This window comes from Silanimonas sp. (assembly GCF_027530345.1).
Taxonomy (GTDB): Bacteria; Pseudomonadota; Gammaproteobacteria; order Xanthomonadales; family Xanthomonadaceae; genus Silanimonas.
Window position 1 is genome coordinate 1 of sequence record NZ_JAPZQK010000006.1, and the last position, 113,314, is coordinate 113,314.

The following is a 113,314-nucleotide window of genomic DNA, read 5'->3' on the forward strand; positions in this document are numbered from 1 at the left end:
TTCAGGCCGCCAAGCGCAAGGCGCGTGGGTACGGCCGATTCGAAACCATGCGCACCGTGCTGTTCCTGATCGCCGGGAAGCTCGACTTCCGAGGCATCAATCCCCATGCCGCATAACCCACTCGGATTTCAAAAGAGCCCATTTGTTTCAGTGTACGGGGGCGCCGAGAAAGCCTCGGCGTTTCGCTAGCGCGCCATGATCCGCCACACAGGGATCGGCCATGAGCCGCGCCCAGGACGTACCGAGCTTCGGAGGGCGTGGCTTCTCTGTCGAGATCATGTATTCATTCCAGCGAAGTCGATGGGCGCCGCCCAAACTCCACCCATTTGGCCGGACATGAACTCTCCAGCCAATTGCTCGCAGCGCCCGTAGGTGGCGATCGCTAGTGCAGGGCCTGCCGTCAGCCTTCGGACGCCAAGTCTTTCGAGTTCGTCGACGGTGGGCAGGCCGGGAAGCGCCATGACATTCAGAGGAGCCGCAACGGATTTTGCGATGGCGTCGATCTCGCCGATGTCGATCACTCCGGGTACGAAAACGCCATCGCAACCTGCGTCGACATAGATTGACGCGCGTGAGATTGCTTCGGACGCTCGGCTCTCGTGGGCAGCGAGCCCGAGCAAGTAGACATCCGTACGCGCGTTGACGAACAAAGTGCGGCGATCATGCCTAGATCGAATCGCCGCAATCTTGGAGGCAAGTACCGCGGCGGTCTCATCACCGTCCTCGATGTTGATCGAGGACACGCCTGCAGCAACGAGCGCGTCGACCAGCTCGACAACATCACGAGGCGAGTTCGAGTATCCGCGCTCTATATCGACGGAAAGCGGCGTGGCCGGACAGACGCGACGGATCTCAAGAGCGCGCTGAACGACCTGCGGGGGCGTCAGCGCCTCGCCGTCGGAAAGGCCCAGAGACCACGACACGCCTGCACTGGTGGTCGCGATGAGGGGCGCACCCGCCGAAACAACGCGCCGTGCACTCGCCGCGTCCCAGGCGTTGGGAATGCAGAGTAGGCCGGGCTTGTTCAGGATGACGCTTGCGAAGGAAGGGGTGGTCATGTGGAAGCCTCTTTTGTTTTGGACTCGTTGTTCTCAGATGCCGCTTTCTGTCGTTCGATCTTGAGTAGGAAAGCCTTCCGCGCCATGCCCCCGCCATAGCCACCGAGTCCGCCATCGGACGCAACCACTCGGTGGCAGGGCAGAAGGATCGCGAGACGGTTGCGCCCGTTCGCACCAGCGACGGCGCGCACTGCCGTGGGGCGACCAATGGCTTGCGCGAGTTGGGCGTAGGTGCGGATCGCGCCATAGGGAATGGCGCTCAGCGCCAGCCACACGCTCTTATCGAACGCCGAACCCGGCGCACAGATCGGAACGCCGAACGCCGTAAGGCTTCCGCTGAAATAGCGCGAAAGTTGGTCTTCGAGTGTCCGAAGATGAGCGTGGTCGCCAGGAACCGCAGCGTAGCGGTAGTTATGGCGCAGATCGTCAAGTTCCTTTGGCAGTGCGGGACGATCGCGGAACTCAAGGAGGACGACCCCCGAGGCTTCTGCCATCGCGAGCATAGAGCCCAACGGCGTGGTCAGGTGCCGGTAATAGAGAACTTTGCACTCGCTTGCCTTTCCGGGAGCAACTCCGAGCGTTTTCTGGAATGCGTCGCGGAAGCCACTAACCGACTCGAAGCCCGAATCCATGGCGACGTCATCGATCCCCGTTCCCGACTTCAAACGATCCAAGGCCAGCCCCAGGCGCCTAGCCCGCGTGTATTCGGAGAACGTCGTTCCAAACCGCTGCTTGAACCATGCGCGTACTCGTGCGGGAGCGATACCGTAGTGCTCGATGTCCGCAAGCGTCCATCGACGATTAGGGTCGGCCTCTAGTGCGTCGATCAGCGGGCGAAGCCAGTTCGGGCACTCACCCTCCAGTTCGAGAGGGCGGCAGCGAAGACAGGCCCTGAACCCTGCCTCTTGTGCTTCCCCCGCAGTAGCGAAGAAGACGACATTGCTCGGCAAGGGCTTACGCGCAGTGCAAGTCGGTCGGCAGAAGATCCGAGTTGTCACGACCGCGGTAAAGAAAACGCCCTCGTAGGATGCGTCGCTAGAAAGCATCGCGGCAATCATCTCGTCGCGCGGCGGCAGCAATGGAAGCGTGGCGTTCATCAGGTTAGCGTAGACCGCTACCCGAAGCGCCTCCACCGAAAACCTACGTTTGAACTCGAGAAGCGCAGAAGCAGGTGCACAGCCCCCCCTGTGCACGCATCAGAAAGGAACTGCAGAGAAAGCTGAGTCAGTCACGGCAACCCTCTTTTGCCTAACCACGGGCGGCTTTGGGTCTTAGGCGGACTTGTTCAACGCCAGCAGCCTCGTCAACTCAACCTGGAGCGGCAATCAACTGCCGTCAGCGCCTGCATGCTCCTTGTCTAACGCGCGGGAAGCGGCCTGCCGCAACGCGAGGCAGGCGCAACGGTTCCTCGACTGCAGCGATCTAGAAGATTTTCCCCGCGTTGAACACGCCTTTCGGATCGAGCGCCTGCTTGATGCCGCGCAGGGCCGCGATGGCGAACGGATCGGCGTGCTTGAGGAAGGCCTCGCGCTTCGCGAGGCCGATGCCGTGTTCGCCCGAGAGCGTGCCTCCGAGTTCGATGCACAGGGCGAACAGCGGATCGAGCGCGGCATCAAGTGCTGCGCCGTCGAGCTCGCCGTCGAGAATCGGCGCCTGCAGCAGGTTCACATGCAGGTTGCCGTCGCCGAGATGGCCGTAGCTCACGGTCTTCGCGTCCAGCGCCGCCAGCCGCGCGAAGAACTCCGGGAGGCGATCGCGCGGCACCACGACGTCCTCGCTCACCTTGCGCGGGAAGCGCTGCTTCAGGTGCACGCTGGTCATCCGCCGCACGGCCCACAGCGCCTCGCGCTGCGCGCCGGTGGTCGCCACCTGCGCATCCGACGCGAGCGGGCCCAGTGCGTCGAGCAGGGGCTCGAGGAAGCCGGTGTGCGAGCAGCCGGGGTCGTCGAATTCCAGCAGCACCAGCGCTTCGCCCGGCAGCCGGCGGGCGTCGTCGCTGCCGTGTTGGCGGAGATCGGCGAGGACGGCCGAATCCCAGAACTCCAGCGCCGAGGGCAGGAAGCCCGCGGTGAACAGCCGTGCCGGCAGCGCGGGCAGCAGCGCCATGTCGGGCAGCGGCAGCAGCAGCGTCAGGTAATCCCGCGGCCGCGGCACCAGCGCGACGGTGGCGCCGAGGATCATCCCGAACACGCCCTCGCTGCCGACCATCAGCTGCGCGAGGTTCGGGCCGGTGTTCTGCTTCACGGAATCGATGCCGAACCGGTGCACCTCGCCGTCGGCCATCAGCGCCTCGACGCTCAGCACCCAGCGCCGGGTCATGCCGTACTTGCAGGCGTTCGGGCCGCCCGCATTGGTCGCCAGCGAGCCGCCGAAGCTGCACAGCGGCCATGAGTTCGGGTCGGGCGGGTACCAGAGCCCCTGCGCGTCGGCGTGCTCCTTCACCGCCGCGAGTCCGGCGCTGGCCGGCGCCGACAGGGTGAGGTTCGCGGTGTTCACCGTGATGCCGCCCGGCCAATCGGAGAGATCGATGACGACGCTGCGGGCATCGGGCACGCAGCCGCCGGCCTTGCCGCTGCCCGCGCCGCGCGGCACCAGGGTGAAGCTCTCGTCGCCGGCGCGCTGCACCAGTGTTCGCAAGGCCTCGCGGCTCCGCGGCTTCACCACGGCCAGCGGCTCGGGCCCGCGCACATGCGATTCGTCGTGGCGGAAGCCGGCGGTCTGCGCGGGGTCGCGCAGCACGCGGGTGTCGGGCAGGGCGTCGAGCCAGTCCATCAGCCGCGGGCGAGCACGCCCCGCACCGCGGCTTCGTCGATGCCGGTGGCCACGAAGGCTTGGCCGATGCCGCGCCAGAGGATCAAGCGCAGCGTGCCGCTGAGGTTTTTCTTGTCGAGCCGCATCCGCGCGAGCAGTGCATCGGGGTCGAGGCCTTCCGGGACGGCGGTGGGGAGGCCGAGGGCGTGGAGTGCGGCAACCAGCCGCTCCGTGTCCGCGGCGGGGGCAAGGGCGAGTTCAGCGCTCAGTCGCGCCGCCAGCACCATGCCCACGGCCACGGCTTCGCCGTGCACGAGGCCGCCGAAGCCCTGCTCGGCCTCGATGGCGTGGCCGAAGGTGTGGCCGAGGTTCAGCAGCATGCGCTCGCCGGTTTCGGCTTCATCGCGGGCGACGATGCCGGCTTTGTGCGCGCAGCTGGTGGCGATGGCGTGGGCCAGCGCATCGGTGTCGCGATCCAGCAGGGCTGGCGCGTTCGCCTGCACCCAGTCGAAGAAGGCGGCGTCGCCGAGCGCGCCGTACTTGATCACCTCGGCGAGGCCCGCGCGCAGTTCACGGTCCGGCAGCGTCGCCAACGTGGCGGTGTCGGCGATCACCGCCGAAGGCTGGTGGAAGGCGCCGACGAGGTTCTTGCCCTCGGGCAGGTCGACGGCGGTCTTGCCACCCACGGAGGAATCGACCATCGCGAGCAGGGTGGTCGGCAGCTGCACGAAGCGCACGCCGCGCATCCAGCAGGCCGCGGCGAAACCGGTCATGTCGCCGATCACGCCGCCGCCGAGGGCGATGAGGGTCGCGTCGCGACTGGCGCCGAGGGCGGCCAGCGCGGTCATCAACTCGCCGAAGCGCGCCAGCGTTTTCTCCTGTTCGCCCGGCGGAAGGATGTGGCTGGCGACGCGCTTTCCGGCGAAGGCAGCCTCGACCCGCGCCAAGTAATGCGGCGCGACGTTGGCGTCGCTGACGATCAGCACATGGCGGCCGGGCGCGAGCGCGGCGAGGCGCAGTGCGTCATCGAGCAGTCCGGGGCCGATGTGGATCGGGTAGCGGCGCGCGCCGAGTTCGACGTCGACGGCACGCGGGGTCGAAGGGGGCGTCGCCATCACGCGGCCCTCGCCCGCAGCCAACGGTCTCGCAATTGAGGCACCAGCTTTTCGCAGGCCTGTGCGGGCGTGAGACCGCTCGAGTCGAAGCGCAGGTCGGCCACTTCGTCGTACAGCGGCGCGCGCGTGGCGGCCATCGTGCGAAGCACGTCTTCGCGGTCGGGCCGTTGCAGTAGTGGGCGCACGCGGTCGTTGGCGAGGCGCTTGAGCTGCTCCTCGACCGACACCGCGAGGTGCAGCACGTAGCCGCGCTCGCGCATCAGGCGGCGGCTCTCCTCGCGCAGCACGGCGCCGCCGCCGGTGGCGACCAGCTTGTCTTCGCCGTCGAGTTCGATCGCCAGCTGACGCGCCTCGCGATCGCGAAAGCCCGCCTCGCCTTCGCGCTCGAAGATATCGGCCACGCGCACGCCGGTGGCCGCCTCGATGGCGTGGTCGAGGTCGACGAAGGCCAAGCCGAAGCGCTCGGCGAGGCGCTTGCCGATGGAGGTCTTGCCGGCGCCCATGGGGCCGACGAGCACGAGGTTCACCGCGGGATTCATTCGCGAACGGTAGCATCGGCCTCCCGCCAATTCATCGCCGAGCGATCACGCCCGCATGCCCGCCCTGCACGACACCCGCCGCAGCCTGCTGATCGCCGGCGCCGGCGACACCGGCTCGCGCCTCGCCGCCCTGGCGGCCGCGAACGGGTTCGACGCGCTCGCGCTGCGCCGCCGGGACGTGGCGATGGGGCCCGGCATCCGCGCGCTGCGCGCCGACCTGCGCAGCGGCGAGGGCTTCGCGGCGATCCCCAAGCGGCTCGACGCGCTGGTGTTCTGCGCCGCGCCCGACGAGCGCACCGAGGCCGCCTATCGCGCGCTGTACCGCGACGGCCTGCGGCGCCTGCTCGACCGCGGCGAGATCGGTCGCGTGCTGTTCGTCTCCAGCACGGCCGTGTACGCCGAAGACGCTGGTGCCATCGTGGACGAAGACACGCCGGCCGACGCCACCGCCTTCAACGGCCGCGTGCTTCTCGAGGCCGAGCGTGAACTCGATGCCCATCCCCAAGCCGTGGCCTTCCGCGCCTCGGGCATCTATGGCCCGGGCCGCGAGCGGATGTGGCACCGCGCGCGCCGCGACGAACCCGGCGAGCCGCGCTGGACCAACCGCATCCATGTCGAGGACGTCGCCGGCGCGCTGCTGCACCTGCTTCAACCGCCGCGCACCGCCCGTGTCTACTGCGGCAACGACGATGCGCCGGTGCTCGAGCACGAGGTGGTCGATGGCCTGCGCGCGCGCCTCGGATTGCCGGCGCTGGGCGCCGCCAGCGGAGCCACCACCGGCAAGCGCGTGTCGAACGCGCGGCTGCGCGGCACGGGCTGGCAGCCGCGTTACCCCACGTGGCGCGAGGGCTACGCCACGCCCCCTGCCTGATCGGCGATGCTCGCGGTGCCTTCTCGCCGTGCTCCCCAGACTCTGCGGTGCCCTTGGCCCGCCTTTCCCGGAACCTCCCCATGCTCCCACCCCGCGACGATCTGCACTTCTGGCTCTACGACTGGCTGCAGGCCGACACCTTGGCCGCGATGCCGGCGTTCGCCCACGTCGACCGCGAGACCGGCGTCGCGATGATTGATGCCGCGCTCGACCTCGCCGCATCGCATTTCCTGCCGCACGCCGCCGCGTCCGACCAGAACCCGCCGAAGCTCGTTGACGGCAGGGTCGAACTGATGACCGCCATCGCCGAAGCGCTCGCGGCCTATCGCGAAGCCGGCTTCTTCGGCATGGAAGCGCCGGCCGAGGAGGGCGGGCTCGGCCTGCCTTACACCTTCGTCGCCGCGCTGGGTGGGCTCTTCAGTTGCGCCAACGTGGCGACCAATGGCTACGCCTTCCTGACGCAGGCCGCGGCCAACCTGATCCGCGAAGTGGGCAGCGACGAGCAGAAGCGCCGCTTCCTGCCGGCCATGAACGAGGGCCGCTGGTTCGGCACGATGTGCCTCTCCGAGCCGCAGGCCGGTTCCTCGCTGGCTGATCTGCGCTGCGTGGCCGAGCCGCTGCCCGACGGCCGCTACGCCATCCGTGGCAACAAGATGTGGATCAGCAGCGGCGACCACGAGATCGCCGAGAACATCGTGCACCTCGTGCTGGCCAAGATCCCGGGCGGCCCCGCGGGCACCAAGGGAATTTCGCTGTTCATCGTGCCGCGTCGCCACGTCGATGCCGAGGGCAAGGCCGGCGCGCGCAACGGCGTGCGCCTGATCGGCCTGAACCACAAGCTCGGCACGCACGGGCAGGTGAACTGCCTGCTCGGCTTCGGCGAGGAAGAGCCCGCCATCGGCGAACTCGTCGGTGCCCCGCACGACGGCCTGCGCGGCATGTTCGTGATGATGAACGAGGCGCGGATCGGGGTGGGCATCGGCGCGGCCATGACCGGGTACGGCGGCTACCGCGCGGCACTCACCTACGCGAAGGAGCGCCGCCAAGGCCGCAGGCCCGGCGAGCGCGACGCCACCACGCCGATGGTGCCGATCATCGAGCACGCCGACGTGCGCCGCATGCTGCTGAAGGCCAAGAGCTTCGCCGAGGGTGGCCTCGCGCTGTGCCTCTATGCCGGGCGCCTCGTCGACGAGGCCAAGCACGGCGGAGATGCGGAGGCGCAGGCGCTGGTCGATCTGCTCACGCCGATCGTCAAGGCCTGGCCCTCGGACTACGGGCAGGAGGCGAACTCACTGGCCATCCAGGTGCACGGTGGCGCCGGTTACACCCGCGATTTCCCGGTCGAGCGCCTGTGGCGCGAGAACCGCATCAACGCTATCCACGAAGGCACCAACGGCATCCAGGCCATGGACCTGCTCGGCCGCAAGCTTCTGGGTGACGGCGGCAAGGCCTTCGGCCTGCTCTCGAAGCGCGTGGAGGCGACCCTCGCCGCCGCGCGTGCCGATGCGGCGCTCGCTCCCTTGGCCGAGGCTCTGGCGGCGCGCTGGGTGGCGCTCGGCCCGGCGGTGTTGAAGGCCGGCAAGGTCGCCGCGAGCGATCTCGAACTCGCGCTCGCCAACGCCTACCTGCTGCTCGACGCGATGGGCCATGCGGTCGTGGCGTGGCTGTGGCTCGATCAGGCCCTCGCTGCGAATCGCGCGCTCGCCGCTGGCGACGTGCGCCGCGCGATGCTGGAAGGCAAGGTCGCCGCCGCGCGCTACTTCATTGATTGGGAACTGCCCACCAAGGACGCGGTGCTGGCGCGCTTCGCCAGCATCGATCCGCTGTGCCGCGACCTCGATCCGGCGGTGCTCTGAGCCCAGCGCGCGCTGCCGGGCACGCGCGCAACGGCCTCAGGGATACAGCATGCGCTTCGTCCAGCGGCCGTCCACCCGAGCATAGCGCTGGCGCTCATGCAGCCGGTACTTCGCGCCGTACCAGAGCTCGATCATCTCCGGCACCACGCGGAAGCCCGACCAGTGCGGCGGGCGCGCAACCGGGCCGCCGTCGAACTTCGCGGTGAATTCGGCGATGCGGGCTTCGAAGTTCTCGCGTGAATCCAGGGTCTGCGACTGGAGCGAGGCCCAGGCGCCGATCTGGCTCTCGCGCGGGCGGCTGGCGAAGTAGGCGTCGGCCTCGGCGGCGGTGACCGGCTCGACCGTGCCTTCGATCTTGGCCTGCACCTGCTCGCGCAACGTCTTCCACAGGAACAGCAGGGCGGCCTGCGGGTTCGCCGCGAGCTGGCGGCCTTTGCGCGAATCGAAGTTGGTGTAGAAGACGAAGCCCTGTTCGTCGACGTGCTTCAGCAGCACGGTCCGCGCCGAGGGCCGGCCCTTCGCATCGGCGGTGGCCAGCGTCATCGCCGTCGGGTCGGGGTCGCCGGCCGCGCCGGCTTCGGCCAGCAGCGCCTTGAAGGTGCCGATGGCTTCGGCGAGCAGGGGGTCGGTCACGGCGTTTCCTCGGTGGCAATGATGGGCCGCGCTATTCTCGCCGCCCCCGCGCGATGCGCGCATGACCTCGCTCAATCCCTTGCATGGCCGTGCTGAAGCCCCTTGGAACCGGCTACCCCGACGCCTTCGTAGCGACGGTCCTCCATCGCGCGCTGGCCTTGCCGGGCCCCTGCCGGGTGTTCGGCATCACCGGCCTGCAGGGCACGGGGAAATCGACGTTGTCGGCCCAGGTGGCGGCGTTGGCCGAAGCTCGTGGCTTGCGCGCGGTAGTGCTGTCGATCGACGACCTCTACCTGGACCAGCCGGAACGCCAGCGCCTCGCCCGCGAGGTGCACCCGCTGCTGGCCACGCGTGGCGCGCCGGGTTCGCACGACCTCGCCCTCGGGCGCGCCACCTTCGACGCGCTGCGCGCGGGCCGCGCGCGGCTGCCGGCCTTCGACAAGATCAGCGACCGGCGCTTGCCCGAATCCGATTGGGCGCGCATCGACGGCGTGCCGGACCTCGTACTGTTCGAGGGCTGGTTCCACAAAGTGCCGCCGCAGGCCGAGGACGATCTGGCTGCGCCGATCAATGCGCTGGAGCGCGACGAAGACGCGGATGGCGTGTGGCGGCGCTGGTGCAACGCGGCTCTCGCCGACTACGCGCCGCTTTGGGCGGAGCTGGGCGCGCTGCTGTTCCTGCAGGGGCCGGGTTTCGAACAGGTGCCGGAGTGGCGTTGGCAACAGGAAGTCACGCTGGCTGCGGCGAACCCGGGCCGGCGGACGATGCGCCGCGACGAGATCGAGCGCTTCGTAATGTTCTTCGAGCGCGTGTCACGCCAGGCCTTGGTGACGTTGCCTCGCATCGCCGACTGGACGGTGCGTGTGGATGCCCGGCGGCACGTGATTGAAAGGGTGCCTGGCGCGGAATCCTGATCCGCAGGGCCCCCCGCCGGGGACGAGGCCGACGGGAGGCCGCTGCGGGCCAAGACGTTCCAAGGTTCAGTGCGGTGCGTGGGCCTGCCAGCGGCGACGCGATCCCGGTCGAGGCTCGTGCCGCTGCAGGCCGGAGGCGAACAGCCCCGCACCCACCATCGCGAAGCCGAGCCAGAAGGGCACGCTGAGCACCCAGGCGAACAGGCCGCCGAAGACCGCGCAGAGCGAGAGCGCGAACAGCAGGGTGGCGAGGTCGGGCGTGCGAACGAGGTGCATGGGGGACTCCGGGATCGGTGGACGCGTGGAACGGATGGGGCGAAGCGGCTCAGCCGCGGCGCACGAGGCCGCAGTACAGGCCTTCGATGGCGAAGTCGGCCTGCTCGGGCACTTCGATCGGGGCGTAGTTCGGGTTGCGAGGCATCAGCAGCACGCGGCCCTTGCCGCGCTTGAGGCGCTTCACCGTGACTTCGCCGTCGATGCGCGCGACGACGATCTGGTTGTTGTCGGCGTCCGGCGTGCGGCGGACGGCGATCAGGTCGCCGTCGAAGATCCCGTCATCGACCATCGAGTCGCCCTTCACCCGCAGCAGGTAGTCGGGCTGCGGGAAGAACAGCGCGCGATCGAGCAGCATCTGGCCTTCGTAATCGGCCTGTGGGTCGATCGGCCGGCCGGCGGCGACGCGACCGAGCAAGGGCAGGGTGAGCCACTGCGGGGCGTTGGCTGCGCCGGAGCCGCCAAAGCCGTTCGCCACGCCGGACGGCGGGGCCAGCGGCTCGCCGTCCTCGTCGAGCAGCCGGATGCCCCGCGCGCCGGGCACCAGCTCGATCACGCCCTTGGCCGCCAGCGCCTGCAGGTGGTCCTGCGCGCTGCGGGCCTGGCGGAAGCCGAAAGCCTGGGCGATCTCGGCGAGCGTCGGGGGGCGGCCTTCCGCTGCGATGTGCTCGCGGAGGAAGTCGAGGATGGCCTGCTGGCGGTCGGTGAGCGTCATGCCACAAATTTGTGTGGTTCTTGGTCGGAATGCAAGAGGCGCGGTGTGAAGGCCGATACTGGCGGGCGGCGCGGTGCCGGCCGGGAGGCATTCCCGCACGGACCGTTCTCACGGGCTGCGACAGCCGCCCGTTCACGACGCGGGCACGCGATCCGCACGTGCCCTGCATCGCGCGGCCGTCACTCTTTGGCTTTGCTCCTGTGGGTTCCGCCTGATGTCGCTCCGAACATTCGCCGTCGTTTCGCTTGCGCTCCTGCTCGCGGCCTGCGCCTCCGCGCCGAAGCCGGTCGGCACGGGCATCCGCACCGAGCAGCCGATGGCGGTGACGAAGGACGAGGCCTACGCGAAGACCGAGCGCTTCGTCGATGCGGAGGCCGTGCTCGCCGCCCGCAGCGTCGGGTTCCCGCGCGTGCGCATCGTCGAAGGTGCGGTGGGCGAGGGCATCACCCCCGAGCAGGCCGCGCTGGTGGCCAATCGCGCGGCCCGCGACACCTGCGTGCAGCTGGCGCGGCGCTATCGCATCGAGCCGGAGGCGCCCGACCTCGACATCGAGATCGTCGTGACCGCCATCGCTCCCACATCGTCGGGCGCAGCGGGTGCTTCCGCATTGATCGGCGTATTCGTGCCGGGCCCGTTCCGGCTGCCCGCCGGGTTGGGGGGCTTCGCCGCCGATGGCGCTGTGCGTGCGGATCTCACCGACGTCGCGGTGCTGCGATGGGCCGAGGGCGCTGGCGCCATCACCGAGGACGCGAAGGTTTCGCGCATCGGCGACGCCTACCAGCTGGCCGGAGATTTCGCCGACGACCTGGCCAAGGCCTTGAACGATCCCTCCGGCGCGCAGGGCGACACCCGCCTGCCGCTCGAAGCCAGCGAACGCGAGGCTGGCGAAGCACGCTGCTGGGCCCGGTTTGGCCGGGCCAGCGTGGTTGGGCGCGGCGCGTCGATCCTGCTGCCGCTGTCGCCCGAGTCGATCGACGCCGGCGCCCCGGACCAGGGCGCCGCCCCGCTCAAGGCAGGCTGAATCGCACCGGCACGCGGGCGTAGGCCGGCACGGCGATACCGTTCCGCTGCGAGGGTTCGAACACCCAGCGGCGCAGCACGTGTTCGCGGGCAGCCCGATCGAGAACGCCATGGCCGCTGCTCCGGGTGATCGTCACCGACTCCGGGCGTCCGTCGATGCCGACGAGGATCAGCAGTTCCACTTCGCCCTCGAGGCGGCGTGACAGCGCCGACGGCGGATAGCGGGGCGGCGTGCCGCTCCGCAGTTGCAGGCTTTCCTCAGCGGGACCGCTGTCGATGTCGGTCGTCTCGCCGCTTATGTCTGGCGCAACCGTGTCGAGCAGCGACGGCATGTCCGTGGTGGGCGCGATCACGGCCTCAGGCACGGGTGCGGGAGCTACCGGTGTTGGCAGCGGCACGGACCGGGGCGGCGTGATGCTGCGAACCACCGGCCTCGGCGGTGGCGGGGCGATGGGCGGCGGGGGCGGTGGCGGCAGGACCTCCGTCCGCACGACGGTCGGCTCGGGCATTTCGGCGTCGGGCGCGGCGATGGGCATGGCCAGCATCGCGGCGAGGCTGAGGTGCAGCGTCACGGCGGCAGCGATGGCGACGCTGCGCGGCAGGCTGAAGCCGCTGGGCAGGGCGGAAGACGTAACGAATGTTGCGGTTCGCATGGCGGGCTCCGGGGTGGGGCCACGCTTCCAACGCATGACGCCGCGCGACGGGGTTGGGGGCTACCATCCGGCCATGGCTTCGTCTGCCCACCGCTCCCTGATGCTCCTTTCCGCCGCCTTGCTGGCCACGGTGCTGGTCGGCTGCACGCGCGATGCCGAGCCGTCCGATGCCCCGGCTGAAGCGCCCGCCGACGGCGGGCTTGCGGCACTGCCGGAGGACTTCGAAGGTGCCTGGGCCGGCGTGCTGCCCTGCGCCGACTGCGAGGGCATCGATGTCGAGCTCGAACTGCAGCGCGAGTCCGGTGCCGCGGGGCGCTACCGCCTCGTTGAAACCTACCTCGGCGCCGCCGATGCGGTGGGCTTCGAGATCGCGGGCGAGTGGCGCGAGGACGCTTGCCGTGTCGGCGAGATCGCCGGCAGTTGCCTCGTGTTGCTCGAGTCCGGCCAGCGCTGGTTCCGCCACGCCGATGGCTCGCTGCAGGCCGTGGACGCCGAGGGTCGCGCGCTCGATCCCGAAGGCGCCAGGTTGCAGCGGCGATGACGACGCTCCGGACCCACCGCGGTGGCTGCCATTGCGGTGCCGTGCGCTTCGAGGTGGAGGCGCCGGCCGATCTGGTCGTGCAGGACTGCAACTGCTCGATCTGCAGCAAGGCCGGTTTCCTGCACCTGATCGTCCCGGCAGCGCGCTTCCGCTTGCTCTCGGGTGAGGATCGGCTGGTCGACTACCTGTGGAACAGCGGTGTCGCCCGCCACCGCTTCTGTGGCGTGTGCGGGATCAAGAGCTTCTACGTGCCGCGCAGCAACCCGGACGGCATCGACGTCAACGTGCGCTGCCTCGACGAGGGCACGATCGCGTCGATCACGGTGGAGACCTTCGACGGCCGCAACTGGGAAGCCAACGCCGACGCGCTGGCCCACCTTTCGCGCTGAAGCCCCGCCCATCCGGTCGGAACCCCTGTCGCCGCGCTCCCCCGACCGGTAGTCTCCGCCGACGTCCTGGGAGGGAACGATTCCATGCTGCAGATGCAACAACGGCTGTCGCTGCCGTTCCTCGTGCTGCTCGGCTTGCCGTCGACGGCGATGGGCTTTGCGCTCGCCGTGCAGATTTCCGCGCTCAGCTGGCTGCTGCGCACCAAGTACCAGCTCGACATCCACGAGATCGGCATCGTTTGGGCCGCGGGCCCGCTGGCCGGCATCCTCGGCCAGGTGCTGATCGGCATCGTCAGCGACAAGGTGTGGTTCTGGGGCGGCCGGCGCCGGCCCTTCATCCTCGTGGGCGGCCTGCTCACCGCGCTGTCGCTGATGGCGCTACCGTCGATCGGGCTGATCAACAATGCGCTCGGCCTCGACGCGATCCTCGGCGTGGCGATCACGGTGGCGCTGGCGCTGGACCTCTCGATCAACGTCAGTTTCAACCCGACCCGCTCGCTGATCGCCGACGTCACGCCGGAAGGCCCGCAGCGAACCGCGGCCTATACCTGGATGCAGACCGTTTCCGGCACCTTCGGCGTGCTGGCCTACGCGGTCGGTGCGGTGTTCGGCAACGTCGCGCTGATCTACTTCGGCGTGGTGCTGGTGCTGCTGTTCTCGCTGATTCCCCCGATGTTGATCGCCGAGCCGCGCGCCTTGGCCGGCGCCGAGGCCGAGGCCGCGGACGCCCGCGCCCCGAAGCTCAGCCTCGTCACCGTGTTGCTGCTGATGCGCCCGCTGTGGCCGTTCGCGATCTACGCGGTGGTCGCGATGGGGTTGAAGCTCAGCGGCCATGCCAGCCATTCGATGTGGATCGAAGTCGGGTTCGCCGCGCTGGCCGTTGCCTTCCTTGTGCACGCCCTGATGGAGCGCCAACCCGCCCCGAACACCGCGCGCGAGGACCTGCCGGCCTTCCGCAAAGTGCTGGCCGCGCATGCGCTGTCGTGGATCGGCGTGCAGACGATGTTCGTCTACATGATCGCCTTCGTGCAGCAGCGCTTCCCCGGGCTCGACGACGACGGCACCGGCCGCCTGATGTCCACCGCGTTCCTCGTGCTCAACGCCGTCGGCGCCCTGGTGCCGGCCCTGCTGCTGAACCCGATGGCGCGGCGCTTCGGCGAGGTGCACGTTCATGCCGCCAGCCTCGCGCTGATGGCGATGGGTTTCGCCTTCGTCTATTTCGCGGGGCACAGCGCCACGGCTGTCTACGTGGGCATGGCGGTGATGGGCCTCGGCTGGGGCGCCATCGTCAGCCTGCCGTTCGCGATCTTCTCGCAGTGCGTCGCCCCGGCCCGCATCGGCCTGTACATGGGCGTGTTCAACCTCAGCGTGGTGCTGCCGCAGCTGGCGGTCAGCCTCGGCGTCGGCATGCTGATCGAGCACCTGCCTGACAAGGGCAGCGTGTTCCTGGTCGGCGCGGCCACCGCGGCCCTGTCGGCGATCGCATGGATGGCCGTGAGGCGCGTGCCGCTGGCCGGTGCGCCGGCCGTCGCGGGCACGTCCGCGATGCCGTCCTCCAGCGGGCATTGAGGCGTCCACCTTCGTGCGAGGCCCCCGCCGCATCGTCTGCCTGGTCGAGGAACCGACCGAGGTGCTCTACGCCCTCGGTGAGGACGCGCGGATCGTCGGCATCAGCGGTTTCACCGTGCGCCCGCCGCGGGCCCGCAAGGAGAAGCCCAAGGTCAGCGCCTTCACCAGCGCGAAGGTCGACCAGATCCTCGCGCTGAAGCCCGACCTCGTCATCGGCTTCTCCGACATCCAGGCCGACATCGCCGCCGAACTCGTGCGCCGCGGCGTGGAGGTGTGGATCAGCAACCACCGTTCGGTGGCCGGCATCCTCGATTACGTGCGGCGCCTCGGCGCGATGGTCGGGGCGGCGGCCAAGGCCGAGGCCTACGCCGACGCGCTGGAGCGCGGTGTCGAGGCGGTTGCGGCCAAGGCCAAGGCGTTCCCGGTGCGGCCGCGCGTGTATTTCGAAGAATGGGACGAGCCGCGCATCAGCGGCATCCAGTGGGTGGCGGAGCTGGTGCGGATCGCCGGCGGCGACGACATTTTCCCGGAGCTTGCGGCCGAATCGCTCGCCAAGCAGCGAATTCTTGCGAACGACGGCGAGATCCTCCGGCGCGACCCGCAGGTCGTGTTCGGCTCGTGGTGCGGCAAGAAGTTCCAGCCCGGCACCGTCGCTGCGCGCCCGGGTTGGGCGGGCGTCTCGGCCGTGCGCGACGGCCGGCTGTTCGAGATCAAATCGCCGATCATCCTGCAGCCGGGCCCGGCGGCGTTGACGGATGGGCTGGCGGAAATGCACGCGCACATCACCCGCTGGGTGGCGGCGCGGGGCTGATCCGCCCCAGACTTCGCGCATGACGTCCTTCGACACCCACCCGCCGGTCACCGGTTCGCGCCTCTCGGTCGCGCCGATGATGGACTGGACCGACACCCATTGCCGCAGCTTCCACCGCGTGCTCTCGCCCGGCGTGCTGCTCTACACCGAGATGGTCCACGCGCAGGCGGTGATCCACGGTGACCGCGCGCGCCTGCTCGGTTTCGACGCCAGCGAGCATCCGGTCGCCTTGCAGCTCGGCGGCAGCGACCCGGCGGCCCTCGCCGAGGCCAGCCGCATCGGCGCCGAGTGGGGCTACGACGAGATCAACCTCAACGTGGGATGCCCCTCGGACCGCGTGCAGGCCGGGCGCTTCGGCGCCTGCCTGATGAAGGAGCCGCCGCTGGTCGCCGAGTGCATCGCCGCGATGCAGGCCGCGGTGCGCGTGCCCGTGACGGTGAAGTGCCGGCTGGGCGTCGACGAAGTGGAGGACTACGACGTCTTCCTGTCCTTCATCGACGCGGTGGCCGCCACCGGCTGCCGGCGCTTCATCGTCCATGCCCGCAAGGCCTGGCTGCAGGGCCTCTCGCCGAAGGAGAACCGCGAGATCCCGCCGCTGCGCTACGACTGGGTGCATCGCTTGAAGCGCGAGCGGCCGGATCTCGTCATCAGCATCAACGGCGGCCTGCGCGAGCTGGACGATATCCGTGGCCAGCTGGATCACGTCGACGGCGTGATGATCGGCCGCGCGGCGTACCACGAGCCCTACCGCCTGCACGAATACGCCGTGGCGCTCGAAGGCGAGCCGCCGCGCACGCGCGAGGCTCTGCTGCGCGCCTGGTTCCCGTACGTCGAATCGCAGCTCACCCGCGGCGTCGCGCTGAAACACCTCACGCGCCACATCCTTGGCCTGTTCCACGCCCAGCCCGGCGGCCGCGCCTTCCGGCAGGTGCTGAGCGAAGGCGCGCCCAGGGCCGGCGCGGGTCTCGACCTGCTCGAACGCGCACTCGCCGTCACCCGCAGCCACGAGGCCGCCGCATGATCACCCGCGACCCCGCGCGTTTCTTCGCCTTCGCCGCGCACGCCGCCCCGAATCCGGCGCGGGCCACGCCGAAGGCGGTCTTCCTCGTCGCGCCGGAGGGCATGTCGCTGGCCGCCGAGTCGGCTCAGGACAACGCCTACATGGCGATGGCCGACCGCATCGATCCCGACGGCGCGCTGGCCGAGCACCGGGCGTTGGCCAAGGCGTTGTCGCCCCACGTGCCCGTCGTCACCTTCCCCGGCGACTCCGCCACGCCGGACGCCGTCTTCCCGAACAACGTCTTCGCCAGCGCGCCCGGCCGCCTCGTGATCGGCCACATGAAGCACGCCGTCCGCCAGCGCGAGGCCACGCGCGCCGACATCCGCGGCTTCTTCGCCGAAGCCTTGGGTCGGCGCGAGATCGACCTGTCGCGCCAGCCGGGCATCGCGGAACTCACCGGTTCGCTGGTGATCGACCGCGCCCGCAACATCGGCTACTGCGGACTCTCCGAGCGCTGCGACGAGACCGGCGCCGCCGCCATGCACGCCGCCTTCGGCCTCGACGCCACCCTGGTGTTCGATCTCGCGCCGGGGGAGTACCACACGAACGTCCTGCTGCAGATCTATGCCGGGCGCCTCGCCGTGGCCTGCCCGGACGGCTTCGCCGACCCGGCCGTGGCGCGCGCCATCCTCGAATTCCATGCGCCGCATGCGCTGGCGCTCGACGAGCGCGCGCGGCAGGCCTACGCCGGCAACGGCATCGCCGTTTCGGGCGATGCCGCCTTCCTGAGTGCCCGCGCCGTCGAGGCCCTGTCGGACGTCGAGCGGGCGGCCTTCGCTCGCGCCGGCTTCAACCTGCATGCCGTGCCCCTGCCGGAAATCGAGAAAGCCGGTGGTTCGCTGCGCTGCTGCGTCGGCGAGATCTTCTGAACCGCCGTTGCGCGGCAATCCGGGGTTAAGAGGCAATTCACCCCCCCGCAACCAGACTTCGCCGCATCGCTGGCTCCTGCCGCGCCCGCCCCGCTATCCTCCGCCCATGATCCTTCGCCGCCCGCTGTCGCTCGTCGTCGTCCTGGCCCTCGCGGCCGGAGCGGCGTATGCGCAGCAGGACGCGCCGCCGCCGCCGGCCTTCGATCCCCCGTCGTCGCCGCCGGTCGAGATGCGTCGCTCGGAACTGCCGGAATCGGTGCTGCGCGCCGAGCGGGAAACGGGCGGCCAGGTGCTGCGCGTCGAGTCGATGCAGCGCGACGGCCGCGAGGTGTACCGCCTCAAGGTGCTCACGCCCGATGGCCGCGTGCGGATCATGCGCGACGACCCGCACGAGCGCCGCCGCGAAGCCTGGCGCGAGGCGCGGGCCGATGCCCTGCGTGATCCTTTCGCCGAACCGGACCTCGGGTCTGGAAGCCCGGCCATCGACGCGGATCGTTCCCGCGATCGCCGCGAGGAACGCTTTGAACGCTTCGAGGCGCCGCCGCCGGCCGACCTCGACGTGCCTGAAACCCTGCCGCCCGTCGAACGCGGCGACCGTGACTGATCACCGGCCCTGAGCGCCGGCTTGCCCAAGGAGAGTCCATGCGCATCCTGCTGGTCGAAGACGAAGCCCCGCTGCGTGAAACCCTCGCGGCCCGACTGAAGCGCGAAGGCTTCGCGGTGGACGCCGCCGGCGACGGTGAGGAGGGCCTCTACAACGGCCGCGAAGTGCCGTTCGACATGGCGATCATCGACCTCGGCCTGCCGAAGATGTCGGGCATGGACCTCGTCCGCGCGCTGCGCGCCGAAGGCAAGAAGTTCCCGATCCTGATCCTGACCGCCCGCTCATCGTGGCAGGACAAGGTGGAAGGCCTGAAGTCGGGTGCCGACGACTACCTCGTCAAGCCCTTCCACGTGGAAGAGCTGCTGGCGCGCATCAATGCCCTGCTGCGCCGCGCCGCCGGCTGGAGCAAGCCTTCGCTCGAGTGCGGCCCGGTCAAGCTCGACCTCTCGGCGCAGACGGTCACTGTCGGCGGCAGCTCGGTCGACCTGACGAGCTACGAGTACAAAGTGCTCGAGTACCTGATGCTGCATGCGGGCGAGCTGGTCTCGAAAGCCGACCTCACCGAGCACATCTACCAGCAGGATTTCGACCGCGACTCGAACGTGCTCGAAGTCTTCATCGGCCGCCTGCGCAAGAAGCTCGATCCGGATGGCGAGCTCAAGCCGATCGAGACCGTGCGCGGTCGCGGCTACCGTTTCGCGATCCCGCGCAACGAGTAAGCACGCTTGGGCGTGGTGCGCCGCCGCCTCTCGCTGCAGGCGCGCCAGCTGCTGGCCGCCGGCCTCGCGCTGGTGGCGTTTCTCGGATTGACGGGTTACGCGCTCGACCGCGCCTTCACCGAAGCGGCGCTGAACAGCCAGCGCGAGCGCCTCGACAGTTTCGCGAAGGCCTACCTCGGCGGCGCGGAGACACTACGCTCCGGGGCCATCGTCATGCCGCAGACCGCGCCGGATCCGCGATTCGATCGGCCCGGCGACGGCCTGTACGCCGTGGTGATCGGCGAGAACCTGCGTTGGGAGTCGACCTCGACGCTCGGCCGCATCCTGCCGCCGCCCGAGCCCGGCCCGCCCGGCGACCGTGGCAGGCTGGTTGGCCCGCTGCCCGTCACGGACTCGAGCGGTCGCGAGCTGCAGGTGTACCTGTATTCGATGACCAGGATCATCGAGACGTCGCGCGACGAGATCGAACTGACCTTCGGAATCTACGAGGATGCCGGTTACGTGGCCGGACAGGTCGGGGTGTTCCGCCGCACCCTGTGGGCCTGGCTGGGCGCGGCCGCCATCGTGCTCGCGCTGGTGCAGTCCCTGGCACTGCGCTGGAGCCTTCGGCCCGTCGCCGGCGTCGAGCGGGCGCTGGCCGATGTGCAGCAGGGCAGCGTCGCGCGGCTCGTCGACGAGCATCCGCGCGAGCTGCAGCCGTTGACCGAAAGCATCAACGCCTTGATCGATTCCGAGCGCCGCAACCTCGAGCAGGTGAGACGCACGCTCGGCGACCTCGCGCATTCGCTGAAGACGCCGCTGGCGGTGCTGCAGAGCCGCCTCGAGGCGGGGGCCGCCGGCGACGAGCTGCGCGAGGACGTGCGCACCCAGGTGCAGCGCATGAACGACATCGTCGGCTACCAGCTGTCGCGCGCGGCGCGTTCGGGCCACGTCCTTTATTCGGCGCCGCTGAAGATTGAAGGCACCGCCGAGGAGATCGTGCTCGGCCTCGAGAAGATCTACGCCACGAAGGGCGTGCTGGCCGAATTCGACATCGATGCGGCGGCGCGCTTCCACGGCGAGCTGGGTGACCTGCAGGAGCTGCTCGGCAACCTGTTGGAGAACGCCTTCAAGTGGGCGAAGCGCCGTGTGGCGCTGCAGGTGACGACGCTGCCGGCTTTGCCGGGCAAGCGCAGCGGCGTGGAGTTCGCGGTGGAGGACGACGGCCCCGGCATCGCCGAGGACCAGATCGACCGCGTGCTGCAGCGTGGCGTGCGCGGCGACGAACGCGTGCAGGGCCACGGCATCGGCCTGTCGATCGTCCAGGACATCGTCGCCGCCTACCAGGGCGTGCTCACCGTCGAGCGCTCGGCCGAGCTGGGTGGCGCGCGCTTCATGGCGAGGTTCCCGCCGCAGGGGTGAGGGATTCTCCGGCTCAGGCCGGCGTCGGATCGTCGTCGCGGTCCAGGGCCGGCGGCGGCCCGTAGAACCGCTCGAGGTGAGCCGCCACCGCCGGGAAGGCCGCGCGCAAGCGCTCCGGGTCGGTGAAGTGGTACTCGCTGCAGACGGCGAAGAACTCTTCCGGGGCTTCCGCGGCGTAGGGATCGATGGCGGGTTCGGCCTCGTCGTCGCCCGCCTCGTGGAGGGCATCGAGCTCGGCGTTCAGGGCCTCGAAGGCGGCGCCGAAATCCCGGGCCCAGTCGCGCTGCCAGTCACGCGGCAGGGGCGGCGTGCCGTCCATGACGCCGTCCAGCGCGTCGAGCTTGTGGGCCATTTCGTGGACGACGAGCTGGTAGCCCGGTTCCGGCTCGGCGATCTCGGCGTCGAGGTCGGCCCAGCTGAGCACCATCGGCCCGTGCTGCCAGCTTTCGCCTTCCCGGTCTTCGAAGCCGTCCTCGACGACTTCGAGTTCGTCCATCTCGTGTGGTGCGCCATGCCGTCCATGCTCCACCCGGAAGGCGCCGGGGTGGACGATCACTTCCGACCAACCGCGCAGGCCTGACTCGCCGATGCCGAGCAGGGGTAGGCAGGCGTGGGCGGCCAGGGCCAGCCGGTCGCCGTCGTCGAGGGTCAGGCCGTGGGCCGGGGAGATCGCCTTTCGGTCGAGGAACCGAGCCGTCAGCCCGCGCAAGCGCGCCTGACGCAGTGGGTCGAGGCCTCGAACCAAGGGGGCCCGGGCCAGCAAGGCGGCCCAGTTCGCGTCGTGGATCTCAGGAGGTGGCTTGCGCCAGCGTCGCCACCAGGCCCAGGGCATGCCGGTGCGCGGCGTGGGTCAGCGGAACATGCCCGGCAGCAGGCGGTTCCAGCGCGGCGTGGCGGTACGCACGCTGCCCGGGCTGCGCGCGCTGGCCGTACGGGTCGGCGCAGCCTCGGCATGGCGCGCCGGGGCGTCGGTCGGTGCCGCGGCCTCGGCGGCCGGCGCGGCGGCCGGCTTGGCATCGCAGGCGCTCCGCGCTTCGGCGGCGGGCGCTTCCGCCACCGCTTCGGCGGCAATGCCGGCCATCGGCAGGGCCAGCAGGGCGAGCGACAGGAGGGCGGCGCGGATCATGGCGGTTTCCGTAGGGGGTAGGCCCGGAGAGAGATGCGGTACCGGGCAAACGCGTCGCAGGATCATACGCCGCCAGTGAAGGCCACGCATGGGAGCGCCTTGCCAGCCGCCCATGCTGTCGCGCAGCATGCCGAACCGTGGGGAGTTCCCCCAGACTCCGGCGTATGTCCGCGACCACGCCCTTCGCTTCCCCGCTGCCGCCAGCCGGCCCCATCCGCGCCGCCGCCCTGCGCCACGCGCTGATTGCCGGCGTGCGCCGGGTCATCGCCCGCCGTGACGCGCTGAACAAGATCAACGTGTTCCCCGTGCCCGATGGCGACACCGGCAACAACCTCGCCCTGACGCTGAGCACGGTGCTCACCGGTGCGCTGCAGCGTCGGGCCGGCGGCGTGGGCCGCCTGCTGCGTCGGGTCGGCGACGAGGCCATCGACGGGGCGCGCGGAAACTCCGGCGCCATCCTCGCGCAGTTCTTCAGCGGATTGGCTGATGCCGTCGGTTCGCGGGCTTCGCTCGACCGTCGCGGCCTCGCCGAGGCGGCCCGTGCCGCGTCACGCTCCGCGCGCTCGGCGATGGCCGATCCGAAGGAAGGCACGATGATCAGCGTGATCCATGCCTTCGCCGAGGCGCTGGCGCACGCGGCCGAGCAGGGCGAGCGGCAAGAGCTGCGGGCGTGGTTCGAATCGGCGCTGGCGCAGGCGCGCATCGCCCTCCAGCGCACGCCCGACCAATTGCCGGTGCTGCGCAAGGCCGGCGTGGTCGATGCCGGCGCACAGGGTTTCGTCGACCTGCTGGAAGGTATCGGTGATTTCCTGGCGCGGCGCGGGGCATCGGGCCCTGCCGACGGTGCCGACGATCGCTCCGATCTCGATATCGGCGATGTCCACGATGCGCTGCACGCCGAACTGGACGACATCGATCCGCGCCACCGCTGGTGCACGGAATGCCTGCTGGTCGGCGAGGGCCTCGACCGTGCGGGGCTGCAGGCGGCGATGTCCGACCTCGGCGCCGACTGCGTCGTCGTCGCCGGCGGCGCGCATCGCGTGAAGGTGCACGCGCACGTCGCGCGGCCCTCGGCGATGTTCGAGGCGCTGGGCCGCTTTGGCCGCGTCGAATCGACGAAGGCCGACGACATGCTGGCGCAGGCGCGCACGGCCAGTGCGCCGGGCGGTTGCGTGGTCGTGACCGACAGTTCCGCCGACCTGCCGGATGGCCTCGCGGATGCCCTCAACCTGCACGTCATCCCGCTGCGGGTGAACTTCGGCGAGCAGGACTACCTCGATCGCGTCGGCATCAGTCCCGCCGAGTTCTACGCGCGGCTGCGCCACGAGCACCTGCTGCCGCGCACCAGCCAGCCGCCCGTGGGCGATTTCCGCCGGCAGTTCGATTTCCTGCTCTCGCACCATGCCGAGGTCGTCTACATCGGGCTGTCGCGCGCTGTGTCGGGCACCCTGCAGGCGGCCGAGGCGGCCGCGCAGCGTGGTGATGCGTCCCGAACCCACGTGTTCGACACCGCGAATGCCGCGGGCGGGCAGGCCTTGCTCGCCATCGCCGCCGCCGAGAAGGCCGCGACGGGCGCCGCCGCGGCCGAGGTGCTCGCGCATGTGGCCGCGCTGAAGCCGAAGACGCTCACCTTCGCTCTGGCCCGCGACATCCGCCACGCCGTGCGCGGTGGTCGCGTGCCGCGCTGGGCCGGATGGATCGCTTCGGTGCTGCGCGCTACGCCCATCGCCAGGGTCGTTCCCGAGGGGCGGCTCAAGCCCTGCGCCGCGCTGTTCGGTGAGACGCGTGCCCCGGAGCGCTTCGCGGCGTATGTCGCGAAGCAGGTACCTGCCGGCACGCGCTGGCGCCTGATCGTCGGCCATTGCGACGCGGCCGATGACGCCGCGGCGCTGCTCGCCTCGCTGAAGGCGCGCCTCGACATCGCCGAGGGCTGGCTGGTGGAAACCGGCCCCGCGGTCGGCGCGCATGCCGGCCCCGGGGCGCTGGTCGCCTGCCTGCAGCCGGTGGCGCTGTGAGCCTCGCGACGATGCTCGCGGCCGGCGCCGCGGCCTACCTGCTGGGTTCCATTTCCGGAAGCCTGTGGCTCGGCAAGCTGCGCGGTGTGGACATCCGCACGCAAGGCAGCGGCAATGCCGGCGGCACCAATGCCTTCCGAACGCAGGGTTGGGCCTTCGCGCTCGGCACTGTGCTGATCGATATCGGCAAGGGTGTGGCCGCGGTGGCGCTGATGCGCTGGGCCGGTGGCGATGTGCTGCTGCAGATGCTGGGCGCGCTCCTCGCCGTGGCCGGCCACGTGTGGCCGGTGTTCCACGGCTTCCGGGGTGGCAAGGGCGCGGCCACGCTGGTGGGCGGCCTCGCGTTGCTGTGGCCGATGGCGCTGTTGCCGCTGCTGGGCGTCTGGTTCCTGGTGTTGCTGTCGACCGGCTACGTCGGGCTGGCGACCGTGCTGGCCGGGGTCGCCTTGCCGCTGTGGGCGCTGCTGGAAGGCCGCGACAGCGCGTGGCTGGGCTTCGCCGTGGCGGTGGCCATCCTTCTCGCGTGGACGCATCGCGCCAACCTGCAGCGGCTGCGTGCCGGCAACGAGCACCGCTTCGAGAAGGCGCGGGTCCTCGCGCGACTGTGGGCGCGCCCCGATGCCTGAGGCGTTCGGCGAGCGCGACCTCGCCCTCGATGAGGCGGCGCTCGGCGAACTGGCCGGGCTCCATCACGCCGACACCGTCGATTCGACGCAGGACTGGGCGCTGCGCAGCCCGTTGCCCGCCCGAGGCGCGGCGGTGTTCGTCGCCGACCGCCAGTCGGCGGGTCGCGGACGGCGGGGGCGCGCGTGGCAGACCGATCCCGAAGGCGCGCTGGCCTTCACTGTGCTGCGTCGCTTCGCGCTGCCGCCGATGCGGCTCGCGCCGCTCGGGCCCGCCGTCGGCGTGGCGGTGGCGCGCGCCCTGCACGATGCCGGCGCCTCGGGCCTGCGCCTGAAGTGGCCGAACGACCTCGTCGTCGACGACGCCAAGCTGGCCGGCCTGCTCATCGAAGCCCGCGGCGAGGCCGTGGCCATCGGCATCGGCCTGAACCTGGCGGTTGATGCCGTGCCCGGCGTCGAACAACCGTGGACCGACCTGCGTCGCGCCGGCGTGGCCGACGTCGCGCGCCCTCGCATCCTCGGCGTCGTGCTGCGTGCCCTGCTGCCGGCGCTCGCCGAATTCGAGCGCGAGGGCTTCGCCGCCTTCGCCGAGGATTGGGCGCGCTTCGATGCGCTGGCCGGGAGGCCGGTGCGCGTGCTCGCGGGCGAGCGCGTCGAGGACGGTGTGGCGATCGGCATCGACGCGGGTGGAGGCCTGCGCGTGCGCCATGCCGATGGCGATCGCGTGCACCACGCCGGCGAGGTGAGCGTCCGTGTGGCTGCTTGACCTCGGCAACACGCGGCTGAAGCTGGCCCGTGCTGACGCCTCGGGCCTCGGCCCCGTGACGGCCCTGGCCCATGGCGACGCCGGCTTCGATGCCGCCCTCCGCGACGTATTGGGCCAAGGCGCGCCGGGTGAGGCCGCGTGGCTGGCCAGCGTCGCCCCAGAGGCCGTCCGCCAGCGCGTCGAGGGGGCGCTCGATGCCCGTGGCCTGCGACCACAGCGCGCCGTCACGCGCACCGAGTGCGCGGGCGTGCGTATCGCGTACGCCGACCCCGGGCGTCTGGGCGTCGATCGCTTCCTCGCCCTGCTGGCTGCGCGGGACCTCGGCGGCGACCAGCTGGTGGTGAGCTTCGGCAGCGCGATCACCGTCGATCTCCTCGACGCCCGGGGAATCCACCACGGTGGCCTCATCGGGATCGCCCCCGCGCATGCGCGCCAAGCCTTGGCGGCGCGGTTTCCGGCGCTGGATCGTGGTGACGCGCCCACGCCAGCCGCCGTGGCTTTCGGTGCCGATACCCCCGCTGCCGTCGCCGCCGGCGCGCGCGGGCAGGCCCTCGGCCTCGTCCTCGCTGCATGGGACGACGCCTGCGCCGCGCTGGGTCGACCGCCGTCCCTGCTGGTTGGTGGCGGCGATGCAGCGGCGTTCGCCGATGCCCTGGCGAGACGCCTGTCCACCAGAGTCGTTCATCACGAAGCGATGGTGCTCGAAGGGCTGCGCGTCTACGCCCGGACGGTGGCGGACTGACACCGCCACGCGCGGAGGCCCGCGTCGCGCGGCTACACTGCGCGCATGCTTTCGCGCGGTGCCCTGATCATCCTGCTGTGCCTCAACGTCGCGGCGGCCCTCTGGTGGGGGCTGCATGTGCCGTCGCACGCGGCCGCGCTGCCGGCCATCCAGCCCGGCGTACCGGGCCTCACCCTTTTGGCCGAAGCCGAACCTGATTCGCTGCCCGCCTCGGCGGAGCTGGCCGTGGCGCCCACCCGCATGGACGCCGCCATGGCCTGCCTCTCGGTTGGCCCGTTCGACACGCCCTCGGCCCTGCGCCGAGCGGTCGATGTGCTGGGTGCGAGCGTCGGCAAGCTGCAGTACCGCGAAGCGCAGGTCCAGAGTTCACGCGGCTGGCGCGTTTACGTGCCCGCGGCCGCCACCCGCCGCGACGCCTTGGCGAAGGCGCGCGCGCTGGCCGGGCAGGGCATCCGCGACTACTACGTCGTGACCGCCGGACCGGGCGAGAACACCGTCTCGCTCGGCCTGTTCCGCGAGCAGCAGAACGCCGAGGCCCGTCTCGCGGAAGTGAAGGCGCTGGGCATCGATGCGGTCATGGAGACCGCCAGCGAGGATCGCCAGCAGTGGTGGCTCGAGATCGCGGTCGCCGCCGACTACGACTGGCGCACGCCGCTGGGCGCAGGCAACTGGCAGGCCCGTCCGATTCCCTGTTTCTGATCGCCGTGTCGCTGGGCTGGTTTACACTGCGCGCCCCAGCGCCGGCATAGCTCAGCTGGTAGAGCAACCGCCTTGTAAGCGGTAGGTCGTCCGTTCGATTCGGACTGTCGGCACCACCTCCGCCGTAAGCGCCGTCCGGCCGAACGACGACGCAGCACGAAGGAGTGAGCATGAGTCGTTTTCCGACCGTCGCGCTGATTGGCGCACCCACCGACATCGGCGCCGGCCACCGCGGTGCCGTGATGGGCCCCGAGGCCCTGCGCGTCGCCCGCATTGCCGAGGCCCTGCGCGAGCGCGGCGTCACCGTCGAAGACCGCGGCAACCTGACCGGCCCGATGAATCCGTGGCTGCCGCCGTTGAACGGCTACCGCCACCTGCCGCAGGTGGTGGAATGGAACCTGGCCGCGATGCATGCCGTGGAGGCCGAGCTCGACGCGGGCAACCTGCCGGTGCTTTTGGGGGGTGACCACTGCCTCGGCCTCGGCAGCATCACCGCGGTCGCGCGCTGGTGCCGGCGCGTGGGCAAGAAGCTGCGCGTGATCTGGCTCGACGCGCATGCCGACTTCAACACCTCCGAGGTCACGCCCTCCGGCAACGTCCACGGCATGCCGGTGGCCTGCCTCTGCGGCCTCGGCCCGAAGGAGCTCACGCACCTTGGCGGCAGCGCGCCGGCGATCACGCCCGATGTCGTGCGCCAGATCGGCATCCGCTCCGTCGACGAGGGCGAGAAGAAACTGGTGAAGGAATACGGCCTCGACATCTACGACATGCGCTACATCGACGAGGTCGGCATGAAGCGCGCCATGGACGAGGCGCTGGCCGGCATCGATGCCGACACCCACGTGCACGTGAGCTTCGATGTCGACTTCCTCGACCCGGGCATCGCTCCGGGTGTCGGCACCACGGTGCCGGGCGGCCCGAACTACCGCGAGGCCCAACTGGTCATGGAGATGATCGCCGACACGGGCCGGATGGGTTCGCTCGACATCGTCGAGCTGAACCCCGCCTTCGACAAGCAGAACAAGACCGCGCGACTCGCGGTGGACCTCGTCGAGAGCCTGTTCGGCAAGTCCACCCTGATGCGCGATTGAGTCGGGGGGACGTGCCCCGTCCGCCCCTCCGCCTTCACCCGCCCCGAGGCTAGACTTCGACCACCGTCACAAGGACTCCTGCCATGAAGATCCGCCTGTTCACCGTCGCCGCCCTGGCCCTCTTGGCCCTCACTGCCTGCAACACGATCTCCGGGATCGGCAAGGACGTGAAGAAGGCCGGCGAGGTGGTCACCCGCGAAGCCGAGGAAGCCAAGAACTGAGGCCGGCTCACGGGTCCGGCACGAAACCGCCCGGAAAGGCCCGCGGCTTGCGGGCCAGCCACGGCTGCCGCTCGAATCGGATGACGCCGCGTGCCACCAGCGCCTCGTGGCGGTCGTAGCGAAGGGCGATGAGTTCATCGGCCCGGGCGCTCGCTCGTTCGAATCGCGTCCGCGCGCTGGGTGACCAGCGCCGCTCGCCGTGCGCCGTGCCGAGTGGGGAGATCGGTGAAGGCGCGCCGGCAGCGGCATCGGCCAGCGCTTCGGCGGCGGGAGCCGCTTGGGCGCGTTGGCGTTCGGCGATCGGCGGGGCGGGCATCGGCCACGGTTCCTCGGCCCTCGCCTCGCGGAACACCGCCGCACCGATCACGCCGAGGTCGAAGGGCCGCCCGGTGCGCGCCGCGTAGCTGTCGCCGGCGTGGCTGAATCGGAAGGCCGCGACCTCCTGCATCGACTTCCGCCAGCCGTCGATCTCGGCGCTCGCATAGGGCGCGAGCACGTAGCCGGACTGCGCCGGATCGGCCGACTCGCCCGTCACCACGTTGACGCCATCGACGCTCAGCACGACGAGCACGCGCGTGCTGCCGAGATTGGTGAGCCGCAGGGTGTAGGGCTGGCCGTCCTCGCCGGCCACCCAGGCTTCCCGGCGATGCCGGTGCTGCGGCAGGACGCCGCCGGTGTCGCGATCGATGACCTCAATCCGCACCAGTCGCGCTGCCTCGGGCGTCGTGGGGCGCGGATGGGCGCAGGCGGTCTGGGTGGCCATCAGCAGCGCGACGGCGGCGAGGGTGCGGGGCAGGGTGGGCATCGCGGTTCTCCGTGGGGTTCGGAGCCTTGGAACGCGCTGAGGCATCGAACGGGGTTGGCGATCGGGGCATCGCCGCACGGGCCCGGCCCGGCCGCAGGCTAAAATCGCGGCATGACCGCTCCCGTCCGCATCCTCACCGGCATCACCACGTCCGGCACCCCGCACCTCGGCAACTACGCCGGCGCCATCCGCCCGGCGGTGGCCGCCAGCCGCCAGCCCGGAACCGAGAGCTTCTACTTCCTCGCCGACTACCACGCCCTGATCAAGGTGCAGGACCCGGCGCGCGTGCAGCGCTCGACGCTGGAGATCGCCGCGACTTGGCTGGCCTGCGGGCTCGATCCGGACAAGGTCTGGTTCTACCGGCAGTCGGACATCCCGGAGATCCCGGAGCTCACCTGGTTCCTGACCTGCGTGGCCGGCAAGGGCCTGCTGAACCGCGCGCACGCCTACAAGGCGGCGGTGGACGCGAACACCGCTCAGGGCGAGGACGCCGACGCCGGCGTGACGGCGGGGCTGTACATGTACCCGGTGCTGATGGCCGCCGACATCCTCGCCTTCAAGGCGCACAAGGTGCCGGTGGGCCGCGACCAGATCCAGCACATCGAGATGGCGCGCGATTTCGCGGCGCGCTTCAACCACACCTTCGGCGAGCACCTCGTGCTGCCCGAAGCGGTGATCGAGGAACAGGTGGCCACGCTGCCCGGCCTCGACGGCCGGAAGATGAGCAAGAGCTACGACAACACCATCCCGCTGTTCGCGCCGCCGGCGCAGCTGAAGAAGCTGATCGCGTCCATCGTCACCGACTCGCGTGCGCCGGGCGAAGCGAAGGACCCGGACAACAGCCATCTGTTCACGCTGTACCGCGCCTTCGCCACCGAGGCGCAGGCGGCGGAGATGCACGCCGCCCTGCGCGGCGGCTTGGCGTGGGGCGAGGCCAAGCAGGCATTGTTCGAACTGCTGGACGGCCACTTCGCACCGATGCGCGAGCGCTACGAGGCGCTGATGGCGAAGCCTGCGGAGATCGAAGCCACGCTGCAGGCCGGAGCGGCGAAGGCCCGCGCCACCGCCACGCCGCTGCTGCGCGAGCTGCGCGCGGCGGTCGGCCTGCGGCCGCTGACGGCGGCCATGGCCGAGATGCCCAAGGCCAAGGTGGCGAAGGCTGCGCAGCCGAGCTTCAAGCAGTACCGCGAGAGCGACGGCCGCCTTTACTTCAAGCTCGTCCACGCGGATGGCCGCGTGCTGGTGCAGAGCGAGGGCCATGCCTCGCCGAAGGACGCCGGACAGCTGATCGCGCGGCTGAAGGCCGAGGGCGCGGCCCTGGTGCACGAGGCGGAGAAGGGCCTGCATCTCGCGGGCGCCGTCGTCGGGCGCTTGGAGGACGGCATCGAACTGGCCGAGGTGATCGATTCGCTGGCGGCCTTCGCCGAGGACGCGGCCTGAACATCGCGTTCTCCACACTGCGCGCATGAACCTCCTCGCTGTCCTCCTTCTCGCGCCGTGGTTCGCCGTACTCGGCTGGATCTACTGGCGCACCGCACCCACCCGCTTCGCCACGGCTCGCGGTTTCGACATCGCGGCGCTGGCCGGCGCCGTCGCGCTGTCCGTCGCGGGCATGGGTCTCGGCCTGCAGGTCGAGCCCGCCGGGCACCATCCGATCATCCGCGAGATCGTCGCGTCGCTGATCGCCTACAAGGGCTTCCTGCTCGTTCTCGTGGCGGCGTGGTTCTGGCGGCGTCGCGCTTCGGCGGCGGTTTCATCGGGCTCCTGAGGCCGATTTGACCGGCGTCATGCCGCCAAGCACCTGACGGGCACAGAGTGTGCCGGTGTCCCGTCCCGGGACTCGCCCACCAGCCCAGGAGGCTGTGCCATGAAAGCGAATGTTGGCGGTATCGATCGGATCCTGCGCGCGACGGCAGGCGTGGGGTTGTTGGCGTGGGCCACTTTCGGCGGGCCGGTGTGGGCGTGGGTCGGCGTGATTCCACTGGCGACCTCCGCCATCGGCTTCTGTCCGCTCTACCCGCTGCTCGGGCTCAACACGTGCCCTGTGAAGGGCTGAGCCGCTTCAGCATCGTCAAGGTTCGCTGAACAACGCGCGCGGCGCGGGAACCTCCCGCCCGCCGCGGCACTCTGTCGTTGCCCAACCGCGGAGGAACGAACGATGCACATCGCCCTGCTCAGCCATCGCGACATCCACGGCACCGACACGCTCGACGCCTTGCAGCGCCGCGCGGAGCGGCATCTCAGCCGCATCGCCCACCTGATCTCGGACCTCGTCGTTTCGCTCGCCGACCTCAATGGCCCGAAGGGCGGCATCGACCGCCAGTGCCAGGTGCAGGCCAAGCTTCACGATGGCCGGCTCGTCGTGGTGAAGGCGCGCAGCGAGGGCTTCGGCCCCGCCATCGACGGCGCGCTGCACAAGTTGCTGAAGCGCTTGATCAAGCAGCGCAAGCGCACTGTCGAGCAGCGCCGTTCGGCGGTGCCGTTCGGGCGACTGGCGGCGGCGGTCGGGTAAACGCTTACTGCGGCGGGCGCCTCACCGCGCCCTCTGCAGGTCGTCGATCATCGCCTTGAGGAAACGCGCCGCCTCGCCGCCGGTGGCGGCGCGGTGGTCGAAGGTGAGCGAGAGCGGCATCAGTCGATGCGTCTCGATGCCGCCGAGCACCGGCACCACGCCGTGGTAGAGCCGGCCCGCCGCGACGATGCACACGCAGGGGGGTACGACGACGGGCGTGGCGTACTTGCCGGCGAACTTGCCGAAGTTACTCAGCATGATCGTGTAGCCGGAAAGCTCTTCGGCCGGCAGCGAGCGGTCCTTGAGGCCATCGCGCAGGCGCGAGATGCCGGCGCGCATCGCGCTGGCGTCCATCCGGTCGGCGCCGCGCAGGTTGGCCACGAACAGGCCGTCGGCGTGGTCGATGGCGATGCCGACATCGACGCGCGCATGCCGGCGCAGCGTGCCTTCCTTCGCGTTGAGCCAGGCGTTCATCGCCGGCTCGGCCGCACTGGCGACGACCAGCGAGCGGATCAGGCGGACGGTGATGTCCTCGCCCGGCGACCACGCGTGCAGATCGGCGTCGTCCATCAGCGTGGTGGGCACGACTTCCGCATGCGCGGCGGCCATGCTGCGCACCATGTTGCGGCGCACGCCGCGGATCGGCGCATCGGTATCGAAACCGGCGTCGACCGAGCGCTCGGGGCGAGGAGGCATGGCTGCAACCGGTGGCTGGACATCGGCCACGGGTGCCGCGATCGAGGGTGCCGGCGCGCGCAGCGCCGATGGGGTGGGCGATTCGCCGAGGCGGGCTTCGCCGCGTTCGGCGGCGCGCTTCACGTCGGCGAGGGTTACCACGCCTTCGGCGCCGGTCGGCGTGATGCGCGCGAGATCGACGCCGAGCTTCTTCGCCAGCGCGCGAACCGCGGGCACGGCCTTGATGCCACCAACCGCGACCGCTGCTTCGCGGCGGACTTCGCTCGACACCTGCATAGCACCGACGACGGTGCCGGCGTCTTCGCGCTGGGCCTGCACGACCGCGGGTGTCGGCGCGGGTGCGGCCAGCGCCGGTGTCGCGTTCTTGAAGCCGCCACCGAAGGCGGGCGTCACGCCTTCCGGCAGGTCGTTCGACAGGTCCGAGGCGGAGAGCGAAGGCATCGGCGGCATGACGGTCACCGACGTCGCCACCGCGGCGGTTGCCGTTGCCGGAGCGGTCGGCGCTGGCGCGTGGCCCGCGCCATGCGCGTGCCCGGTGTCGTGGCCTGCGGCGCGCTGCGGCAGGTTCGGATCGAGTTCGAATTCGGCCAGCCACGCGCCGGTGGTGATGACATCGCCGGCCTTGCCGGCCACGCGCAGCAGGGTGCCGGAGCAGGGCGCCGGCACGTCGACGACGGCCTTCGCCGTCTCCATCGACACCAGCGGATCATCGAGGCGGACGACTTGGCCGACAGCGACATGCCACTCGACGATCTCGGCGTCGGGCAGCCCCTCGCCGAGGTCGGGCAACAGGAACAGCTGCGTGGTGCTCATGCGTTGGGCGTCCTGGGTCAGGAGACGGCGAGCGTGCGCTTCGCGGCGGCCACGATCTTCTCGACCGAGGGCAGGTACTTCATCTCGAGGCGGAACAGCGGGATCGGCACGTCGTAGCCGGTGACGCGCTCGACCGGCGCGACGAGGTCGTACATCGCGTGCTCGGCGAGCCGCGCGGCGATCTCCGCGCCGAAGCCGGCGGTGCGGCAGGCCTCGTGGACGATCACGCAGCGACCGGTCTTCCGCACCGATTCGTGGATGGTGTCGAAATCGAGCGGCTTGAGCGTGGCGACGTCGATGACCTCGGCGCTGATGCCGTCCGCGGCGAGTTTCTCCGCGGCTTCGAGGCATTCCTTCACCTGCGCGCCCCAGGTGACGAGGGTCACGTCGGTGCCGTCGCGCAGCACGAAGCAGACGTCGAGCGGTAGGGCCTCGCCGTCGTCGGGCACCTCCTCCTTGTACTGGCGGTAGATGCGCTTCGGCTCCATGTAGACCACCGGGTCCGGGTCGCGGATGGCGGCGAGCAGCAGCCCGTAGGCGCGCTGCGGTGAGGAGGGCATCACCACGCGCAGGCCGGGCACATTGGTGAACATCGCCTCGTTCGCTTCCGAGTGATGCTCGGGCGCGCGGATGCCGCCGCCCCAGGGCACGCGCAGCACCATCGGGCAGGTGAGGCGGCCACGCGTGCGGTTGCGGAAGCGCGCCGCGTGGCAGATCAGGTGGTCGAGCATCGGGTAGACGAAGCCGTCGAACTGCACTTCGGCCACCGGCTTCATGCCCTGCGTGGCGAGGCCGACGGTGAGGCCGGCGATCGTCGTTTCGTCGAGCGGCGTGTCGAGCACGCGATCCATGCCGAAGCGCATCTGCAGGCCGGCGGTGGCGCGGAACACCCCGCCGTTCACGCCGACGTCCTCGCCAAGAACGAGGACGCTCGGGTCGTTCGTCATCTCGTAGGCCAGCGCCTGCGTGATCGCTTCGATCAGGGTGATCGTGGGCGTGGTCGTTTCGGCGCTCATCGGCGGCTCTCCCAGTCGATGGCGTCCTCGCGCTGGGCGGCGAGGTCGAGCGGCAGCGTCTCGTAGAGGTGGTCGAACATGTCGGTGACGGGCGGCGGCGGCACGGCGAGGTAGGCGTTCACCTCCTCGTCGACGCGGGCGTTGCACACCTCGCGCCACGCCAGCTCTTCGGCCTCGCTCCACACCCCGAGTGACGTGAGATAGGTGCGCAGGCGCACCAGCGGTTCGCGGGTCCAGGCCGCTTTCACTTCCTCGTCGGGGCGGTAGCGGCGGGCGTCGTCGGCGGTGGTGTGGTCGGCGAGGCGATAGGTGACCAGCTCGATCACGCTGCCGCCGTGGCCCGTCCGCGCGCGCTTCAGCGCGTGGTCCATCGCGGCGCGCACGGCGATCAGGTCGTTGCCGTCGACCTGCACGCAGTCGAGGCCGCCGGCCAATCCCTTCTGCGCCAGCGTGCGTGCGCCCGTCTGCGCCTTTCGCGGCACCGAGATCGCCCACTGGTTGTTGATGATGCACAGCACGAAGGGCAGGCCATAGGCGCCGGCCGAATTGATGGCGGCGTAGGTGTCGGTCTTGGAGCTGCCGCCATCGCCGACGCAGGCCACGGCCACGCGGGGCTCGTCGCGCAGCTTGAAGGCGAGCGCCGCACCGGCCGCATGCAGGCACTGGGTGCCGATCGGAACGCACCACGGGTAGTCGTGCGCGGGGCCGGAGAAGTGGTTGCCGCGCTCGTCGCCGCCCCAGTACATCAGCACTTCGCGCGGCTTCACCCCGCGGACGAACTGCGCGCCGTACTCGCGGTAGCTGGGCGCCAGCACGTCGTCGAGCTGCATCGCGCTGCCGATGCCGATGTGCGTGGCCTCGTGGCCGAGGCAGCTGGCGTAGGTGCCCAGCTTTCCGGTGCGCTGCAGCGCGACCGCCTTGGTGTCGAAGGCGCGCACCAGCAGCATCTGCTTGAACAGCGCGACCAGCGCCTTCGGGTCCTTCGCGAACTCGGGCAAGTCCTCGCGCAGGAGGCGCCCGTCTTCGCCGAGGAACTGGACGTAGTCGATCTCGAACGTCGCTGCCGTGCGCACGCACCCACCTCGCCGTGAAGACCCGCGGGCTTCATAGCAGGGTGAACGCCGGCCGGGCAAGCGGCGTGGGCCGATCGCGCATGAAGAAAGGGCCGGCAATGCCGGCCCTTCCGATCCCCCGAGGATGTTGCGACGCGTCAGGGCGCGCTGCAGCCCTGCGAGCCACCGAGGCGCTGCACCGGGTCATCGACCCGCCAGCCGCCCTGAATGCCCGCGAGCCAAGCCGCATCGACGCGAACTCGGGACAGGGTCCCGCCCGTGAACGTGCGGCGCAGCGTGCCGATGCCGGTCCGCGTGGTCGCCGTGGTCTTGGCGCAGCCCGGGCAGAAGCCGTCGAGCTGGGCAAGGTCCAGAATGGCGTCCGTTCCACCGAAGCCGCTGCGCTCGGCCACGGCGAAGCGGGCCACGCCGGCATCGTCGTAGCCGAACACGGCATGGAACTCGTAGTTGGGGAACAGCTGGATCGCATAGCCGCTGCCAGCACGCGCGGGGTTGAACCACAGGCCGCTGGCGTCCACGGGGCTTCCCGCGATCGACGGGCAGCCGCGGCCGAAGCTCGCGAACGGCTCGCTGGCGGTCTCGCCGTCCAGCGTGTGCGTGAACACGAACGCGTCATTGGCCGTCGGCGCCAACTGCACGCGGCCCACCTCGGTCAGGGTGTTCGACGTGCCGTTCCATCGGCTGCGGTACAGGCGGGCCTGCCAGACCCCGTTGCCGCCCGGCGCGGCGCCCTGCAGGTAGTACCACGTCGGCTTTCCGTCCTCGCCATAAGTGAACCAGAGGCCGGCCCAGTCGCCGCCAGCCGGATACACGAACAGGCCATGGCCGCTGCGCGAGGGGTTGTAGTAGCTGCCCGGGCGAACCACCGGCGCCGTGCCTTCGAGGCGCGGCGTCACGCGTAGGGTCGCCGCTCGCGATCCGGGGTTGCGCACCACCAGGAACCAGCGCCCCGCGGCCGGTGTCTCGGCGACGAGGTCGCGCGACGTGCCTGCGCCAAGGTCGAAGGCGAGGGAGGGTTCGATCGCCGCGCCGATCGCCGGCGATGCCGCACCGGACTCGGCTCCGGGGCCGCGCACCAGGCCGACGGAGAGCTCGGCCTCGGCCTCGACGCGGAGCGTCAGTCGGCTTTGGCCGGCCGGCACATCGACGAACACCCGGTCGAGGCGTCCGCCGCCCGCGACGCGCAACGTCGTCCGGACGTCCGGAACCAGGGCGACCGGGGCCGGACGACCGCCGTCGCGGTCGAGGCGCACCGGCAGCCACTCCGGCGCCGATTCGCGATCCGGTGCGATCGACACGTAGCCGACGCGGCTCTCGCCGTCGAGCAGGGTGGGGTCGCGCCACGCGAGCCGCATCGGCCACGCGGTGCGACGCGCCATGGTGGCGGGACCGGTAGCCACGAGGCTGCCGTCGGTCACCACCAGCGGCACTTCGAAGCGCTCGATACGCACGGCCTGTGCCGCGCCGTCCGCCGCATGGGCCAGCACCCAGTAGCGCACCGCGGTCGGCGAGGCCGGCACCTGCAGTTCGCAGCGCTCGACCGAGCCACCGACGGCGGCGGTGCACTGGCGTTCCGCACGCGACGGCTGGCCATCCCCATCGGCATCCACGCCGACCAGCAGATCCACGTCGCCGGAGGACAGGCTCGAGGCATCGACCAGCACACGCCATGCGGCGCCAGCAGGCAGTTCGCCGGTCAGCACCACACGGCCACCGGCGTCCCACGGCTCGTCCGGCGTCGCGTCGGCAGAGAGCGGACGCTCGTCCACCCGAGGAGCGACCAGCGGCGACGCGGCGAGCGCGGCGTCGCGGGTGGCCCGGTAGGTGTCGACGGTGATGTCGCGGAAGCCGCCGTCGCCCTCGATGCGCAGTCGCGTGCGCACATCGACCACCGGACGGACGACGATCTGGACCTCGCCGTCGGCGCAAGCGCTGCCGCCCGCACCCTCGCACAGTCGGTAGGCCAGGCGGTCGATGCCACTGCGGTCGGCGGCCGGCCGGTAGACGATGCGGTCGTCGGTCGGATCGAGCGTCGTGCCGCCGGTGTCCAGGCTGGCGGTGCCGAAGGCGGGCAGGCGGGTGATCTCGAAACGCCCGGCGGCGCGGCGCAGCGGATCGATGCGGTCGTTGGCGAGCACGTCGAGGCGCGTATCGCCGGCGTTTTCAGGGATCACGAAGCGGTCGTCACGGACCCGCAGCATCACCGGCGGCGGCAGCACCTGCAGGCGAACGGTGGCCGTCGCGCAGGCATTGCTGGGATCGCAGGCACGATAGGTGAACGCGTCGTCGCCGACGAACCCCGGCGTCGGCACGTAGCGCAAGGCGCCGTTGGCGGAAAGCGTGGCGGTGCCACTGGACGGCGGCGCGAGGAGCGCGGCCGACAAGGCCTCGCCGTCGGCATCGGTGTCGTTGCCAAGCAGGCCCGGCGCGGCGGCATCGAGCACGCCGCCCATCGGCAGGCTGTACCCGTCGTCGCGCGCGACCGGCGTGGCGTTGCCCGTGCTGGTCACGGTGGTGGCCGCGGTGTCGGCGTCGTTGACGGTCTCCGGGTCGCGATTCACGCCGGACACCGACGCGGTGAGGGTAACAGCGCCGACCGCGGCCGAGCCGCTGGTCGGGGCGCCCAGCGTGAGACGTGCCGTCGCGTTGGCGGCCAGCGTGCTGGCCGCGCAGACGATCTCGGTCGTCGATGCGCCGACGGTCGCCGCACCGCAGGTCCATCCGGCGGGGCCAGTGGCGGTCGCGCCGGGGAGCGCGCGATCGAGCACGAGGCGCACGCGAACGCCGTCGCTGGCAGAGGCCGACACGTTGGCGACGTCGACGGTGAAGCCAAGGGCAGTGCCGGCGGCCACGCTGGCCGCGGTGGGCGCGGCGTCCACGCCGAGGTCGATGGCGCGGAAGCCCGGCACGCGCAGGTACAGCACCACGGGGTCGTGGTCCGAGGTGCGCAGCGGGCCGGTGCCGAAGCGCGTCTCGGCGAAGTCGGCGTTGATGCGTGCGTGTTCGGTGCGCACGTCGCGCAGACGGTCGAGCACCGCCTGGTTCACCACGGCATGGTCGAGCGATTGCGCATTGCCGTCGAAGCTGAACGAGTACTGCTCGTCGCGCGGCGAGAGTGGGGTCATCACCGTCAAGGGCGTGGTCACCGCACTAGTGAGCGGCAGCAAGACTTGGCCGGCCGCAGCAGGGCGACCGGTGATGATGCCCATGCTGTCGACGAGGCCGTCGTTGAACTCGAACACGTTGAAGTCGCCGAGCAGGACGATGCGCTCCTGCGGGTCAGCCACCTGGCGGTCGTGAACTAGCTGGGCGAGGTACTGCGCCTGCGCGCCGCGCTTGGCGCGCACGCGCTCGCCGGCCGTGGCCCAGCCATTCGAACCGGCCGCGGTGTCGTTGGCGCCTCCCAGCGAGCGCATGTGGTTGATGATGATGCTCAGCGGCTCGCTGGCGCCGTCCGCGCTGTGCACCGCCGCGCGGAGCAGCAGCGGCGGCCGGTCGTTCAGCAGTTCGGTGCTGCCGTTCGGATTGGCAAAGCTCGTGGCGAGGCCAAACTGGGTGACCTCGGACACCACCACGCGCGGCTGGCCGGGACGCACCTCGCGGGTGCTGACCAGGTAGCCGACGTCGATGCCGCCGACGTCGTTGCCTTCCACCAGATAGGCGACGTATTGCGGGTTGCGGGCGCAGCCGTTGCTGCCGGCCGTGCCGAATGCATTGATGCGGTCGGCCAGCTGGCTCAGGACGGAGAGGTTCTCGACCTCGACCACGCCGAGCACATCGGGCAGTTGCACGTAGCGGCAGATCGCTTCGGCGGTGTGGCCGAGGCGCTTGTCGAGAGCGATCGAGGTGAGTACGGGCTCGCCGATCAACGGGTCGTTCACCGTGTCGAAGAAGCGCAGCAGGTTGAAACCACCGACGGTGATCTCCTCGGCGCCGGCAGCGGCGACGGCCGTCGGCGCGCGTACCGTGGCCGGGATGCCGGGCGTGGTGTCCGCCGCAAGCTGGCCGGCGTCCGGCAGCAGCGAGTAGTAGGCGAACGCGTAGTCGATGACGCCGACGAGGTTGCTGATGGGCATGCCGGCGTCGATGCTGACGCGTGAGGCACCGATCTGGCCGTCGCTGTCGATGCGGAGCATCTCGGCGTTGTTGTCGAAGCGCGGGATCGAGCCCGGCGCCGACTGGGCGACGATCTCGTCCGGGTCGAGGCCCGGCTCGCGCAGCGGCCGCGGCACGCCGGCCAAGGTGGCGAAGAACGCGCCATTGCCGGTCGTGGCCGTGGCGTTCGGCTCACTGATGTTGGCATTCGTGGGGGCCACCGTCACCAGCGACGGCGCGCGCACACGCATGCCCTCATAGCGCTCCATGGCGTCGCGGGCATTGCCCGGGGCGAGGTCGGCGGCCTGCAGGTCGACCGGCGTCGGCAGGGCGTTGCCGGTGCTGATCTGCGTCACCGTCAGCGTCACGCCGGTGGCGCTGGCGAGCTGGGTGATGGGCAACTGGCTCACCGTCGTGTCGCTGAAGGCGAACTCGGTGACCCGGCCGAAGACCCGGACCCGGTTGCCCACCGCGGCCGCGGCCGGCGGTGCGCTGGAGGTGAACACGAAGATGCCCTGCGAGGTCGAAGGGTCCGCGTCCGCTTCACCGTCCGCGGTCTGCAGGAAAAAGCCGTTGTTGAACTTGCGCGCAGTGACGATGCCTTCGACCGTGACGTCCGTGCCGACCAGCGGCGACTGGGCCGCAGCGCCCTGGATGGCATGGATCGCCGTGAGCGCGACGTCATCGTTGCGGACGGTGCCGGTGGCGCTGCCGTCCAGAACGGTGGCGCCGGTCACGTTGGAGACGGCGACGGTGAACGTCTCGTCCGCCTCGAGGTCGCTGTCGCCGTTGATCGTGACGTCGAAATCGAAGCTGGCGCTGCCTGCCGGGATCGTCTGCGCGGTCAGCGCGCCAGCGACGTAATCGCTTCCGGCCGTTGCCGTGCCGTCCGCCGTGGCGATGTCGAAGCTGACGCCGCCGGCCGGGGCAGGGGTCGCGAGGCTGACCGTGAAGCGCGCCGTGCTGGTGCCGCTGTTTCCCTCGAAGAGGCTGACATCGGCGATCGTGAGGTCGGGCGAGGCCGCGGCGTCGTCGTTGCTGATCGTGCCAAGGCCTTGTGCGTCGCCGACGTTGGCTCCTGTGACGTTGGTGACGTTGACGAAGAACGTCTCGTTCGTCTCGACGGTGCCGTCGCCGTTGATCGTCACTGCGAACGTGGCGCTGCTGTCGCCGGCGGCGATCGACTGGCCAGTCAGCGCCAGCGCGACGTAGTCGCTGCCGGCCGTCGCCGTGCCGTCGCCCGTGCCGATGTCGAAGCTCACGCCGCCCGGGCCGGCCGGCTGGCTGAGGCTGACGGTGAAGGTCGCCGTGGTGGTGCCGCTGTCGCCCTCGGCGAGCGCCACGTCGTTGATCGACAGTGAGGGCGTCGGGGTGCCGGCGGTGATCGAGAAGTCGTCGATCGCAAGGCCATCGTCGGCACCGCTGGCATCCACATCGATCCAACGGATGCAGAAGCTCGCGCCGTTCGCGATCGACAGGCTACCGATGCTGGCGCTGATCGCGGTGCGGTTGGTGGCGGCATTGCCGTCCTTCGCACCCGTCGTCGCGGTGTTCGGCGTCGTGAAGTCGAGGGCGTCGACGTCCGTCCAGGAACCCGTCGTCAGCGAGGTCGCGTCAAGGCTGTACTGGAAGTCGAGGCGATCGGTGCGCGCCGCGGTGCCAAGGCGCCACTGTTCGCCGGTGTAGGCGATCTGCAGGCTCGACAGCGCGCTCCCGGTGCCATTCGTGAAGCACGCGCCGTAGCTGGCGACCAGCGTGCCGGAGCGGACCGAGCCGATAGCGCGCTCGGTCGCACCCGCGGCGCCGTAGCTGAAGGTGTCGCCGGTGTTGCTGGCGCCGGTGTCCACCGCGTACTGCTCGTTGTCGCGGGCGCCGCCACCGGTCTCGTTGAGCAGCCAGCCTGCCGGAAGCGCGGTGTTGGTGGTGCTTCCCGCCGCGTTCGACAGCGTGTCGAAGTCCTGGCTGTAGGTGCCCCCGGTGAGGTTGACCTGGGCGTGGGCGGTGGGGGCGAGCAGAGCGATCGCGAGCAGGCTCGCGGGGGTGGAGCGGAAGCGCATGGGCATCTCGAGGCAAAGCGGTGGGCGTGGCCGGCCCGGGGGGCCGCAGCGGGGGGGATTACGGGGGGGGGGGGCGGGGCTCGTGCAGTTTACGGTTCTTCATGACATTCCGTTGACGCTCGCCGGGGGCGCCTACAATCAGCGGCCGTTCCAGCCCCACCACTCCCGGTCCCCTCTCTGTGTCCAGCCCCGCCGCCCCGTCCGAGACCCGCGCCCTCGAAGCCGGCATCACCACCGACCTCCGGGATCGCCTGAGCTACTCCGGCTACCTCCGGCTGGATGTCCTGCTGGCCGCCCAGCAGCCGCGCAGCGCGCCGGACAACCACGATGAGTTGCTCTTCATCGTCCAGCACCAGACCTCCGAGCTGTGGATGAAGCTGGTGATCGCCGAACTTCAGGCGGCCATCGGCCACCTGCGTGCCGACCGGCTGGACCGCGCGCTGAAGGGCATCGCCCGGGTGAAGCACGTGCAGAAGCAATTGGTCGAGCAATGGAGCGTGCTCGAGACGCTGACGCCCAGCGAGTACGCGGGCATCCGCCCGCACCTCGGGCCGTCATCGGGCTTCCAGTCGCTGCAGTACCGGATGATCGAATTCCTGCTCGGCAACAAGAACGCCGCGATGCTGGCGGTGTTCGCCCACGAGCCGACCGAGCACGCGGCGCTGGCGGCGGTCTACGAGGCCCCCAGCCTCTACGACGAGGTGCTGCGCTTCCTCGCCCGCCGCGGCCATGCCGTGCCCGCCGACCTGCTCGCACGCGATTTGCGGCAGCCGCATGCCCGTCGCCCCGACCTCGTGCCCGTGCTGGTCGGCATCTATGCCGACACCACCACCCACTGGGACGCCTACCACCTGTGCGAATCGCTGGTGGACCTCGAGGTGAACTTCCAGCTCTGGCGCTTCCGGCACCTGAAGACGGTCGAGCGGATCATCGGCTTCAAGGCCGGTACCGGCGGCAGCTCGGGGGCGGGCTTCCTGAAGCAGGCCCTGGACCTGACCTTCTTCCCGGAACTGTTCGACGTCCGGACCGCGCTCGGGGCGGCCTGACAGCCTCGTTTTCACGCAGCACCGACATCGGCCCCGCTTTAGTCGCGCGTTCTTCCCTTTCTGGTGAGCTCCACGTGACCACGGCTGTTCCCGCCCCCGATGCGCCGCGTAGCGCCATGATGCGTTTCCTCGACGGCGTCGAGAAAGTCGGCAACAAGCTGCCCGACCCGGCGCTGTTGTTCATCCTCCTGATGCTGGTGGTGTTCGGCCTGAGCTGGGCCCTGTCCGGCGTGACCTGGGACGTGGTCGACCCGCGCACGCAGGCGCCGCTGGTCATCAACAACCTGCTCGGCGGCGATGCCCTCGTGGGCTTCCTGTCGAACATGGTCAACGCCTTCGTGAACTTCCCGCCGCTGGGCGTGGTGCTGGTCTCGATGCTGGGCCTCGGCATCGCCGAGCACACCGGCTTCATCAACGCCGTCCTGCGCGCGCTGATGGCGATCACCGTCAAGCAGCTGATGACGCCGATGGTCGCCTTCGTGGCCATCCTCTCGCACTACGCCGTCGACGCTGGCTACGTGCTGGTGATCCCGCTGGCCGGCGTGATCTTCCACGCCGCCGGGCGCCACCCGCTGGCCGGCATCGCCGCCGCCTTCGCCTCGGTGTCTGGTGCCTACAGCGCCACGTTCTTCCTGCCGACCAGCCTCGACCCGATGCTGGCCAACATCACGATGGCCGCGGCGCAGATCCTCGATCCGGCGCACCAGGTCAGCTCGGCCAACAACCTCTGGTTCACCTTCGCCTCGGCCGGCCTCGTCATCGCGATGGTCTGGGCGCTGACCGACCTCGTCATCGAGCCGCGCCTGAAGCGCACGGCCGCCATCGACGGCGACCTCTCGGCCATCGAGGCCTTCCAGCCTCTGGCGCCGCAGGAGCGCACCGCCATGTGGGCGGCGCTCGGTTCGATGGTGATCGGCCTCGTGGCGCTGGCGCTGACGGCCCTGCCCGAGACCTCGGCCTGGCGCTCGCCCACCACCGGCGGTCTGGAATCGACCGACGCGCCGCTGATGAAGTCGATCGTGCCGCTGATCTTCGTGCTGTTCCTGCTGCCCGGCGTGATCTACGGGATCATGGCGGGCACGGTGAAGTCGCACCGTGACGTCATCGCTGGCATGAGCAAGGCGATGACCGGCATGGGCTACTACCTCGTGCTGGTGTTCTTCTGCGCCCAGTTCATCGCGGCGTTCGGCCAGTCGAACCTCGGCGTGCTGCTCGCCCTCGAGGGCGCCGAGGTGCTGAAGGCCGCGGCCTTGCCGGCTGGCGTGACGATGATCGGCATCATCCTGCTGACCACGAGTGTGAACCTGGTGATCGGCTCGGCTTCCGCCAAGTGGACGCTGCTGGCGCCGATCTTCGTGCCCATGCTGATGCAGCTCGGCATCTCGCCGGATCTGACTCAGGCCGCCTACCGCGTGGGTGACTCGAGCTCGAACATCATCACCCCGCTAATGCCGTACTTCCCGCTGGTGGTCGTGTTCTGCCAGCGCTACGTCAAGAACACTGGCATCGGCACCGTGGTCGCGATGATGCTGCCCTTCACGATCACCTACCTCGTGCTTTGGAGCGGCTTCCTGCTGCTGTACTGGAGCCTCGGCCTCCCGCTCGGCCCCGGCGCCAGCTACGTGTACCCGACGCCGGCTGGCTGATCCGCCCACGCCGCCCGTCCGACGACGCCCCGCCTCGCGCGGGGCGTTTTTTTTGGGCCTTTCGCGACGGCGCATGGCAGGCCCCGGTTTGACCTTGGCCTTCACAAAGGGTACACAGTCGCGGCCCCGGCGCGCGTCGTCGGGCTTCACTTTCCTGACGAATCAAGGGGATACCGCATGAGCGGTGCTGCAACCTCGGCCGCGGCATTGCCGCCGCCCGCCTACGACCAGCTGCTCGGGCACCCGAAGCCGCTGTGGATGCTGTTCATGTCGGAGTTCTGGGAGCGCTTCGCGTTCTACGGCATCCGCTGGGCCCTCGTGCTGTACATCGTGGCGCAGTTCCACGGTGGCGATGCGGCAGGCCAGCAGCCGGCCGGCCTGATCTACGGGTCCTACCTCGCCCTCGTCTACGCGGCAGCCATCTTTGGTGGCCTCGTGGCCGACAAGTACCTCGGCTACCAGCGCTCGATCCTCGTCGGCGCCGTGTTCATGGCCGCCGGCCTGTTCATGATCGCCGTGCCCAACGAGACGGTCTTCAAGCTCGGTCTCGCCACCATCGTCGTCGGCAACGGCCTGTTCAAGCCGATCATCTCGACCCTCGTCGGCAAGATCTACGCCACCGCCGACGAGCGCCGCGATTCGGGCTTCACCATCTTCTACATGGGCATCAACCTCGGCGCGATGATCTCGCCGATCCTGACCCAGATCCTTGCCGCCAAGATCTTCGGCACCGAGGCGATGCCGGCCTACAAGGTCGTGTTCATCGCCGCCGGTATCGGCATGGTGATCTCGCTGTTCTGGTTCTGGCTCGGCCGCGCCCAGCTCAAGGGCGTGGGCGAGGCGCCGGAAGGCGCCAACGGCATCGGCCGCATCGTCGCCGTGTTCGTCGGCTGCGCCGCCGCGGTGCCGGTGGTCTACGCCCTGCTCGCCATGGGCGCGGCGACGCTGCAGATCATCCTCACCGTCATGTTCGTCGCCTTGGCCGGCATGCTGCTGGTCGAAGGCATCAAGAACGGCGCGCAGGCCCGCGACAAGGTGATCGCCATGCTGATCATCTTCGCCTTCAACATCCTGTTCTGGATGTTCTTCGAGCAGGCGGGCAGCTCGTTCACCTTCCTCGCCGACCAGATCGTCAACCGCGACCTCGGCTTCATGACCTTCCCGACGGCGTGGTTCCAGTCGGTGAACTCGGTGGCCATCATCGTGCTGGCGCCGCTCATCGCCTGGGGCTGGGTGAAGATGGGTTCGTGGAACCCCTCGATTCCGCGCAAGTTCGGCCTCGGCATCATCTTCAACGGCCTCGCCTTCCTGCTGCTGATGATCGCGCTGGGCAGCATGGTCGACCCGGAGACGATGAAGATCCCGTTCTGGACCCTGTTCGCGGTGTACTGGATCCAGTCGATCGGTGAGCTCTGCCTGTCGCCGATTGGCCTGTCGATGGTGACCAAGCTGGCTCCGCTGCGCCTCGTTGGCTTCGGCATGGGCGGCTGGTTCCTCTCCACCGGCATCGGCAACAACCTGTCGGGCATCTTCGCCGGTCACGTGTCGGGCGAAGGCGGCATGACCGCGGCCTCGGCGCTGTCGGGCTACACCTTCGGGTTCTGGGCGCTGGTGATCGGCGGCGTCTCGCTCTTCCTGCTCGCTCCGCTGATCCAGAAGCTGATGCACGGTGTGAAGTAAGCGCCGCGACATCCGCTGGAATGCAAACGGCCCGGAGCGATCCGGGCCGTTTCGTTTCCGGGGCCTCGTCGCGGCGGGCGACGGGCCAGGCGCGTGGTGCCGATCAGGGCATCGACGCCGCGGCGTTGGCGGCGGCGCGGGCGGCGCGGGCGGCACGCTCGGCGCGGTCCGCTTCGGCGGTGAGCTGTTCCATCCTCGCCAGCAGGCGGTCCAGGGCCTGACGCTCGTCCGTGCGGAGGGCGCCGAGCAGGCGCTGTTCGTAGGCCAGGGCCTGCGGGGCGATGTCCTCGTAGACGGCCTTGCCGGCGTCGGTCAGGCGGAGCACGCTCTTGCGGCGGTCGTCGCCGTCGATGTCGCGCTGGATGCGGCCGGCGTCGAGCAGGGAGGAGACCGCACGGCTGACGGCCACCTTGTCCATGGCGGTGCGTTGGGCCACTTCCGTGGCCGAGAGGCCCGGGCGCTTGGCCAGCACGGCGATCACCCGCCACTCCGGGATGGCCATGCCGTAGCGGGTCTCATAAAGCTGTGCGATGTCGGCGCTGATGCGGTTCGACAACACGGACAGGCGGTAGGGCAGGAAGCGTTCGAGGTCGAGCATCGGATGCTGCAGTGCGGCGCAAGTTGCGCGTGGTTTCAAATGAAACTATAACGGGCGGCGAACCATCCCCTGTGCCGTCCCGTCCCCAGCTCCGGAGCATGCCATGAACGCTTCTCCCGCAATCGCCGCGCCGAACCTCGGCATGAACGTCACCACCTTCGAGAACCCGATGGGCATCGACGGCTTCGAGTTCGTGGAGTTCGCGGCACCGGCGGGGCAGGGCGAAATGCTGCACGCCTACTTCCGCGCGATGGGTTTCACGGCCGTGCGCAGGCACAAGGCGCGCCCGATCACCCTGTATCGCCAGGGCGGCGTGCACTTCCTCGTCAACGAGGACCCGGACAGCTTCGCGGCGGATTTCGCCAAGGCCCACGGCCCCTCGGCCTGCGGCTTCGCCATCCGCTTCCAGAAGAACGCGCATGAGGTGCAGGCCGCGGCGCTGGCCGCCGGCGGCGAGCACGTGGCGCGCGAGGCCACCAAGGCCATCGACCGCCCGGTCATCCAGGGCATCGGCGGCTGCATGCTCTACCTGGTCGACGACTACGGCAGCGTCGACAGCATCTACCGCGATTTCGTGGCGATTCCGGGCGTCGATGCGAATCCTTTCGGCTTCGGCCTGACCTTCATCGACCACCTCACGCACAACCTCTACTTCGGCAACATGCAGAAGTGGAGCGACTACTACGAAAAGCTCTTCAACTTCCGCGAGATCCGCTACTTCGACATCAAGGGCGCGAAGACCGGCCTCGTCTCGAAGGCCATGACCGCGCCGGACGGCATCGTCCGCATCCCGCTCAACGAGTCGTCGGACCCGAAGTCGCAGATCAATGAGTACCTCGACGCCTACCACGGCGAGGGCATCCAGCACATCGCCTGCTTCACCGACGACATCTACGCCACCATCGAAGCGATGCGCGGGCAGGACATGCAGTTCCTCAATACGCCCGACACCTATTTCGACGTGATCGACGCACGCATCCCCAACCACGGCGAAGACGTGGCGCGCCTGCGCGAAAACAAGATCCTGATCGACGCCGACCCGGAGACGAAGTCGCGCAAGCTGCTGCAGATCTTCACGCAGAATGCCATCGGCCCGATCTTCTTCGAGATCATCCAGCGCAAGGGCAACGAGGGCTTCGGCGAGGGCAACTTCCAGGCCCTGTTCGAGAGCATCGAACGCGACCAGATGCGTCGCGGCGTGCTCTGAGGGCGCGGCCATGACGCTCGCCTACCAATCCGGCTTCGGCAACGAGTTCGCCACCGAGGCCCTGCCCGGTGCGCTGCCGGTGGGGCGCAATTCGCCGCAGCGCTGCCCCTACGGCCTCTACGCCGAGCAGCTCTCCGGCACGGCCTTCACCGCGCCGCGCCACCAGAACCACCGCAGCTGGCTCTACCGCATCCGCCCGAGCGCCATGCACGGCGCGTTCGAGCTCCTGCCCGAAGGCGCGTTCCACAACGTCTTCGGTGACGGCCCGGTCTCGCCGGAGCAGATGCGCTGGAACCCGCTCCCCGCTCCGACGGCGCCCACCGACTTCCTCGACGGCCTCTACACGATGGCCGGCAATGGCGGCCCCGGGGTCGGTGCGGGCGTGGGCATCCACCTGTACGCGGCCAACCGCTCGATGCAGGGGCGCTACTTCTACGACGCCGACGGCGAGCTGCTGATCGTTCCGCAGCAGGGTCGCCTTCGGATCCGCACCGAGTTCGGCGTACTCGAGGTCGAGCCGCAGGAGATCGCGCTGATTCCGCGCGGCATCCGCTTCGCGGTGGACCTGCCGGACGGCGACGCCCGCGGCTACGTCTGCGAGAACCTCGGCGCGGGATTGCGCCTGCCCGACCTCGGCCCCATCGGCAGCAACGGGCTCGCCAACCCGCGCGATTTCCTCGCGCCGGTGGCCGCTTGGGAGGACGTGGAAGGCGACTTCGAGCTGGTGGCGAAGTTCGACGGCCGGCTGTGGCGCGCCGTGATCGGCCACTCGCCGCTCGACGTGGTCGCGTGGCACGGCAACCACGTGCCCTGCAAGTACGACCTGCGCCGCTTCAACACCATCGGCTCGATCAGCTACGACCACCCGGACCCGAGCATCTTCCTCGTGCTCACCTCGCCCAGCGACACGCCCGGCGTGGGCAACATGGATTTCGTGATCTTCCCGCCGCGCATCCTGACGATGGAGGACACCTTCCGTCCGCCGTGGTTCCACCGCAACGTCGCCAGCGAATTCATGGGCCTCGTGCACGGCGCCTACGACGCCAAGGCCGACGGTTTCGTGCCCGGTGGCGCCTCGCTGCACAACAGCTTCACGGGCCATGGCCCGGACGCCGAGACCTTCGAGAAGGCGAGCGCCGCCGACACCAGCAAGCCGCACTACATCCGTGACACGATGGCCTTCATGTTCGAGTCGCGCGCGGTGCTGCGCCCCACGGCCCAAGCGGTCGCGGCGCAACACCGGCAGCGCCAGTACGTGGCCTGCTGGCACGGCCTGAAGAAGCACTTCAACCAGGACAAGCGATGAAACTCGGATCCCTGAAGGAAGGCGGCCGCGACGGCACGCTGATCGTCGTCTCCCGCGACCTCGCCCGCGGCGTGCGCGTGCCGCACATCGCGCCGACCCTGCAGCGCGCGCTGGAAGACTGGTCGAACACCGCGCCGCGCCTCAATGGCGTGTCGGAAGCCCTGAACGGCTCGGCCGCGCAGACCATCGATGGCCATGAGGTGTTCGCGCTCGACATGGCCGCGCTGGCCGCGCCGCTGCCCCGCGCCTACGAGTTCGTCGACGGTTCGGCCTACCTGCCGCACGTCGAGCGCGTGCGCCGCGCCCGTGGCGCCGAGGTGCCGGAGAGCTTCTACAGCGATCCGCTGATGTACCAGGCCGTCAGCGCCGGCTTCTACGGCCCGCGCGATGCGGTGCTGGTGCGCGACGAGGCCTACGGCATCGACCTCGAGGCCGAAGTGGTCATCGTCACCGACGACGTGCCGCACGGCGTGTCGGCCGAAGCCGCCGCCGAGCACATCCAGCTCGTCGGGCTCGTCAACGACGTGAGCTTGCGCAACCTCATTCCGAACGAGCTCGCCAAGGGCTTCGGCTTCCTGCAGAGCAAGCCGCGTTCCTGCTTGAGCCCGGTGTTCGTCACCCCGGATGAGCTGGGCGACGCGTGGAAGGACAGCAAGGTGCACCGCCCGCTGCTCACCCACATCAACGGCGAGTGGTTCGGCGCGCCGGAGGCCGGCGAAGACATGCAGTTCAGCTTCGCGCAGCTCGTCGCCCACGCCGCGAAGACGCGTCCTCTGTCGGCCGGCACGATCGTCGGCTCGGGCACGGTGGCCAACCAGAGCACCGACAAGGGGGCGAGCTGCTTCGCCGAGCAGCGCACGATCGAGACGCTGCGCGACGGCAAGCCCTCGACGCCCTTCATGAAGTTCGGCGACACCGTGCGGATCGAGATGCTGGATGCCGAGGGCGCGTCGATCTTCGGCGCCATCGAGCAGGTGATGAAGCGCCAGGATTGAGCGCGCCGGGTTAGGCTGTCGCGAGGAGGGCGATGCCATGGTGAGCGGCGGATTGCGGCTGTATTCCTACTGGCGCTCGAGCGCCGCCTACCGCGTGCGCATCGCGCTGAACCTCAAAGGGCTCGATTACCAGCTCGCGCCCGTGCATCTGGTGCGAGGCGGTGGCGAGCAGCACGGTGCCGAGTTCCGGAAGGTCAATCCGCAGGGCCTCGTGCCCACGCTGCAGCACGGCCAGCGGCTGGTGCGGCAGTCGATGGCGATCATCGAGTACCTCGACGAGACCTTCGCCGACCAGCCGCTGCTGCCGGCGACGGCGCGAGAGCGCGCCCGCGTGCGTGGGCTGGCCCAGCTCATCGCCTGCGACATGCACCCCTTGGGCAACCTGCGGGTGCTGCAGTACCTCGAGCGCGAGTTCAAGGCGACGCCGGAGCAGCGCGAAGCCTGGATCCGCCACTGGCTGGCGCTGGGTTTCGAGGCGATCGAGGCCCTGCTGGCGGAGAACCCGTCCACCGGCGCCTTCTGCGACGGGGAGCATCCCGGCCTCGCCGACTGCCTGCTGGTGCCGATGGTCTACAACGCCCGCCGTTTCGCGCTCGACCTCTCGCCCTATCCGGCCGTGCGGCGCATCGACGCGCAGTGCCTCACGCTGGAGGCTTTCCAGCGCGCCGCGCCGGAAGCCCAGCCGGACGCGCCTCCGCCGGGTTGATCAGCCGAACGCGCCGCCCGCACCGCCAAACACGTCGGCGTAGGGATCGTGCTCGGCGTTCGCGCCTTCCGACAGGCGGATGCGCAGGGCCAGGCCATCGCGCGAGTCGGCCTTGCGCAGCGCTTCCTCGAGGTCGATCTTGCCGTCCTTGTAGAGCTTGAACAGCGACTGGTCGAAGGTGTGCATGCCCGCTTCCAGCGACTTCTCCATCGCCTCCTTCACCTCGTGGATCTGACCGCGGCGGATCAGGTCGCGGATCATCGGGGTGTTGATCAGGATCTCGGAGGCGGGCAGGCGCTTGCCGTCCTTGCCGATCACGAGGCGCAGGGAGACGACCGCCTTCAGGTTCAAGGACAGGTTCATCAGGATGTTCTTGTGCGCCGCCTCGGGGAAGAAGTTGAGGATGCGCTCCAGCGTCTGGTCGGCGTTGTTCGAGTGCAGCGTCGCGAGGCAGAGGTGGCCGGTCTCGGCGAAGGCGATGGCCGATTCCATGGTCACGCAATCGAGGATCTCGCCGATGAGGATGACGTCCGGCGCCTCACGCATCGCGTTCTTCAGCGCGTTGTGGAAGGCGTGGGTGTCGAGGCCGACCTCGCGCTGGTTGACGATGGACTTCTTGTGCGTGTGCAGGAACTCGATCGGGTCCTCGATGGTGAGGATGTGGCCGGTCGAATTGGTGTTGCGGTAGTCGATCATCGAGGCCAGCGCGGTCGACTTGCCCGAGCCGGTGGAGCCCACCACGAGCACGAGGCCGCGGGGTTCCATGATGATGTCCTTCAGGACGTGGGGCAACTGCAGCTGCTCGAGCGTCGGGACGGTGCTCTTGATGGCACGGATGACCATGCCGACTTCGCCGCGCTGCTTGAAGACGTTGACGCGGAACCGGCCCGCGTCCTTCACGGCGATCGCCATGTTGTATTCGAGGTCACGCTCGAACTGGGGCACCTGGCCCTCGTCCATCAGCGAGTAGGCGATCTTCTTGACCATGCCGGCCGGAAGGCCGGTATTGCCGAGCGGGTAGAGCTTGCCTTCGACCTTGATGTACACCGGCGCCCCGGTCGTGAGGAACATGTCGGAGGCGTTCTTCTCCGTCATCAGCTTCAGGAAATAGCCGATGTCCATGGGGGATGGGCTCCTCGCGCCATTGCGTAACCGGGTCAGGCTTTTGAGAATAGCCGCGTTCCGCCACCAAAAGCGACCCGTATCCCCATGACCCGAAACGTCCCCGCCGGCCTCGCGGCCAGCCTCCTCCTCGCGGCGCTGCTGGGCGGTTGCGCCAGCGTCCCGCCCCCGACCGCAGAGCTCGACGCGGCCGATCGCGCCATCCGCAGCGCCGATGCCCTCGAGCCCCGCGGCCCGGCGCAGCAGGCGCTCGACGAGGCCCGGCAGCGCCTTGCCGCGGCCCGCGATGCCGCATCGCGCAAACGCCATGCCGAGGCCCTCGTCGCCGCGCGGGAAGCCGAGGCCGCCGCCGCGGTCGCCGCCGCCGAAGCCCGCCGCGCCACGCTCGAGGCCGAGGTTGATTCCAAGGCCGCGCGCAACGCCGAGCTGCGCCGCCGCCTGCTGGTCCAGGGAGATTGATCCGATGCGTGCTTTCCACTCTGTTCGAATCCACGCCCTGGCTCGCGGCCTCGCGCTCGCCGCTGCCGTTGCACTGGCCGCGCCCGCCGTGTCCGCCGATGACGAGATCGACCCCGTCGTCGCCCGTCTCCAGGCCCAACTCGCCCAGCTCGATGGCGACGCCCAGCTCGCCGGCATGGGCGGCGTCGAGCGGCTGAAGGCCCAGCAGGCGGTTCAGGCCCTCGCCGCCGCGAAGTCGAAGGAATACGCCTCGGCCCAGTTCGTGGCCGAGCGGCGCGTGCGCGCGGCCTTGGCCGCGGCGCAGGCCGACGCCTTGGCGCGGCAGTCGACCGACCTCGATCGCGAGCGCGACCAGATCATGGTGGCGGCCGCGCGCCGCGATGCCGATGCCGCCCGTCGCGACGCCGAGCGCCTGCGCATGCAGAGCCTTGCCCGCCAGGAAGAGGCCGAGCGCGAGCGCACGGCGGCTGCCGAGACCTTCGCGCTGGCCGAGCAGGCCAGGGCCGATGCCGAGCAGGCGCGCCGCCTGGCCGCGAGCCGCGGCCGCGAGGCCGCGCTGGCCCGCGAGGAAGCCGAACTGGCGAACTCGCTGGTGGCCGAAGCGCTGGCCGCCGACGCCCCGCTGCCGCCCTCGCGCAGCGTCGGGCCGGCGACCGTCTACACGCTGGCCGGTTCGGCCTTTGCCAGCGGTCGCGCCGCCCTGACTACTGAGGCCAACGCCAGCCTGCGTCGCCTCGCCATGGAGATCGGCGGCCGCAATGTCGAGGTCGTCGGCTACACCGACAGCCAGGGCGCCGCCGCGGCCAACCAGGCGCTGTCCCTGCGCCGGGCGGAGGCCGTCGCCGCCATCCTCAAGGAGTCGGGTGCCAGCGGTTCGATCCGCACCGACGGCCGCGGTGCCGCCGACCCGGTGGCCGACAACGGCTCGGCGGAAGGCCGCGCGGCCAACCGCCGGGTGGAAATCACCGTCCGCTGAGGGCGTTCCGTCTTCACCCGGCTGAACCCCGTTAGGGGCGGGTGAGGGCTTCCGAGGGGAGGTGTTAATCGCGGTGGTTTTGCTCGAAAAGCGCTTGCCCGCCCGTTGGGCCGGGCGTAGCGTCGATTTCCCAAGGGGGTGTTCCCCTTGGGAGAACGAGCCAGGCCGATGACCGCTGACCTCATCCCGCCCCCGCTGCCGCGTCCCGCTCGGGATGCGCGTGGCCCGCGGCCCGAGGCGGCCAGCCTTCCCGACCTGACCCCAGTCCAACCCCAACGCCCCGCGCCTCCGAGCCGGGGCGTTCGCGTTTGAGGAGGTCGCTGCAATGTTCGAAGGTCAATCCACCGCCGATGTCGAAGCCTTGATCAAGTCCGATCCGGAGTTCCGCCAGCTCTACCGCCACCACCAGCAGCTGAACAGCAAGGTGATGGATGCCGAGCTCGGCGTGCTTCCGATCGACGACATGACGCTGGCCCGGATGAAGAAGGAAAAACTGTTGGCGAAGGACCGGCTCACCCGGTTGTTCGCCCGAACCCGACATTGACGGTGGCGGCGACGGGAGGAAGGCGGCCCGCTGCGTGCGGGCCGCGTTGTTTCCGGCCGGCCGCAGCCGCGCGGCTGGGCATTAAGATGGCGGCATGCCGACCACCGACGCCTTCCGAGACCCCAGCACCCCAAGGGGCGCGCCCAGTCCCCGCCGTCTCGGCGACCTGCTTGTCGAGCGCCGTTTGGTCGTTCCGGCGGACCTTGCGCGAGCTCTGAGCCTGCAACCGCAAATCGGCGGACGCGTCGGCCAGATCCTTGTCCGGCTTGGCGCGCTGTCGGAGGAAGCGCTGATCCCGGTCCTGTCCGAACAGTTGGCGATGCCGGTGTTGCCGGCCTCCGAGTGGCCGCAGGACAACGAGGCGTTCCGCTTGGGGGACGCCGCCCCCGGTGTTGCCGTCGACTGGTGGGTGGACCAGGGCGTGGCGGCTTGGCGCGGTGCGGCAGGCGGCCTGCTGGTCGTGGCCCGCGATCCCCTTGATGCCACCGTCAACGAAGTCCTCGAGAAGCGCTTGGCTGCCCCGTGGCAGTGGCGCCTGGCCCGCGCCCAGGACGTCGAGCGCCTCGTGGATGCCTTCCAACGGGCCAACCGTTCGGGTGAATCCGAAGACGATGACGTTGGCCATCTCCGCGAGCTCGCCGAGGAAGCCCCGGTCATCGAGCTGGTCAACAGCCTGCTCGCCCAGGCGATGGACCGTTCCGCCTCCGACATCCACGTGGAGCCGGAGGAAGACAGCTTCAGCGTGCGCTTCCGCATCGACGGCGTGCTGCACCCCGTCCTGCAACTGCCGCTGTCGCGCTTTGCCGCCGTGGCCTCGCGCGTCAAGCTGATTTCCGGCATGGACATCGCCGAGCGACGCCTGCCGCAGGACGGCCGGCTGTCCGCCCGCGTCAGCGGCAAGGAGGTCGACGTTCGCGCCTCGGCCGTGCCTGGCGTCCACGGCGAGTCGATCGTGATGCGCCTGCTGCCGAAGGAGCGCGAGGACCTGTCGCTGGACAAGCTCGGCTTCGAGCCGCGCGATCTCGCCCGGTTCCGTCGCTGGGCGGCTGAGCCGCACGGCATCGTGCTGGTCACCGGCCCCACCGGTTCGGGCAAGAGCACCACGCTGTACGCCACGCTGGAAAGCATCAACGACCGCGAGGAGAAGATCATCACGGTCGAGGATCCCGTCGAGTACCGCGTCAAGGGCATCACCCAGATCCAGGCCAACGCCGAGATCGGCTACACCTTCGCCCGTGCGCTGCGCGCCATCCTGCGCCAGGACCCGGACGTGGTGATGATCGGCGAGATCCGCGACCGCGAGACCGCGGAGATCGCCATCCAGGCGGCGCTCACCGGCCACCTCGTGTTCTCCACGCTGCACACCAACGACGCCGTCAGCGCGTTCACCCGCCTTGTCGACATGGGCGTCGAACCCTTCCTCGTCGCGACCAGCGTGCGTGCCGTGCAGGCCCAGCGCCTTCTGCGTCGCCTCTGTACTGCGTGCGCCGCCCCTGCCGATGTCCATCCCGATATTGCGGCCACCGCCGCGCGTCTGGCGCCAGGCGAGACGCCGCGCTGGCGCAAGGCGGTTGGCTGCCCGGCTTGCCAGGGCACCGGCTACCGCGGTCGCGTGGGCATCTACGAGCTGGTCGATGTCGATCCCGAACTGCAGGGGCTGGTCATGCAGCGCGCGAGCGCCGGCGAGATGCGCCGGCATGCCAGTAGCAAGGGCAGCCTGACCCTGCGCGAGGACGGCCTGCTGAAGGCTCTCCGCGGGCTGACCACCGTCGACGAGGTGGTGCGCATCACCGGCGCCGCGCTCGAAACCGCCGATGACGTCGGAGCATCGGCACCGTGAACTTCCGCTATCGCGCCATCGATGGGCGCGGCCAGGAAGTCAGCGGCCTGCTCGAAGCCGCTGATCTCCGGGCCGCGGACCGGGAAGTGCTGAGGCGCGGCCTCACGCCCGTGCTGCTCGAGCCGGACCAACCCGTCGTCGACGCCTGGCGCGATCGGCTGCCGCCCTCGCCGCGGGAAATGCAGCTCGTGCTGCAGGAGTTCGCGACCCTCGTCGACTCGGGTGTCAGCCTCGCGACGGCGCTCACGTCGCTGTCCAACTCCAGCCACCATCCGAAGATCACCGGTGCGTTCGCCGCGATGGCCAAGGCGGTGCGCCGCGGCGACAGCTTTGCGCAAGCGCTGGCCGTGAGTGGCCTCGACCTCCCGCCCTACATCCAGCAGCTCGTCGAGGCGAGCGAGCTCACCGGTCGGTTGGGGCCGGCGCTCGAGGACGGCGCGCGCCAGTACGAGTACGACCTCCGCCTGCAAGCCGAGGTTCGGTCGGCGCTGGTCTACCCGGCGGTGCTGGTCGCTTCCGGCATCGGCGCGGTCTGCATCGTCTTCCTGTGGGTGGTTCCGCGCTTCGGTGGACTGTTGGCGCAGCGGGCCGAGCAACTGCCGGCGCTCTCGCGCTGGGTGATCGGCGGTGGCGTGTGGTTCGCCGACCACATCGGCCTGGTTGCTCTGGCCGCCGCCGCGGCGGTTGCCGCCCTCGTGCTGCTGCTGCGTCGCGATAGCGTGCGCCAGTCGATCCTCGAAGCCTGTGCGAAAGCTCCGCTGCTGGGGCCTTGGCTGATGGAGTCCGAAGTGGGGCGCTGGGCCGGCACGCTCGGCACGCTGCTGTCCAACCGCGTCGAACTGACGCGCGCGCTGGATCTGTCGGCGGCCTCGGTCGGGCTCGCTTTCCTTCGAGCGCGCCTGTCCCAGGTCACGCGCTCGGTCCGCGGCGGGGCGACGCTCTCCCATGCGCTGCGCGAGCATCGTGCCTTGAATGCCAGCGGCTATGACCTCGTCTCGGTGGGTGAGGCCTCCGGCGAACTACCGAAGCTGCTGCTCGCCTTGTCGCGCCTCTACCAGACCAGCGGCCGCGAACGCATGCAGCGCGCGCTCAAACTCATCGAGCCCGCGGCCATCATCGTGATCGGCGGTGCGATCGGCCTGCTGGTCACCGCCGTCATCCTCGCCATCACCAGCGTCAACGACCTGCCCCTGTGAGCCCCCGAATGTCCCGTTCCCCTCGCGCCGCCCGCGGCTTCACCCTGCTCGAGATCCTCGTCGTCCTCGTCATCATCGGCCTGATCGCCAGCCTCGTCGGCCCGCGCCTGTTCACCCAGCTCGAAGGCTCGCAGGTTCGCGTGGCCGAGACCCAGGTCAAGATGCTCCGCGGTGCCGTCGAGACCTTCCGCCTCGACATGGGGCGCCTGCCGACGGTCGACGAGGGCCTTGGCGTGCTCTACGCCAAGCCGTCCGAGCCCCGCGCGGCCGAACGCTGGCGCGGCCCCTACCTCGAAGAAGCGGCCCCGCTGGACCCTTGGGACACGCCCTACCAGTATTCGATCCCCGGACGCGATGGCCAAAGCTTCGCGCTCTACTCCTTGGGTGCCGACAAGGCGCCGGGAGGCGAGGGCAACGATGCCGACATCGGCGTGCTGCCGCCGGCGAACTGAGTCCGCCGCCTTGGCGATGCGCGGGTTCAGCCTGCTGGAGATGCTGGTCGTGCTGGTGCTCCTCGGGCTGGCGGCGGGGCTCATCGCCCCTTCGCTGTCGCGCACTGCGGATCGCGTGCAGGCGGCCGGTGATCGCGACGACGTGCTGCGCCGCATTCAGGGTTTGCCGGCGATGGCGAGTCAAGCGGGTCGGCCGTTCCGTTGGGAGGCCGGCAGCCTCGTCGAACGACCGGGCCTCGTCTGGCCAGCGGGCTGGCGCGTGGTCGCGCTGACGCCGCTCGAACTCGCGGCCAACGGCTGGTGCGAAGGGGCCCAACTGCAGGCGCAGGGGGCGGGCCTTTCGATGCGCCTTGAGGCACTCGCACCGGACTGCCGCGTCGTGGAGCTCACCGATGCGCCGTGACCACCACGGCTTCACTCTGCTCGAAGCCATCGTGGCGCTCGCCATCCTCGCCGCAGGCGGCATGGCTTTGTTCGCGGCGCTCAACACGTCGCTGCGATCGATCGAGCGCGTCGATGCTGCAGCGCGTCGGGATACGGCGGCGCAGAGCGCGCTGTCGCGCATCGAAACCCTGAACCCGATGCTGCAGCCGAGCGGCGACGAACCGCTCGGCGATGGGCGGATGCGCTGGACGGCGACGCCCATCGAAGCGCCGCGCGACGGCCTGACCGATTACCTCCAGCCCGGCTACTACGAGGTGGGCCTGTACCGCGTCGAGGTCGAGCTGCTCTCGGGTACGCAGGTCGACCATCGCTTCGTCGTGCGCAAGGCCGGCTGGCGCCAGGTGCGGTTCCCGGAGGCGCTGTGAACGCACGCGGCTTCAGCCTGCTGGAGGCGATGGTGACCCTGGTGGTCATCGCCCTGGTGGCCACCCTGCTCATGCAGTCGCTCGTCCACGTGCTCGGGATGCGCGAGCGCGTCCTCCGTCATGAGCGCGATGCGCGGGTTGCGGCGCTGCACGAGCACTGGTTCCGCGACACGATCGCCGCGGCTGCGGCGGATCGCCCGGGCGAAGCGCTGGCGTTCCGCGGCGACGCCAAAGCGATGGAGTTCCTCTGCCTCGACGCCCTGCGAGCCGGTGCCGCGGCACGCGTTGGCTGGCGCCTCGTCGACGCCGAACGGGGGCGTCAGGTGGTCTATGCCGAGGGCGGTGCGGACTGGCCGCTCGTCAGTGCGAATCTCGAGGATGCGGCCTTCGCCTACCTGGACTCGGCGGGCCGCTGGCACGACGTCTGGCCGGTTCCCGAGCAGCCCGCTGAGGTCCTGCCGCGCGCGGTGCGCCTTGGCTGGCGCACCGAGCAGGGTGTTCGCCTGTGGTGGGCGCACGTGGGCCCGGCGGCCGGTCTGCCTCCCGCGCTGGCCAATCGAATGGAGCAGATCGATGGCTCGTTCTGAACGCCGCTCGCGCGAACAGGGCTTCATCTTGGCCATGGTGCTCTGGATGCTGGTGGCGATCGCGGTCGGCGTCGGCTTCCTGATGCTCTGGACGCGGGAGCGGGTGGCGGAAGCGACCCTGGATCGCGCGGAAGTCGATGACCGCATCGCCCTCGTATCGACGCGCGAAACACTGCTGTACATCGCGGCCACGGTGCCGTTGACCCAGGCCGGCCAGCCCCTGTCCCCGATCCCCGACGGCGAACTCGCGGCGCGGCGATTGGAGGATTTCGGGGGGTTCGATCGCAGCCCCCGTGGCGGCGAACTGCGCCTCGACGGCCATCCGTATCGAGGCCTCGGCGGCATCACCGTCGCCATCCAGGACGAATCCGGCCTCGTGCCGGTGGCCTTCCCGGAAACCTCGCCGGTGCCGCGCCTGCTCGCGGCGGCGGGCGCGCCCGCGCGCGATGTGCCGGCCCTCGTCGACCGCCTTGCCGACTACACCGACGCGGACAGCCTGCGCCGGCTCAATGGCGCCGAGGCCCGCGAGTACGAGCGGGTGGGGCGTTCGCCGCCGCCCGGTCGGCCCTTGCTCCATCCGCGCGAGCTGTCGCGCGTGCTGGGCTGGGATGCGCTGACGCCCGCGGTGCTGGCCCGGGCGCAAGACTGGTCGACGAGTGCCTACAGCGGGGCACTGAACCTCAACACGGCGCCTTTGCCCCTGCTCGAAGCCTTCGTTGATGATTGCGGCACGGTATGCCGTGATCGCCTCGCTCGACGCGATGAGGCCCTGTTTTTCTCGGGCCGGCAGTTCGAGGCGGAAACCGGGGCGCGGCTGCTCGGCGATCGCGATACCGATTTCCGCAACGCGCCGTCGGAGGCGTGGCGTCTCGCGTTCTGGGGCGCCTCAGGCAGGGCATGGCGCATCCATGTACGATTGACCCCCTTGGCGGATCAAGCGGCGCCGTGGACTGTCGATGCCGTCTACCGCGCCCCTCGCCCCGATGCCGATGACGCTCCGCCGACGATTCCAAGCCCTCTTTTCGCCGACGCGCCGCTGGATCGGGGCTGAGGGCGAAGCGATCCAGCCGGGAGGCTGGCTGGGGCCTGTCGAAGTCGTCGTGCCACGCACGGCTTGCGAACATCGCCGCCTTGCGTTCCCGCAACTCGCCGCCGACCAGCGAACTGCCGCGCTGAAGCTTGCTGCGTCGCGCGCTCTGCTGTCGGAGGGCGGGCGCTGGATCGCGCGTTGGCAGGACGACGTGGCACAGGTCTGGCTGGTCGACGCTGCTGTGCTCGCGGATGTCGATCCTGCGGCCACACTCGTGCCGGAAAGCGGGCTTCGTCCACCACCGGCGACGCCCGAGGCGACGCGTCTGCTGGCCATGCGCGAAGGCGTGGAGGGTCAGGTCTGGCGCGAGGGGCGGCTGTTTGCCTCGCGCTGGTGGCCGTCGGCCCCGGACGCCGCGTCCTGGGGCCGATTCCTGCGTTCCGCCTCGCTCACGGCTGACGATGTCACGCCCCCGCCAGTCGAGACCTTGCCGCTGGCGTCGTCGCCGTGGGGCCGCGCCGACGATCGACTGCGTTGGTCGGCGACCCAGTTGGAGCGCGCGTTCTGGCGCAGCCTCGGCCTGTTGGCCGGCCTGCTGCTGGGCTGGCAGGTGGTGGCCACGGCGGTCTGGGCGATCGCGGCCCGCTGGCAGGATGCGGAACTCGACCGCGTCCGCGGGGAATCGATGCCGCTGATCGAGGCGCGCGAGCAGGCGGAAGCCGCGCAGGCCCGCATGGCGGCCTACGTCGATCTGTCGAACACACCGGTGGACCATGTGCTGATTGGCGACCTGAAGCGCGGCCTTCCCGCGGATGCACGCCTGCTCGCGTGGAACCGGGATGCCGGCGGCTTGCGGGTCGAAGTGCAATCGGCGACCACCGATCCAAGGGTTTTCGTGCAGGCGTTCCGCGAGCACCCGGTGCTCGCCGATATCGTCGCCAATCCTAGCGAAGCGGGCCGCATCGTTCTCGAAGTCGATCTCGATGCCCCGGCGGCAACGTCGCCGGAGGCCGCGCCATGAGCGCGGCCTGGCAGTCCTTGCACGGCCAATGGCGGGCGAACCGCCGCCTGCGCATCGCCGTCGGTCTGGCCCTTCTGGTGGCCGTCCTGCACGCCGCGATCGCCCTTTCGGAGGCGCGCGGCGCGCGCATCGAGCGCTATTTGCAGGATCGCAGCCTGCTGGGACGGCTCGAGGGTGCGGCCGCCGATGCGGCGTGGACCGGCCGCGCGACGGAGGCACGTGACGCGCTCGCAACGATGGAGGCGACGATGACGGCCGCGGCCAGCGCCGGCGAGGCTCAGGCCGAACTGCAGGCGCTGCTCAGCGCCCTGGCCGCCACGGCCGGGCTCGACCAGCCTCGCGTGCGTTCGGAGGCCGCGCTCGACGTCGAGGGTGTGCCCGACCTCTGGCAGGTCGTGGCCCGGCTGGATGCCGGTGCCACGCCGAGCGCCATCGACAGCGCGTTGCGGGACTTGGCGCAGCGGCCGTGGTTGCGCGTCGAGCGCATCGAAATCCGCGACGGATCGCCGGCCACCGTGCAGCTGATCGTCCGCGGCTACCTCCGCAAGGCGGGGGAGGGCGAATGAGCAGCGTTTGGACCCTTGCCGTCGCCCGTGTTGGCGCTGCGGTGCGTCAGCCCGAATTCCGTCGCGTGATCGTCGCCTTCGTGCTGGGTGGGCTGGCGTTCCTGGTGTTGGGCACCACGCCCACCCGCTTGCCGGCGACGACGACCGGCACGCTGGCCTGGGCGCTGCCCGCCGTCCCCTCGACCCCGCCGACGCCGTGGGATGTGCCTGTCTGGGCCTCCGAGCCCGCGAAGGCTGCCGCTGCGGCGACCGAGGCCCCTCAGCCCCGCCTGCTGGGGACGGTGCGCGTCGCCGGCCGCTGGCGCGCGCTCTTCGACATGCCTGATGGCCGCCGCGTGCGTGCCGCGGAAGGCGAGCGCTTGCCCGATGGCGCTGAAGTCACCACCGTGGCGGCCACCCGTGCCGAATGGCGCGACGGCCGCGGGGAGCGCCACGAGGCGCGCCTCCTCGACGCCCGCCAGCCTTGAACCGATTGACGTGATCCGGACGAACCCATGCCTTTTTCGCTGACGCCCGCCCGACTGCCCCTCGCCCTGCTGGTCGCGCTCGTGCTCGCTGGTTGCGCCACTGCCCCGGCGAACCTGCCGGAGCCGCTGCGCGCCCCGCTGCCGACGACGGAAGCGCCCGCGGTGGCCGAGGACGCCGCCGATGACGGCCCGCGCATTTCCGAGGGGCCGCGGACCGAAGCGCCGCCCGCGCGGCTCCTCGATGCGCGCCGGAGCCCGGTCCGACCGGGCGGGGCGCCGATCGCCCTCGCCATCGACGGCGCAAACCTCACCGCCTTCATCGACGAGGTGTTCGCCAACCAGTTGGGCTTCTCGATCGAGGTCGAACAGGCGGTGCGCGACAAGCAGGACCTCGTGAGCCTCCGCCTCGTCGATCCCGAGCCGCCGAACCGCCTGTACGCGATCGCCGAGGAAGTGCTGAAGCGCTACGGCGTCGCCGTCGTGCAGGAGCAGGGGCGCTTGCGCTTCACCGCCGAGTCGGGTGCCGTCGTCGAGGCGCCGCAGCTGCTCACCGGCCGCGCCTTGCCCGAGGTGCCCGCTGGCCAGCGCCCGATCTTCGTGTTCATGCCGCTCGACGTCGCCGAGCCGGCGCGCATCAGCGCGCAGGTCCGCACGCTCCATGGCAGCGGCGGCCCCGCGGGCCTGCAGGTCACCGAACTCAACGACAACAACGCGCTGCTGCTCAGCGGCCCGCCGGCGCTGGTGAACTCGGCGATGGAAGCGGTGCAGTTGCTGGACCGCACGGGCCTGCGCGAGAAGCGCTCGCTGCGCATCTCGCCGCTCTACCTCAGCGTCGACGTGCTTGCGAAGGAGCTGCGCGAGCTGCTGAGCGGACAGGGCTTCACGTTCCGCAGCACGCCCGGCAGCGGCGGTGCGCTGACCTTCGTGCCGGTGGCCTCCGCGAATGCCCTCGTGGTGTTCAGCGAGTCGGATGCCGCACTCGAGGCCGTGGCGCAGTGGGCCGAGACGCTCGACCAGCCCGCCGATGACGGTGGCACGCAGGCGGGCGCCTACATCTACCAGGTGCGCCACACCACTGCGGAAAGCCTGCGCATCACGATGGAGGCGCTGATCGGCGGGACGCCGTCCGGTGGCGTCGCCGGCGGTGACGGAGTCGCGGCGGGGCAGGGCTCGCGCAGCGTGCAGGGTGGCAACGGTTTCGATGAAGTCGGAAACAGCGTGACGTCCGGCGGCGGGGCCGGCAGCGCCCGCGGAGGGGCGCAGGCCTCGGTCAGCGTGGCGCCGGACGGGAGCCGCATCGTCGTCGACCCGCAGCGCAATGCCATCATCTTCCAGGGCGAGGCCAGTCGCTGGCGCACGCTGCAGAGCGTGCTCGCGCGCCTCGACCAGCCGGCGCGCCAGGTGCTGGTGGAAGTGACGGTGGCGGAAGTGACGCTTACCGACGAGTTCTCCCATGGGGTCGAGTGGGCGCTGCGCGAGGCGGGCATCAGCGATTTCGGCGGAAGCCTCGGCGCCTACACGGGAACCGTGCCCGCCCGCGGTGTGGTGTGGCGCCCGATCTCGTCGAGCGGGCAGGTGCGCGCGGTGATGAACCTGTTCCAGAACAGTACCCGGGTGAACATCCTCTCCACGCCGCGCCTTATGGTGCGCAGCGGCGAGAGCGCGAGCATCGACGTCGGCACCGAGGTGCCGATCCTCACCAGCCAGGCCACGGCGCCCGACCTGGGTGGCGTCACGCCTTCGATCCTGCAGCAGGTGCAGTACCGCAAGACCGGCGTGCTGCTGGAGATCAAGCCGGTGGTGCATTCCAGCCAGCGGGTCGACCTCAGTGTGAGTCAGGAGGTCAGCGAGGCGCAGCAGACCGAATCCAGCACCATCTCGTCGCCTAGCATCTTTTCGCGCCGGCTGCAAACGTCGATGAGCGTCTCGGACGGCGAAGCGACGCTGATGGGCGGGCTGATCTCCAATACCACCACCACAGGCGGTACCGAAATCCCCGGCCTGGGTCGCATCCCGGTGGTGGGGGAGTTGTTCCGCAGCCGCAGCCGCACGGGCAACCGCACCGAGCTGATGGTCCTGATCACCCCGTACGTGATCGAAGACGCGGCCCAGGCGCGGCAGATCACCGAGGCGCTGAGAGCCCGTCTGGGCGAGATTCCGCGCTGAAACAGTTCTGCAGCACCCTGTCGTAAGTCATTGGTTGGCCGCTTTTTTTCAGGGGTGTGACGGTGTCGGCTAACAATTTCTCGACAATCGTTGACGCCCCGAAAAGCCACGTACTACTATCGGCGGGCGTTTGGGGACTGCGTGGTGCTCTTGCATGCGCAGAAGGTGGGTGCCAAACCCGACGGCTCTCTGTCATAGTGAGCCCCGGCGGCAACTTTCCTCCCGTGCCGGCGCCGGCATGATGCATGCAGGCGCTAGGTGGTGCCCGGACGTTGTGCTGTTCTGATGCTTCAAAACCCTAAGCTTAGGAGTAACAACGTAATGACCCTCAACAAGAAGATTCTCGCCGCAGCGATCGTCGGTGGCCTGTTCGCCACGGCGGCCCAGGCGCAGGTCAACCTCAGCGCCTCCGGCGGCTCGACCCCGGTGACGTTCGCGTCGGAGCTCGTGATCTCGAACCCGACCGACGGCCTGGCACTGACGAACGCCGCTAACGCTCTCGATCTCGCGGCCAACCTCCGCTACAACTTCTCCGAGAACGAAGTTCGCTACGCGCGCGTCGAGTGCTCGAGCAACGTCCGCTTCTTGGCTGGTAGCGCGGTGGCTCTGGGCGCCGGCACCGGCGTCCCGGGCGACCTGACGGGTGCCACCATCGGCGCCATCAACGGCCTCGGCACCAACGTGATCACCTTCTCGATCACCTCGGGCACCGGCCTGCTGAAGTCGGTCAACACCCTGACCATCAACGGCAACCGCAACATCACCGCCACCACGGCCGGCTCGTGCTCGTACAGCCTGTACGACCAGCCGTCGCAGGCTGCTGCTGGCGGCACCGCCGGCCTGATCACGACCGTTTCGGGTAACTACATCACGTTCGCCCAGAGCTATGGTCTGGCCGTTCTGAACCCGCGTGGCGCCGTCGCCAACGTCGAGGCCAGCCCGTCGTTCTCGCGCTTCGTCTCGGCCGCCCCGACCAGCTCCGTTGATCGTGGCAACCTTGGTTCGATCGTGTTCGACACCCGCGCCAACGTTGCGGTTGCTCAGGGCACGACGGCGACCCAGCCGCGTCTCGCCAACGGCGTTGCCGCCACGCTGGCCGATCTGCTCGACGCCGACTCGACCCACTCGATCGCTGGTGATTTCTCGGCTGCGGCCAACTCCAACGGCACGTTCTCGGGCGCTGCCCTGAGCCGCGTGTACTTCTCGGTGAACGCCGACTGCTCGACCGTCGACGTCGCCGCGAATGCCGTGACCGCCACCTCGGCCCGCTTCGACACTGGTCCGACCGCCGTCAACGCCTCGCTCTGCTACGCCCCGCGTACGGGCGTCGCCATCCCGGCTTCGGGCTACGCGCAGACCTTCAACGCCGTGTCGACTGACACTGCGCTGTACTCGGTCACCAGCCTCGGCCCGGTCACCCTGGGTTCGATCACCCGCAACGGCACCTCGCTGCAGGCCCCGTTCGTCCAGCTCCCGGCTGGCTGGCTGAGCCGCGTCGTCCTGACGAACACCGGTACGGTGGCTCGTCCGTACACGATCGCTGCGCAGACGGAAGCCGGCACGACGGCGGCGCTGGGCTCGGCGGCTACGGGCACCATCCCGGCCGGCGGCACCATCGTCCTGAGCGTCTCGGACATCGTCACCTTCACGGGCAACTCGCGCGGTACGCTGGTTGCCACGGTTGCCGGCCCGACGAACGACATCCAGGGTCTGTACCAGATCGTGAATGGCGTCACGGGCTCGATCGCCAACACCGCGATGCAGCGTCCGGGCACCAACTAATCCTTCCGGGTTAGTCGCAACACGAGAAAGGCCCGCGCAAGCGGGCCTTTCTTTTTGGCTTCTCGATCACGCCGCGGTAGAAGCGTTGTCCTCGGCGACAATTTGCAACGACAAGCCGGGTCAGATGACCGCGGAAGAAGGCGTAAACAGGCTTGCCGGAGCCGAGATTTCTCCCCGGCTATGGCCCTCGTGTCAGATCCGCTCGATCTCTGCCCGCCAGAACTCAAGTAGCGCTTCTTCCATCCTTGACGGGCTGTAGCGGGCCACCGTCGCCGCCATGGCTTGGCGAATCGACGCGCTCGCTGGCGGATCCGCCTTGCACAGGTCCAGCGCCGCGGCGAGGCCCTTGACGCAGGCCCGCCAGTCGCCGGTATCCGCCCACCACCCGTTCGCGTCGCCCATGTACTCGCGTCCGCCGTCGCCGTGAAAGCCAGCGACCAGGCATCCTGCGGCCATGGCTTCCAAGGGCGGCAGTCCGAAGGACTCTTTGTGTGACAGGGAGAGGAACACGGCGCTCTCGCCCAGCGATGCTGCTGCTTCCTGCTGCGTGCCGCCTTGGATGGCGACCCAGGGAACATCGGCGTGGCGTGGATGCATCCGTCGCAAGGTTGCCTGCACGAATGCCGCGTAGTCGCCCAGCTTGCGCGGCATGCAGGCCACTTGAAGCTTCTTGTTTGGCGCTGGCTTGAACCGCTGCGGATCCACGGCGCAAGGAATGATAGGAATGTCGGTCAAGCCATACACGTCGGCGAAGAACTGCTGAACCGAATGGCTCGAAGCAATGAAGCCATCGACCCCCAGTTCGTGCGCACCCCCTCCCGGATTGGATGGAAAGGGAATGTAGTACTGGTTCTGACAGAACATCAGTTTGCGCACAGGAGCCTGCCGTAGTGCTTCCACATAGGTGGAAAAACCCTCGGGAATCACCCAGATGTCACCCGGCTCGACGGTCAATCGCCCCCCGTGCAACGTGAGAGGGACATCGATCCCGTAGAAGTCTCGTTCGGGCCGGGTGGCCAGGGCGACAGACGCCCGGAATCCATTCTTGGCAAGTGTTGCCGCATGCTGGTAGATGACCGAGATGCCGCCAGAGGGAAAGGCGAAGGCTTCGGCAACGAAAAGAATGCGGCGCTTAGACATGGGGTTGAGGCTGGGCGGGCGGTGAGGTTTGGAGCGTAGCGACATCGCATGGGCCTCGGGGCTCATCCCGCCGAGGGCTTTCCTGTGTCGAACGCTGTGTTGGCTGCCGGTCCTCAGGCGCCTCGACGTTGTTTTGCTCCCAGTCGCTCGTGAAGCTCACCGATGGCTCGACAGAACACCTCAGCGAAGCGCTCTGGTTTGGCGAAGTCTGCTTCGGCCACGCGCTTACGGAGACCGCGGCGCAGCTTGCGAAGCTCGGCGGTCGAGCGCGTTGCCTCTACCGCTTTTTCCACGTAAGCCTCGAGGTCATCGGTCAGCCAGTCGTCGAGGCCGAGGGCGCCGAGGATCATCGCGCCTTGCCGGGCCCACATCCCTTCACCGGCGAGGCTCAGCACCGGCACACCCATCCACAGCGCGTCGAGCGTGGACATCCCGCCGTTGAAGGGGAAGGGATCGAGGGCGACGTCGACACGGTGGAAGGCCGCGTAGTAGTCGGCGCGGCGGGTGTACCCTTCGAGGACCAATCGCTCGGCCGGAATGCCATAACTTGCGAAACCCTCGATGATCGCCGTGCGCGCGGCTGCATGGTCGAACTGGCGGCCCTTCAACAGCAAGCGGCTGTCCGGCGCGGCAGCAAGGATCCGCGCCCAGGTGGCGATGACCCGCGGATTGAGCTTAGCGATCGTGTTGAAACACCCGAACGTGAAGGGCGCATCGGTCGCGCAAGGCGGGTCGGACACGGGGGGCGCATCGGCCGGCGCGGTGAAGGGCAGGCGTGGCAGGGGTAGCCGCAGCAGCGACTCGACGTACTCGCCGTCGACGCCCGGCGGCGTCGACACGGCGTCGCTGACCACCGCGTCGATGGTGGCAAGGCCGGTGCTGTCGCCGTAGCCGAGCCAGCTGAGTTGCGTCGGCGCCGGCTTCAGCGCGAACAATCCGAGGCGGTGATGGCCGGTATGGCCAGAGAGGTCAATCAGGACGTCGATGCGGTCCTCACGCACTTGGCGGGCAGCGCTGAGGTCATCGGTGCCGCTGATGTCCACCCACTGGTCTACCTGCGTCTGCAGGCGGGCAGGCACCGGGTCGCCCGGTAGGCCGGGGCGATTGCTGTAGGCGCACAGCCACCAGCCGCGAGCGCGCAGGGCCGGCAGCAGGCCCTCTAGCAGCAGGCCCACCGGATGGTGGCGGAAGTCGCCCGAGACGAGGCCCACGCGCAGGGGGCCTGCATCGCGGTCCGGTGCAGGCGCCATTGGCGGGTGCGCCGCCGCAAGCGCCTCGCCGTAGCTGCGGTGCAGAGCGGCGACTTCGTCGCGGGCTACCTCGGGCAGGTACTGCATGGCCATCAGCAGGTTGCTGAAGACCACCGGCGTGAGACCGGGGCGCTTCAGGCTTTCGCGCAGCACTTCCGCGGCGGGACGAGCGAAGCCGAGGTCGAGTAGGGTCGACCCGAGGTTGTTTCGGGCATCGACCCAGTCCGGATTGGCGCGCAGCGCGTCTTCGAAGCAGGCGGCGGCATCCTCAAGCCGCCCAACAGCGTGGTAGGCGATGCCGAGGTTGTAGCGCGCCATCAACTCATGCGTTGCGGCCTGTTCGAGAAAGCGCAGGGCTTGGTCCGCCCGCCCGGTGTCGGTGAGGATGGCGCCAAGCAGGCTGGCGGCGCGGAACTCCCCCGGGCTTTCGGCGAGCAACCCGCGGCATTGCTCCTCAACCGTGGCAAGATCGCCGCGGCGCAGGGCGTCCATGGCTTGGGAGAGTCGGGGGGGCATGGGGGCGGTATGTCGTTCCATCGGGCATGTCCGTGCGTTTTTGAAGCCCATAGTGTCCAATGCGGGACCCGCCGAAGGCCACCCTTGCGCACGTGATGACCCACTCGGTACGCGGCGACACCCTGCCCGCCCTCGACGGCCTGCGCGGTCTGGCCGTGGGCATCGTGCTGATGTCGCACCTCGCCAACGCCGGCTTGCCGGTGTTGCCGGGCCTGAGCCTCTCCGGCATAGGCAAGAGCGGCGTTTACCTGTTCTTCGTGCTGAGTGCCTTTTTGCTGACGCGACTGCTGCTGCAGTGGCCTGTGGCGAACTGGCGGCGGGGCGCGAGTTGGGCGGATTACGCCTTGCGTCGGGTGTTGAGGATCTGGCCGCTCTACCTCGTGGTGCTGCTGGCCAGCGCGGTGATCAGCGCCACGGCCGTCGCGCCTTGGTGGCCTTACCCGATGGATGCCGTCGCGCTGCTGCGCCACCTCACGTTGCAGGAAGGCACCAGCGTGTTGTGGAGCATCCCGGTGGAGTTCCACTACTACCTCTGGTTGCCTCTGGTCGCATGGGTTTTGGCCGTGGCCCAGCGGGCCGGTGGCCTGCTGCTTGCTTCGGCACTGGCGACGTCGGCCGGCGTGGCGGTGATGATCCTCTGGCCCCCGTCAGCCTCACTCGTGAACGATGTGCGGCTCGGCCCCTACCTCGTGCTGTTCTTCGCTGGAGGGCTGGCCGCCCTGGTCTCGGTGCACCAGCCGACGCCCATGCCGCGGTCCGAGCGGGCCTTTGGATGGCTCGGCCTTCTGGCCCTGTTGGCCTTCGTGGCCACGGTGCCGGCCGTGGCGGCCGCGATCGGCGGCGGGGCGTTCCAGGCCGATCTCAACCATCGCTGGTTCGCCTTTTTCGCCGTCGCGTGGTCGGCCCTGCTGCTGGCCGTCGTGCATGGGCCGGCGCGGCTGCGCAGGCCCTTCGAGTGGCGGCCGCTGCGCTGGCTGGGCTGGGTGAGCTTCAGTGCCTACCTCTGGCATATGCCCGTGCTGGCGGTCGTCACGGGCCCCATGGGGCTGGCGGGCGCGCCGGCGTTGGCGGTGTTCGCCGTGTTGACGGCGCTGGTTTCGTGGGCCTCCTGGCGGCTCGTGGAGCGCCCCTTGCAGCGTGTGCGCTGGCCTCGGTAACCGCCAGCCGCGTCCGAGGCCGCCGGCAAGGGCGCCTAGGCCGACTGTTACAATCCGCCACCCTTTCGAACGCGCCTTGCCATGCCCGTCCACCAGAGCGTCCTCGAACTCGTCGGCAAGACGCCCATCGTCAAGGCCCGCAAGCTCGACACCGGTTTGTGCGAGCTGTACCTCAAGCTGGAGTGCATGAACCCGGGCGGCTCCATCAAGGACCGCATCGGCGTGACGATGATCGAGGCGGCCGAGAAGGCCGGGAAGATCCAGCCCGGCGCCACGCTGGTGGAGGGCACGGCGGGCAACACCGGCATCGGCTTGGCGCTGGCCGCGCAGCAGAAGGGCTACCGGCTGGTGCTGGTGGTGCCCGACAAGATGAGCCGCGAGAAGATCTTCAACCTCAAGGCCATGGGCGCCGAAGTGATCCTGACGCGCTCCGACGTGGCCAAGGGCCATCCGGATTACTACCAGGACCTCGCCGCGCGCATCGCCGCCGACACTCCGGGTGCCTACTTCATCAACCAGTTCGGCAACCCGGACAACCCGCTCACGCACGAGACGGTGACTGGCCCCGAGATCTGGGAACAGATGCAGGACGTGGGCGGAATGGACGCCATCGTCTTCGGCTGTGGCAGCTCGGGCACGATGACCGGCCTCTCGCGCTACTTCGCCAAGACTGCGCCGCACGTCGAGCTGGTGCTGGCCGATCCGGTCGGCTCCATCCTCACCAAGTACATCAACGAGGGCATCCTCGACACCAAATCGGGCAGCTGGCTGGTGGAGGGCATCGGCGAGGACTTCCTGCCGGACATTTCCGACTTCACCCGCGTCAAGAAGGCCTACGCGGTCTCCGACAAGGACAGCATGCTCGCCGGCCGCGAGTTGCTGGCGAAGGAGGGCGTGCTGGGTGGCTCTTCTTCCGGGACTTTGTTGGCCGCCGCGCTGCGCTACTGCCGCGAGCAGACCACGCCGAAGAAGGTGGTGGTGTTCGTCTGCGACACGGGCAACAAGTACCTGTCGAAGATGTACAACGACTACTGGATGCTCGACCAGGGCTTCCTCGACCGCCCGCAACACGGCGACCTGCGCGACCTGATCCTGCGCCCCTACGCTGCGCGCGACACCATCGTGGTCAGCCCGAACGACCTGCTCACCGTCGCCTACCAGCGCATGAAGCTGTACGACGTCTCGCAGCTGCCGGTGATCGAGAACGAGCGGATCGTCGGCATCCTCGACGAGAGCGACGTGCTGATGCACGTGCACGCCGACGAGGCGCGCTTCCGCGATCCGGTCTCCACGGCCATGGTCACCAAGCTGGAACTCGTCGACATGCGCTCGCCGATCAACAGCCTGATGGGCGTGTTCGAGCGTGGCCACGTGGCCATCGTGATGGACGGCCCGAAGTTCCTCGGCCTGATCACCCGCATCGATTTCCTGAACTACCTGCGCCGCAAGGTGCAGTGAGGCCGCGCGACGCGCGCCCCACGCGAGGACTGCCATGAGTGACACGAATTACGGCTTCGGCACGAAAGCCATCCACGCCGGCCAGAGCCCCGACCCGAGCACGGGCGCGGTGATGGTGCCGATCTACGCCACCTCGACCTACGTGCAGGAAAGCCCCGGCGTGCACCAGGGCTACGAGTACTCGCGCAGCCACAACCCGACGCGCTTCGCCTACGAGCGCTGCGTGGCGGCCTTGGAGGGCGGCCGGAACGGCTACGCCTTCGCCTCCGGGCTCGCTGCCACCTCGACCATCCTCGAGCTGCTGGATTCCGGCAGCCACGTGGTGGCGATGGACGACGTCTACGGCGGTACCTACCGCCTGTTCGAGCGCGTGCGCCGGCGCAGCGCGGGCCTCGACTTCTCGTGGGTCGACCTCTCGGATCTCGATGCGTTCGAGGCGGCCATCCGACCCAACACGCGGATGGTGTGGATCGAAACGCCCACCAATCCCACGCTGAAGCTGGTCGACATCGCCGCGGTGGCCGAGCGCGCGAAGAAGCGCGGCCTGATCGTGGTGGTCGACAACACTTTCTGTTCGCCGGCGTTGCAGCAGCCGATCGCGCTGGGTGCGGACATCGTCATGCACTCGGCGACGAAGTACATCAACGGCCACAGCGATATCGTTGGCGGCCTCGCGGTGGTGGGTGATCGCGCCGACCTCGCCGAGCAGATGACCTTCCTGCAGAACGCCGTCGGCGCCGTGCAGGGGCCGTTCGACAGCTTCCTCGCGCTGCGGGGCCTGAAGACCCTGCACCTGCGCATGAAGGCGCATTGCGAGAACGCGCAGGCCATCGCCGAGTTCCTCGAGCACCACCCGGCCGTGGAGCGCGTGGCCTATCCGGGCCTGAAGGCGCACCCGCAGTACGCGCTGGCCCAGCGGCAGATGAAGGGCCCGGGCGGCATGGTCAGCGTGTGGCTGAAGGGCGGTTTCGAGGCGGCCAAGCGCTTCATGGAGCGCACCGAGCTGTTCGCCTGTGCCGAGAGCCTCGGCGGCGTCGAGAGCCTCGCCAACCATCCGGCAGTGATGACCCACGCCAGCGTGCCGGCCGAACGCCGCGCGGCGCTGGGCGTCACCGACAACCTGGTGCGACTGTCGGTCGGCGTGGAAGATCTCGCGGACCTGCGTGCCGAGCTGGAGCGGGCGCTCGGGTGAGCAGGGCCGCGGCCTCGCTGTTGCCCCTCGGGGCGCGGGAGCGCTCCCTGGCGTGGGAGCTCAGCAAGCGCGAGATCGTGGGGCGCTATCGCGGGGCCTCGTTCGGCGTGCTCTGGGCGCTACTCCAGCCTTTCCTGATGCTGGGGGTGCTGACGCTGGCCTTCGGCGAAGTCCTGGGCTCACGCTGGCCCGGCGCCGAAGGCACGGCGGGCTTCGCCATCATCCTGTTCGTCGGACTGATGGTGCATGGCGTGCTTGCCGAGTGCCTCGGAAAGGCCTGCACGCTCATCACCGCGAACGCCAGTTACGTCAAGAAGGTGGTTTTTCCGATCGAGCTGCTGGCCTGGCCGGTGCTGGCCTCGGCGGTGTTCCATTTCCTCGCCAACGCGCTGGTGCTGGCCGGCATGCTGCTGCTCGTGGGGCGCACGCCGCCGCCCACCCTGTTGCTCCTGCCTGTCGTGCTGCTGCCGATGGTGCTGCTGTGCCTTGGCCTCGTCTGGGCGCTCGCGTCCTTGAGCGTCTACGTCCGTGACGTGCAGTACGTGGTGCCGCCCCTCGTCACCGCGACGATGTTCCTTTCCTCGGTGATCGTCCCGCCCGACGCCGTGCCCGAGGCCTGGCGCTTTGTCTTCGAGGGCAATCCGCTGACGCCGGTCGTTGATGCCGCACGTGCCGTGGCTCTCGCCGGCACGATGCCCGACTGGTCGGCGTTGGCGGTGCAGGGCGCCATCGGCCTCGTCGTGGCGATCACGGGCGCGGCGCTGTTCCTGCGCCTGCGCCGGGGGTTCGCCGATGTCCTCTGAGCCGGTGGTCCGCGTCCGCGGGCTGGGCAAGCGCTATGAGCGCTTCGCCAGTCCCTCGCGGCGCCTCCTCGCGTTGCTGGGCGGCCCGCGTCGTTCGCAGGCGCATTGGGCCCTGCGTGGCGTCGACCTCGAGGTGCGGCCCGGCGAGACCGTCGGCCTGCTCGGGCGCAACGGCTCGGGCAAGTCCACCTTCCTGCAGATGGTCTGCGGCACGCTCGAACCCACCGAGGGGAGCGTCGAGGTACGGGGCCGCGTCGCCGCCCTGCTCGAACTCGGGGCCGGCTTCAATCCGGAATTCAGCGGCCGCGAGAACGTCTACCTAAACGCCTCGATGCTCGGCCTCAGCCGCGCCGAGACCGAGCGCCATTTCCAGGCCATCGTTGATTTCGCCGACATCGGCGACTATCTCGACGAGCCGGTGCGCACCTATTCCAGCGGCATGTTCGTGCGGCTCGCGTTCGCCGTTGCTGTCGCGGTGGAGCCCGACCTGCTGGTGGTGGACGAAGCGCTGGCCGTCGGCGACGAGGCGTTCCAGCGCAAGTGCTTCGCCCGCATCGAGCAGATGAAGGCGCGCGGTGCCGCCATCCTGTTCGTGTCGCACGCGACCGCCGCGGTCGTGCAGCTCTGCGATCGGGCCGTGCTGCTCGATGCCGGGGAGGTCCTCGCCGTCGGGGCGCCCAAGGCGGTCGTCGCGGCCTACCAGAAGGTGCTGTACGGCGCGCCGGAGCGGCGGGCCGCGCTGCTGGCGGAGCTGCGCGCCGGCCGATGGGAGACGGCGCCGGGCAGCGGCGTTGGCGCCCCGGCGATGAGTGCGCGCTTCGATCCCGGACTCGTGCCGGAAAGCACCGTGCACTACGAATCGCGCGGTGCCCGCATCGAATCCCCCGAACTCGTCGATGCCGAGGGTCGAGCGGTGAATGTGCTCGCCCCGGGCGAGTGCTACCGCTATCGTTTCCGTGTCCGTTTCGACCAGGCCGCGCGCTTCGTCCACTTTGGCATGCTGATCAAGTCCACCAGCGGCGTCGAACTCTGCGGTGTCGATTCCCACCCCCACGGCGAAGGTGTCGATGCCGTGCCTGCTGGCAGCGTCGTCGACGTGGCCTTTCCGTTCCGTGCCTCTCTGCTGCCCGGCACTTACTTCCTCAATGCCGGCTGCGTCGGGTGGCTGGATGGCGAGGGCGAAACCTACCTCCATCGCATCGTCGACGCGTTGGCGTTCCGGATCGAAGCGGCCGGATCGCCCACGCGGCGCTCGGGCTTCTTTGACCTCGCGCTCGAGCCTGCCTGCGAGTACGCCATCGGAGCTGCACCATGAACACGACGGAACGTCCCACGGCCCTCGTGGTCCTTGGCATGCATCGCAGTGGCACATCGGCGGTGGCAGGGGCCCTGGTCGCGCGCGGCGCGCACGCCGGCAACGCCCTCTTGCCCTCGACCTCGGACAACGCGAATGGCTATTTCGAGGACGCGCGCCTGGTTGCGGCGAGCGACGCCCTGCTGGCATCCGCCGGATTGACCTGGGACGAGCCCGGCCCGCTGTCGCGTCCGATCGTGGCTCCAGAAGCGCAGGCGGCGATGGTCGAGGTGTTCTGCGCACTGCGCGGGCGTTCGACGCCTGCTGTCGTCAAGGACCCGCGCGCCTGCCGCTTGGTGCCGGAATGGTCGCAGGCCATGGCCGAGGCCGGCCTTCGTCCCGCCTACCTGATCGTGCTGCGAGATCCACGCGAGGTCGCGGCCTCCTTGCAGGCCCGCGACGGCATGTCGGCCTACCGCGCAGGCCGGCTTTGGCTTGAACATCTGTTGGAAGCTGAACTCGCCACACGCGGCGCGGCCCGCGTCTTCATCGACTTCCAGGACCTGGTGCAGGCACCGGACGCCACTCTGGACACGGCGCTTGGCGTGTTGGGGCTCGGCGACGTGCTGCGCCCGGATGTCGCGCGCGGCACCGGTGTCGACGCCCGGCTTCGCCGACAGCGTGCCGAAGGCGGGGAGGGCGAGGTCTTCGCCGAGCGCGTTTACGCGTTCGCCAAAGGCTGCCTGGGCACGGCGGGCGACGGCGCGGTGGTCGCGGCGGCATTCGACGCCTTCCGGGTTCGCTGGCTCGAGGATGCGGAGAGCGCGCGCGCCGCGCTGCTCGATGCCCGGGCGCGCGAGGGCCGCGAACGCGAGGACGCCTTGCGCCTGCTCCGCGAAGTCCGCAATGGACTGGCCTTGGCCGACGCCTGGGAAAAGGCGCCGTCACGGGCGCCGAATCCGCGCGTCTACTGGCGTGCCCTTGATGCGGCGCATTCAGAGGACCGTTCGTTCGCCGCCCGTGCGCAGGCCGACGGTGGCTTTGTCGCGACGGTTGGTGGCCCCGGGATTGGCGTGGATCGCCTGCGCCTCGATCCGGACGACCGCGCGGGCGTGTTCGAGATCACCGCGCTCGTCGTTGCCGGCGTCCCGGTGACGGACCTGCCGGCGGCCGTCGTCGCCTGCAACGGCGTCGTGCGCCCGACCGCGGGCGGACTCTTGCTTGTCGCCACCGACGATGATCCGTGGATCGAGATCGCGCTCGGGTCCATGGCGCCGGCCGGAACCAGCGTGCCCGTCCGATTTGACCTGCGTGGCCGCGGACTGCCCGAGTTGCTCTGGTCCTTGGTCGAGCAGGAAGCCATCGGTGCGACTCGCCTTCGCGAGCTCGAGGCGCTCACCCAGGACCTCGCCGAGCGGCGCGCTGCTGATGCTGCTGCGGCGCAAGCAGAGGCGGCCGTCGTCCTGGACGCTCTGGATCGCCTTGCGCGACAGTCCGCGGAAATCCTGGGTTGGACGCGGCGCCGGACCTTCCGGTACTGGTGGCGGCGCTGGCGCGGCAAGGTGGAGACGCCCGAGGGCACGCCGTGAGGCCGATGCTGCAGCCGCTGGCCAACTTGAAGGCAGTGGAGGAGCACGACGGTCTGTGGGCGTCCGAAGGCGCCGATCCGCAGTTCCTCGTCGTTCGCAACGGCCACGCCTTCGCCTGTACCGGCGGCTGGTACCGGCTTCGGCTGCGCCTCGTCGCGCGCGAGGGCGCCATTCTGGCGCCCTGCCTTTACCCCGACTACGGCGGCGGAATGACCGAACTGGAGCGCATTCCGCTGGGATCGCCGGATGCCGACGGCTGGATCGACGTGCTGGTGCGCTTCAAGTACGCGGTCCGCGCGCTGCGGCTCGACCCGACCGCGGTCGAGGCGCATTTCGTGGCCACGGGCTTCAGCCTGCGCCGTCGCCACCGCCCGGCGGCCATGGTCGGCATGCTGCGCGACATCGCTCGCTCGCCCCGCGGCGGTCGCCGGATGGCAGTCCGATTGGCCATGGCGACCGTGCGCGACTTGGCAAGGGGCAGGTTGGGCGCCGCTGGCGAGCGCTTGTTGCGAGGTTACTCGGCGCTGCAGGTGGACGGGCAGGACGACTACACGGCCTGGTGCGCGCGCTTCGCCCCACCGTTGAGCAAGAGCGAGGCTGCGCAGCGCTGCGCGCGCCTTTCGGCGAGGCCGGTGATCGCAGTGCTGATGCCGGTCTACAACCCGCCGGAGCGCTGGTTGCGTCGGGCGATCGACAGCGTGCGCGCGCAGTCCTACCCGCACTGGCAGTTGTGCATCGCCGACGACGCGTCGCCGGCACCACACGTGGCCCGGGTGCTTGCCGAAGTCGCCGCATCCGACCCGCGCATCCGCGTGGTCCGTCGTGCGGAGAACGGCCACATCTCCGAGGCCTCGAACAGCGCGCTCGCCCTCGTGGATGGCGAGTTCGTGGCCCTGCTGGATCACGACGACGAGCTCCACCCGGATGCCCTTCTGCACGTCGCCGAGGCGATCGCCCGCCATCCGTCGGCGGGCGTGCTGTATTCCGACGAAGACAAGATCGACGAGCACGGCCGCCGCTACGAGCCCTACTTCAAGCCGCGCTTCGATCCCGACCTGCTCCTCGGGCAGAACTGCGTGTCCCACCTCGGCGTCTACCGCACCGAGCTGATGCGCGCGGTCGGCGGATTCCGCAAGGGCTACGAGGGCTCGCAGGATTGGGACCTCGCTTTGCGCTGCATCGAGCGCTGTGGCGCGGCGAACGTCGTTCACCTGCCCCACGTGCTCTACCACTGGCGTTCGATCGAAGGCTCGACAGCGCTGGCCGTCTCGGAGAAGTCATACGTGGTCGACGCCGGCCGCCGCGCGGTCGCCGACCACCTCGCGCGCACCGGCATCGAAGCGGAGGTGCAGGTGCTCGCCGGCGGCCACCTGGCGGTGCGCCGACCGCTGCCGTCGCCGGCGCCGCGGGTGAGCCTCGTCATTCCGACCCGCGACCGTGTCGACCTGCTGCGCCAGTGCGTGGACAGCGTGCTGCGGCGTTCGACCTATCCGGACTTCGAGATCCTCGTCGTCGACAACCACAGCGTCGAGCCTGAGACGCTGGCGTACTTCGAGTCGCTGGCTTCAGAGCCCCGCGTGACCGTGCTGCGCTACCCGCACCCGTTCAACTACTCGGCGATCAACAACTTCGCCGTGCGCCACGCGACGGGCGAAGTCCTGTGCCTGCTCAACAACGACATCGAGGTCATCACGCCGGGCTGGCTCGAGGAGATGGTGGCCCAAGCGCTGCGGCCCCGCATCGGTGCGGTGGGCGCGATGCTCTACTACCCCGATGACAGCATCCAGCACGCGGGCGTGCTGCTGGGGTTCTCCGGCGTGGCCGGCCATTTGTATGCCGGTTGGCCGCGCGGCACCGGCGGTCACATGGGGCGCGCACGCCTCGTGCAGCGCCTGAGCGCCGTCACCGCGGCGTGCCTGGTCGTGCGCCGCGCGCTGTGGGACGAGGTGGGGGGGCTCGACGAGCAGCTCGCTGTCGCATTCAACGACATCGATTTCTGCCTCCGACTCGACGTGAAGGGGCATACCAACCTATGGACTCCGCATGCGGAGCTCTATCACCACGAGTCGGCGTCTCGTGGCAAGGAGGACACCCCGGAGAAACAGGCGCGCTTCAAGGCCGAGGTCGATTTCATGCTGCAGCGCTGGGGCGCGCGCCTCGCGGACGACCGCGCGTACAACCTCAACCTGTGCCTCACCTCGACGCCCTTCGCGCTCGCGTCGCCCCCGCGCACGGCGCCCTGAGTAGGCGGCGGGTCGGGCGCTAGCCCGAACGTCCAGTCCGCGGGCGCCCAAGCTACGGTGGCGCGCCGGTATCATTGGTGTCTCCGGTTCCACAGGCCGATGCCATGACGCCCCCGAATCCGGCGCAGACCCCGCGCCGAAGCAAACTCTACAGTTCCGCTGCCGAGGCCCTGCAAGGCCTCGTCGCCGACGGCCAGACCCTCGCGGTCGGCGGCTTCGGCCTGTGCGGTATCCCCGAGGCCCTGATCGCCGCGCTGCGCGATTCGGGCGCCAGGAACCTCACCGCGATCTCGAACAACGCCGGTGTCGACGGCTTCGGCCTCGGCCAGCTGCTCGCCACGCGGCAGATCCGCAAGATGATTTCGAGCTACGTGGGCGAGAACAAGGAATTCGAGCGGCAGTTCCTCGCCGGTGAACTCGAACTCGAGTTCAACCCGCAGGGCACGCTGGCCGAGCGCTTGCGCGCTGGCGGCGCGGGCATCCCCGCGTTCTACGTGCGCACCGGCTACGGCACGATCGTTGCCGAAGGCAAGGAGACGCGGCAGTTCGGCGAGCACTGGTACGTGATGGAGACGGCGCTGCACGCCGACGTCTCGCTGGTGAAGGCGTGGAAGGCCGACACCGCCGGCAACCTCGTCTTCCGCAAGACCTCGCGCAACTTCAACCCCGCCTGCGCGATGGCCGGCAAGGTCTGCGTGGCGGAAGTGGAAGAGCTCGTGGAGGTCGGCGCGATCGACCCGGACCACGTGCACCTGCCCGGCATCTACGTCGACCGCATCGTGGTCAATGCCACGCCCGAGAAGCGCATCGAGCAGCGCACGACCCGCGAAGGAGTGAAGTGACATGCCCTGGACCCGCGACGAGATGGCGCAGCGCGCCGCCCGCGAACTCACCGACGGCGCCTACGTGAACCTCGGCATCGGCCTGCCGACGCTGGTGGCCAACCACATTCCCGAGGGCATGGACGTGTGGCTGCAGAGCGAGAATGGCCTGCTCGGCATTGGCCCGTTCCCGACGGAAGGCGAAGTCGACGCCGACCTGATCAATGCCGGCAAGCAGACGGTCACGGCGCGCGCCGGCGCCAGCTTCTTCGGCAGCCACGACAGCTTCGCGATGATCCGCGGCGGCCACATCGACCTCGCCATCCTCGGCGCCATGCAGGTGACCGACAAAGGCGATCTCGCCAACTGGATGGTGCCCGGCAAGATGGTGAAGGGCATGGGCGGTGCGATGGATCTGGTCGCTGGCGTCAAGCGCGTGGTCGTGCTGATGGAGCACACGGCCAAGGGCGGCGAGCACAAGATCGTGCCCGCGTGCACCCTGCCGCTCACCGGCGTGGGCGTGGTCAATCGCATCATCACCGAGCTTGGCGTGTTCGATGTCGGCCCGAGCGGCTTCCGCGTCGTCGAGCTGGCGCCGGGCGTCGAGCACGACGAAGTGCGGGAGAAAACCGGCGTCCCCCTGCTGGCCTAGTCGCGCACCACGCCCGGGCGACCCGTCGCGGCCAGCGGGTAGAATCCGCGGATGGAACGGATTTCTGCCCTTGCGGTCCGCTGGATCGCGCTTGTGCTTTGGGTGCTCGCCGCTGCGATGTCGGCACCCGGCGCGGCAAGGACGAGCCCCGCTAATCCGCCGCTCGCGGTCGACTCCCTCGTCCACGATCCCGATCGCGGGGAGCTTCGAGGCGAAGGCTGGTTGGTTCCGGCAAATCCCGCTCGTCAGGCCGCGCGCGTCCAGGTGGATGGCGCCGGTGTTTCGGCACTCGTCGAGCTCGATCCCGTGCGTCGCCCCGATGTCGCTCAGGCCATCGGTCGTGCCGACGCGCTCGAAGCGGGCTGGCGATTCCGCACAGCCCTCGAAGTGCCGGGGCCCCCGGGCCCGCTGAACCTGCGCTTCCTCGATGCCGACGGCGCGGTGCTGGCCGAAGTCGCCTCGGTTGCCGTAGCCCAGGTGGCCATCCAGCACGGGGCGCAGCGCCACTGGATCGTCGCATGGGCGATGCTGGTCGTGTTGGCCGCAGGCCTCGTGCTTCGGCATCTGCGACTGCGCCGCCTTGCCGCGCCCACAACGGGCCGCTTGGATGGCGAAGGCGGACCATCCACCGCCCTGATCCCGGCGGCGATCGTCCTCGCCTGCGCGGTGGTGGTGGGCGCGATCGCACCGCCCTTCCAGTCCCCGGACGAGTTCGACCATGTCGAGCGCGCCTACTTCCTGTCCAAGGGGCAGTGGCTGCTGACGACCTCGTCGCGTCAGGTGTCCGGCGGATGGGTCGACGACGGCCTCGTCGACTACATGGGCCATTTCGAATCGCTGCCATTCAAGGCCGAGCAGCGGATCGACCGCGAACGGCTGCTGGCCTCCCAGGAGGTCGCGTGGCAGGGCACGCATCGGTTCGCCGAGGCGCCGGGCACGGGCTACTACCTGCCGCTGGTGTACCTGCCGCAGGCGGTGGCCCTCGCGCTCGGGGAGCGGGCCGGTGCAAGCGTGGATGCCAGCTACCGGCTTGCCCGGCTTGCCTCGGGCGTCGTCGCTGCGCTCCTCTTGTTCGCGGCGTTCCGGCGATGGCGGCCTTCCGCCTTCGCCATGGCCTTGCTGCTGATGCCGATGACCGTGTTCCAGTGGGCGGGCGCGGGCATCGACGCCTTGTCGATCGGCGCGTCTTGCCTCGCCCTGTCGCTTTGGCTTGAGAGCGAGCGTTCGGGCACGGCGCCGAGTGCGCGCCGGATCGTCGGGGTCGCGCTCCTGGTGGTTGCCGTGGTGGGATGCCGGATCCACCTCGCCCCGCTGCTCCTTCTGCCCGTGCTGATGCTGCGTCCCCTCCGGCCCCACCGCATCGCCCTCGGCCTGCTGCCTGCCTTGGTGGTCAGCGCCTGGGTGGTGATCGCCTTGGCTTCGACCCGGCATCCGCACCTGGCGGAGCTGTCGACCATGGACAAGCTGCTGATCTATGCGGGCGATCCTGCGAGCGTGCTCGAGCGGCTGTGGGCGACCGTCACCACCGCCAACCTGACCGCGTTTTACGGCCGGTCCTTCGTCGGCGTGTTGGGATGGCTCGACACGGCGCTGCCCGCGGCGACCTATGCGGCCTGGGGCATGCTGCTGGGGTCCGCCCTGGCTTGGTCCGTGGCCGTCGCCGACTGGGGCCGCGGCCTCGTTGCCCCTGCGCTCGCGCTCGTGATGGCCGTTGCCTCGGCCCTGATGGTGCCGTTGATGCTGCTGCTGATGTGGACGCCGATCGATGCGCCCGTCATCGACGGCATCCAGGGGCGCTACTTCCTCCTGCCCGCGCTCGTGCTCGCGATGGCGATTCCGACCGGCCGTGACGATCCTGCGCGATCGATCGATTCGGGAGTCGTCCTGCTCTTCTCCTGCGTCACGGCGCTTTACACCCTCCTCGTGACGCTGCCCGTGCTCGTCGCCCGCTACTACGGTTGATTCAGTCCGATGGTCGTTTCCGCATCGCCGCGCGTCGCCGTTGTCATCCCGAGCTACCGGGTCACCCGCCATGTCCTCGGCGTCATCGAGCGCATCGGCCCCGAAGTCGAGCGGATCTACGTGGTCGACGATGCCTGCCCCGACGGCAGTGGCGAACACGTCGCGAAGCACGGCACCGATCCGCGCGTGCGGGTGATCCGCCAGACGGAGAACGGTGGCGTCGGCGCCGCGGTCGTCACCGGCTATCGGGCGGCCATCGAGGAAGGCATGGACATCGTCGTGAAGATCGACGGCGACGGTCAGATGGATCCCGCGCTGCTGCCATCCTTCATCGACCCGATCCTGCGCGGCGAGGCCGACTATGCGAAGGGCAACCGCTTCTGGGACCTGCGGCACATCCGCCGCATGCCGCGGGTGCGGCGCTGGGGCAACCTCGGCTTGAGCTTCATGGCGAAGGCCAGCACCGGCTACTGGGACCTGTTCGACCCGACCAACGGCTACACGGCGCTGAGCGTGCCGGTCGCGGCCCTGCTGCCGCTCGACAGCCTGAGCCGTCGCTACTTCTTCGAGACCGACCTGCTGTTCCGTCTCGGCACCCTGCGCGCGGCCGTGGTCGATGTGCCGATGGATGCCTTCTACGGCGACGAGACCAGCCACCTCGACGTGCGCCGCGCGGTTTTCGAATTCGGCGCGAAGCACCTGCGCAACTTCGGCAAGCGCGTGTCGTACAACTATTTCCTGCGCGACCTGTCCATCGCCTCGCTGGAGCTGGTGGCGGCGGTCCTGCTGATCGCTTTCGCGCTCGCTTTCGGCGGTTACCACTGGCTGCTGTCGATCCAGTCCGGGACGCCGGCCACGGTCGGCACCGTGATGCTGCCCGCTCTGGCGATGGTGAGTGGCCTGCAGTTCCTGCTCGCCTTCCTCGCCTACGACATCGGGACCATGCCGCGTCGCGCGCTGCATCCCCTGCTGTCCGCTTCGCGCCGTCGCCTCGAAACGCGGCGATGAAGAGCGCCATCGAGCGCTGCGCGCGCTGGCTCCGGTCGGGCGAGGGCGGGCGGCAACTCTCGGGGTACGCCCTGGTCGGCGTGCTGCAGCTGCTGGTCGACTGGGGTGCCTACGTCGGGCTCACCGCGCTCGGCGTGCCGACCTTGCTCGCGAACCCTGGCGCGCGCGCGATCGGCGCCTTGCTCGGTTATCTCGGCAATGGCGCCTACACCTTCCGCCAGCCGGAGGGACAGCATCGCCTCGGGCGCGGCAGCCTGGCGCGCTTCGTCCTGCTCTGGCTGGTGCTCACCGCGGCGAGCACGGCCGCGTTGGCGGTGATCGACGTGGCCGGCGGCCTCGGCTGGGCCTGGGTGCTCAAGCCGGTCGTCGACCTCGGCCTCGCGGGTGTCGCCTTCATCGCCTCGCGGCTGTGGGTGTATCGCTGAGACCCTGCTGCCACCGCCACGCATCGGCGCACATCGCATCGACGCCGCGGCTCGCCTTCCAGCCCAAGACCTTTTCGGCCAGCGCGGGATCCGCCCAGCACTCCGCTGAATCGCCCGGGCGGCGCGCCACGCGCTTGTGCGGGATGGGCCGGCCGACGGCGCGGCTGAAGGCCTCGATCACCTCCAGCACGGAGAAGCCGTTGCCGGTGCCGAGGTTGACGGTGATCTCGCGGTCCCCGCCGTCGCGCAGCGCGCGCAGCGCGGCGACGTGTGCCTGCGCCAGGTCGACCACGTGGATGTAGTCGCGCACGCCGGTGCCGTCGCGCGTGGGGTAGTCATCGCCGAAGACGCTGATCTCGGCGCGAAGGCCAGCGGCCGTCTGCGCGACGAAGGGCACGAGGTTGTTCGGCACGCCGCGCGGCAGTTCGCCGATCAGCCCGCTCTCGTGGGCGCCGGCCGGATTGAAGTAGCGCAGGATCGCCGCACGCAAGAGGCTGCCGGGAGCAGCCAGCAGGTCGCGGATCACGCGCTCCATGACCAGCTTGGTCTGGCCGTAGGGGTTCGTGGCGCCGAGTGGCGCGTCCTCTCGGATCGGGCAGGACTCCGGGTTGCCGTAGACGGTGGCCGAACTGCTGAACACCAAGTGGTGGCAGCCGTGCTCCTGCATGGCCTGCAGCAGGGCCAGCGTGCCGCCGACGTTGTTGCGGTGGTAGCGCAGCGGCTGCTGAACGCTCTCGCCGACGGCCTTCAGAGCGGCGAAGTGGATCACCGCGTCGGGCTTCACCGCGGCGAAGCAGGCCTGCAGGGCCGCCTCGTCGAGCAGGTTGAGTTCGGTGTGCGGGATCTCGCGACCGCACAGCGTGGCGAGGCGCTGGAGGATCCAGCGCTCGCTGTTGCAGAAGTTGTCGACGACGTGCACGTCGAAGCCGGCCGCGACCAGCTCCACGACGGTGTGCGAACCGATGTAGCCCGCGCCGCCCGTCACCAACACCTTCATGCGCTCGGCCATCAGCCCAGCGCCTTCTCGAGCTCCGGCACGAGGGTGAACAGGTCACCGACGAGGCCGATGTCGGCGATCTCGAAGATCGGCGCGTCGCCGTCCTTGTTGATCGCGACGATGGTGCCCGCGTCCTTGATGCCCGTCAGGTGCTGGATGGCGCCCGAGATGCCGATGGCGACGTAGAGCTCCGGCGCGATGATCTTGCCGGTCTGGCCGACCTGCATGTCGTTCGGCACGTAGCCGGCATCGACCGCGGCGCGCGAGGCGCCGACGCCGGCGCCCATCTTGTCGGCCAGCGAGTAGATGATCGAGAAGGCTTCCGCCGAGCCCAGCGCGCGGCCGCCGGAGACGACCTTGCTGGCGCTCTGCAGGTCCGGGCGGTCGCTCTTGCCAGCCGCCAGGCCCTTGAAGCGCGTGTGCGTCGGCAGGGCGACATCGACCGTCGCGGCTTCGATCGCGGCGCTGCCGCCGTTGCCGGTGGCCGGCCACGAGGCCGGACGCACGGTGGCGACGACGGTGCGATCGGCCGGCGCGGTGACCGAGATGATGGCGTTGCCGGCGTAGATCGGGCGCTTGAACGCGTGTGGGCCGTCCACGGCCATCAGGTCGGAGACCTGGGCCACGCCGAGCAGGGCGGCGACGCAGGGCGCGACGTCCTTGCCGAAGGTGGTGGAAGGCAGCAGCACGTGCGAGTAGCCGGCCGCGAGCTTGGCGATCTGCGGGGCGAGCACGGCGCTCAGCGCGTGCGCGTTCTCGGCGCGGGCGACGGTGATCACCTTGGCGACGCCGGCAATGCTCGCCGCTTCAGAGGCAATCGCGGCCGGGTCGGCGGCCAGCACGGCCACGTGGATCTCGCCGCCGATCTTCGCGGCGGCGGTGACGCAGCGCGCGGTGGCGGGGTTCAACTTGCCGTCGAGGTGCTCGGCGACGATCAGGATCTTGCTCATGTCATGTGCTCCGTCGTGCCGGCTTACGCCAGACCCTTCTGCTTCAGCAGCGCCACCAGTTCGGCGACGTCCTTCACCATCACGCCCTTCGTGCGCTTCGGCGGCGGGGCGTAGTGGGTGGTCTGCAGGAAATCCGCGGCTTCGACGCCGAGATCAGCGAGCTGCAGCGTCTCCAGCGGCTTGCTCTTGGCCTTCATGATGTCCGGCAGCTTGATGAAGCGCGGTTCGTTCAAGCGCAGGTCGGTGGTGATGACGGCCGGGAGGTCGACTTCGAGGGTCTCGAGGCCGGCGTCCACTTCACGGGTCACGGTGGCGACATCGCCGGCGACCTCGACCTTCGAGGCGAAGGTGGCCTGCGGGCGGCCCCACAGCGTGGCCAGCATCTGGCCGGTCTGGCTGCTGTCGTCGTCGATGGCCTGCTTGCCGAGGATGACGATGCCGGGCTGCTCCTTCTCGACCAGCTTGAGCAGGGCGCGGGCGGCGGTCAGCGGCTGCACGGCCGTATCGGTGACCACGTGGATGGCGCGGTTGGCGCCCATGGCGAGGCCGTTGCGCAGGTGGGCCTGAGCGTCGGCCGGCGCGATCGTCGCGACGATCACTTCCGTGGCGAGGCCCTTCTCGCGCAGGCGCAGGGCTTCTTCGAGGGCGATGTCGTCGAAGGGGTTCGGCGAGAGCTTGACGCCCTCGGTGACGACGCCGGAACCGTCCGGCTTGACCTGGATGCGGACGTTGTAGTCCACCACCCGCTTGTAGGCGACGAGGATCTTCATGGGGGCACTCGGTTCGGGCCGGGGCAGGGCGCCGGCCGGTGGGAAGGAAGCCCGCCGATTTTAGCCGGAAACCCCCGTGTTCAGGACTTGAACGGATGGGAATCCGTCCCGGCGCGGTATTCTTCGGGCCTTCGACTCACGTGATGTGCGCATGATCGTCCCGGTCATCCTCAGCGGCGGCAGCGGCACCCGCCTGTGGCCGCTGTCGCGGCAGAACCTGCCCAAGCAGTTCCTCGCCCTCGCGGGCCCGGACACGCTGTTCCAGCAGACCGTGAAGCGGGCCGCCGGCGTGCCCGGCGCCACCGCCCCGCTGGTGGTGGCCAGCGACGACCACCGCTTCCTCGCCGGCGAGCAGCTGCAGGCGATCGGCGTCACGCCGCGGGCCATCGTGCTGGAGCCGCTGGCTCGCAACACGGCCCCGGCCATCGCCTTGGCCGCGCTGCAGGTGGCCGAGCGCGACCCGGCCGCGCTGCTGCTGGTGCTGCCGGCCGACCACCGCATCGGCGCGCCGGAGCGCTGGGTCGCCGCCGTGCAGAAGGCGCGGGCGCAGGCCGCGGGTGGCGCGCTCGTCACCTTCGGCATCGCGCCGACCGAAGCCCACACCGGCTACGGCTACATCCGCTGCGGCGGGCCGCTCGACGAAGGCGTGTTCGCCGTCGAGCGTTTCGTCGAGAAGCCGGACGCCGCCACCGCGCACGCCTACCTCGCCGACGGGCGTTACGTGTGGAACGCCGGCATCTTCCTGTTCCGCGCCGACCGCTACCTCGAGGAGCTGGCCGAGCACGCGCCGGCCATGCTGGCGGCGGCCCGCGAGGCTTTGGCGAACGCCAAGGCCGACCTCGACTTCATCCGCGTCGACCGCGAAGCCTTCGCCGCCTCGCCGTCGGATTCGATCGACTACGCGGTCATGGAGAAGACCCGTCGCGCCGCCGTGGTGCCGGTGGATTGCGACTGGAACGACATCGGCTCCTGGAGCGCGCTCTGGGCGATCGGGCCGCAGGATGCACAGGGCAATGTGGTGACCGGCGACGTCGTCGCGCGCGACACCCGCGACTGCCTGCTGCACGCCGTGGGCGACCACCTGATCGCCACCGTTGGCGTGCGCGATCTCGTCATCGTCGATACGCCGGACGCCACGCTCGTCGCGCATCGCGACCGCGTTCAGGACGTCAAGGCGATCGTTGATTCGCTCAAGAGCGCCGGCCGGGGCGAGCACGTCAACCACCGGCAGGTGTACCGGCCGTGGGGGCACTACGACAGCGTCGACAAGGGCGAGCATTTCCAGGTCAAGCGCATTGTCGTGAAGCCCGGCGCGAGCCTCAGCCTGCAGAAGCACGCCCACCGCGCCGAGCATTGGATCGTCGTCGACGGCGTGGCCGAGGTGACTTGCGACGAGCGCGTCTTCCGCCTCGAGAAGAACCAGAGCACGTACATTCCGAAAGGGAGTGTGCATCGGTTGCGCAACCCCGGCACCGAGCCGCTGGCGCTGATCGAGGTACAGAGCGGCGACTACCTCGGCGAGGACGACATCGTGCGCCTCGACGACGTCTACGGCCGGCATGCCTGAGGCCCGCGCATGGCGCTGAGCCACCTCGACCGGCTGGAGGCCGAGGCCATCCACGTGCTTCGCGAGGTGGCGGCGCAGTTCCGCAACCCGGTGCTGCTGTATTCGATCGGCAAGGACAGCACCACCTTGCTGCACCTGCTGGTGAAGGCGTTCGCGCCCGCACCGCCGCCGATTCCGCTGCTGCACATCGACAGTACCTTCGAGTTCGCCGAGACCTACCGCTTCCGCGATGCCGTGCCGGCGCGCTACGGCGTCGAACTGCGCGTGCACGTGAACGCCGAGGGCGTGGCCGCCGGTATCGATCCCTTCGTGCACGGCGTTTCAGTGCACACCGACGTGATGCGCACGCAGGGGCTCAAGCAGGCGCTTGCTCTGGGCGGCTACGACTGTGCCATCGGCGGCGCGCGTCGCGACGAGGAGAAGTCGCGGGCCAAGGAACGCATCTTCAGCTTCCGCAACGCCGCGCTGCGCTGGGAGCCGAAGGCGCAGCGGCCGGAGCTGTGGAACCAGTACAACGGCCGCGTCCATCCCGGCGAGAGCGTCCGTGCCTTTCCGCTCTCGAACTGGACCGAGATGGACGTCTGGCGCTACATCGAGCGCGAAGGCATCGCGCTTCCGCCCCTGTATTTTGCTCGGGAGCGGCCAGTCGTGGAGCGCGACGGCGTGCTGCTCATGCGCGACGACGCGCGCATGCCGCTGCGCGAGGGTGAGCGCGAAGTGCTGCGCAAGGTCCGCTTCCGCACGCTGGGCTGCTGGCCCTTCACCGGCGGCGTGGAATCGGACGCCGATACCGTCGCGAAGATCATCGCCGAGCTGGAGCAGGTGACGACCTCGGAACGGCAGGGCCGGGTGATCGACCACGCGCCTGGCGATTCGATGGAGAAGAAGAAGCAGGAGGGTTACTTCTGATGGACCGCCTGCGCCTCATCACCTGCGGCAGCGTCGACGATGGCAAGAGCACCTTGATCGGTCGTTTGCTCCACGACACGCGCCAGGCCAGCGACGACCAGATGGCCGCGCTGGCGCGCGATTCGGCGAAGCACGGTACCCAAGGCGAGGCGCTCGATTTCGCCCTGCTCGTCGATGGGCTCGCCGCCGAGCGCGAGCAGGGCATCACCATCGACGTGGCCTACCGCTACTTCAGTTCGCCGAAGCGGCACTTCATCGTGGCCGACTGCCCGGGCCATGAGCAGTACACGCGCAACATGGCCACGGGCGCCTCGACGGCCGACCTCGCCATCGTGCTCGTCGATGCGCGCAAGGGCGTGCTGCCGCAGACGCGCCGCCACAGCTGGATCTGCGCGCTGCTGGGCGTGAAGCAGGTCGTCCTCGCCGTGAACAAGATGGACCTCGTCGGATGGAGCGAGGCGGTGTTCGAGGCGATCCGCGCCGAGTACGTCGCACTCGCCGAGGCGGTCGGCATCGAGCGCGTGCAGGCGGTGCCGGTGTCTGCGCTGGCCGGTGACAACCTGACCCGCCGCGGCGACGCAGCCTGGTACACCGGCCCGACCCTGCTCGAGCATCTCGAGGCGGCGCCGGTGCCCGCCCTCGACACGCAGGGCGCCGCGCGCTTGCCGGTGCAGCTCGTGCTGCGCCCGCACCAGGACTTCCGCGGCTATGCCGGCACCTTGGCCCAGGGCCGTCTGTCGAAGGGCGATGCGGTCCTCGTGCAACCCTCCGGCCACGAGGCGGTCGTTGCCTCGGTCGCGATCGGCGGCCGCGAGGTCGAAGCGGCCGAGGCCGGCCAAGCGGTCGTCGTCACGCTTGACCGCGAGCGCGACGTGTCGCGCGGCGACGTCATCAGTGCAGCCTCCTCGCCCTTGCCGGTGAGCGACCAGTTCGTGGCGCACGTGGTTTGGATGGACGAGGCGCCGCTCGTTCCGGGGCGCGGTTATTGGCTGCGCATCGGCACGCGCGAGGTGGCCGCCACGGTCACGGAAATCAGCCACCGCATCGAGGTCAACACACAGGCGCACGAGGCCGCCAAGCAGCTGGCGATGAACGACGTCGGCCTGGTGAAGCTGAGCCTCGCCGCGCCGATCCCGCTGGCGACGTACGCCGAGTCGCGCGCACTGGGCGGCTTCATCCTCGTCGATCGCCTGACGAACGCCACCGCCGGTGCCGGCGTGGTGCGCCACGGCCTCCGCCGGGGCGAGAACGTCCATTGGCAGGCCTTCAGCGTCGACAAGGCCGTGCGTGCCGCGCAAAAGAGCCAGACGCCGCGCTGCGTGTGGTTCACCGGCCTCTCGGGCTCGGGCAAATCGACGATCGCCAATCTCGTCGAGCGTGGCCTCGTCGCCCAAGGGCACCACACCTACGTGCTCGACGGCGACAACGTGCGCCATGGGCTCAACCGTGACCTTGGGTTCACCGAGGCCGACCGCGTGGAGAATCTTCGGCGCGTGGCGGAAGTCGCGAAGCTGATGGTCGATGCGGGGCTGGTGGTGCTGGTGAGCTTCATCGCGCCCTACGCCCGCGAGCGCGAGACGGCGCGCAGCCTCTTCGCGCCGGGCGAGTTCGTCGAAGCCTTCGTCGATACGCCGCTCGACGTCTGCGAGTCGCGCGACGTGAAGGGTCTCTACGCCAAGGCCCGTGCGGGGAAGATCCCGAATTTCACCGGCATCAATGCGCCTTACGAGCGCCCCGAGGCGCCGGACCTGCGGCTCGACACGACGGCGGCGACGCCGGAGGTGCTGGCGCGGCAGGTGATCGACGCGATCGGCGGCTGAGTTCGCGCCGGCTCAGCCGGCGAGCGTCGATTCGATCGCCGCGACGAAGCGCTCGGCCGAGCCGGGCGCATGGTCGAAGAACAGCGAGGGCTCGGTGAGCTCGAGTTCCAGCAGCTGCGGTCCGTCGGTCGAGGGCAGCAGGTCGACGCGCGCATACAGCGGTGCGCCACCGGGGATCGCCGCCAGCGCACGATGCGCCACCTCGATTTCCGCCGACGAGGGCTCGCGCGGCGTGATGGCTTCGGGGGCGAACAGGGCCGCGGTGGCCGCGCCGTCGCGTTGCAGCAGCGGCCCCTTGCGGATGGCGTGGGAGAAGCGCCCCGCGAAGAACAGGAGCGCGGTTTCGCCAGCGGTATCCACGGCCTCGAGGTAGGGCTGCACCAGCACGTGGCGGCCGGCGTCGAGCAGTCGCTTCGCGTGCGCGATGGCGGCGGCGCGGTTGGGCGCGGTGTAACGCTGGGTGTCGCGCGAGCCGGCGCCGATGCAGGGCTTCACCACGAACTCGGCATGGGCCGGAAAGCTCGCCGGATCATCGCCCGGGGCGAGGAAGTGCGCCGGGATCACCGGAACGTCTTTTGCGGCGAGGTCTGAGAGGTAACGCTTGTCGGTGTTCCAGCGCACGAGGGCGGGCGGGTTCAGCAGCCGCGTGTTCGCCGCGACGCGCTCGCACCAAGCGAGGAACTCGACCGGGCACTCGGTGTAGTTCCACGTTGACCGCAACAGCGCGAGGTCGAAGCGCGACCACGATACGGTCGGGTCGTCCCAGGCCACGGCCTCGGCCACGTGGCCGCGCGCGCGAAGCGCGTCGAGCAGCGGCGGCAGGTCGTCGTCGAGCGCGAAGGCGGCGATGGCGGTGGCGAGGGCGATGCGCATGGCGAAGTGGGTCCCGGGCGGCCGATCAGCGAGGCAGTGCGGTCAGCTGGTCGAGCACCTCGTCGAGGCCTTGTCGCCAGTCCGGCAGTTGCACAAGGGCATTCCGCTTCAGCTTGCCGCTGTCGAGCACCGACCACGCGGGGCGTGCGGCGGGCGTCGGGTAGGCGCTCGACGGGATGGCTTCGACCGAAGGTGCCTTCGCCAACAGGCCGCGCGAGACGGCGCCGGCGAAGATCGCTTCGGCGTAGGCGTGCCAGCTGGTCTGGCCCTGTGGCGCGAGGTGGTATAGCCCGCGCGCGCCGGCTTCGAGGGCCTTCAAGGAGGCTTCCGCGATCCAGTGCGCCGGCGTCGGTGCGCCGATCTGGTCCGCGACCACGCGCAGGCTGTCGCGCTCCGCGCCGACGCGCAGCATGGTGCGGAGGAAGTTCGCGCTGTGCGCGGCGTACACCCAGGCGAGGCGGAAGGTCACGGCGTCGGCGCCGCTGGCGGCCAGGGCCTGCTCGCCTTCGAGTTTCGTGCGGCCGTAGACCGACATCGGGCCGGGCGCGTCGTCCTCGCGGTACGGCCGGGTGCCGTCGCCAGCGAAGACGTAGTCGGTGGAGTAGTGCACGACGGTGGCGCCGATGGCCTTCGCCGCTTCGCCGAGCTCACCCACCGCCGTCGAGTTGATGCGGCGGGCGAGGTCGACTTCGGATTCCGCGCGATCGACCGCGGTGTAGGCGGCAGCATTGAGGACCACGGCAGGCGCGACCTCGCGCACCAGCGCCGCGAGCGCGCCCGGTGCGGAAAGGTCGCAGGCGAGGGCCGCGCCGCCATCGGGCAGCGTGCCGTGCAGCGAGCTCATCACCGGCGCGATGCCGCGTGCGGCCAAAGCCTTCCGCAGCTCGGTGCCGAGCTGGCCGTCGGCGCCGACGAGCAGCACGGGGCCCTTCGTCAACGGGCTCGACGGGCTCATGTCGCGAACACCGGCAGGCGGGCTTCGGCGATGTCGGCGAGGAAGGGCGCCTTGGCGTCCTTGTCCGACAGCGAGGGCTCGGCGACCGGCCAATCGATGGCGAGTTGGCCGTCGTTCCAACGCACGCCGGCGTCGGCCTCGCGGTCGTACAGCGCCGTGCAGAGGTAGGAGAAGGTGGCGCGCTCGCTCAAGACCACGAAGCCGTGGGCGAAGCCTTCGGGGATCCAGAACTGCTTGCGGTTCTCCGCGCTGAGCACCACGGCGGCGCTACGGCCGAAGGTCGGCGAGCCGCGGCGGATGTCGACGGCGACATCCCAGACTTCGCCTTCGAGCACCTGCACGAGCTTGCCCTGCGGATTCGGCCACTGGTAATGCAGGCCGCGCAGCACGCCGCGCGTCGAGGTGGAGACGTTGGCCTGCACGAAGTTGGCATGGATGCCGGCCGCGGCGAACTTCGCGGCGTTCCAGTTCTCGAAGAAGGCACCGCGGGCGTCGCCGAACACGGCGGGCTCGATGATGGTGCAGCCGGGCAGGGCGGTTTCAATGAACTTCATGCGCGGGTCCTCAGGCCACCGGGCCGTGTGTCAGCAGCGAGAGCAGGTACTGGCCGTAGCCGTTCTTGGCCAGCGGCGCGGCGAGGGCTTCGAGCTCCGCGGCGTTGATCCAGCCGTTGGTGTAGGCGATTTCTTCCGGGCAGGCCACGCGCAAACCCTGGCGCTGCTCGATCGTCTCGATGAAGTTGCCGGCCTGCAAAAGCGACTCGTGCGTACCAGTGTCGAGCCACGCGTAGCCACGCCCCATCTTCTCGAGATGCAACGAGCCGTCCTCGAGGTAGCGGCGGTTGAGATCGGTGATCTCAAGTTCACCGCGCGGCGAGGGCTTCAGCGCGGCGGCGAATTCGGGCGCGCGACCATCGTAGAAGTACAGGCCGGTAACGGCGTAGTTCGACTTCGGCTGCGCGGGCTTCTCCTCGAGGCCGACCACGCGGCCTTGCGTGTCGAACTCGGCCACGCCGTAGGCCTTGGCGTCCTTCACCCAGTAGCCGAACACGGTCGCGCCGGACCCGCGCGCGTCGGCGCGCTTAAGAAGCTCGGTGAAACCGCTGCCGTGGAAGATGTTGTCGCCGAGCACGAGGCAGGACGGCGCACCGTCGAGGAACTCGCGGCCGAGGATGAACGCCTGCGCCAACCCATCCGGGCTCGGCTGCGCGACGTACTCGAAGCGCATGCCCCACTGCGACCCATCACCCAGCAGGGCCTTGAACATCACCTGCTCGTGCGGGGTGTTGATGATCAGCACCTCGCGGATGCCGGCCAGCATCAGCACGCTCAAGGGGTAGTAGATCATCGGCTTGTCGTACACCGGCAGCAGCTGCTTGCTGACGCCCTTGGTGATCGGATAAAGCCGCGTGCCGGAGCCGCCGGCGAGGATGATGCCCTTGCGTTGCGTCATGGCGCCCTCCTCAGGCCTGCGTGCCGATGCGTTCGAGGCGGTAGCTGCCGTCGAGGATCTTGCCGACCCAGGACTCGTTGGCGAGGTACCAGTCGACAGTGCGGGCAAGGCCCTGCTCGAAGCTGAGGGTCGGTGCCCAGCCCAGTTCGCGCTTCAGCTTCGAGGCATCGATGGCGTAGCGCTTGTCGTGGCCCGGGCGGTCCTTCACGAAGGTGATCTGCACGCGGCGCGACTGGCCGTCGGCGCGCGGGCGGCGCGCATCGATGGCGTCGCACAGGGCGTGCACCACCTCGATGTTGCGGCGCTCGGCATCACCGCCGACGTTGTAGGTCTCGCCGACGCGGCCGCCCGCGAGCACGTCGCGGATCGCAGCGCAGTGGTCGCCCACGAACAGCCAGTCGCGGATGTTGCTGCCGTCGCCGTAAACCGGCAGCGGCTCGCCCTTCACCAGCTTCTGGATCATCAGCGGGATCAGCTTCTCGGGGAACTGGAACGGCCCGTAGTTGTTCGAGCAGTTCGTCGTCAGCACCGGCAATCCGTAGGTGTGGTGGAAGGCGCGGACCAGATGGTCGGAGGATGCCTTCGAGGCCGAGTAGGGCGAATTCGGCGCGAACGGGGTTTCTTCGGTGAAGTAGCCCGTGTCGCCGAGCGAGCCGTACACCTCGTCGGTGGAGACATGCAGGAAGCGGAACGCGGCGGCGCGCTCGGCCGGCAGCGCCTTCCAGTAGTCGCGCGTGGCCTCCAGCAGGGCCAACGTGCCGACGACATTGGTCTGGATGAAGGCGGCCGGGCCGTCGATCGAGCGGTCGACATGGCTCTCGGCGGCGAAGTTGATGACCGCATCGACGCCGTGTTCGGCCAGCAGGCGCGAAACCAGCGCGCGGTCACCGATATCACCGTGCACGAACACATGGTCGGCATCGCCGTCGAGCGCGGCCAGCGTGTCGCGGTTGCCCGCGTAGGTCAGTACATCGAGGTTGATGATGCGTGCTAGCCCGCGCTGTCGCGCCTCGAGCACGAAGTTGCCGCCGATGAAACCGGCGCCGCCGGTGACCAGCCACGTGGGCATACGATTGTCCTTAAAGGTTCTGGTAGTTCGGACCCGCGGCGCCTTCCGGCGTCACCCAGTCGATGATCTGGTAGGGGTCCTTGATGTCGCAGGTCTTGCAGTGCACGCAGTTGGCCGCGTTGATCTGCAGGCGCGAACCGGCCTCATCCTTGACGATCTCGTAGACGCCGGCCGGGCAGAAGCGCGTGCAGGGGTTGCCGTACTCCTCGGCGCACGTCGTGATGCAGACGTTGGTGTCGGCCACGCGCAGGTGCACGGGCTGGTCTTCGTCATGCTCGGTGGCTGCGAAGTACACGCCGGCCAGGCGATCGCGCGGCGCGAGGCTGCGCTCGACGTAATCGCGCTTCGGGCTTTCCTGCTGCGAGAGCTTGGTCAGGCTGCTCCAGTCCGGCGAGACCTTCAGGGTCCACGGCGAGGCGCCACCGGTGACCGTTTCCCAGCCCGAGTTCACGAGGCCGAACAGAAGCCCCTTCTTGAAGCCCGGCTTGAAGTTGCGGACCTTCTTGAGCTCGGCGTAGGCCGGCGAAGCGCGCAGCGCGGCGTCGAAGCCGTCGGCCACCGGGCCCTTCGCCGCGACGTGGTCGGCGGCGAGCATGCCGCTGCGGATCGCCTGGTGGACGCCCTTGATCTTGGGCACGTTGACGAGCCCGGCATCGCAGCCGATCAGGATCGCGCCGGGCATTTCGGTCTTCGGCAGGCTCTGGTAGCCGCCGGTGACGATGGCGCGCGCGCCGGCCGACAGGATCGTGCCGCCTTCAAGCAGCGGCTTGACCGACGGGTGGTGCTTCCACTGCTGGAAGGCCTCGTGCGGCTGGTAGTTCGGGTCGCGGTAGTCGAGGCCCGAGACGTAGCCGAGCGCAATGCGGTTTTCCGTCAGGTGGTACAGGAAGCTGCCGCCGTAGGTGCGCGAATCCGCCGGCCAGCCGAGGCTGTGCACGATCTTGCCGGGCGTGACGCGGCCTTCCGGCACCTGCCACAGCTCCTTGATGCCGATCGAGTAGCTCTGCGGGTCGCACTCGGCGTCGAGCGCATACTGCTTGATCAGGCGCTTGGCGAGGTGGCCGCGTGCGCCCTCGGCGAGCACGGTCAGCTTGGCGCGGATGTCGATGCCCTGCGTGTACGTCGGCTTGTGCGAACCGTCCTTCGCCACGCCCATGTCGCCGATGCGCACGCCGACCACGCGGCCTTCCTCGACCAGCGCTTCAGAGGCCGCGAAGCCCGGGTAGATCTCGACGCCCAGCGCCTCGGCCTGCGGAGCCAGCCAAGCGCAGGTGGCGCCCAGCGAGACGATGAAGTTGCCGTGGTTCGCCATCTGCGGCGGTACCACCGGGAACTTGAAGCCGCCGGTCTTGGTGAGGAACCAGAATTCATCGTCGGTGGCCGGCACGCAGACCGGCGGCGGGTTCTCGCGCCAGCCGGGCAGCAGCTCGTCCAGCGGGCCGGGTTCGATCACCGCGCCGGAGAGCACCTGCGCGCCGATGGTCGAGGCCTTCTCGATCACGCAGACCGTCGTTTCCGGCGACTTCTGCTTCAGGCGGATGGCAAAGGACAGGCCGGCGGGGCCGGCACCGACGACGACGACGTCGTACTCCATCACATCGCGTTCGGACATAAGCGGGACCTTGGGGATTCCGTGGGGCGCTGGGCCATTCAAGCCCGTATTGTCGCCGGGGGAGGGGGGGGCTGTCATGGCAGGGCTCCGGACGACCGCGACCGCGCGGGGTTCACGCGGGCTTCGGTGATGATCGCGACGTGACCAGCGCCGATCTCTTCCCGCATGAACCCGTACCGTCCGCGCGCCAGGGCGAGCCTTGGGCAGCGCGTGTCCGCGTTGAATGCGATTGGCTGCCGGCCGCCGCCGCCGCGGCCCTGCGGGCGCGTCTGGTCGCCGAGGTGCCGTGGACGGTCCATCGCATCCGGATGTTCGGCCGTTGGGTCGATTCGCCGCGATTGAGCTGCTGGATGGGCGATCCAAAGGCCCGCTACCGTTATTCCGGCGCCCTGTTCGAGCCCGAGCCGTGGCATCCCGCGATCGAGGCCCTGCTGCCGCGCCTTGAGGCGGCCTGCGGCGCTCGATTCAACAGCGTGTTGCTCAACCGGTATCGGGACGGTGGCGATTCCATGGGCTGGCACAGCGATGACGAGCCCGAGCTCGGCACAGACCCGGTGATTGCCTCGTTGAGCCTCGGGGCCGAGCGCCGCTTCCTGCTGCGGATGCGGGCTGACCACGCCGTGAAGATGGAGTGCCGCTTGGCCGATGGAGACCTGCTGGTGATGCGTGGCGATTGCCAGCGCGTGGCGCAGCACGCTTTGCCGAAGATGGCGGGCGTGAAGGCCGAACGGATCAACCTGACGTTCCGGTGGGTGATGCCGGCGCGCTAGAGCCTCGCGAAGGGGGGTGCTAAGGTTTCCGGCGAGTTCCCCCCCTGAGTGATGTCGCCCATGGATTGGCGTTCCCCCCTGATCGCGCTCGCGGGCGCGCTGTCCCTCGTCGCGGTTTCGTCGAGTGCGGAGGCGCAGTCCTCCGCGGACTCCCGAGACTGCGCGAGGCCCGGTGTCGTTTGCGTCCCCATCGCCGGCAACGTCGTGTTCGAGGCGGGTGCCACTCCGCCGGCCGAGGTCGAGGTCCGCGCCAATTTCGGGTCCCTCGAGGGCTATGAAGAGCAGTTGGTCATGCGCGCCACGGCTCCGGAGTATCGATTCGAAGCCCGGATTCCACAGAACTTGTCCCCGGAGTTTTCCCTCTTTGGCCTCCCTGGACCTTGGCTCAGTGATCGCGCCGTTGCGCTGTCCCGCGTCTAGACCGCGCAGTCGATCACGCTGCGGTCCGAGGTGGGAGTGCCGGTCACTGCCACCTTCCGTTACCCGCCGGGAACGGTGTCCCCCCCCCGTCATTCGAGGCCAGCGTTCGCCTCTCGGTGGGCGATCGCTGGTTCACGCCGGTGCAGGTCACCAATGGCCAGTTCGACTTCTTCGCGCGGCGCGGCTCGGCATACACGATTTCCGCCTCGCCGAGTGGGTTCGGGAAAGTGCGCGTCGAGTTTCCTGCGCAGTCCATCGCGCACAGCGTCATCGTCGACATCGATCCGCCGCCGAGGCCGATCCCGCAGCGTGTCGTGCTGCTCGAGGGGCGGGAGATCGCCGGGAGCCTGACCGGATCGTTGCGGATTCCCATTGTTCTCGCCGAGCGCTCGTCCACCGGCGGCGGACCCCTGCCTTACACGCTGTCGCTGCGCCCAGGGCCGGGCTTCGACAACGCTGTTTTTGTCTCGTCATCGTCGGTGGTCGAAACGGGCCGGCGGCAGCGGATCGGCTTCCTTTGGAGCGGCATTCGGGACGACAGCCAGCGCAATGGCACGCGCACGGCGGACCTTCAGTTCACCCGGGTGACGACGTGGCTTCCCCCTGCGCCTGACGTGGGTCTCACCGTCCTCGACGACGAGACGACCGTGACGGTGCCCGTCCTGTCGGTGGTTGGTGTGACGCCAGCCCCCTGCTGCAACGGTACGGCGACGATGCTTCGGCGCTTGGAGGGTGGCCCTGGCGAAGGCTGGACGCTCACTCTGGAACTGGACCGCCCTGCGCCGCCGGGTGGCGCGGAAGTCACCGTTGACACGGTCGCGGATCTCGAGCCGCTTGATCCGCGATTCCCGCAAGGCGTTGCCGTCGAGGGCGTTGATTACCGGCCTCTGAGCCAGCGCGTCGTCTTTCTGCCCGGGAGCCGCTCGGCCACCGTGCGCATCGAAGGCATCGGCAACGACCGCGTCGATCCTGAGCGGTACTTCTTCCTGACGTTCACCGATCCGCGCGAGCTGGTGGCGCGCAGCCCGACCGTGGAGCTCCGAATCGTCAACGACGAGGTCGATCTCACTCCGGCGGCGCGTCCTGACCTGCTGCCCGTGACCCCGCTGCCTCGCGCCAACGCGCTCGACGTGCTCGGCAACGACGTGGTCGTGGCGTCGCGCTATGTCGGTGGACGTCTCGAGATCACCGAAGGCCCGCGTTTGGGATCGGCCGATGTCGATACGCGCGGCACGGCGTCGCCGGCCGATGATCGGATCGTGTACACGCCGCAAGCGGGGCGTGGCGGGCAGATGGATCGCCTTCGCTACCGCCTTTGCGGCACCTTCGACGAGAACTGCATCGCGGCGAGGGTCGACATCCCGATCCGCCCCGTGGCCTCGCCCTCGACGGCGCTGCTCGCTGCCACGGCGTCGGGCTTCCGTGATGTCGTGTTTTCCGGCTTGCCCGCCTTGCCGGACGCGCGCGTCGAGCCGCTGTGGCGCGCGATCGACCCCAGCGAAGTGGTGGGGGGCGAGGTCGCGCCCAACGCGCCGACGCGATTCGCCTATCGATGGAACGAGCGGCTGCCACTCACGTCACTGGACCCCGGTGTTGGCGAGTTGGCGCGCACGGTCCTCGTGCATCTTGAGGGCTCCCCGCTCGCTGATCTCGATCTGCACGTCGCCTACGACGCCGACGCCAATGGCGTCATCAGCGACGCCGAGCTGCTGTGCTCGTCGGCGTCGACGGGTGCCAGCGAGACCTGCGTCACGACGATCCGCCAGACCGCGACCGGGCCGAGCGAGGTCCTGATCGCGGTGTCGAACCCCGGCGCCAACCCCGAGCGCTACGCACTGCTGCGCGGAGGCATCGACGGCGTCCGCGCCGCTCCCGGCGTGACGGCCACGAGCCCCACGCGTCTCGCCGAGGGCGAAGCGTTTCCTGTCCGTCTCGCGTGGCGCGCTGATGCAACGCGGCTCGGCAGCGGTGCTCTCGGGTGGCTGCGACTGCGCAATGCCGACGGCGCCTCGCTTGGCGATGTTCCGATGATCATCCGGCTGCCCGAGGCCGGCGCGCTATCGTCCTTCTTCTTCCCGTCCACGCCGTTCGCGCTGGTTCCGGGTGTGCAACACACCCCATTGCTGGGTGGCTTTGCGCCTCATGATCGAATGTTCGTCGACGTCGCGCCCGGAACCGCGCAGCTCATTCTCTCCGCCGAACTTCCGCCGGGCGCCAAAGGATCGCTCGTGGCAAGCCTCCGCCGCGTGCCCATGCCGACCGGCGGTGACGGGGCCGACATCGTCCGCGCGCCGCCGGAAGATGCGGCATCGATCGTCCGGAGCGGCGGACGCAGCCTCGATATCGTCGTCGACGCGCCCGCACCGGGGCGTTGGTACGTCGTCCTCACCGCGGGGGTGCCCGGCAGCCGGACGGTCGCCGTCACGATCACGGCCCGGCTCGGGGTCGGTGCCCCGGCGCCTCAGATCCGCCCCGGCGGCTACTTCAACCCGTCGCGTTCGGGCCATGGGCTTTTCCTGTACCCCGCGGCGAGCGACTGGGCGGGGCTCTGGTACACGTATTCGCAGGACGGTTCGCCGGTCTGGTACTACCTGCAAGGCGCGAGGCCGGGCGCGAACGGGATCTGGACCGCGCCGATCTTCCGCTCGGGCTGGAACGGCAGCCGCAACCATTTGACCGAAGTGGGGCGGGCGACGATCACGCCGACGGCGGCGGATGCCTTCCAGTTCACCTACGTGCTGGATGGCGAGCTGGGCAGCGAACCGTTCTCGAGCTTCGGCCGCGGCTGCCCGAGCATCGGCGGCCGGGTGGTGGATGCGAGCGGCCACTGGTTCGACCCGGCGCGTGCGGGCACGGGGTACAGCGTGCAGCTGCTGCCGAACTACGAGTTCCATGCGGTGTTCGCTTACTCGGCGCGCGGCGTGCCGCGTTTCCTGGTGGCGGAGCGCAATGGCGTGAGTTCGGCGAACGAGGCCCTGCCGCTGCAGCAGCTGCGCGGGTTCTGCCCGCTGTGCGTGCGGACGGGCAACCCGGAGCGCAGCAATGTGGGCGTGCTCCGGCGCGAGTTCGTGAATGGTCAGCTGTCACGGATCGGCGTGGAGGCGTCGTTCGCGAACGGCACGCCGGGCACGTGGGTCGCGAATGACACCGTGACGCCGCTGGGCAGCCTGCAGGGCTGCGCGGCGAACTGATCAGCTCGCGATGGCCACGGGTGCGGGCTCATGCAGCCCGCACTCGCGCTTGAGGCCGAAGAAACGCGTGGCTTCGGCGTCCACATCCGTCGACAGCGGGCGCGTGGTGTGCACGTCGCCGATGGACACATAGCCCTCGTCCCACAGCGGATGCCACGGGAGTGCGTGGGCCTTGAGGTACGCGCCGATGTCGCGATCGCTCCAGTCGACGATCGGATGGAGCTTCCACCGCGCGCCTGCGCGTTCGAGCACGCGTCGATGTTCGCGTGTGCTGGCTTGGCTGCGTCGCAGGCCGGCGATCCACAGCGTGGCACCGAGGCCGTCGAGCGCACGCTGCATCGGTTCAACCTTACGCAGGTGGTTGTAGCGCTCGATGCCGTCGAGGCCTTGTTCCCAGAGCTTGCCGTGCCGCGCTTCGAACCAGGCCGGTGAGTCGTCGGCCCGCGCCACGTGCAGGTTCAGCGCGAGGCGATGGGTGAGCGCATCGGCGAAACGGTAGGTCTCGGGGAACAGGTAGCCGGTGTCGACCAACACCACCGGCAACTCCGGCGCCTGCCGGGTGACGAGATGAAGCACGGCGGCGGACTGCGCGCCGAAGCTGGTCGAGAGCACGGCGCGGCCGGGCGTGTTGGCCAACGCCCACGTGATCCGGGCATCGGCGTCGAGGGCGTCGAGTGCGTCGTTCAGCGCGTCGAGCGCGGCGTCGTCGGCCCAGGCCTCGGCCAGCGTGACCTCCGCGCTCACGCCAGCACCAAGGGGATCGGGCCGGGCTTCGGCGCGACGACAGCGCTGCGCACGAGGAAATCGCCGAAGCGTTCGTCCGCGCGGCGGTCTGCGGCATAGGCCGCGATGAGCGGTTCGAGCGCGGCAAGGATCTGCGCTTCGTCGACGTTCTCGCGGTACAGCGCGTTCAGGCGTGCGCCGCGGTGGTCGGCGCCGAGCATCAGGTTGTAGCGGCCGGGTGCTTTGCCGACGAGTGCGATTTCGCCGAGGAAGGGCCGCGAGCAGCCGTTGGGGCAGCCGCTGATGCGCAGGTGGATGTCGGCCTCGTTCACTCCGTGGCGATCCAGCAGCGCCTGCACACGTTCGACGAAGGCGGGCAGGTAGCGCTCGGCCTCGGCCATGGCCAGCGCGCAGGTCGGCAGCGCCACGCAGGCCAGCGCGTTCAGCGCCAGCGGCTTGGCGCGGCGGAATTGGTCGAGCCCAAAGGTCGTCACCAGCGCGTCGACCGTCGTTCGCCCGGTTGGCGACAGCCCGGCGATGACGAGGTTCTGGTTCGGCGTCAGGCGGAACTCGCCTTCCCCGGCCTCCAGCAGGGCCTGTGCGACGGCGCGCAGGCCGGTCTGCCACAGCCCGGCGTCACCGTCCTGCACGCGGCCGGCGGTGATGCGCAGCGTCAGGTGCGCGCGGCCGTCCTCGCCTTCGACCCAGCCGAAACGGTCGCCGTTGTGGGTGAAGGCCAGGGGCTTGGGCGGCGCGAGCGTGACGCCGCTGCGCTGCTCCACCTCGGTGCGGAACGCGTCGAGGCCGACACGGTCGATCGTGTACTTGAGCCGCGCGTGCTTGCGCACCTTGCGGTTGCCGAGGTCGCGCTGCGCGGTGACGACGGCGGTGGCGACCGGGATCAGCTGCTCCGGCGTGATGAAGCCCAGCGGATCGGCGAGGCGCGGGTAGGTCTCGGCGTCGCCGTGCGTGCTGCCCATGCCGCCGCCGACCAGCACGGTGTAGCCGGTCAGCACGTCGCCGTCGAGGTGAGCGACGAAGCCGAGGTCCTGCGCGAACACGTCGACATCATTGGTCGGCGGAATGGCGAAGCCGATCTTGAACTTGCGCGGCAGGTAGGTGCTGCCATAGATCGGCTCGGCGGCCGGATCGCCGCCGGCCACGCGTTCCTCGTCCAGCCAGATCTCGTAGTAGGCGCGGGTGTTCGGCAGCAGGTGCTCGGAGAGTGCGGCCGCCTGTGCGTACACGGTGGAGTGCGCCGCCGAGACCTGCGGGTTCGCGGCAACCGCCACGTTGCGGTTGACGTCGCCGCAGGCGGCGAGGGTGTCGATCAGCGCGGCGTTGATGGCCTTCATCGTGGCCTTCAGTTCGCGCTTGATGACGCCGTGGAACTGCACGGCCTGGCGCGTGGTGATGCGCAGGCCGCGTTCGGCGAAGTCGTTCGCCACGCCGTCCAGCTTCAGCCACTGCGTGGGCGTGAGCACGCCGCCCGGCGTGCGGGTGCGGATCATGAAGCTGTAGGCCGGCTCGAGCTTGGCGACGCGGCGCTCTTCGCGCAGGTCGCGGTCGTCCTGCTGGTAGCTGCCGTGGTACTTGATGAGGATCTGGTCGTCGTCGCGCAGCGCGCCGGTGACTGGATCGGCGAGGCTGGCCTCGAGCGTGCCGCGCAGGCCGGCGCTCTGGCGCTTGATGTCTTCGACGGAATGCGTGGCCATCAGTAAACGTCCCGGGCGTAGCGGGCGGTGCGTTCCAGCCCGGTGAAGTAGTCGGCGGCGGCATCACGATCGAGGCCGCCGTGCTGCTGTGCGATGGCCAGCAGGGTGGCGTGCACGTCCTTGGCCATGCGCGTGGCGTCGCCGCAGACGTAGAGGTGCGCGCCGTCCTGCAGCCAGCGCCAGAGCTCGGCACCTTGCTCATTGATCCGATGCTGCACGTACGTCTTGGCGGCGCCATCGCGCGAGAAGGCGAGGTCGAGGCGGTGCAGCTGCCCGGCCTTCAGCGCCTTCTGCCATTCCACTTGGTAGAGGAAATCGCTGCGGAAGTGCGGGTTGCCGAACACCAGCCAGTTCCGGCCGCTCGCGCCCGTGGCGGCGCGATGCTGCACGAAGCCGCGGAAGGGGGCCACGCCGGTGCCCGGCCCGATCATGATCACGTCGCGCGAGGCATCGGTAGGCAGACGGAAGCGTTCGTTGCCTTCGATGAAGAGCCGCGCGGTGTCGCCTTCCTTGAGCGTCGCGAGGTAATGCGAGGCCGCGCCGTAGCGCAGGCCGTCCCGGCCTTCGAAGACTTCGTGGCCCACGGTGAGGTGCAGCTCGTCGCCGACGGCCTCGCGGCTGGAGGCGATGGAGTAGAGCCGCGGGGCCAGCGGGCGCAGCGAGCGGACCAGATCGTCGGCCGCCCACGACGCCGGGTGCTCGGCCAGCAGGTCGAGCAGCGGCGTGCGCTGCAGCAGGGCGGCACTCTCACCCGCATCAGCGAGCGCGGACGCGAGGCGCGCGCTGTCACTGCGCTCCGCGTGGGCCTTGAGCAGCGGGCGATTCAGGCGCGTGAGCTCGCGGCGTTCGCCCAGCCAACGACGCAGCGGCAGAGCCGTGCCGTCGAGATCCACCACGGCGTCGCCATCGAGGCCGGTCGCTTCGAGGATCGCCTCGACCAGCGCCGGGGCCTGCACCGGCCACACGCCGGCGGCGTCGCCCGGCGCGTAGTCCAGCGTGGCGGGATCGATAGCGAATTCGAGGTGCCGCGTGTCGCGGTCGCTGCCGCGTCCGGTGAGCCGCGTGTTGGCCAGCAGTTCGGCGGCCACCGGAGCCTCGCGGGTGGCGGCCTTGCTCGCCAGCGCGGGCGATGCGCCGCCATCGACAAGCGCGACGCGCAGGCCTTGGGTCTCGGGCGATTCGGTCTTCGATGCCGGCCGCAGTGCCTCCAGCGTGCGCAACACGTCCGCACGCCACGGCACCGCCACGGTGTCGATGTCCACATCGGCCTCGCCCAAGGGCGCGAGGCGGGTGCCGCCGAGCTCGGCCAAGCGCGCGTCGAGTACGCGGCCGATCTCGCAGAACTTGGCGTAGCTTGAATCGCCGAGCCCCAGCACGGCGAAACGCAGGCCCTCCAGCTTCGGCGCGCGGCGGCCGGTCAGGTGTTCGACAAAGCCACGAGCGTCATCCGGCGGGTCGCCGTCGCCCTGCGTGCTGATGACGACGATCAGTTGCGTTTCGCGCTTGAACTCGGCCAGCGGATAGGCGTCGGCGCGCAGCAGGCGGGCCTTCAGGCCTTGCGCACCGGCTTCCGACAGCAATGACTCGGCCGCGCGCTTCGCATTGCCGGTCTGGCTGCCGTAGACGATGGTCAGCGTGTCGACCTCGGTCGTCGCCGAAGCGAGGGCCGCGGGCAGACCGGGTAGGGCGGTGGCGCCGGCCAACACGCCGTCGGCGGCGCGCGTTTGCGGCGTGGCCAAGCCGGCGAGGTAGCCCGACACCCACCACAGCGTGGCCGGGTCGAGGCCTTCCGTCAGGCGCTGCAGCAGGGCGCGGCGCTCGGCATCGAGCGGCAACGGGGAGGGGGGCGAAGGGGACGACAGCGGAAGCGACATGGGCGCGCCAGTGGGCCAGAGCGAAGGCGCAGTCTGGTTCCCGCCCCGGCCACGCCGGAAAGCGAAACCCGGCATACGGTGATAACCCCGGTGCATGTGCCGCGGCCGGCGCTCGCGGGGCATAGGGAGATAACGGCCGGGCATTTCCGGCGAGGGCAAGGGCATTTCGATACTGCGCCCCATCGGGCACCGCCCCCTCCTTCGACTTCGCCCCATGGCCCTGTCCCACCTCGACCGCCTCGAAGCGGAGAGCCTGCACATCCTCCGCGAGGTGGCGGCGCAGTTCCGCAACCCGGTGCTGCTGTACTCCATCGGCAAGGACAGCACGGTGCTGCTGCACCTGTTGAAGAAAGCCTTCTACCCGGCGCGACCGCCGATCCCGCTGCTGCACATCGACAGCACCTTCGAGTTCCGCCAGACCTACGAATTCCGCGACCAGGTGCCCGATCGCCTCGACGTCGAACTGCGCGTGCACATCAACGAGGACGGGCTGAAGGCCGGCATCAACCCATTCATCCACGGCGCGGCCGTGCACACCGACGTGATGCGCACGCAGGGCCTGCGCCAGGCGCTGGCCCGTGGCGGATACGACTGCGCCATCGGCGGCGCGCGCCGCGACGAGGAGAAGTCGCGCGCGAAGGAGCGCGTGTTCAGCTTCCGAGACGCCCACCAGCGCTGGGACCCGAAGGCGCAGCGCCCGGAGTTCTGGGACCTCTACAACGGACGCATCCACAAGGGCGAGAGCGTGCGCGCTTTCCCGATCTCGAACTGGACCGAGCTCGACGTGTGGCTCTACATCCTGCGCGAGGGCATCGAACTGCCGCCGCTGTATTTCGCCGAAACGCGGCCGGTGGTCGAGCGCGACGGCACCCTGATCATGGTCGACGACGAGCGCCTGCCGCTAAGGCCCGGCGAGCGGCCCGAAGAAAAGAAAGTGCGCTTCCGCACGCTGGGCTGCTACCCGCTCACGGGTGGCATCGAATCCGAGGCGGACTCCGTCGAAGCCATCGTCGAGGAGTTGCTCGTGGCGACAACCTCTGAACGCCAGGGCCGCGTGATCGACCACGACCCCAACAGCTCGATGGAGCTGAAGAAACTCGAGGGCTACTTCTGATGGACGGCACGCCTGCTTACCGATTGCCCGAGGACGACGGCCTGCCGACGCCGCGCCCCGACGCGCGTCGCGCGCTGGCCGACCACGAGGCCCTGCCGCAGCTGCGCTTCATCACCTGCGGCAGCGTCGACGACGGCAAGAGCACGTTGATCGGCCGCCTGTTGCACGACAGCGGCAGCCTCGCCGAGGACCAGCTCGCGACGCTCGCCAAGGACAGCGCGCGCATCGGCACGCAGGGCAGCGCGCTGGATTTCGCCCTGCTGGTTGATGGTTTGGATGCCGAGCGCGAGCAGGGCATCACCATCGACGTGGCCTACCGCTACTTCAGCAGCGCGCGCCGCCGCTTCGTCGTCGCCGATTGCCCAGGCCATGAGCAGTACACGCGCAACATGGCCACCGGCGCGTCCACCGCCGACGCGGCCGTCGTGCTGGTCGATGCCCGCAAGGGGGTGCTGGCGCAGACGCGTCGCCATTCGCGCATCGTCCGCCTGCTCGGCCTCACCCGCGTGGTGCTGGCCGTGAACAAGATGGACCTGGTCGGCTGGGACGAGGCGCGCTTCAAGGCCATCGTGGCCGACTACCGCGTGCTGGCCGACGAACTCGGCTTCGCGGAAGTGCAGGCCATTCCGCTGTCCGCCCTGCACGGCGACAACGTGCTGGCACGTTCGGCGCAGACGCCGTGGTTCCAAGGCACGCCGCTGTTGCCGGCCTTGGAGGCCTTGCCCGCGCGCAGCGCGCCGGGCGAGGGCGGATTCGTGCTGCCAGTGCAGTGGGTGAATCGCCCGCATCAGGATTTCCGCGGTTTCGTCGGCACGCCGGTGCGCGGTCGCGTGCGCGTGGGCGACGCGGTGCAGGTGCTGCCGGCCGGCACCCACGCCACCGTCGCGCGCGTCATCGGCCCGGGCCGCGAGCTTGTCGAAGCAGAGGCCGGCCAGCCGGTGACCCTCGTGTTCAACGAGGAAGTCGATGTGTCGCGCGGTGATGTGGTCGTCGCCGCCGAGGCGGCCCCGGTGCTCGCCGACCGCCTGCGTGCCGACGTGGTGTGGCTCGATGCCGAGCCGCTGCGCCCCGGCCAGCGCTACGCGCTGCGCGTTGGTCCGAAGCAGGCCGTGGCCACCATGGCCGCCATCGAGCACCTGCGCGACATCCACAGCGGCGGCACGCACGGCGCGGACGCGCTCGCCTTGAACAGCATCGGCCGCGTCGAACTGAGCCTCGACCAGCCGCTGCCACTCGCTCCGTTCGCTGACGGCGACGCGCTCGGCCGCTTCATCCTCGTGGACCGCGCCACGAACGCGACGGCCGGCGCCGGCCTCGTCATCGAGCCCATCGCGCGCGGCAGCGAACGCGCTTACGCGCAGGCCTTCAGCGTCGGCCCCGCCGAGCGCGCGAAGGTCAAGGGCCAGCAGGCGCGCTGCGTCTGGCTCACCGGGCTCTCGGGCGCCGGCAAGAGCACGCTCGCCGATGCACTGGAACGCCGCCTGCATGCCGAAGGCCGCCACACCATGCTGCTGGACGGCGACAACGTCCGTGGCGGTCTCTCGAAGGACCTCGGCTTCGCGCCCGAGGACCGCCGCGAGCACGTGCGGCGCCTTGGCGAAGTGGCGAAGCTGATGGTCGACGCCGGGCTCGTGGTGATCGTCAGCGCCATCTCGCCCTACCGCGCCGACCGCGACGCGGTGCGCTCGCGTTTCGCGCCCGGCGAGTTCGTCGAAGTCTTCGTCGATGCCTCGTCCGCGACCTGTGCCGCGCGCGATCCGAAGGGCCTTTACGCCAAGGCGAAGGCGGGTGGCTTGAGCCACGCCATCGGCGTGGGTGGCGACTACGAGGCGCCGGAGCACCCGGAGGTGCATGTCCTTGCCGACAAGGAGCCGATCCAGGCACTTATCGCCAAGGTCATTGCCGGACTCCCGTTCGATTGACATTTCCGAGCTTTCAGAGCGGTTGCGTGCTCAACGCTCTCAACTTCATTAGCCATCCCGAAAAGAACACGCACTCGGATTCGATCTTTGACAGTCCGATCTTCATGGCTGCAATCGGGCCATGTCGACGCTTGTGGTAGCTCGGGTTTTTCAGTGCGCGCTCAAGATGGGCCGCTGGCTTCGTCTCTGGCCGGTCATTGATGTATTCGGGTGAATGGGCTGCGGCACGCACGGCGGAAAGTTCTGCGAGGGCTGATTGCCATCCCGCTTCTACCTGCGAAAGCGTCTGAACGTCACTGAAGAGAAGGGCTTCGAACTCGTAGGGCTGGATGTGGGGAATGAAGCGCTCTGGCCGGCAACCCGCCTCAGCAACAATGTCGGCATGCAGGGCGGCTCTCAGAACATCAAGGCGCATGCCAAGATCCGTCTGCGCTTTCGAGTTGGCGTGCCCAGGGAATCCCTGATCCAGGCGGTACAGGTCAAACAACGTCGTCACAGTCGGTGCGTTGCGTTGACGCAGTGTGTTGCGCAGGTGGCGCTTGACACGGTCGTAGCGCAAAGCGCCTCCCTTGTGGCCGGGCGATGTCTCAATGGTCTCCGGGCTCAGATGCACACTGAGGCCGATGAATGCAGGCGCAAGAACATCGCGCACAAAGGTCTCTTCCGTTTGTCCTTCGCAAACGACGCAGACGCGCTTCATCGAGTTGGCCTCCCGCCAAGGACATTCCGCTTCCACAAATCGCCCAGTGTGTAGTCCTCCAGCCAATCCACAAGATCTGCTGGATCAAGCCGGCGCAGCGTGCTGGCTCCGTCCTCGCGATCTACTACAACGACATCCTCGGCGCGAAAGGCGTTCAATAGCTCCACCGACTGCGTCGACACGATCACCTGCTTGCTCTCGGCTACTTGTTTGAGCATGTCTGCAAGCAGATTAATCGCGTAGGGGTGCAGCCCGAGCTCCGGCTCGTCGATCAGTACTGTGTCGGGCAGCAGATGTGCCGGCTGCATCAGCAGGGTGGTCAAGCAGATGAAGCGCAGCGTGCCATCCGACAGCACATGGGCCTTGTAGGGCGTGTCCGGATCAGACTGCTCAAACCATTCCAGCTCGATCATGGCGGGCTTCGGGTCACGGATAACGAAGCCCCCGAAGAACGGGGCAGCCAGCTTGATGGTGTCAACGATGCGCCGATACGCATCTGGATGGCTGTTGTTGAGCGCGGCGATGTAGGCGGCAAGATTGTCTGCAGCGGGCTTGAGGCGCAGGGTGTCATTGCTCCCATGCGAGCGTTTGACTGCGGCTTCGTCGCTCGTGTCATGGAAGTGATACTGCCGCCAGCTTCTCAGTGCGCGCCGAACGTAGGTGCTTACTTGTTCCGTGTCTGTCGGCAATCTCGCTTCGTCATGTGCCGTGCCAAGAGGGAATGCTCTGATTACGTAATGGCCGTCAATCCACGTCTCTTCGCGACTGAAGATCAGGCGATTGTCAGCGGTTGGAATCAAGCTGATTCGGTATCCATTCTGGATGCCGGACGAGTTTTTCTCGAAGTAGATCTCCGCGTCCAACTGCCCGGTTCTTTTCCTGCCCCCATGGAGAATTGCGTCCGGTCCTCCTTGTCTCTGAACGAACGTTTGCAGATTCCCATCGGCCAGGGCAGCGAGAAGCTTGAAGATTCCGATGAAGTTGCTCTTGCCAGCACCATTCGCGCCAATCAGTACGTTTAGATTCTTCAGCTCGAAGTTTTCCAGCGTTGCAATGGACTTGTAGCCCCGCAGAGTGATGGTCTTGAGCTTCATGCATCCTCCGCAAACGCATCCCGCGTGATGTTCTCCGGCGCACCCTCGGTGCACACCACTTCGTCCTCGATGCGCACGCCGCCGTAGGGTGTCATCGCCTCGATCTTGTCCCAGTCGACGGCCTTCGCATGCGGGCCGGCCTTCAGCTTCGCCAACAGGGTCGGGATGAAGTACAGGCCGGGCTCGATGGTGACGACCATGCCGGGGCCCAGCTTGCGCGTCGTGCGCAGGTAGGGATGGCCGGTGGGCCGCGGGATCTCGTTGCCGTCGGCATCGTGCCGGCCGGCGACGTCGTGCACCTGCAGGCCGATCGGGTGGCCGAGGCCGTGCGGGAAGAACACGCTGGTCACGCCCTCGCTCACCATCGCGCCCGGATCCATGTCGACGATGCCGGCGTTGCGCAGCACGCTGCCCAGCCGCAGGTGGCATTCGAGGTGCAGGTCGCGGTAGTCGGCGCCGTTGCGCACCATGCCGCACAGCGCTTGCTGCTCGTCGTCGACCGCGGCGATGAGCTCGGCGAAGGCGCCGTCGTGCGCAGCGTAGGTGCGGGTGATGTCGGAGGCGTAGCCGTCCACTTCGGCGCCGGCATCGATCAGGAAGCTCAGCGGCTTCGCGGGGCGCTCCGGCGACTGGTACTGGTAGTGCAGCACCGCGGCGTGGGCGTTGAGGCCGATGATGTTGGTGTAGGGCAGGTCGAGGTCGCCGTGGCCGGTGGCCTCGAGGTAGGCGCGGTGGATCTCCAGCTCGGACGCGCCGGCGCGGAACGCGGCTTCGGCGGCGCGATGGCCCTTCACCGCGCGGCGCTGCGCGCGGCGCATGCGGTCGAGCTCGTAGGCGGTCTTGTAGCCGCGCTGGTAGTGCAACTCGTCGAGCAGCACCTTCGGGTTGTTGGGCACCACGCCCTCTAGCGCGGCATCGGCCTCGCCGACGATGGCCACGCGCCCACGCGGGAGGTGTGCCGCGGCATCCGACGGTTCGCGGAGGATGCGGATGTCGAAGTGCTCCACCCAGAAGCCCTCCGGCGGCGACGGCGGCACGTGCCAGTAATCGTCGGGCTGGTAGTACGCGAGCACCGGCTTCGAACCCGGCGTGTAGGCGATCCAGCTGTGCGGATGCTGCTGCAGCGGCACCCAGTGCTTGAAGTGCGGGTTCGGCTTGAACGGGTAGGGCCGGTCGTCGAGGAACTGGTACTTCTCCACGCCCGACGCGATGACGAGGTGGTCGAAGCCCGCCTTGGCCAGCGCGGCGTCGCTGCGCTGCTTCAGGAGGGCGAGGTGCTCGGCGTACAGGCTGGACATGGCGGTCATCGGGGCGGCGTGGAAGCCCCGATTGTGCCGCAGTGCGCCCGGCGCGTCCGTCAGCGGGTGTCGCAGGCCTCGCCGAGGTCGATGCGGCCGGCCTCCGGTACGGTGCGCTGCCATTCGAAGCGCTGGGCCAAACCCGCGGTGATCCACGCGCGCCCGTCGGTGTCGATGAGCAGGGCGCAGCCGAGGCCCATGTCGCGCACCGTGCGTTCGAAGTCGTTGGCCCCAGCCACCATCAGGGCGGTGGCGGCCGCATCCGCCACCACCGGATTGGGGTGCAGCACGGCGCTCAAGCGAGCGCCGACGGCTGGCCGGCCCGTGCGCGTGTCGAGCAGATGCGGCCAGCGTTCGCCCTCGGGCGACTCGCGGTACTTCGCGTATCGCCCCGAACTCATGAAGGCCTCGCCATCGTGCAAGGCCACACCGCCGAGCACCCCGCCCTCACCGTCGTCGAGGCCGACGCGCCACGACTTCCCGTGGTTGTCGCCGAGTGCCAGCACGTCGCCGCCGAGGTTCATCAGCGCATGCTCGACGCCGATCGCCCGCAGCGCGGCTGCGCCTTCCTCCAGTGCCAGGCCCTCGGCCATGGCGTTGAAGTCCAAGCGCAACGCCGGCGCGGTGCTCGTGCAACGCCATTGGGTGTCGCAGCGCAAGTCGTCAAGCGAATCGGGGCGCGCGGCCCACGCCACCATCACCGCGTCGACGGGCGGCGGCGTGCGGATCGGGTAGGTGCTGGTGTGGAAGCCCCAGGCCGCGACGAGTCGCCCGACGCCCGGATCGAAGGCATGGGCGCTGCGTCGCACGAGCGGCCGGCTGCGGGTGATGAGGCCTTGCAGAGCGGGCGGGGCCACGGCCTCACCCTGCGCAGCGAGCGCGTCGTTGAAGGTCGTGAGGGCGGAGGGTTCCCAAGCGTGCCAGTCGCGTTCGCGCTGCTGCCAGTGCGTGCCGAGCGCGCGCAGGGCTTCGACGCGACGGCCTTCGTCCGTTCCCGCTGGGAGCTGCAGTTCCGCCGTGCTGCCGAACACCGGCCACGCGTCGCGCGACGGCGCGGCAGGCGTGCAGGCGACGAGGCCCAGCACGGCCGCGCCGAACAGCGCGGCGCGGTTCAGACGTAGTCGCTGCCGGGCTGGTCGACCCACTGCCGGATGTGTTCCAGCGAGTTCGCAGCAACGTCGATGAAGCGGAAGCCCGCCCACACCTGGCCCGGCGCGGCGGCGTCGCCCTGCCAGAGTTCGTGCGCGCCGACCTCCACCTCCAGCGGGCGTCCGCCGCCCACGGGCAGGTCGAAGCGCAGCTGGTACAGCGCGTCCGCGCAGGGCGGGGCGCCGAGGATCAGCAGCACGCCGGATTCCGAGAGGTTGCCGATCTTGCCGACGACCTGCTCGGTCATGTTGTCGATCACGGCGATGTCGTGCGTGGCGCGGCGACGCTTGGCGCGGCGGTACTCGCTGTGCGGGCCGGTCGTCATGCCACGGCCTCCTTCAGCCGGCTGCCACCGAAGCCGGACAGCGTCTTCATCACGGCTCCCCAGGCGCGATCCAGCAGGCTCACTTTCGCCTCTTCCTCCACCAGCCTCGCCTGGCCGTTCGCCATCTGGATGGCAAGGTGTTCGATGCTCTGATCACCGATCTTCTGGCCGCGGTGGTTGACGAACATCGCCGTGCCGCTCACGGGCGAATACCACGAGAGGCGGCGGCGCACGCGGTCGCCCTGCGCGTTGGTGACGAATTCGAACCAGGTGCCGAAGGCCAGCGTCTTGATCTGCGCGACGCGGGCCAGCACCTCGGGCGTGAGCTGTTCGGGCTTCGGCTTCGCCGGTTTCTCGGTGGTGCCGAGGCGGTTCGCCGACTTCATCCGCATCAGCAATTCGGTGCGGCTGGCGGCGTCGTCGACGGCGGCCTCGGTGGCCGGCGCGATCAGTCGCTTGGCGATCGCATCGGATTCCGCTTCGTGGTAACCCACCTGGCGCAGCGATTCGGCGACTTCCTTCTGGAGTGCCGGGGCCTCGGCTTCAGCGGCGGCGGCGCCGGGCTTCGCGAGATTGACGAGCTTCTTCGCCGTTTCGAGGTGCTGCGTCCACGCCGGCGAGTCGTCGCCGTGGCGCAGGGACGTCAGGGCCATCACGTCGGTCCACGCCTGGTTCAACAGCGTGCGCGTGAAGACCGGCAGCTCGCTGCCCTCGGTGATTTCCTTGACCGCGTCGGCGGCGCGGTCGCGCGCCTGCGCAACCCGCTCCTTGCCGCGCGCGGCTTCGACGTGGCGGCGTTCGGCCACTTCGGCCTTGCGCGCGATCGTCTGCAGGTGCGAGCTCAGGTCCTTCAGCAGCGACTCGAACAGCGACATGTCGCCGTCGAAGTCGCGCAAGGTGCGGTCGACCAGGCCCTGCATCTTGCCGACCAGCGCGCCGTCGGCGTCGTCGTCCCCGAGCCAGTAGGCGCCGGTTTCGGCGACGGCGTTGAGCATCTGCCGCGCCGGGTGGTGGCTGTCGTTGAAAAAGCTCTTGTCGGAGAGTGCCACCCGCAGCAGCGGCACCTGCAGCTTGGTCAGCAGGGTCGACGCCTGGCTGCTCGGGCGGACGTCCTTGACCAGTTCGTCGAACAGCATGCCGACGAGGTCGAAGGTGTCGTTGTCCTCGTCCGGCAGCACCGGCGATTCGCCGGCCGGCGCGCTGCGGCGCAGCTGGGCGAGCAGGTCCTGCTTCAGGTGGGCGACGGTGCGCGGCACGATGCGGCCGCCCATGTTCACCGAGGTCGCGGTGCTCGGTTGCAGCAGGCTGAGGGCGTGCTGCACTTCCTGGGGCGCGGGCTGGTGCACCGGGCCGCTCGGTGCCGCCTGCGCGCCGCCACCCGAGAGCTTCGAGAGCATCGAGCGCCGCGAGGTCAGCAGGTCGCGGATCTGGTCGAACTCGGGCAGTTGCACCGGGGATGCCGAGGGCGCCGCGGGCGCCCAGGCCGCGGCCTCGCCCGGCAGGAGCCAAGGCAGCGGCGCTTCGGCTTCGCCGCCTTCGCGCGCCATGGCCGGTGGCTGGCCTGTCGTGCGGCCGTAAGCGGGCATCTGGCCCGTGCTGCGGCCATGGGCCGGGGTCTGCGCC

Annotated in this window: 103 protein-coding genes and 1 tRNA gene (1 of these 104 cut by a window edge); 66 read left to right on the plus strand and 38 right to left on the minus strand. The window is 69.6% G+C overall.

The annotated features are described in order from the left end of the window. Positions 1-275: 275 nt before the first annotated feature. The 5 genes from O9255_RS02925 to O9255_RS02945 all read right to left on the minus strand — a co-directional run bounded on the left by O9255_RS02925 (position 276) and on the right by O9255_RS02945 (position 5,463). Positions 276-1,058: an isocitrate lyase/phosphoenolpyruvate mutase family protein gene (locus O9255_RS02925; protein WP_297865338.1), complete on the minus strand. Its 783-nt coding sequence runs from the start codon at positions 1,056-1,058 to the stop codon at positions 276-278. After that, complete coding sequence (locus tag O9255_RS02930; RefSeq protein ID WP_297865339.1) at positions 1,055-2,155, minus strand: methylated-DNA--[protein]-cysteine S-methyltransferase; 1,101 nt, start codon at positions 2,153-2,155, stop codon at positions 1,055-1,057. Before O9255_RS02930 ends, O9255_RS02925 begins: the two co-directional genes overlap by 4 nt. 325 nt (positions 2,156-2,480) lie before the next feature. Next, positions 2,481-3,830: an FAD-binding oxidoreductase gene (locus O9255_RS02935; RefSeq protein WP_297865340.1), complete on the minus strand. Its 1,350-nt coding sequence runs from the start codon at positions 3,828-3,830 to the stop codon at positions 2,481-2,483. After that, positions 3,830-4,924 carry a 3-dehydroquinate synthase gene (gene aroB, locus O9255_RS02940; protein WP_297865341.1) on the minus strand — a complete coding sequence of 365 codons (1,095 nt, stop codon included), beginning with the start codon at positions 4,922-4,924 and terminating at the stop codon, positions 3,830-3,832. The genes O9255_RS02935 and aroB overlap by 1 nt, the downstream gene beginning before the upstream one ends. Further along, the gene (locus tag O9255_RS02945; RefSeq protein WP_297865342.1) at positions 4,924-5,463 is read right to left on the minus strand and encodes a shikimate kinase; all 540 of its coding nucleotides are present in this window, start codon (positions 5,461-5,463) and stop codon (positions 4,924-4,926) included. Before O9255_RS02945 ends, aroB begins: the two co-directional genes overlap by 1 nt. A gap of 55 nt (positions 5,464-5,518) precedes the next feature. On the opposite strand from O9255_RS02945, the gene O9255_RS02950 reads away from it, so the two are divergent. Continuing rightward, positions 5,519-6,334, plus strand: a complete 816-nt coding sequence (locus O9255_RS02950) for an NAD-dependent epimerase/dehydratase family protein (RefSeq protein WP_297865343.1) — start codon at positions 5,519-5,521, stop codon at positions 6,332-6,334. Positions 6,335-6,414: 80 nt separating this feature from the next. Continuing rightward, the gene (locus O9255_RS02955; protein WP_297865344.1) at positions 6,415-8,190 is read left to right on the plus strand and encodes an acyl-CoA dehydrogenase; all 1,776 of its coding nucleotides are present in this window, start codon (positions 6,415-6,417) and stop codon (positions 8,188-8,190) included. Between the two features lie 36 nt (positions 8,191-8,226). Here the strand turns inward: O9255_RS02955 and pdxH are convergent, their stop codons facing one another. Further along, the gene (pdxH, locus tag O9255_RS02960) at positions 8,227-8,823 is read right to left on the minus strand and encodes a pyridoxamine 5'-phosphate oxidase (RefSeq protein WP_297865345.1); all 597 of its coding nucleotides are present in this window, start codon (positions 8,821-8,823) and stop codon (positions 8,227-8,229) included. An 83-nt stretch (positions 8,824-8,906) separates the two neighbouring features. Here pdxH and O9255_RS02965 point away from each other — a divergent pair, with 83 nt between their 5' ends. Beyond that, entirely contained in the window at positions 8,907-9,737 is an 831-nt protein-coding gene (locus tag O9255_RS02965; protein WP_297865346.1) for a kinase, read from the plus strand. 66 nt (positions 9,738-9,803) lie between these two features. Here the strand turns inward: O9255_RS02965 and O9255_RS02970 are convergent, their stop codons facing one another. Next, positions 9,804-10,013, minus strand: coding sequence for a hypothetical protein (locus tag O9255_RS02970; protein ID WP_297865347.1), 210 nt, complete (start codon positions 10,011-10,013; stop codon positions 9,804-9,806). A gap of 49 nt (positions 10,014-10,062) precedes the next feature. Continuing rightward, entirely contained in the window at positions 10,063-10,725 is a 663-nt protein-coding gene (gene lexA / locus O9255_RS02975; RefSeq protein WP_297865348.1) for a transcriptional repressor LexA, read from the minus strand. Between the two features lie 214 nt (positions 10,726-10,939). On the opposite strand from lexA, the gene O9255_RS02980 reads away from it, so the two are divergent. Continuing rightward, positions 10,940-11,746, plus strand: a complete 807-nt coding sequence (locus tag O9255_RS02980) for a DUF3313 family protein (RefSeq protein ID WP_297865349.1) — start codon at positions 10,940-10,942, stop codon at positions 11,744-11,746. On the opposite strand, the gene O9255_RS02985 is transcribed toward O9255_RS02980, so the two are convergent. Then, entirely contained in the window at positions 11,733-12,398 is a 666-nt protein-coding gene (locus O9255_RS02985) for an energy transducer TonB (protein WP_297865350.1), read from the minus strand. The two genes, O9255_RS02980 and O9255_RS02985, sit on opposite strands and share 14 nt — an antisense overlap. 100 nt (positions 12,399-12,498) lie before the next feature. Here O9255_RS02985 and O9255_RS02990 point away from each other — a divergent pair, with 100 nt between their 5' ends. The 9 genes from O9255_RS02990 to O9255_RS03030 all read left to right on the plus strand — a co-directional run bounded on the left by O9255_RS02990 (position 12,499) and on the right by O9255_RS03030 (position 20,361). After that, a complete protein-coding gene (locus O9255_RS02990) occupies positions 12,499-12,939 on the plus strand; it encodes a copper resistance protein NlpE N-terminal domain-containing protein (RefSeq protein WP_297865351.1) in 441 nt (146 codons plus the stop codon). Then, complete coding sequence (locus tag O9255_RS02995) at positions 12,936-13,328, plus strand: GFA family protein (RefSeq protein WP_297865352.1); 393 nt, start codon at positions 12,936-12,938, stop codon at positions 13,326-13,328. The genes O9255_RS02990 and O9255_RS02995 overlap by 4 nt, the downstream gene beginning before the upstream one ends. Positions 13,329-13,412: 84 nt before the next feature. Continuing rightward, positions 13,413-14,897 carry an MFS transporter gene (locus O9255_RS03000; RefSeq protein WP_297865353.1) on the plus strand — a complete coding sequence of 495 codons (1,485 nt, stop codon included), beginning with the start codon at positions 13,413-13,415 and terminating at the stop codon, positions 14,895-14,897. Positions 14,898-14,910: 13 nt separating this feature from the next. Continuing rightward, positions 14,911-15,708, plus strand: a complete 798-nt coding sequence (locus tag O9255_RS03005; protein ID WP_297865354.1) for an ABC transporter substrate-binding protein — start codon at positions 14,911-14,913, stop codon at positions 15,706-15,708. A gap of 19 nt (positions 15,709-15,727) precedes the next feature. Beyond that, a complete protein-coding gene (gene dusA, locus O9255_RS03010; protein WP_297865355.1) occupies positions 15,728-16,729 on the plus strand; it encodes a tRNA dihydrouridine(20/20a) synthase DusA in 1,002 nt (333 codons plus the stop codon). After that, the gene (locus tag O9255_RS03015) at positions 16,726-17,637 is read left to right on the plus strand and encodes an arginine deiminase-related protein (RefSeq protein ID WP_297865356.1); all 912 of its coding nucleotides are present in this window, start codon (positions 16,726-16,728) and stop codon (positions 17,635-17,637) included. Before dusA ends, O9255_RS03015 begins: the two co-directional genes overlap by 4 nt. Before the next feature lie 106 nt (positions 17,638-17,743). Beyond that, complete coding sequence (locus O9255_RS03020; protein ID WP_297865357.1) at positions 17,744-18,241, plus strand: hypothetical protein; 498 nt, start codon at positions 17,744-17,746, stop codon at positions 18,239-18,241. Between the two features lie 38 nt (positions 18,242-18,279). Next, positions 18,280-18,960: a response regulator transcription factor gene (locus tag O9255_RS03025; RefSeq protein WP_297865358.1), complete on the plus strand. Its 681-nt coding sequence runs from the start codon at positions 18,280-18,282 to the stop codon at positions 18,958-18,960. Positions 18,961-18,975: 15 nt separating this feature from the next. Further along, a complete protein-coding gene (locus O9255_RS03030; protein ID WP_297865359.1) occupies positions 18,976-20,361 on the plus strand; it encodes an ATP-binding protein in 1,386 nt (461 codons plus the stop codon). A 13-nt stretch (positions 20,362-20,374) separates the two neighbouring features. Here O9255_RS03030 and O9255_RS03035 read toward each other — a convergent pair whose 3' ends face one another. Together O9255_RS03035 and O9255_RS03040 are read right to left on the minus strand one after the other, a co-directional pair. After that, the gene (locus O9255_RS03035) at positions 20,375-21,193 is read right to left on the minus strand and encodes a M90 family metallopeptidase (RefSeq protein ID WP_297865360.1); all 819 of its coding nucleotides are present in this window, start codon (positions 21,191-21,193) and stop codon (positions 20,375-20,377) included. Positions 21,194-21,211: 18 nt separating this feature from the next. Then, entirely contained in the window at positions 21,212-21,487 is a 276-nt protein-coding gene (locus O9255_RS03040; RefSeq protein ID WP_297865361.1) for a hypothetical protein, read from the minus strand. A gap of 164 nt (positions 21,488-21,651) precedes the next feature. Here O9255_RS03040 and O9255_RS03045 point away from each other — a divergent pair, with 164 nt between their 5' ends. The 8 genes from O9255_RS03045 (at position 21,652) to O9255_RS03080 (ending at position 27,644) form a co-directional block, all read left to right on the plus strand. Next, on the plus strand, positions 21,652-23,502 hold the full coding sequence (locus O9255_RS03045; protein ID WP_297865362.1) for a DegV family protein: 1,851 nt from the start codon (positions 21,652-21,654) through the stop codon (positions 23,500-23,502). Then, positions 23,499-24,128: a glycerol-3-phosphate 1-O-acyltransferase PlsY gene (gene plsY, locus O9255_RS03050; RefSeq protein ID WP_297865363.1), complete on the plus strand. Its 630-nt coding sequence runs from the start codon at positions 23,499-23,501 to the stop codon at positions 24,126-24,128. The genes O9255_RS03045 and plsY overlap by 4 nt, the downstream gene beginning before the upstream one ends. Continuing rightward, positions 24,121-24,891 (plus strand): biotin--[acetyl-CoA-carboxylase] ligase, encoded by a 771-nt coding sequence (locus O9255_RS03055; protein ID WP_297865364.1) that lies wholly within the window; start codon positions 24,121-24,123, stop codon positions 24,889-24,891. Before plsY ends, O9255_RS03055 begins: the two co-directional genes overlap by 8 nt. Then, entirely contained in the window at positions 24,878-25,633 is a 756-nt protein-coding gene (locus O9255_RS03060; protein WP_297865365.1) for a type III pantothenate kinase, read from the plus strand. Before O9255_RS03055 ends, O9255_RS03060 begins: the two co-directional genes overlap by 14 nt. 45 nt (positions 25,634-25,678) lie before the next feature. Next, the gene (locus O9255_RS03065; protein ID WP_297865366.1) at positions 25,679-26,332 is read left to right on the plus strand and encodes an SPOR domain-containing protein; all 654 of its coding nucleotides are present in this window, start codon (positions 25,679-25,681) and stop codon (positions 26,330-26,332) included. A 40-nt stretch (positions 26,333-26,372) separates the two neighbouring features. Further along, a tRNA-Thr gene (locus tag O9255_RS03070) sits at positions 26,373-26,448 on the plus strand. 54 nt (positions 26,449-26,502) lie between these two features. Beyond that, on the plus strand, positions 26,503-27,423 hold the full coding sequence (rocF, locus tag O9255_RS03075) for an arginase (RefSeq protein ID WP_297865367.1): 921 nt from the start codon (positions 26,503-26,505) through the stop codon (positions 27,421-27,423). Between the two features lie 83 nt (positions 27,424-27,506). After that, positions 27,507-27,644, plus strand: a complete 138-nt coding sequence (locus O9255_RS03080) for an entericidin A/B family lipoprotein (protein WP_297865368.1) — start codon at positions 27,507-27,509, stop codon at positions 27,642-27,644. A gap of 7 nt (positions 27,645-27,651) precedes the next feature. Here O9255_RS03080 and O9255_RS03085 read toward each other — a convergent pair whose 3' ends face one another. Continuing rightward, positions 27,652-28,449 (minus strand): hypothetical protein, encoded by a 798-nt coding sequence (locus O9255_RS03085; protein ID WP_297865369.1) that lies wholly within the window; start codon positions 28,447-28,449, stop codon positions 27,652-27,654. A 111-nt stretch (positions 28,450-28,560) separates the two neighbouring features. Between O9255_RS03085 and O9255_RS03090 the strand changes: the two genes are divergently transcribed. From O9255_RS03090 to O9255_RS03105, 4 genes are all read left to right on the plus strand, one after another. Then, complete coding sequence (locus tag O9255_RS03090) at positions 28,561-29,889, plus strand: tryptophan--tRNA ligase (protein ID WP_297865370.1); 1,329 nt, start codon at positions 28,561-28,563, stop codon at positions 29,887-29,889. Positions 29,890-29,914: 25 nt separating this feature from the next. Continuing rightward, positions 29,915-30,217 (plus strand): hypothetical protein, encoded by a 303-nt coding sequence (locus tag O9255_RS03095; RefSeq protein ID WP_297865371.1) that lies wholly within the window; start codon positions 29,915-29,917, stop codon positions 30,215-30,217. 99 nt (positions 30,218-30,316) lie between these two features. Further along, the gene (locus O9255_RS03100; RefSeq protein WP_297865372.1) at positions 30,317-30,505 is read left to right on the plus strand and encodes a DUF2892 domain-containing protein; all 189 of its coding nucleotides are present in this window, start codon (positions 30,317-30,319) and stop codon (positions 30,503-30,505) included. A 102-nt stretch (positions 30,506-30,607) separates the two neighbouring features. Continuing rightward, a complete protein-coding gene (locus tag O9255_RS03105; RefSeq protein ID WP_297865373.1) occupies positions 30,608-30,961 on the plus strand; it encodes an HPF/RaiA family ribosome-associated protein in 354 nt (117 codons plus the stop codon). 21 nt (positions 30,962-30,982) lie between these two features. Here O9255_RS03105 and O9255_RS03110 read toward each other — a convergent pair whose 3' ends face one another. The 4 genes from O9255_RS03110 to O9255_RS03125 all read right to left on the minus strand — a co-directional run bounded on the left by O9255_RS03110 (position 30,983) and on the right by O9255_RS03125 (position 40,711). Then, positions 30,983-32,470, minus strand: coding sequence for a dihydrolipoamide acetyltransferase family protein (locus tag O9255_RS03110; protein WP_297865374.1), 1,488 nt, complete (start codon positions 32,468-32,470; stop codon positions 30,983-30,985). 17 nt (positions 32,471-32,487) lie between these two features. Continuing rightward, positions 32,488-33,486 carry an alpha-ketoacid dehydrogenase subunit beta gene (locus O9255_RS03115; RefSeq protein ID WP_297865375.1) on the minus strand — a complete coding sequence of 333 codons (999 nt, stop codon included), beginning with the start codon at positions 33,484-33,486 and terminating at the stop codon, positions 32,488-32,490. Then, positions 33,483-34,559 carry a pyruvate dehydrogenase (acetyl-transferring) E1 component subunit alpha gene (gene pdhA, locus O9255_RS03120; protein WP_297865376.1) on the minus strand — a complete coding sequence of 359 codons (1,077 nt, stop codon included), beginning with the start codon at positions 34,557-34,559 and terminating at the stop codon, positions 33,483-33,485. Before pdhA ends, O9255_RS03115 begins: the two co-directional genes overlap by 4 nt. A gap of 137 nt (positions 34,560-34,696) precedes the next feature. Further along, positions 34,697-40,711 (minus strand): Ig-like domain-containing protein, encoded by a 6,015-nt coding sequence (locus tag O9255_RS03125; protein ID WP_297865377.1) that lies wholly within the window; start codon positions 40,709-40,711, stop codon positions 34,697-34,699. Between the two features lie 179 nt (positions 40,712-40,890). Here O9255_RS03125 and O9255_RS03130 point away from each other — a divergent pair, with 179 nt between their 5' ends. The 3 genes from O9255_RS03130 to O9255_RS03140 all read left to right on the plus strand — a co-directional run bounded on the left by O9255_RS03130 (position 40,891) and on the right by O9255_RS03140 (position 45,083). Further along, positions 40,891-41,757 carry a tryptophan 2,3-dioxygenase family protein gene (locus tag O9255_RS03130; RefSeq protein ID WP_297865378.1) on the plus strand — a complete coding sequence of 289 codons (867 nt, stop codon included), beginning with the start codon at positions 40,891-40,893 and terminating at the stop codon, positions 41,755-41,757. Positions 41,758-41,831: 74 nt separating this feature from the next. Next, positions 41,832-43,403 (plus strand): AbgT family transporter, encoded by a 1,572-nt coding sequence (locus tag O9255_RS03135; protein ID WP_297865379.1) that lies wholly within the window; start codon positions 41,832-41,834, stop codon positions 43,401-43,403. 177 nt (positions 43,404-43,580) lie between these two features. Continuing rightward, positions 43,581-45,083, plus strand: coding sequence for an oligopeptide:H+ symporter (locus tag O9255_RS03140; RefSeq protein ID WP_297865380.1), 1,503 nt, complete (start codon positions 43,581-43,583; stop codon positions 45,081-45,083). A gap of 103 nt (positions 45,084-45,186) precedes the next feature. Here the strand turns inward: O9255_RS03140 and O9255_RS03145 are convergent, their stop codons facing one another. Then, positions 45,187-45,681 carry a MarR family winged helix-turn-helix transcriptional regulator gene (locus O9255_RS03145; RefSeq protein WP_297865381.1) on the minus strand — a complete coding sequence of 165 codons (495 nt, stop codon included), beginning with the start codon at positions 45,679-45,681 and terminating at the stop codon, positions 45,187-45,189. Between the two features lie 103 nt (positions 45,682-45,784). Here O9255_RS03145 and hppD point away from each other — a divergent pair, with 103 nt between their 5' ends. Genes hppD through maiA form a run of 4 tightly spaced genes read left to right on the plus strand, consistent with a single transcriptional unit; the run spans position 45,785 to position 49,895 of the window. Beyond that, on the plus strand, positions 45,785-46,888 hold the full coding sequence (hppD, locus tag O9255_RS03150) for a 4-hydroxyphenylpyruvate dioxygenase (RefSeq protein ID WP_297865382.1): 1,104 nt from the start codon (positions 45,785-45,787) through the stop codon (positions 46,886-46,888). Positions 46,889-46,898: 10 nt separating this feature from the next. Then, a complete protein-coding gene (gene hmgA / locus O9255_RS03155; RefSeq protein ID WP_297865383.1) occupies positions 46,899-48,194 on the plus strand; it encodes a homogentisate 1,2-dioxygenase in 1,296 nt (431 codons plus the stop codon). Next, entirely contained in the window at positions 48,191-49,189 is a 999-nt protein-coding gene (locus tag O9255_RS03160) for a fumarylacetoacetate hydrolase family protein (protein WP_297865384.1), read from the plus strand. Before hmgA ends, O9255_RS03160 begins: the two co-directional genes overlap by 4 nt. Positions 49,190-49,229: 40 nt before the next feature. Further along, entirely contained in the window at positions 49,230-49,895 is a 666-nt protein-coding gene (gene maiA / locus O9255_RS03165) for a maleylacetoacetate isomerase (RefSeq protein ID WP_297865653.1), read from the plus strand. Here the strand turns inward: maiA and O9255_RS03170 are convergent, their stop codons facing one another. Continuing rightward, positions 49,896-51,017: a PilT/PilU family type 4a pilus ATPase gene (locus O9255_RS03170; protein ID WP_297865385.1), complete on the minus strand. Its 1,122-nt coding sequence runs from the start codon at positions 51,015-51,017 to the stop codon at positions 49,896-49,898. It abuts the gene before it with no gap. A gap of 87 nt (positions 51,018-51,104) precedes the next feature. On the opposite strand from O9255_RS03170, the gene O9255_RS03175 reads away from it, so the two are divergent. The 15 genes from O9255_RS03175 to O9255_RS03245 all read left to right on the plus strand — a co-directional run bounded on the left by O9255_RS03175 (position 51,105) and on the right by O9255_RS03245 (position 64,912). Beyond that, positions 51,105-51,476: a hypothetical protein gene (locus O9255_RS03175; protein ID WP_297865386.1), complete on the plus strand. Its 372-nt coding sequence runs from the start codon at positions 51,105-51,107 to the stop codon at positions 51,474-51,476. Between the two features lie 4 nt (positions 51,477-51,480). Continuing rightward, entirely contained in the window at positions 51,481-52,452 is a 972-nt protein-coding gene (locus O9255_RS03180) for an OmpA family protein (RefSeq protein WP_297865387.1), read from the plus strand. A 325-nt stretch (positions 52,453-52,777) separates the two neighbouring features. Next, positions 52,778-52,996, plus strand: coding sequence for a YdcH family protein (locus O9255_RS03185; protein ID WP_297865388.1), 219 nt, complete (start codon positions 52,778-52,780; stop codon positions 52,994-52,996). 94 nt (positions 52,997-53,090) lie between these two features. Then, the gene (locus O9255_RS03190) at positions 53,091-54,836 is read left to right on the plus strand and encodes a type II/IV secretion system protein (RefSeq protein WP_297865389.1); all 1,746 of its coding nucleotides are present in this window, start codon (positions 53,091-53,093) and stop codon (positions 54,834-54,836) included. Continuing rightward, positions 54,833-56,032: a type II secretion system F family protein gene (locus O9255_RS03195; protein ID WP_297865390.1), complete on the plus strand. Its 1,200-nt coding sequence runs from the start codon at positions 54,833-54,835 to the stop codon at positions 56,030-56,032. Before O9255_RS03190 ends, O9255_RS03195 begins: the two co-directional genes overlap by 4 nt. An 8-nt stretch (positions 56,033-56,040) precedes the next feature. Continuing rightward, complete coding sequence (gene gspG, locus O9255_RS03200) at positions 56,041-56,484, plus strand: type II secretion system major pseudopilin GspG (protein ID WP_297865391.1); 444 nt, start codon at positions 56,041-56,043, stop codon at positions 56,482-56,484. Between the two features lie 16 nt (positions 56,485-56,500). Then, positions 56,501-56,887, plus strand: coding sequence for a prepilin-type N-terminal cleavage/methylation domain-containing protein (locus O9255_RS03205; protein ID WP_297865654.1), 387 nt, complete (start codon positions 56,501-56,503; stop codon positions 56,885-56,887). Beyond that, positions 56,877-57,293 (plus strand): prepilin-type N-terminal cleavage/methylation domain-containing protein, encoded by a 417-nt coding sequence (locus O9255_RS03210; RefSeq protein WP_297865392.1) that lies wholly within the window; start codon positions 56,877-56,879, stop codon positions 57,291-57,293. Before O9255_RS03205 ends, O9255_RS03210 begins: the two co-directional genes overlap by 11 nt. Beyond that, complete coding sequence (locus O9255_RS03215) at positions 57,290-57,880, plus strand: prepilin-type N-terminal cleavage/methylation domain-containing protein (RefSeq protein ID WP_297865393.1); 591 nt, start codon at positions 57,290-57,292, stop codon at positions 57,878-57,880. The genes O9255_RS03210 and O9255_RS03215 overlap by 4 nt, the downstream gene beginning before the upstream one ends. Next, a complete protein-coding gene (locus O9255_RS03220) occupies positions 57,867-58,931 on the plus strand; it encodes a type II secretion system protein GspK (RefSeq protein ID WP_297865394.1) in 1,065 nt (354 codons plus the stop codon). Before O9255_RS03215 ends, O9255_RS03220 begins: the two co-directional genes overlap by 14 nt. A gap of 49 nt (positions 58,932-58,980) precedes the next feature. Beyond that, complete coding sequence (locus O9255_RS03225; RefSeq protein ID WP_297865395.1) at positions 58,981-59,931, plus strand: hypothetical protein; 951 nt, start codon at positions 58,981-58,983, stop codon at positions 59,929-59,931. Continuing rightward, positions 59,928-60,497, plus strand: a complete 570-nt coding sequence (locus tag O9255_RS03230) for a hypothetical protein (protein ID WP_297865396.1) — start codon at positions 59,928-59,930, stop codon at positions 60,495-60,497. The genes O9255_RS03225 and O9255_RS03230 overlap by 4 nt, the downstream gene beginning before the upstream one ends. Further along, a complete protein-coding gene (locus O9255_RS03235) occupies positions 60,494-60,964 on the plus strand; it encodes a hypothetical protein (protein WP_297865397.1) in 471 nt (156 codons plus the stop codon). The genes O9255_RS03230 and O9255_RS03235 overlap by 4 nt, the downstream gene beginning before the upstream one ends. A gap of 27 nt (positions 60,965-60,991) precedes the next feature. Continuing rightward, positions 60,992-63,130, plus strand: coding sequence for a secretin N-terminal domain-containing protein (locus O9255_RS03240; protein ID WP_297865398.1), 2,139 nt, complete (start codon positions 60,992-60,994; stop codon positions 63,128-63,130). Positions 63,131-63,451: 321 nt separating this feature from the next. Next, entirely contained in the window at positions 63,452-64,912 is a 1,461-nt protein-coding gene (locus O9255_RS03245) for a hypothetical protein (RefSeq protein WP_297865399.1), read from the plus strand. 192 nt (positions 64,913-65,104) lie between these two features. On the opposite strand, the gene O9255_RS03250 is transcribed toward O9255_RS03245, so the two are convergent. Both O9255_RS03250 and O9255_RS03255 read right to left on the minus strand, forming a co-directional pair. Then, positions 65,105-66,052 carry a glycosyltransferase family 4 protein gene (locus O9255_RS03250; RefSeq protein WP_297865400.1) on the minus strand — a complete coding sequence of 316 codons (948 nt, stop codon included), beginning with the start codon at positions 66,050-66,052 and terminating at the stop codon, positions 65,105-65,107. 113 nt (positions 66,053-66,165) lie between these two features. Further along, positions 66,166-67,818 (minus strand): tetratricopeptide repeat protein, encoded by a 1,653-nt coding sequence (locus O9255_RS03255; RefSeq protein ID WP_297865401.1) that lies wholly within the window; start codon positions 67,816-67,818, stop codon positions 66,166-66,168. 95 nt (positions 67,819-67,913) lie between these two features. On the opposite strand from O9255_RS03255, the gene O9255_RS03260 reads away from it, so the two are divergent. The 12 genes from O9255_RS03260 to O9255_RS03315 all read left to right on the plus strand — a co-directional run bounded on the left by O9255_RS03260 (position 67,914) and on the right by O9255_RS03315 (position 82,422). Beyond that, positions 67,914-68,975: an acyltransferase gene (locus O9255_RS03260; RefSeq protein WP_297865402.1), complete on the plus strand. Its 1,062-nt coding sequence runs from the start codon at positions 67,914-67,916 to the stop codon at positions 68,973-68,975. Positions 68,976-69,056: 81 nt separating this feature from the next. Then, entirely contained in the window at positions 69,057-70,433 is a 1,377-nt protein-coding gene (locus O9255_RS03265) for a pyridoxal-phosphate dependent enzyme (protein WP_297865403.1), read from the plus strand. A gap of 34 nt (positions 70,434-70,467) precedes the next feature. Beyond that, complete coding sequence (locus tag O9255_RS03270; RefSeq protein WP_297865404.1) at positions 70,468-71,625, plus strand: cystathionine gamma-synthase; 1,158 nt, start codon at positions 70,468-70,470, stop codon at positions 71,623-71,625. Continuing rightward, positions 71,622-72,428: an ABC transporter permease gene (locus O9255_RS03275; protein WP_297865405.1), complete on the plus strand. Its 807-nt coding sequence runs from the start codon at positions 71,622-71,624 to the stop codon at positions 72,426-72,428. The genes O9255_RS03270 and O9255_RS03275 overlap by 4 nt, the downstream gene beginning before the upstream one ends. Next, positions 72,418-73,743 carry an ABC transporter ATP-binding protein gene (locus tag O9255_RS03280; RefSeq protein ID WP_297865406.1) on the plus strand — a complete coding sequence of 442 codons (1,326 nt, stop codon included), beginning with the start codon at positions 72,418-72,420 and terminating at the stop codon, positions 73,741-73,743. Before O9255_RS03275 ends, O9255_RS03280 begins: the two co-directional genes overlap by 11 nt. Then, positions 73,740-75,311, plus strand: coding sequence for a hypothetical protein (locus O9255_RS03285; RefSeq protein WP_297865407.1), 1,572 nt, complete (start codon positions 73,740-73,742; stop codon positions 75,309-75,311). Before O9255_RS03280 ends, O9255_RS03285 begins: the two co-directional genes overlap by 4 nt. 5 nt (positions 75,312-75,316) lie before the next feature. After that, a complete protein-coding gene (locus tag O9255_RS03290) occupies positions 75,317-77,554 on the plus strand; it encodes a glycosyltransferase family 2 protein (RefSeq protein ID WP_297865655.1) in 2,238 nt (745 codons plus the stop codon). A 104-nt stretch (positions 77,555-77,658) separates the two neighbouring features. Then, positions 77,659-78,396 carry a CoA transferase subunit A gene (locus tag O9255_RS03295; protein WP_297865408.1) on the plus strand — a complete coding sequence of 246 codons (738 nt, stop codon included), beginning with the start codon at positions 77,659-77,661 and terminating at the stop codon, positions 78,394-78,396. A 1-nt stretch (position 78,397) separates the two neighbouring features. Next, on the plus strand, positions 78,398-79,027 hold the full coding sequence (locus O9255_RS03300; protein WP_297865409.1) for a CoA transferase subunit B: 630 nt from the start codon (positions 78,398-78,400) through the stop codon (positions 79,025-79,027). 93 nt (positions 79,028-79,120) lie between these two features. Then, complete coding sequence (locus O9255_RS03305) at positions 79,121-80,989, plus strand: DUF2142 domain-containing protein (protein ID WP_297865410.1); 1,869 nt, start codon at positions 79,121-79,123, stop codon at positions 80,987-80,989. A gap of 9 nt (positions 80,990-80,998) precedes the next feature. Continuing rightward, entirely contained in the window at positions 80,999-81,997 is a 999-nt protein-coding gene (locus O9255_RS03310; RefSeq protein WP_297865411.1) for a glycosyltransferase family 2 protein, read from the plus strand. Then, positions 81,994-82,422 carry a GtrA family protein gene (locus tag O9255_RS03315; protein ID WP_297865412.1) on the plus strand — a complete coding sequence of 143 codons (429 nt, stop codon included), beginning with the start codon at positions 81,994-81,996 and terminating at the stop codon, positions 82,420-82,422. Before O9255_RS03310 ends, O9255_RS03315 begins: the two co-directional genes overlap by 4 nt. Here the strand turns inward: O9255_RS03315 and galE are convergent. From galE to O9255_RS03330, 3 genes are read right to left on the minus strand one after another with little or no spacing between them, the layout of a single operon-like run. Beyond that, positions 82,391-83,419 (minus strand): UDP-glucose 4-epimerase GalE, encoded by a 1,029-nt coding sequence (gene galE, locus O9255_RS03320; protein WP_297865656.1) that lies wholly within the window; start codon positions 83,417-83,419, stop codon positions 82,391-82,393. The genes O9255_RS03315 and galE overlap by 32 nt on opposite strands. Before the next feature lie 11 nt (positions 83,420-83,430). Further along, positions 83,431-84,369, minus strand: coding sequence for an electron transfer flavoprotein subunit alpha/FixB family protein (locus O9255_RS03325; protein ID WP_297865413.1), 939 nt, complete (start codon positions 84,367-84,369; stop codon positions 83,431-83,433). 23 nt (positions 84,370-84,392) lie between these two features. Continuing rightward, positions 84,393-85,139, minus strand: a complete 747-nt coding sequence (locus O9255_RS03330; RefSeq protein ID WP_297865414.1) for an electron transfer flavoprotein subunit beta/FixA family protein — start codon at positions 85,137-85,139, stop codon at positions 84,393-84,395. Positions 85,140-85,284: 145 nt separating this feature from the next. On the opposite strand from O9255_RS03330, the gene O9255_RS03335 reads away from it, so the two are divergent. The 3 genes from O9255_RS03335 to cysN are packed head-to-tail and all read left to right on the plus strand — an operon-like array spanning position 85,285 to position 89,435. After that, positions 85,285-86,706: a mannose-1-phosphate guanylyltransferase/mannose-6-phosphate isomerase gene (locus O9255_RS03335; RefSeq protein WP_297865415.1), complete on the plus strand. Its 1,422-nt coding sequence runs from the start codon at positions 85,285-85,287 to the stop codon at positions 86,704-86,706. 9 nt (positions 86,707-86,715) lie between these two features. Further along, positions 86,716-87,615 carry a sulfate adenylyltransferase subunit CysD gene (cysD, locus tag O9255_RS03340; protein ID WP_297865416.1) on the plus strand — a complete coding sequence of 300 codons (900 nt, stop codon included), beginning with the start codon at positions 86,716-86,718 and terminating at the stop codon, positions 87,613-87,615. Next, positions 87,615-89,435 (plus strand): sulfate adenylyltransferase subunit CysN, encoded by a 1,821-nt coding sequence (gene cysN / locus O9255_RS03345; RefSeq protein WP_297865417.1) that lies wholly within the window; start codon positions 87,615-87,617, stop codon positions 89,433-89,435. The genes cysD (O9255_RS03340) and cysN overlap by 1 nt, the downstream gene beginning before the upstream one ends. 12 nt (positions 89,436-89,447) lie before the next feature. Here the strand turns inward: cysN and O9255_RS03350 are convergent, their stop codons facing one another. Genes O9255_RS03350 through O9255_RS03375 form a run of 6 tightly spaced genes read right to left on the minus strand, consistent with a single transcriptional unit; the run spans position 89,448 to position 95,396 of the window. Continuing rightward, a complete protein-coding gene (locus tag O9255_RS03350; RefSeq protein ID WP_297865418.1) occupies positions 89,448-90,308 on the minus strand; it encodes a hypothetical protein in 861 nt (286 codons plus the stop codon). Between the two features lie 25 nt (positions 90,309-90,333). Then, entirely contained in the window at positions 90,334-91,263 is a 930-nt protein-coding gene (rfbD, locus tag O9255_RS03355) for a dTDP-4-dehydrorhamnose reductase (RefSeq protein ID WP_297865419.1), read from the minus strand. Further along, a complete protein-coding gene (rfbC, locus tag O9255_RS03360; RefSeq protein ID WP_297865420.1) occupies positions 91,260-91,817 on the minus strand; it encodes a dTDP-4-dehydrorhamnose 3,5-epimerase in 558 nt (185 codons plus the stop codon). The genes rfbD and rfbC overlap by 4 nt, the downstream gene beginning before the upstream one ends. Before the next feature lie 10 nt (positions 91,818-91,827). Beyond that, complete coding sequence (gene rfbA, locus O9255_RS03365) at positions 91,828-92,715, minus strand: glucose-1-phosphate thymidylyltransferase RfbA (RefSeq protein ID WP_297865421.1); 888 nt, start codon at positions 92,713-92,715, stop codon at positions 91,828-91,830. 10 nt (positions 92,716-92,725) lie between these two features. Continuing rightward, positions 92,726-93,784 carry a dTDP-glucose 4,6-dehydratase gene (rfbB, locus tag O9255_RS03370; RefSeq protein WP_297865422.1) on the minus strand — a complete coding sequence of 353 codons (1,059 nt, stop codon included), beginning with the start codon at positions 93,782-93,784 and terminating at the stop codon, positions 92,726-92,728. A gap of 10 nt (positions 93,785-93,794) precedes the next feature. Next, entirely contained in the window at positions 93,795-95,396 is a 1,602-nt protein-coding gene (locus O9255_RS03375; protein WP_297865423.1) for an electron transfer flavoprotein-ubiquinone oxidoreductase, read from the minus strand. 233 nt (positions 95,397-95,629) lie between these two features. Between O9255_RS03375 and O9255_RS03380 the strand changes: the two genes are divergently transcribed. Then, entirely contained in the window at positions 95,630-96,166 is a 537-nt protein-coding gene (locus O9255_RS03380) for an alpha-ketoglutarate-dependent dioxygenase AlkB (RefSeq protein WP_297865657.1), read from the plus strand. 536 nt (positions 96,167-96,702) lie between these two features. Further along, a complete protein-coding gene (locus O9255_RS03385; protein ID WP_297865424.1) occupies positions 96,703-99,777 on the plus strand; it encodes a hypothetical protein in 3,075 nt (1,024 codons plus the stop codon). Here O9255_RS03385 and O9255_RS03390 read toward each other — a convergent pair whose 3' ends face one another. From O9255_RS03390 to O9255_RS03400, 3 genes are read right to left on the minus strand one after another with little or no spacing between them, the layout of a single operon-like run. Then, the gene (locus O9255_RS03390; RefSeq protein WP_297865425.1) at positions 99,778-100,521 is read right to left on the minus strand and encodes a phosphoadenylyl-sulfate reductase; all 744 of its coding nucleotides are present in this window, start codon (positions 100,519-100,521) and stop codon (positions 99,778-99,780) included. It lies immediately after the preceding gene. Further along, positions 100,518-102,215 (minus strand): assimilatory sulfite reductase (NADPH) hemoprotein subunit, encoded by a 1,698-nt coding sequence (gene cysI / locus O9255_RS03395; protein WP_297865426.1) that lies wholly within the window; start codon positions 102,213-102,215, stop codon positions 100,518-100,520. The genes O9255_RS03390 and cysI overlap by 4 nt, the downstream gene beginning before the upstream one ends. Continuing rightward, on the minus strand, positions 102,215-104,089 hold the full coding sequence (locus tag O9255_RS03400; protein WP_297865427.1) for an assimilatory sulfite reductase (NADPH) flavoprotein subunit: 1,875 nt from the start codon (positions 104,087-104,089) through the stop codon (positions 102,215-102,217). Before O9255_RS03400 ends, cysI begins: the two co-directional genes overlap by 1 nt. Before the next feature lie 214 nt (positions 104,090-104,303). Here O9255_RS03400 and cysD (O9255_RS03405) point away from each other — a divergent pair, with 214 nt between their 5' ends. Further along, positions 104,304-105,203, plus strand: a complete 900-nt coding sequence (gene cysD / locus O9255_RS03405) for a sulfate adenylyltransferase subunit CysD (protein WP_297865428.1) — start codon at positions 104,304-104,306, stop codon at positions 105,201-105,203. Further along, a complete protein-coding gene (gene cysC, locus O9255_RS03410; protein ID WP_297865429.1) occupies positions 105,203-107,125 on the plus strand; it encodes an adenylyl-sulfate kinase in 1,923 nt (640 codons plus the stop codon). Before cysD (O9255_RS03405) ends, cysC begins: the two co-directional genes overlap by 1 nt. A gap of 13 nt (positions 107,126-107,138) precedes the next feature. Here cysC and O9255_RS03415 read toward each other — a convergent pair whose 3' ends face one another. The 6 genes in view from O9255_RS03415 to O9255_RS03440 are tightly spaced (at most 50 nt apart) and all read right to left on the minus strand, a layout consistent with a single transcriptional unit that may run on beyond the window. Next, positions 107,139-107,825, minus strand: coding sequence for a DUF4276 family protein (locus O9255_RS03415; RefSeq protein ID WP_297865430.1), 687 nt, complete (start codon positions 107,823-107,825; stop codon positions 107,139-107,141). Then, positions 107,822-108,919, minus strand: coding sequence for an AAA family ATPase (locus O9255_RS03420; RefSeq protein WP_297865431.1), 1,098 nt, complete (start codon positions 108,917-108,919; stop codon positions 107,822-107,824). Before O9255_RS03420 ends, O9255_RS03415 begins: the two co-directional genes overlap by 4 nt. After that, positions 108,916-110,226, minus strand: coding sequence for a Xaa-Pro dipeptidase (gene pepQ / locus O9255_RS03425; RefSeq protein ID WP_297865432.1), 1,311 nt, complete (start codon positions 110,224-110,226; stop codon positions 108,916-108,918). Before pepQ ends, O9255_RS03420 begins: the two co-directional genes overlap by 4 nt. A 50-nt stretch (positions 110,227-110,276) precedes the next feature. Further along, complete coding sequence (locus O9255_RS03430) at positions 110,277-111,362, minus strand: FAD:protein FMN transferase (RefSeq protein ID WP_297865433.1); 1,086 nt, start codon at positions 111,360-111,362, stop codon at positions 110,277-110,279. Further along, complete coding sequence (locus O9255_RS03435) at positions 111,329-111,691, minus strand: PilZ domain-containing protein (RefSeq protein ID WP_297865434.1); 363 nt, start codon at positions 111,689-111,691, stop codon at positions 111,329-111,331. The genes O9255_RS03430 and O9255_RS03435 overlap by 34 nt, the downstream gene beginning before the upstream one ends. Next, positions 111,688-113,314 carry the 3' portion of a DUF1631 domain-containing protein gene (locus O9255_RS03440; protein ID WP_297865435.1) on the minus strand. Its footprint extends 752 nt past the window's final position, so 1,627 of the gene's 2,379 nt are visible here — the last part of the coding sequence; its start codon lies beyond the right edge, outside the window; the stop codon is at positions 111,688-111,690. Before O9255_RS03440 ends, O9255_RS03435 begins: the two co-directional genes overlap by 4 nt.

Coding starts and splice junctions, on each gene's coding strand:
- O9255_RS02925 (WP_297865338.1), bottom strand. CDS start 1,058: ATGACCACCCCTTCCTTCGCAAGCGTCATCCTGAACAAGCCCGGCCTA.
- O9255_RS02930 (WP_297865339.1), bottom strand. CDS start 2,155: ATGAACGCCACGCTTCCATTGCTGCCGCCGCGCGACGAGATGATTGCC.
- O9255_RS02935 (WP_297865340.1), bottom strand. CDS start 3,830: ATGGACTGGCTCGACGCCCTGCCCGACACCCGCGTGCTGCGCGACCCC.
- aroB (WP_297865341.1), bottom strand. CDS start 4,924: ATGGCGACGCCCCCTTCGACCCCGCGTGCCGTCGACGTCGAACTCGGC.
- O9255_RS02945 (WP_297865342.1), bottom strand. CDS start 5,463: ATGAATCCCGCGGTGAACCTCGTGCTCGTCGGCCCCATGGGCGCCGGC.
- O9255_RS02950 (WP_297865343.1), top strand. CDS start 5,519: ATGCCCGCCCTGCACGACACCCGCCGCAGCCTGCTGATCGCCGGCGCC.
- O9255_RS02955 (WP_297865344.1), top strand. CDS start 6,415: ATGCTCCCACCCCGCGACGATCTGCACTTCTGGCTCTACGACTGGCTG.
- O9255_RS02965 (WP_297865346.1), top strand. CDS start 8,907: ATGGCCGTGCTGAAGCCCCTTGGAACCGGCTACCCCGACGCCTTCGTA.
- O9255_RS02970 (WP_297865347.1), bottom strand. CDS start 10,013: ATGCACCTCGTTCGCACGCCCGACCTCGCCACCCTGCTGTTCGCGCTC.
- lexA (WP_297865348.1), bottom strand. CDS start 10,725: ATGACGCTCACCGACCGCCAGCAGGCCATCCTCGACTTCCTCCGCGAG.
- O9255_RS02980 (WP_297865349.1), top strand. CDS start 10,940: ATGTCGCTCCGAACATTCGCCGTCGTTTCGCTTGCGCTCCTGCTCGCG.
- O9255_RS02985 (WP_297865350.1), bottom strand. CDS start 12,398: ATGCGAACCGCAACATTCGTTACGTCTTCCGCCCTGCCCAGCGGCTTC.
- O9255_RS02990 (WP_297865351.1), top strand. CDS start 12,499: ATGCTCCTTTCCGCCGCCTTGCTGGCCACGGTGCTGGTCGGCTGCACG.
- O9255_RS02995 (WP_297865352.1), top strand. CDS start 12,936: ATGACGACGCTCCGGACCCACCGCGGTGGCTGCCATTGCGGTGCCGTG.
- O9255_RS03000 (WP_297865353.1), top strand. CDS start 13,413: ATGCTGCAGATGCAACAACGGCTGTCGCTGCCGTTCCTCGTGCTGCTC.
- dusA (WP_297865355.1), top strand. CDS start 15,728: ATGACGTCCTTCGACACCCACCCGCCGGTCACCGGTTCGCGCCTCTCG.
- O9255_RS03015 (WP_297865356.1), top strand. CDS start 16,726: ATGATCACCCGCGACCCCGCGCGTTTCTTCGCCTTCGCCGCGCACGCC.
- O9255_RS03020 (WP_297865357.1), top strand. CDS start 17,744: ATGATCCTTCGCCGCCCGCTGTCGCTCGTCGTCGTCCTGGCCCTCGCG.
- O9255_RS03025 (WP_297865358.1), top strand. CDS start 18,280: ATGCGCATCCTGCTGGTCGAAGACGAAGCCCCGCTGCGTGAAACCCTC.
- O9255_RS03035 (WP_297865360.1), bottom strand. CDS start 21,193: ATGCCCTGGGCCTGGTGGCGACGCTGGCGCAAGCCACCTCCTGAGATC.
- O9255_RS03040 (WP_297865361.1), bottom strand. CDS start 21,487: ATGATCCGCGCCGCCCTCCTGTCGCTCGCCCTGCTGGCCCTGCCGATG.
- O9255_RS03045 (WP_297865362.1), top strand. CDS start 21,652: ATGTCCGCGACCACGCCCTTCGCTTCCCCGCTGCCGCCAGCCGGCCCC.
- O9255_RS03055 (WP_297865364.1), top strand. CDS start 24,121: ATGCCTGAGGCGTTCGGCGAGCGCGACCTCGCCCTCGATGAGGCGGCG.
- O9255_RS03065 (WP_297865366.1), top strand. CDS start 25,679: ATGCTTTCGCGCGGTGCCCTGATCATCCTGCTGTGCCTCAACGTCGCG.
- rocF (WP_297865367.1), top strand. CDS start 26,503: ATGAGTCGTTTTCCGACCGTCGCGCTGATTGGCGCACCCACCGACATC.
- O9255_RS03080 (WP_297865368.1), top strand. CDS start 27,507: ATGAAGATCCGCCTGTTCACCGTCGCCGCCCTGGCCCTCTTGGCCCTC.
- O9255_RS03085 (WP_297865369.1), bottom strand. CDS start 28,449: ATGCCCACCCTGCCCCGCACCCTCGCCGCCGTCGCGCTGCTGATGGCC.
- O9255_RS03090 (WP_297865370.1), top strand. CDS start 28,561: ATGACCGCTCCCGTCCGCATCCTCACCGGCATCACCACGTCCGGCACC.
- O9255_RS03095 (WP_297865371.1), top strand. CDS start 29,915: ATGAACCTCCTCGCTGTCCTCCTTCTCGCGCCGTGGTTCGCCGTACTC.
- O9255_RS03100 (WP_297865372.1), top strand. CDS start 30,317: ATGAAAGCGAATGTTGGCGGTATCGATCGGATCCTGCGCGCGACGGCA.
- O9255_RS03105 (WP_297865373.1), top strand. CDS start 30,608: ATGCACATCGCCCTGCTCAGCCATCGCGACATCCACGGCACCGACACG.
- O9255_RS03110 (WP_297865374.1), bottom strand. CDS start 32,470: ATGAGCACCACGCAGCTGTTCCTGTTGCCCGACCTCGGCGAGGGGCTG.
- O9255_RS03115 (WP_297865375.1), bottom strand. CDS start 33,486: ATGAGCGCCGAAACGACCACGCCCACGATCACCCTGATCGAAGCGATC.
- O9255_RS03125 (WP_297865377.1), bottom strand. CDS start 40,711: ATGCGCTTCCGCTCCACCCCCGCGAGCCTGCTCGCGATCGCTCTGCTC.
- O9255_RS03140 (WP_297865380.1), top strand. CDS start 43,581: ATGAGCGGTGCTGCAACCTCGGCCGCGGCATTGCCGCCGCCCGCCTAC.
- O9255_RS03145 (WP_297865381.1), bottom strand. CDS start 45,681: ATGCTCGACCTCGAACGCTTCCTGCCCTACCGCCTGTCCGTGTTGTCG.
- hppD (WP_297865382.1), top strand. CDS start 45,785: ATGAACGCTTCTCCCGCAATCGCCGCGCCGAACCTCGGCATGAACGTC.
- hmgA (WP_297865383.1), top strand. CDS start 46,899: ATGACGCTCGCCTACCAATCCGGCTTCGGCAACGAGTTCGCCACCGAG.
- O9255_RS03160 (WP_297865384.1), top strand. CDS start 48,191: ATGAAACTCGGATCCCTGAAGGAAGGCGGCCGCGACGGCACGCTGATC.
- O9255_RS03170 (WP_297865385.1), bottom strand. CDS start 51,017: ATGGACATCGGCTATTTCCTGAAGCTGATGACGGAGAAGAACGCCTCC.
- O9255_RS03175 (WP_297865386.1), top strand. CDS start 51,105: ATGACCCGAAACGTCCCCGCCGGCCTCGCGGCCAGCCTCCTCCTCGCG.
- O9255_RS03180 (WP_297865387.1), top strand. CDS start 51,481: ATGCGTGCTTTCCACTCTGTTCGAATCCACGCCCTGGCTCGCGGCCTC.
- O9255_RS03185 (WP_297865388.1), top strand. CDS start 52,778: ATGTTCGAAGGTCAATCCACCGCCGATGTCGAAGCCTTGATCAAGTCC.
- O9255_RS03190 (WP_297865389.1), top strand. CDS start 53,091: ATGCCGACCACCGACGCCTTCCGAGACCCCAGCACCCCAAGGGGCGCG.
- gspG (WP_297865391.1), top strand. CDS start 56,041: ATGTCCCGTTCCCCTCGCGCCGCCCGCGGCTTCACCCTGCTCGAGATC.
- O9255_RS03205 (WP_297865654.1), top strand. CDS start 56,501: ATGCGCGGGTTCAGCCTGCTGGAGATGCTGGTCGTGCTGGTGCTCCTC.
- O9255_RS03210 (WP_297865392.1), top strand. CDS start 56,877: ATGCGCCGTGACCACCACGGCTTCACTCTGCTCGAAGCCATCGTGGCG.
- O9255_RS03220 (WP_297865394.1), top strand. CDS start 57,867: ATGGCTCGTTCTGAACGCCGCTCGCGCGAACAGGGCTTCATCTTGGCC.
- O9255_RS03230 (WP_297865396.1), top strand. CDS start 59,928: ATGAGCGCGGCCTGGCAGTCCTTGCACGGCCAATGGCGGGCGAACCGC.
- O9255_RS03235 (WP_297865397.1), top strand. CDS start 60,494: ATGAGCAGCGTTTGGACCCTTGCCGTCGCCCGTGTTGGCGCTGCGGTG.
- O9255_RS03240 (WP_297865398.1), top strand. CDS start 60,992: ATGCCTTTTTCGCTGACGCCCGCCCGACTGCCCCTCGCCCTGCTGGTC.
- O9255_RS03245 (WP_297865399.1), top strand. CDS start 63,452: ATGACCCTCAACAAGAAGATTCTCGCCGCAGCGATCGTCGGTGGCCTG.
- O9255_RS03250 (WP_297865400.1), bottom strand. CDS start 66,052: ATGTCTAAGCGCCGCATTCTTTTCGTTGCCGAAGCCTTCGCCTTTCCC.
- O9255_RS03255 (WP_297865401.1), bottom strand. CDS start 67,818: ATGCCCCCCCGACTCTCCCAAGCCATGGACGCCCTGCGCCGCGGCGAT.
- O9255_RS03260 (WP_297865402.1), top strand. CDS start 67,914: ATGACCCACTCGGTACGCGGCGACACCCTGCCCGCCCTCGACGGCCTG.
- O9255_RS03265 (WP_297865403.1), top strand. CDS start 69,057: ATGCCCGTCCACCAGAGCGTCCTCGAACTCGTCGGCAAGACGCCCATC.
- O9255_RS03270 (WP_297865404.1), top strand. CDS start 70,468: ATGAGTGACACGAATTACGGCTTCGGCACGAAAGCCATCCACGCCGGC.
- O9255_RS03280 (WP_297865406.1), top strand. CDS start 72,418: ATGTCCTCTGAGCCGGTGGTCCGCGTCCGCGGGCTGGGCAAGCGCTAT.
- O9255_RS03285 (WP_297865407.1), top strand. CDS start 73,740: ATGAACACGACGGAACGTCCCACGGCCCTCGTGGTCCTTGGCATGCAT.
- O9255_RS03290 (WP_297865655.1), top strand. CDS start 75,317: ATGCTGCAGCCGCTGGCCAACTTGAAGGCAGTGGAGGAGCACGACGGT.
- O9255_RS03295 (WP_297865408.1), top strand. CDS start 77,659: ATGACGCCCCCGAATCCGGCGCAGACCCCGCGCCGAAGCAAACTCTAC.
- O9255_RS03300 (WP_297865409.1), top strand. CDS start 78,398: ATGCCCTGGACCCGCGACGAGATGGCGCAGCGCGCCGCCCGCGAACTC.
- O9255_RS03310 (WP_297865411.1), top strand. CDS start 80,999: ATGGTCGTTTCCGCATCGCCGCGCGTCGCCGTTGTCATCCCGAGCTAC.
- O9255_RS03315 (WP_297865412.1), top strand. CDS start 81,994: ATGAAGAGCGCCATCGAGCGCTGCGCGCGCTGGCTCCGGTCGGGCGAG.
- galE (WP_297865656.1), bottom strand. CDS start 83,419: ATGAAGGTGTTGGTGACGGGCGGCGCGGGCTACATCGGTTCGCACACC.
- O9255_RS03325 (WP_297865413.1), bottom strand. CDS start 84,369: ATGAGCAAGATCCTGATCGTCGCCGAGCACCTCGACGGCAAGTTGAAC.
- O9255_RS03330 (WP_297865414.1), bottom strand. CDS start 85,139: ATGAAGATCCTCGTCGCCTACAAGCGGGTGGTGGACTACAACGTCCGC.
- cysD (WP_297865416.1), top strand. CDS start 86,716: ATGGCGCTGAGCCACCTCGACCGGCTGGAGGCCGAGGCCATCCACGTG.
- cysN (WP_297865417.1), top strand. CDS start 87,615: ATGGACCGCCTGCGCCTCATCACCTGCGGCAGCGTCGACGATGGCAAG.
- O9255_RS03350 (WP_297865418.1), bottom strand. CDS start 90,308: ATGCGCATCGCCCTCGCCACCGCCATCGCCGCCTTCGCGCTCGACGAC.
- rfbD (WP_297865419.1), bottom strand. CDS start 91,263: ATGAGCCCGTCGAGCCCGTTGACGAAGGGCCCCGTGCTGCTCGTCGGC.
- rfbC (WP_297865420.1), bottom strand. CDS start 91,817: ATGAAGTTCATTGAAACCGCCCTGCCCGGCTGCACCATCATCGAGCCC.
- rfbA (WP_297865421.1), bottom strand. CDS start 92,715: ATGACGCAACGCAAGGGCATCATCCTCGCCGGCGGCTCCGGCACGCGG.
- rfbB (WP_297865422.1), bottom strand. CDS start 93,784: ATGCCCACGTGGCTGGTCACCGGCGGCGCCGGTTTCATCGGCGGCAAC.
- O9255_RS03375 (WP_297865423.1), bottom strand. CDS start 95,396: ATGTCCGAACGCGATGTGATGGAGTACGACGTCGTCGTCGTCGGTGCC.
- cysI (WP_297865426.1), bottom strand. CDS start 102,215: ATGGCCACGCATTCCGTCGAAGACATCAAGCGCCAGAGCGCCGGCCTG.
- O9255_RS03400 (WP_297865427.1), bottom strand. CDS start 104,089: ATGTCGCTTCCGCTGTCGTCCCCTTCGCCCCCCTCCCCGTTGCCGCTC.
- cysD (WP_297865428.1), top strand. CDS start 104,304: ATGGCCCTGTCCCACCTCGACCGCCTCGAAGCGGAGAGCCTGCACATC.
- cysC (WP_297865429.1), top strand. CDS start 105,203: ATGGACGGCACGCCTGCTTACCGATTGCCCGAGGACGACGGCCTGCCG.
- O9255_RS03415 (WP_297865430.1), bottom strand. CDS start 107,825: ATGAAGCGCGTCTGCGTCGTTTGCGAAGGACAAACGGAAGAGACCTTT.
- O9255_RS03420 (WP_297865431.1), bottom strand. CDS start 108,919: ATGAAGCTCAAGACCATCACTCTGCGGGGCTACAAGTCCATTGCAACG.
- pepQ (WP_297865432.1), bottom strand. CDS start 110,226: ATGACCGCCATGTCCAGCCTGTACGCCGAGCACCTCGCCCTCCTGAAG.
- O9255_RS03435 (WP_297865434.1), bottom strand. CDS start 111,691: ATGACGACCGGCCCGCACAGCGAGTACCGCCGCGCCAAGCGTCGCCGC.